Origin of the sequence: Pseudarthrobacter sp. Y6 (genome assembly GCF_050156205.1) — a bacterium.
Taxonomy (GTDB): Bacteria; Actinomycetota; Actinomycetes; order Actinomycetales; family Micrococcaceae; genus Arthrobacter.
Genome location: NZ_CP189574.1, coordinates 3,912,293 through 4,023,379, shown reverse-complemented (window position 1 = coordinate 4,023,379; position 111,087 = coordinate 3,912,293). Strand labels below are relative to the sequence as shown.

At 64.9% G+C, this 111,087-nt stretch carries 108 protein-coding genes, 10 pseudogenes, 1 riboswitch and 1 other annotated feature (2 of these 120 only partly in view); of the genes and pseudogenes, 61 read left to right on the top strand and 57 right to left on the bottom strand.

The genetic code is table 11. The annotated features are described in order from the left end of the window. Both ACQCSW_RS19420 and ACQCSW_RS19415 read right to left on the bottom strand, forming a co-directional pair. Positions 1-875, bottom strand: the 5' portion of a protein-coding gene (locus ACQCSW_RS19420; protein ID WP_426988521.1) for an MFS transporter. Its footprint begins 415 nt before the window's first position; 875 of the gene's 1,290 nt are visible here — the first part of the coding sequence; its start codon is at positions 873-875; its stop codon lies off the left edge, out of view. A gap of 23 nt (positions 876-898) precedes the next feature. Next, positions 899-1,126: pseudogene (locus ACQCSW_RS19415) on the bottom strand (amidohydrolase); the annotation flags it as partial. Between ACQCSW_RS19415 and ACQCSW_RS19410 the strand changes: the two are divergent. The 3 genes and pseudogenes from ACQCSW_RS19410 to ACQCSW_RS19400 form a co-directional block, all read left to right on the top strand. After that, positions 1,116-1,397, top strand: a pseudogene (locus ACQCSW_RS19410) (Lrp/AsnC family transcriptional regulator); the annotation flags it as partial. The pseudogenes ACQCSW_RS19415 and ACQCSW_RS19410 sit on opposite strands and share 11 nt — an antisense overlap. A gap of 50 nt (positions 1,398-1,447) precedes the next feature. Further along, on the top strand, positions 1,448-1,768 hold the full coding sequence (locus tag ACQCSW_RS19405) for a transposase (protein WP_426988519.1): 321 nt from the start codon (positions 1,448-1,450) through the stop codon (positions 1,766-1,768). After that, positions 1,726-1,839 (top strand) — a sequence feature (AL1L pseudoknot). Its footprint overlaps the gene before it by 43 nt. Next, complete coding sequence (locus ACQCSW_RS19400) at positions 1,765-2,355, top strand: IS3 family transposase (RefSeq protein ID WP_426988517.1); 591 nt, start codon at positions 1,765-1,767, stop codon at positions 2,353-2,355. Its footprint overlaps the feature before it by 75 nt. The genes ACQCSW_RS19405 and ACQCSW_RS19400 overlap by 4 nt, the downstream gene beginning before the upstream one ends. A 499-nt stretch (positions 2,356-2,854) precedes the next feature. Here the strand turns inward: ACQCSW_RS19400 and ACQCSW_RS19395 are convergent. The 3 genes and pseudogenes from ACQCSW_RS19395 to ACQCSW_RS19385 all read right to left on the bottom strand — a co-directional run. Further along, positions 2,855-3,208 (bottom strand): annotated as a pseudogene (locus ACQCSW_RS19395) (transposase); the annotation flags it as partial. A gap of 388 nt (positions 3,209-3,596) precedes the next feature. Next, positions 3,597-4,058, bottom strand: a complete 462-nt coding sequence (locus ACQCSW_RS19390) for a DDE-type integrase/transposase/recombinase (protein ID WP_426988515.1) — start codon at positions 4,056-4,058, stop codon at positions 3,597-3,599. Between the two features lie 172 nt (positions 4,059-4,230). Next, positions 4,231-4,542, bottom strand: coding sequence for a transposase (locus tag ACQCSW_RS19385; protein ID WP_426988513.1), 312 nt, complete (start codon positions 4,540-4,542; stop codon positions 4,231-4,233). Between ACQCSW_RS19385 and ACQCSW_RS19380 the strand changes: the two genes are divergently transcribed. After that, positions 4,535-4,924, top strand: a complete 390-nt coding sequence (locus ACQCSW_RS19380; RefSeq protein ID WP_426988511.1) for a hypothetical protein — start codon at positions 4,535-4,537, stop codon at positions 4,922-4,924. The genes ACQCSW_RS19385 and ACQCSW_RS19380 overlap by 8 nt on opposite strands. Before the next feature lie 156 nt (positions 4,925-5,080). Beyond that, positions 5,081-5,500 (top strand): hypothetical protein, encoded by a 420-nt coding sequence (locus tag ACQCSW_RS19375; protein WP_426988509.1) that lies wholly within the window; start codon positions 5,081-5,083, stop codon positions 5,498-5,500. A gap of 141 nt (positions 5,501-5,641) precedes the next feature. Here ACQCSW_RS19375 and ACQCSW_RS19370 read toward each other — a convergent pair. Both ACQCSW_RS19370 and ACQCSW_RS19365 read right to left on the bottom strand, forming a co-directional pair. Further along, positions 5,642-5,803, bottom strand: a pseudogene (locus ACQCSW_RS19370) (MFS transporter); the annotation flags it as partial. Between the two features lie 23 nt (positions 5,804-5,826). Then, positions 5,827-6,054 (bottom strand): annotated as a pseudogene (locus ACQCSW_RS19365) (amidohydrolase); the annotation flags it as partial. On the opposite strand from ACQCSW_RS19365, the pseudogene ACQCSW_RS19360 reads away from it, so the two are divergent. Further along, positions 6,044-6,325, top strand: a pseudogene (locus ACQCSW_RS19360) (Lrp/AsnC family transcriptional regulator); the annotation flags it as partial. The pseudogenes ACQCSW_RS19365 and ACQCSW_RS19360 sit on opposite strands and share 11 nt — an antisense overlap. Positions 6,326-6,350: 25 nt before the next feature. Here ACQCSW_RS19360 and soxR read toward each other — a convergent pair. Beyond that, positions 6,351-6,806 carry a redox-sensitive transcriptional activator SoxR gene (gene soxR, locus ACQCSW_RS19355; RefSeq protein WP_426988507.1) on the bottom strand — a complete coding sequence of 152 codons (456 nt, stop codon included), beginning with the start codon at positions 6,804-6,806 and terminating at the stop codon, positions 6,351-6,353. A 101-nt stretch (positions 6,807-6,907) separates the two neighbouring features. On the opposite strand from soxR, the gene ACQCSW_RS19350 reads away from it, so the two are divergent. Continuing rightward, the gene (locus ACQCSW_RS19350; protein WP_426988505.1) at positions 6,908-8,362 is read left to right on the top strand and encodes an MFS transporter; all 1,455 of its coding nucleotides are present in this window, start codon (positions 6,908-6,910) and stop codon (positions 8,360-8,362) included. Between the two features lie 91 nt (positions 8,363-8,453). Here ACQCSW_RS19350 and ACQCSW_RS19345 read toward each other — a convergent pair whose 3' ends face one another. The 3 genes from ACQCSW_RS19345 to ACQCSW_RS19335 form a co-directional block, all read right to left on the bottom strand. Next, a complete protein-coding gene (locus tag ACQCSW_RS19345) occupies positions 8,454-9,938 on the bottom strand; it encodes an amino acid permease (RefSeq protein ID WP_426988503.1) in 1,485 nt (494 codons plus the stop codon). A gap of 436 nt (positions 9,939-10,374) precedes the next feature. After that, positions 10,375-10,770, bottom strand: a complete 396-nt coding sequence (locus ACQCSW_RS19340; RefSeq protein WP_426988501.1) for a DUF1801 domain-containing protein — start codon at positions 10,768-10,770, stop codon at positions 10,375-10,377. A gap of 359 nt (positions 10,771-11,129) precedes the next feature. Next, a complete protein-coding gene (locus ACQCSW_RS19335; protein WP_426988499.1) occupies positions 11,130-12,026 on the bottom strand; it encodes a LysR family transcriptional regulator in 897 nt (298 codons plus the stop codon). A 110-nt stretch (positions 12,027-12,136) separates the two neighbouring features. Between ACQCSW_RS19335 and ACQCSW_RS19330 the strand changes: the two genes are divergently transcribed. Then, on the top strand, positions 12,137-13,183 hold the full coding sequence (locus tag ACQCSW_RS19330; RefSeq protein WP_426988497.1) for a nitrilase-related carbon-nitrogen hydrolase: 1,047 nt from the start codon (positions 12,137-12,139) through the stop codon (positions 13,181-13,183). Between the two features lie 36 nt (positions 13,184-13,219). Here the strand turns inward: ACQCSW_RS19330 and ACQCSW_RS19325 are convergent, their stop codons facing one another. Beyond that, on the bottom strand, positions 13,220-13,954 hold the full coding sequence (locus tag ACQCSW_RS19325; RefSeq protein ID WP_426988495.1) for an SAM-dependent methyltransferase: 735 nt from the start codon (positions 13,952-13,954) through the stop codon (positions 13,220-13,222). Positions 13,955-14,291: 337 nt separating this feature from the next. Between ACQCSW_RS19325 and ACQCSW_RS19320 the strand changes: the two genes are divergently transcribed. Further along, the gene (locus tag ACQCSW_RS19320) at positions 14,292-16,232 is read left to right on the top strand and encodes a DEAD/DEAH box helicase (protein WP_426988493.1); all 1,941 of its coding nucleotides are present in this window, start codon (positions 14,292-14,294) and stop codon (positions 16,230-16,232) included. Between the two features lie 106 nt (positions 16,233-16,338). Here the strand turns inward: ACQCSW_RS19320 and ACQCSW_RS19315 are convergent, their stop codons facing one another. From ACQCSW_RS19315 to ACQCSW_RS19285, 7 genes are all read right to left on the bottom strand, one after another. Next, complete coding sequence (locus tag ACQCSW_RS19315) at positions 16,339-16,989, bottom strand: MBL fold metallo-hydrolase (protein WP_426988491.1); 651 nt, start codon at positions 16,987-16,989, stop codon at positions 16,339-16,341. A 10-nt stretch (positions 16,990-16,999) separates the two neighbouring features. After that, complete coding sequence (locus tag ACQCSW_RS19310) at positions 17,000-17,995, bottom strand: aldo/keto reductase (protein ID WP_426988489.1); 996 nt, start codon at positions 17,993-17,995, stop codon at positions 17,000-17,002. Positions 17,996-18,060: 65 nt separating this feature from the next. Beyond that, on the bottom strand, positions 18,061-18,687 hold the full coding sequence (locus ACQCSW_RS19305; RefSeq protein WP_426988487.1) for a nucleoside/nucleotide kinase family protein: 627 nt from the start codon (positions 18,685-18,687) through the stop codon (positions 18,061-18,063). A 96-nt stretch (positions 18,688-18,783) separates the two neighbouring features. Continuing rightward, a complete protein-coding gene (locus ACQCSW_RS19300) occupies positions 18,784-19,173 on the bottom strand; it encodes a DMT family transporter (RefSeq protein ID WP_426988485.1) in 390 nt (129 codons plus the stop codon). Next, complete coding sequence (locus ACQCSW_RS19295; protein ID WP_426988483.1) at positions 19,173-19,496, bottom strand: DMT family transporter; 324 nt, start codon at positions 19,494-19,496, stop codon at positions 19,173-19,175. The genes ACQCSW_RS19300 and ACQCSW_RS19295 overlap by 1 nt, the downstream gene beginning before the upstream one ends. A 9-nt stretch (positions 19,497-19,505) precedes the next feature. After that, a riboswitch (guanidine-III (ykkC-III) riboswitch) is annotated at positions 19,506-19,570 on the bottom strand. Positions 19,571-19,717: 147 nt separating this feature from the next. Then, a complete protein-coding gene (locus tag ACQCSW_RS19290; RefSeq protein WP_426988481.1) occupies positions 19,718-20,248 on the bottom strand; it encodes a ferritin in 531 nt (176 codons plus the stop codon). A gap of 84 nt (positions 20,249-20,332) precedes the next feature. Beyond that, entirely contained in the window at positions 20,333-20,983 is a 651-nt protein-coding gene (locus tag ACQCSW_RS19285; RefSeq protein ID WP_426988479.1) for a HutD/Ves family protein, read from the bottom strand. A gap of 53 nt (positions 20,984-21,036) precedes the next feature. Here ACQCSW_RS19285 and ACQCSW_RS19280 point away from each other — a divergent pair, with 53 nt between their 5' ends. From ACQCSW_RS19280 to ACQCSW_RS19270, 3 genes are all read left to right on the top strand, one after another. After that, positions 21,037-21,876 (top strand): aminoglycoside phosphotransferase family protein, encoded by an 840-nt coding sequence (locus tag ACQCSW_RS19280; protein WP_426988477.1) that lies wholly within the window; start codon positions 21,037-21,039, stop codon positions 21,874-21,876. A gap of 89 nt (positions 21,877-21,965) precedes the next feature. After that, positions 21,966-22,565 (top strand): phosphoribosylanthranilate isomerase, encoded by a 600-nt coding sequence (locus ACQCSW_RS19275; RefSeq protein ID WP_426988475.1) that lies wholly within the window; start codon positions 21,966-21,968, stop codon positions 22,563-22,565. Positions 22,566-22,655: 90 nt separating this feature from the next. Then, positions 22,656-23,057 carry a YccF domain-containing protein gene (locus ACQCSW_RS19270; protein ID WP_426988473.1) on the top strand — a complete coding sequence of 134 codons (402 nt, stop codon included), beginning with the start codon at positions 22,656-22,658 and terminating at the stop codon, positions 23,055-23,057. On the opposite strand, the gene ACQCSW_RS19265 is transcribed toward ACQCSW_RS19270, so the two are convergent. The 3 genes from ACQCSW_RS19265 to ACQCSW_RS19255 all read right to left on the bottom strand — a co-directional run bounded on the left by ACQCSW_RS19265 (position 23,054) and on the right by ACQCSW_RS19255 (position 25,937). Beyond that, positions 23,054-23,488 (bottom strand): VOC family protein, encoded by a 435-nt coding sequence (locus tag ACQCSW_RS19265; RefSeq protein WP_426988471.1) that lies wholly within the window; start codon positions 23,486-23,488, stop codon positions 23,054-23,056. The genes ACQCSW_RS19270 and ACQCSW_RS19265 overlap by 4 nt on opposite strands. Before the next feature lie 61 nt (positions 23,489-23,549). Then, positions 23,550-24,419 carry a DUF4031 domain-containing protein gene (locus tag ACQCSW_RS19260; protein WP_426988469.1) on the bottom strand — a complete coding sequence of 290 codons (870 nt, stop codon included), beginning with the start codon at positions 24,417-24,419 and terminating at the stop codon, positions 23,550-23,552. 183 nt (positions 24,420-24,602) lie between these two features. After that, a complete protein-coding gene (locus ACQCSW_RS19255; RefSeq protein ID WP_426988467.1) occupies positions 24,603-25,937 on the bottom strand; it encodes an FAD-binding oxidoreductase in 1,335 nt (444 codons plus the stop codon). Between the two features lie 181 nt (positions 25,938-26,118). Between ACQCSW_RS19255 and ACQCSW_RS19250 the strand changes: the two genes are divergently transcribed. The 11 genes and pseudogenes from ACQCSW_RS19250 to ACQCSW_RS19200 all read left to right on the top strand — a co-directional run bounded on the left by ACQCSW_RS19250 (position 26,119) and on the right by ACQCSW_RS19200 (position 36,259). Then, entirely contained in the window at positions 26,119-26,529 is a 411-nt protein-coding gene (locus ACQCSW_RS19250) for a TOBE domain-containing protein (protein WP_111908238.1), read from the top strand. 41 nt (positions 26,530-26,570) lie between these two features. Next, a complete protein-coding gene (modA, locus tag ACQCSW_RS19245; RefSeq protein WP_426990739.1) occupies positions 26,571-27,353 on the top strand; it encodes a molybdate ABC transporter substrate-binding protein in 783 nt (260 codons plus the stop codon). A gap of 39 nt (positions 27,354-27,392) precedes the next feature. Continuing rightward, positions 27,393-28,256: an ABC transporter permease gene (locus tag ACQCSW_RS19240; RefSeq protein ID WP_181577363.1), complete on the top strand. Its 864-nt coding sequence runs from the start codon at positions 27,393-27,395 to the stop codon at positions 28,254-28,256. Then, the gene (locus ACQCSW_RS19235) at positions 28,253-29,317 is read left to right on the top strand and encodes a sulfate/molybdate ABC transporter ATP-binding protein (RefSeq protein WP_426988464.1); all 1,065 of its coding nucleotides are present in this window, start codon (positions 28,253-28,255) and stop codon (positions 29,315-29,317) included. The genes ACQCSW_RS19240 and ACQCSW_RS19235 overlap by 4 nt, the downstream gene beginning before the upstream one ends. Before the next feature lie 69 nt (positions 29,318-29,386). After that, positions 29,387-30,058, top strand: coding sequence for a hypothetical protein (locus tag ACQCSW_RS19230; protein ID WP_426988462.1), 672 nt, complete (start codon positions 29,387-29,389; stop codon positions 30,056-30,058). Between the two features lie 186 nt (positions 30,059-30,244). Then, positions 30,245-30,997, top strand: a complete 753-nt coding sequence (locus ACQCSW_RS19225; RefSeq protein WP_426988460.1) for a S1 family peptidase — start codon at positions 30,245-30,247, stop codon at positions 30,995-30,997. A 249-nt stretch (positions 30,998-31,246) separates the two neighbouring features. Further along, complete coding sequence (gene clpB, locus ACQCSW_RS19220; protein ID WP_426988458.1) at positions 31,247-33,901, top strand: ATP-dependent chaperone ClpB; 2,655 nt, start codon at positions 31,247-31,249, stop codon at positions 33,899-33,901. Positions 33,902-34,110: 209 nt separating this feature from the next. Next, on the top strand, positions 34,111-34,662 hold the full coding sequence (locus tag ACQCSW_RS19215) for a GNAT family N-acetyltransferase (RefSeq protein WP_426988456.1): 552 nt from the start codon (positions 34,111-34,113) through the stop codon (positions 34,660-34,662). A gap of 82 nt (positions 34,663-34,744) precedes the next feature. Continuing rightward, positions 34,745-35,248, top strand: a pseudogene (locus ACQCSW_RS19210) (GNAT family N-acetyltransferase). 70 nt (positions 35,249-35,318) lie between these two features. Next, positions 35,319-35,723, top strand: a complete 405-nt coding sequence (locus tag ACQCSW_RS19205; protein WP_426988454.1) for a VOC family protein — start codon at positions 35,319-35,321, stop codon at positions 35,721-35,723. Between the two features lie 98 nt (positions 35,724-35,821). Next, entirely contained in the window at positions 35,822-36,259 is a 438-nt protein-coding gene (locus ACQCSW_RS19200; RefSeq protein ID WP_426988452.1) for a VOC family protein, read from the top strand. Positions 36,260-36,745: 486 nt separating this feature from the next. Here ACQCSW_RS19200 and ACQCSW_RS19195 read toward each other — a convergent pair whose 3' ends face one another. The 4 genes from ACQCSW_RS19195 to ACQCSW_RS19180 all read right to left on the bottom strand — a co-directional run bounded on the left by ACQCSW_RS19195 (position 36,746) and on the right by ACQCSW_RS19180 (position 39,638). Beyond that, positions 36,746-37,156, bottom strand: coding sequence for a hypothetical protein (locus ACQCSW_RS19195; protein WP_426988450.1), 411 nt, complete (start codon positions 37,154-37,156; stop codon positions 36,746-36,748). A gap of 620 nt (positions 37,157-37,776) precedes the next feature. After that, positions 37,777-38,298 (bottom strand): MepB family protein, encoded by a 522-nt coding sequence (locus ACQCSW_RS19190; RefSeq protein ID WP_426988448.1) that lies wholly within the window; start codon positions 38,296-38,298, stop codon positions 37,777-37,779. 181 nt (positions 38,299-38,479) lie between these two features. Continuing rightward, positions 38,480-38,656 (bottom strand): hypothetical protein, encoded by a 177-nt coding sequence (locus ACQCSW_RS19185; protein ID WP_426988446.1) that lies wholly within the window; start codon positions 38,654-38,656, stop codon positions 38,480-38,482. Positions 38,657-39,080: 424 nt separating this feature from the next. Next, the gene (locus ACQCSW_RS19180; protein WP_426988444.1) at positions 39,081-39,638 is read right to left on the bottom strand and encodes a MarR family winged helix-turn-helix transcriptional regulator; all 558 of its coding nucleotides are present in this window, start codon (positions 39,636-39,638) and stop codon (positions 39,081-39,083) included. 333 nt (positions 39,639-39,971) lie between these two features. On the opposite strand from ACQCSW_RS19180, the gene ACQCSW_RS19175 reads away from it, so the two are divergent. The 3 genes from ACQCSW_RS19175 to ACQCSW_RS19165 all read left to right on the top strand — a co-directional run bounded on the left by ACQCSW_RS19175 (position 39,972) and on the right by ACQCSW_RS19165 (position 42,464). Next, positions 39,972-40,625 carry a hypothetical protein gene (locus ACQCSW_RS19175; RefSeq protein WP_354252659.1) on the top strand — a complete coding sequence of 218 codons (654 nt, stop codon included), beginning with the start codon at positions 39,972-39,974 and terminating at the stop codon, positions 40,623-40,625. 67 nt (positions 40,626-40,692) lie between these two features. Next, the gene (locus ACQCSW_RS19170) at positions 40,693-41,592 is read left to right on the top strand and encodes a S26 family signal peptidase (protein WP_426988442.1); all 900 of its coding nucleotides are present in this window, start codon (positions 40,693-40,695) and stop codon (positions 41,590-41,592) included. An 89-nt stretch (positions 41,593-41,681) separates the two neighbouring features. After that, positions 41,682-42,464, top strand: a complete 783-nt coding sequence (locus ACQCSW_RS19165; protein WP_426988440.1) for a LamG domain-containing protein — start codon at positions 41,682-41,684, stop codon at positions 42,462-42,464. A 383-nt stretch (positions 42,465-42,847) separates the two neighbouring features. On the opposite strand, the pseudogene ACQCSW_RS19160 reads toward ACQCSW_RS19165, so the two are convergent. Both ACQCSW_RS19160 and ACQCSW_RS19155 read right to left on the bottom strand, forming a co-directional pair. Next, a pseudogene (locus ACQCSW_RS19160) lies at positions 42,848-43,078 on the bottom strand (SDR family NAD(P)-dependent oxidoreductase); the annotation flags it as partial. 17 nt (positions 43,079-43,095) lie between these two features. Further along, positions 43,096-43,737 carry a septum formation family protein gene (locus ACQCSW_RS19155; RefSeq protein ID WP_426988438.1) on the bottom strand — a complete coding sequence of 214 codons (642 nt, stop codon included), beginning with the start codon at positions 43,735-43,737 and terminating at the stop codon, positions 43,096-43,098. Positions 43,738-44,010: 273 nt separating this feature from the next. Between ACQCSW_RS19155 and ACQCSW_RS19150 the strand changes: the two genes are divergently transcribed. Then, complete coding sequence (locus tag ACQCSW_RS19150; RefSeq protein WP_056341155.1) at positions 44,011-44,244, top strand: DUF3073 domain-containing protein; 234 nt, start codon at positions 44,011-44,013, stop codon at positions 44,242-44,244. Between the two features lie 233 nt (positions 44,245-44,477). Beyond that, complete coding sequence (locus tag ACQCSW_RS19145) at positions 44,478-45,257, top strand: VOC family protein (RefSeq protein ID WP_426988436.1); 780 nt, start codon at positions 44,478-44,480, stop codon at positions 45,255-45,257. Positions 45,258-45,394: 137 nt separating this feature from the next. Here the strand turns inward: ACQCSW_RS19145 and purM are convergent, their stop codons facing one another. From purM to ACQCSW_RS19110, 7 genes are all read right to left on the bottom strand, one after another. Continuing rightward, positions 45,395-46,555, bottom strand: coding sequence for a phosphoribosylformylglycinamidine cyclo-ligase (purM, locus tag ACQCSW_RS19140; RefSeq protein WP_426988434.1), 1,161 nt, complete (start codon positions 46,553-46,555; stop codon positions 45,395-45,397). Then, positions 46,552-48,240 carry an amidophosphoribosyltransferase gene (purF, locus tag ACQCSW_RS19135; protein ID WP_426988432.1) on the bottom strand — a complete coding sequence of 563 codons (1,689 nt, stop codon included), beginning with the start codon at positions 48,238-48,240 and terminating at the stop codon, positions 46,552-46,554. Before purF ends, purM begins: the two co-directional genes overlap by 4 nt. Positions 48,241-48,325: 85 nt before the next feature. Continuing rightward, complete coding sequence (locus ACQCSW_RS19130) at positions 48,326-48,640, bottom strand: hypothetical protein (protein WP_426988430.1); 315 nt, start codon at positions 48,638-48,640, stop codon at positions 48,326-48,328. Positions 48,641-48,737: 97 nt separating this feature from the next. After that, the gene (locus ACQCSW_RS19125) at positions 48,738-49,163 is read right to left on the bottom strand and encodes an ATP-binding protein (RefSeq protein ID WP_354252670.1); all 426 of its coding nucleotides are present in this window, start codon (positions 49,161-49,163) and stop codon (positions 48,738-48,740) included. Then, positions 49,156-49,488 carry an STAS domain-containing protein gene (locus ACQCSW_RS19120; protein WP_354252671.1) on the bottom strand — a complete coding sequence of 111 codons (333 nt, stop codon included), beginning with the start codon at positions 49,486-49,488 and terminating at the stop codon, positions 49,156-49,158. Before ACQCSW_RS19120 ends, ACQCSW_RS19125 begins: the two co-directional genes overlap by 8 nt. Next, on the bottom strand, positions 49,478-51,448 hold the full coding sequence (locus ACQCSW_RS19115; protein WP_426988427.1) for a glycosyltransferase family 2 protein: 1,971 nt from the start codon (positions 51,446-51,448) through the stop codon (positions 49,478-49,480). The genes ACQCSW_RS19120 and ACQCSW_RS19115 overlap by 11 nt, the downstream gene beginning before the upstream one ends. Continuing rightward, positions 51,445-52,557 (bottom strand): PP2C family protein-serine/threonine phosphatase, encoded by a 1,113-nt coding sequence (locus ACQCSW_RS19110; protein WP_426988425.1) that lies wholly within the window; start codon positions 52,555-52,557, stop codon positions 51,445-51,447. The genes ACQCSW_RS19115 and ACQCSW_RS19110 overlap by 4 nt, the downstream gene beginning before the upstream one ends. Positions 52,558-52,780: 223 nt before the next feature. Here ACQCSW_RS19110 and ACQCSW_RS19105 point away from each other — a divergent pair, with 223 nt between their 5' ends. Continuing rightward, on the top strand, positions 52,781-53,071 hold the full coding sequence (locus ACQCSW_RS19105; RefSeq protein WP_426988423.1) for a hypothetical protein: 291 nt from the start codon (positions 52,781-52,783) through the stop codon (positions 53,069-53,071). Between the two features lie 228 nt (positions 53,072-53,299). On the opposite strand, the gene ACQCSW_RS19100 is transcribed toward ACQCSW_RS19105, so the two are convergent. Beyond that, positions 53,300-53,872, bottom strand: coding sequence for a GNAT family N-acetyltransferase (locus ACQCSW_RS19100; protein WP_426988421.1), 573 nt, complete (start codon positions 53,870-53,872; stop codon positions 53,300-53,302). A 40-nt stretch (positions 53,873-53,912) separates the two neighbouring features. Beyond that, the gene (gene bcp / locus ACQCSW_RS19095) at positions 53,913-54,392 is read right to left on the bottom strand and encodes a thioredoxin-dependent thiol peroxidase (RefSeq protein ID WP_426988419.1); all 480 of its coding nucleotides are present in this window, start codon (positions 54,390-54,392) and stop codon (positions 53,913-53,915) included. Between the two features lie 317 nt (positions 54,393-54,709). Here bcp and ACQCSW_RS19090 point away from each other — a divergent pair, with 317 nt between their 5' ends. Beyond that, positions 54,710-55,108: a cupin domain-containing protein gene (locus ACQCSW_RS19090; protein ID WP_111909223.1), complete on the top strand. Its 399-nt coding sequence runs from the start codon at positions 54,710-54,712 to the stop codon at positions 55,106-55,108. Positions 55,109-55,129: 21 nt separating this feature from the next. Here the strand turns inward: ACQCSW_RS19090 and ACQCSW_RS19085 are convergent, their stop codons facing one another. From ACQCSW_RS19085 to ACQCSW_RS19055, 7 genes and pseudogenes are all read right to left on the bottom strand, one after another. Next, entirely contained in the window at positions 55,130-55,711 is a 582-nt protein-coding gene (locus ACQCSW_RS19085) for a dTMP kinase (RefSeq protein WP_426988417.1), read from the bottom strand. A gap of 235 nt (positions 55,712-55,946) precedes the next feature. Beyond that, positions 55,947-56,790: pseudogene (locus ACQCSW_RS19080) on the bottom strand (IS5 family transposase). 103 nt (positions 56,791-56,893) lie between these two features. Further along, the gene (locus ACQCSW_RS19075) at positions 56,894-58,129 is read right to left on the bottom strand and encodes an acetyl-CoA C-acyltransferase (RefSeq protein ID WP_426988415.1); all 1,236 of its coding nucleotides are present in this window, start codon (positions 58,127-58,129) and stop codon (positions 56,894-56,896) included. Beyond that, positions 58,126-59,316 carry an acyl-CoA dehydrogenase family protein gene (locus tag ACQCSW_RS19070; protein WP_160679699.1) on the bottom strand — a complete coding sequence of 397 codons (1,191 nt, stop codon included), beginning with the start codon at positions 59,314-59,316 and terminating at the stop codon, positions 58,126-58,128. The genes ACQCSW_RS19075 and ACQCSW_RS19070 overlap by 4 nt, the downstream gene beginning before the upstream one ends. 59 nt (positions 59,317-59,375) lie before the next feature. Next, positions 59,376-60,188: a crotonase/enoyl-CoA hydratase family protein gene (locus ACQCSW_RS19065; protein WP_160679701.1), complete on the bottom strand. Its 813-nt coding sequence runs from the start codon at positions 60,186-60,188 to the stop codon at positions 59,376-59,378. 37 nt (positions 60,189-60,225) lie between these two features. Next, positions 60,226-61,035, bottom strand: a complete 810-nt coding sequence (locus tag ACQCSW_RS19060) for an enoyl-CoA hydratase (protein WP_160679703.1) — start codon at positions 61,033-61,035, stop codon at positions 60,226-60,228. Positions 61,036-61,118: 83 nt separating this feature from the next. Further along, positions 61,119-61,796 carry a TetR/AcrR family transcriptional regulator gene (locus tag ACQCSW_RS19055; protein ID WP_160679705.1) on the bottom strand — a complete coding sequence of 226 codons (678 nt, stop codon included), beginning with the start codon at positions 61,794-61,796 and terminating at the stop codon, positions 61,119-61,121. A gap of 180 nt (positions 61,797-61,976) precedes the next feature. Between ACQCSW_RS19055 and ACQCSW_RS19050 the strand changes: the two genes are divergently transcribed. The 10 genes from ACQCSW_RS19050 to ACQCSW_RS19005 all read left to right on the top strand — a co-directional run bounded on the left by ACQCSW_RS19050 (position 61,977) and on the right by ACQCSW_RS19005 (position 75,438). After that, positions 61,977-63,347, top strand: coding sequence for an MFS transporter (locus ACQCSW_RS19050; protein ID WP_160679707.1), 1,371 nt, complete (start codon positions 61,977-61,979; stop codon positions 63,345-63,347). 41 nt (positions 63,348-63,388) lie between these two features. Next, entirely contained in the window at positions 63,389-65,023 is a 1,635-nt protein-coding gene (locus ACQCSW_RS19045) for a long-chain-fatty-acid--CoA ligase (protein ID WP_160679709.1), read from the top strand. Between the two features lie 6 nt (positions 65,024-65,029). After that, a complete protein-coding gene (locus tag ACQCSW_RS19040) occupies positions 65,030-66,016 on the top strand; it encodes an NAD(P)H-quinone oxidoreductase (protein WP_426988410.1) in 987 nt (328 codons plus the stop codon). A 146-nt stretch (positions 66,017-66,162) separates the two neighbouring features. Beyond that, positions 66,163-68,136, top strand: a complete 1,974-nt coding sequence (locus ACQCSW_RS19035) for a 3-hydroxyacyl-CoA dehydrogenase NAD-binding domain-containing protein (protein WP_426988408.1) — start codon at positions 66,163-66,165, stop codon at positions 68,134-68,136. A gap of 113 nt (positions 68,137-68,249) precedes the next feature. Then, a complete protein-coding gene (locus ACQCSW_RS19030; protein ID WP_426988406.1) occupies positions 68,250-69,995 on the top strand; it encodes an amidohydrolase in 1,746 nt (581 codons plus the stop codon). Beyond that, positions 69,992-71,023: an ABC transporter permease gene (locus ACQCSW_RS19025; protein WP_160679715.1), complete on the top strand. Its 1,032-nt coding sequence runs from the start codon at positions 69,992-69,994 to the stop codon at positions 71,021-71,023. The genes ACQCSW_RS19030 and ACQCSW_RS19025 overlap by 4 nt, the downstream gene beginning before the upstream one ends. Further along, complete coding sequence (locus tag ACQCSW_RS19020) at positions 71,020-71,889, top strand: ABC transporter permease (RefSeq protein ID WP_246224137.1); 870 nt, start codon at positions 71,020-71,022, stop codon at positions 71,887-71,889. Before ACQCSW_RS19025 ends, ACQCSW_RS19020 begins: the two co-directional genes overlap by 4 nt. Continuing rightward, entirely contained in the window at positions 71,886-72,929 is a 1,044-nt protein-coding gene (locus tag ACQCSW_RS19015; protein ID WP_160679718.1) for an ABC transporter ATP-binding protein, read from the top strand. Before ACQCSW_RS19020 ends, ACQCSW_RS19015 begins: the two co-directional genes overlap by 4 nt. Then, positions 72,926-73,792 (top strand): ABC transporter ATP-binding protein, encoded by an 867-nt coding sequence (locus ACQCSW_RS19010; RefSeq protein WP_160679720.1) that lies wholly within the window; start codon positions 72,926-72,928, stop codon positions 73,790-73,792. The genes ACQCSW_RS19015 and ACQCSW_RS19010 overlap by 4 nt, the downstream gene beginning before the upstream one ends. Further along, the gene (locus ACQCSW_RS19005) at positions 73,789-75,438 is read left to right on the top strand and encodes an ABC transporter substrate-binding protein (protein ID WP_160679722.1); all 1,650 of its coding nucleotides are present in this window, start codon (positions 73,789-73,791) and stop codon (positions 75,436-75,438) included. Before ACQCSW_RS19010 ends, ACQCSW_RS19005 begins: the two co-directional genes overlap by 4 nt. Positions 75,439-75,818: 380 nt before the next feature. Here ACQCSW_RS19005 and ACQCSW_RS19000 read toward each other — a convergent pair whose 3' ends face one another. Continuing rightward, positions 75,819-76,253, bottom strand: coding sequence for a helix-turn-helix domain-containing protein (locus ACQCSW_RS19000; protein ID WP_160679724.1), 435 nt, complete (start codon positions 76,251-76,253; stop codon positions 75,819-75,821). A gap of 142 nt (positions 76,254-76,395) precedes the next feature. Between ACQCSW_RS19000 and ACQCSW_RS18995 the strand changes: the two are divergent. Both ACQCSW_RS18995 and ACQCSW_RS18990 read left to right on the top strand, forming a co-directional pair. Beyond that, positions 76,396-76,879 (top strand): annotated as a pseudogene (locus tag ACQCSW_RS18995) (AAA family ATPase); the annotation flags it as partial. A gap of 108 nt (positions 76,880-76,987) precedes the next feature. Further along, positions 76,988-77,374, top strand: coding sequence for a hypothetical protein (locus ACQCSW_RS18990; RefSeq protein WP_426988402.1), 387 nt, complete (start codon positions 76,988-76,990; stop codon positions 77,372-77,374). Positions 77,375-77,460: 86 nt separating this feature from the next. Here the strand turns inward: ACQCSW_RS18990 and ACQCSW_RS18985 are convergent, their stop codons facing one another. Further along, on the bottom strand, positions 77,461-78,114 hold the full coding sequence (locus ACQCSW_RS18985) for a LysE family translocator (RefSeq protein WP_426988400.1): 654 nt from the start codon (positions 78,112-78,114) through the stop codon (positions 77,461-77,463). 65 nt (positions 78,115-78,179) lie between these two features. Continuing rightward, positions 78,180-78,518, bottom strand: coding sequence for a hypothetical protein (locus ACQCSW_RS18980; RefSeq protein ID WP_426988398.1), 339 nt, complete (start codon positions 78,516-78,518; stop codon positions 78,180-78,182). Between the two features lie 210 nt (positions 78,519-78,728). On the opposite strand from ACQCSW_RS18980, the gene ACQCSW_RS18975 reads away from it, so the two are divergent. Continuing rightward, positions 78,729-79,673 (top strand): SMP-30/gluconolactonase/LRE family protein, encoded by a 945-nt coding sequence (locus ACQCSW_RS18975; RefSeq protein WP_426988396.1) that lies wholly within the window; start codon positions 78,729-78,731, stop codon positions 79,671-79,673. 242 nt (positions 79,674-79,915) lie between these two features. Here the strand turns inward: ACQCSW_RS18975 and ACQCSW_RS18970 are convergent, their stop codons facing one another. Continuing rightward, a complete protein-coding gene (locus ACQCSW_RS18970) occupies positions 79,916-80,050 on the bottom strand; it encodes a hypothetical protein (protein ID WP_258524227.1) in 135 nt (44 codons plus the stop codon). Between the two features lie 193 nt (positions 80,051-80,243). On the opposite strand from ACQCSW_RS18970, the gene ACQCSW_RS18965 reads away from it, so the two are divergent. Continuing rightward, on the top strand, positions 80,244-80,855 hold the full coding sequence (locus ACQCSW_RS18965; RefSeq protein WP_426988394.1) for an NADPH-dependent FMN reductase: 612 nt from the start codon (positions 80,244-80,246) through the stop codon (positions 80,853-80,855). Positions 80,856-80,914: 59 nt separating this feature from the next. On the opposite strand, the gene ACQCSW_RS18960 is transcribed toward ACQCSW_RS18965, so the two are convergent. Continuing rightward, a complete protein-coding gene (locus ACQCSW_RS18960; RefSeq protein WP_426988392.1) occupies positions 80,915-81,388 on the bottom strand; it encodes a sensor histidine kinase in 474 nt (157 codons plus the stop codon). On the opposite strand from ACQCSW_RS18960, the gene ACQCSW_RS18955 reads away from it, so the two are divergent. The 3 genes from ACQCSW_RS18955 to ACQCSW_RS18945 all read left to right on the top strand — a co-directional run bounded on the left by ACQCSW_RS18955 (position 81,387) and on the right by ACQCSW_RS18945 (position 82,998). Continuing rightward, complete coding sequence (locus tag ACQCSW_RS18955; RefSeq protein WP_426988390.1) at positions 81,387-81,620, top strand: hypothetical protein; 234 nt, start codon at positions 81,387-81,389, stop codon at positions 81,618-81,620. The two genes, ACQCSW_RS18960 and ACQCSW_RS18955, sit on opposite strands and share 2 nt — an antisense overlap. A 158-nt stretch (positions 81,621-81,778) precedes the next feature. Continuing rightward, positions 81,779-82,828 (top strand): glycosyltransferase family 2 protein, encoded by a 1,050-nt coding sequence (locus tag ACQCSW_RS18950; protein ID WP_426988388.1) that lies wholly within the window; start codon positions 81,779-81,781, stop codon positions 82,826-82,828. 5 nt (positions 82,829-82,833) lie between these two features. Further along, positions 82,834-82,998 (top strand): hypothetical protein, encoded by a 165-nt coding sequence (locus tag ACQCSW_RS18945; protein WP_426988386.1) that lies wholly within the window; start codon positions 82,834-82,836, stop codon positions 82,996-82,998. Positions 82,999-83,089: 91 nt separating this feature from the next. On the opposite strand, the gene ACQCSW_RS18940 is transcribed toward ACQCSW_RS18945, so the two are convergent. Continuing rightward, the gene (locus ACQCSW_RS18940; protein WP_426988384.1) at positions 83,090-84,133 is read right to left on the bottom strand and encodes a glycoside hydrolase family 16 protein; all 1,044 of its coding nucleotides are present in this window, start codon (positions 84,131-84,133) and stop codon (positions 83,090-83,092) included. A gap of 390 nt (positions 84,134-84,523) precedes the next feature. On the opposite strand from ACQCSW_RS18940, the gene ACQCSW_RS18935 reads away from it, so the two are divergent. Beyond that, entirely contained in the window at positions 84,524-85,342 is an 819-nt protein-coding gene (locus ACQCSW_RS18935; protein WP_426990738.1) for a response regulator transcription factor, read from the top strand. 62 nt (positions 85,343-85,404) lie between these two features. Then, entirely contained in the window at positions 85,405-85,602 is a 198-nt protein-coding gene (locus ACQCSW_RS18930; protein ID WP_426988382.1) for a hypothetical protein, read from the top strand. Positions 85,603-85,640: 38 nt separating this feature from the next. Here the strand turns inward: ACQCSW_RS18930 and ACQCSW_RS18925 are convergent, their stop codons facing one another. The 7 genes from ACQCSW_RS18925 to ACQCSW_RS18895 form a co-directional block, all read right to left on the bottom strand. After that, entirely contained in the window at positions 85,641-87,110 is a 1,470-nt protein-coding gene (locus tag ACQCSW_RS18925; protein ID WP_426988380.1) for an aromatic amino acid lyase, read from the bottom strand. An 81-nt stretch (positions 87,111-87,191) separates the two neighbouring features. Then, the gene (gene hutU, locus ACQCSW_RS18920; RefSeq protein WP_426988378.1) at positions 87,192-88,973 is read right to left on the bottom strand and encodes a urocanate hydratase; all 1,782 of its coding nucleotides are present in this window, start codon (positions 88,971-88,973) and stop codon (positions 87,192-87,194) included. A 30-nt stretch (positions 88,974-89,003) separates the two neighbouring features. Then, a complete protein-coding gene (locus ACQCSW_RS18915) occupies positions 89,004-89,915 on the bottom strand; it encodes an ABC transporter substrate-binding protein (RefSeq protein WP_426988376.1) in 912 nt (303 codons plus the stop codon). 105 nt (positions 89,916-90,020) lie between these two features. Further along, positions 90,021-90,737 (bottom strand): ABC transporter permease, encoded by a 717-nt coding sequence (locus tag ACQCSW_RS18910; protein WP_426988374.1) that lies wholly within the window; start codon positions 90,735-90,737, stop codon positions 90,021-90,023. Continuing rightward, positions 90,734-91,384 (bottom strand): ABC transporter permease, encoded by a 651-nt coding sequence (locus tag ACQCSW_RS18905; protein WP_426988372.1) that lies wholly within the window; start codon positions 91,382-91,384, stop codon positions 90,734-90,736. The genes ACQCSW_RS18910 and ACQCSW_RS18905 overlap by 4 nt, the downstream gene beginning before the upstream one ends. Further along, the gene (locus ACQCSW_RS18900) at positions 91,381-92,487 is read right to left on the bottom strand and encodes an ATP-binding cassette domain-containing protein (protein WP_354251936.1); all 1,107 of its coding nucleotides are present in this window, start codon (positions 92,485-92,487) and stop codon (positions 91,381-91,383) included. Before ACQCSW_RS18900 ends, ACQCSW_RS18905 begins: the two co-directional genes overlap by 4 nt. After that, positions 92,484-93,170, bottom strand: a complete 687-nt coding sequence (locus ACQCSW_RS18895) for an IclR family transcriptional regulator (protein WP_426988370.1) — start codon at positions 93,168-93,170, stop codon at positions 92,484-92,486. Before ACQCSW_RS18895 ends, ACQCSW_RS18900 begins: the two co-directional genes overlap by 4 nt. 257 nt (positions 93,171-93,427) lie before the next feature. Here ACQCSW_RS18895 and ACQCSW_RS18890 point away from each other — a divergent pair, with 257 nt between their 5' ends. The 12 genes from ACQCSW_RS18890 to ACQCSW_RS18835 all read left to right on the top strand — a co-directional run. Continuing rightward, positions 93,428-94,627 (top strand): allantoate amidohydrolase, encoded by a 1,200-nt coding sequence (locus ACQCSW_RS18890; protein ID WP_426988368.1) that lies wholly within the window; start codon positions 93,428-93,430, stop codon positions 94,625-94,627. Beyond that, entirely contained in the window at positions 94,624-95,970 is a 1,347-nt protein-coding gene (locus ACQCSW_RS18885; protein ID WP_426988366.1) for a formimidoylglutamate deiminase, read from the top strand. The genes ACQCSW_RS18890 and ACQCSW_RS18885 overlap by 4 nt, the downstream gene beginning before the upstream one ends. A 364-nt stretch (positions 95,971-96,334) precedes the next feature. Continuing rightward, a complete protein-coding gene (locus ACQCSW_RS18880; RefSeq protein WP_426988364.1) occupies positions 96,335-97,933 on the top strand; it encodes a PucR family transcriptional regulator in 1,599 nt (532 codons plus the stop codon). Next, entirely contained in the window at positions 97,930-98,862 is a 933-nt protein-coding gene (locus tag ACQCSW_RS18875) for a glutaminase (RefSeq protein WP_426988362.1), read from the top strand. The genes ACQCSW_RS18880 and ACQCSW_RS18875 overlap by 4 nt, the downstream gene beginning before the upstream one ends. Before the next feature lie 73 nt (positions 98,863-98,935). Further along, positions 98,936-100,456, top strand: coding sequence for an amino acid permease (locus ACQCSW_RS18870; RefSeq protein WP_426988360.1), 1,521 nt, complete (start codon positions 98,936-98,938; stop codon positions 100,454-100,456). Positions 100,457-100,510: 54 nt separating this feature from the next. Next, the gene (locus ACQCSW_RS18865) at positions 100,511-102,265 is read left to right on the top strand and encodes a thiamine pyrophosphate-dependent enzyme (protein ID WP_426988358.1); all 1,755 of its coding nucleotides are present in this window, start codon (positions 100,511-100,513) and stop codon (positions 102,263-102,265) included. Positions 102,266-102,627: 362 nt separating this feature from the next. Then, complete coding sequence (gene exaC, locus ACQCSW_RS18860; RefSeq protein ID WP_426988356.1) at positions 102,628-104,151, top strand: acetaldehyde dehydrogenase ExaC; 1,524 nt, start codon at positions 102,628-102,630, stop codon at positions 104,149-104,151. Between the two features lie 65 nt (positions 104,152-104,216). Continuing rightward, positions 104,217-104,804 carry an adenylate kinase gene (locus tag ACQCSW_RS18855; RefSeq protein WP_426990737.1) on the top strand — a complete coding sequence of 196 codons (588 nt, stop codon included), beginning with the start codon at positions 104,217-104,219 and terminating at the stop codon, positions 104,802-104,804. A gap of 187 nt (positions 104,805-104,991) precedes the next feature. Then, positions 104,992-105,327 (top strand): hypothetical protein, encoded by a 336-nt coding sequence (locus ACQCSW_RS18850; RefSeq protein ID WP_426988354.1) that lies wholly within the window; start codon positions 104,992-104,994, stop codon positions 105,325-105,327. Between the two features lie 137 nt (positions 105,328-105,464). Then, positions 105,465-107,198, top strand: a complete 1,734-nt coding sequence (locus tag ACQCSW_RS18845; protein WP_426988352.1) for an ABC transporter ATP-binding protein — start codon at positions 105,465-105,467, stop codon at positions 107,196-107,198. Next, positions 107,195-109,234: an ABC transporter ATP-binding protein gene (locus tag ACQCSW_RS18840; RefSeq protein WP_426988350.1), complete on the top strand. Its 2,040-nt coding sequence runs from the start codon at positions 107,195-107,197 to the stop codon at positions 109,232-109,234. Before ACQCSW_RS18845 ends, ACQCSW_RS18840 begins: the two co-directional genes overlap by 4 nt. 668 nt (positions 109,235-109,902) lie before the next feature. Continuing rightward, positions 109,903-111,087, top strand: the 5' portion of a protein-coding gene (locus ACQCSW_RS18835) for an amino acid permease (protein WP_426988348.1). It continues 237 nt past the right edge of the window; only the first 1,185 of its 1,422 coding nucleotides appear in the window; its start codon is at positions 109,903-109,905; its stop codon lies off the right edge, out of view.

The following is a 111,087-nucleotide window of genomic DNA, read 5'->3' as shown; positions in this document are numbered from 1 at the left end:
GCGGCGATGAATACAAGGTTGCCGATGACGCCCGCCCACAGGGCTTCGCCGCGGTCGATCTTCAGCGCGGTGGTGGCGTAGCTCGGAGCCACAACGCCCCAGACGTAGTAGATGACGGTGAGCCCAACCGTCAGGCCGATCACCTGCATAGCCTGCTTGCGGTGACGGACAATCTGCGGCCAGATCGGCGCGCGTTTCTCGGTGGGTGACTCACCCTCGAAGACGTCGCTTTCGTGCAGACGCGACCGCATGATCAGCGCGTAGAGGCCCAGGGCGGCGCCGATCAGGAACGGGATGCGCCAGCCCCACGCATTCATGACTTCCGTGCTGAGCGCCATGTTCAGGACCGCGCCCAGCAGCGTACCGAACAGGATGCCAACGGTGCCGGACGTGTAGATCAGGGTTGCCCAGAAACCGCGCTTTTCCTTAGGTGCCACCTCGGACAGGTAGGTCTGCGACGACGGCAGCTCGCCGCCGTGCGCCAGGCCCTGAACCAGCCGGGCCACCAGCAGCATCAGCGATGCCCAGGCCCCCACACTCGCAAACGAGGGTGCGACGCCGATCATCAGGCTGCCCACGGACGCCAGGCCAACCGCAAGGGTCATGGAGGTCTTGCGGCCGATGCGGTCACCGATCCAGCCGAACAGGAATCCGCCGAAGGGACGGGCAACGAAGCCGACGGCGAAAATCGCCAAGGTGGACAACACGGCCGACGCGGGGTCCGCCTTGCTGAACAGCTGGCTCGCGATGAACGGGGTGAACGTCGCGTAGATGGCCCAGTCGTACCATTCGACGGCGTTGCCGATGCCGGTGCCGATGATGGTCTTCCGGGTGGCCGCCCGGTCGGTGAGCTGAGGGTTGACGGTGCTGGTCACGGTTTTCTCTCTGATGGGTGGGTTTAGGAGGCGTTATCGGCCGACGCCGGTGCAGATGCTTGCGCGGCGTCCGCCGCTGATGCTGGTGCGGCCGCCAGTGTGGCGAGCCGCGAAATGGCGAGTTCCGCATAGAGGGCGGCCCCGTCAGCCAGAACGCCGTCGTCGAACGTAGCGTAGGGCGAATGGTTGAACGCCGCGATGATGTGATCGGTGCCGTGGGGCACGGCGCTCAGTCCGATGAACGTGCCGGGCGGGCACGAGGCTGCCGCGACCGAACTCCGGGCCGTCCGGAACGTCAGGTTCACGGCATCCACCACCGGCCGGACCAACTTTGTGATCATCATGTGGCTGGGCTCGCTGGCCGACGTCCTGGAGATGGAACTCGCCATCCAGGAGCGCATTCCGGGCATCGAACTTGTTGAGAGCGTCGTCATGCTGAATACGGCGAAGCGCGTGGGCTGGATGCTGACCCCGGACTCGACGGCGAGTGGCGCCGTCGTCGTCGTCCCGGTCCCGAAGTGAATCGCCCCGGGTTTAATGGAGGGTGTTGAGTCCTTGAAAGGATGAGCACCATGCCAGCACCGAAAAAGTATCCTGACGAGCTTCGCCAGAGGGCGGTCCGGCTTGTGATGGACGCGCAGAAGGACCCGAGTGGCCGGCGGGGTGCCTGCACCCGGATTGGTGCGCAGCTGGGCATCCCGGCAGATACCATCCGTGGCTGGGTGCGTAGCGTGGAGATCGATCAGGGCGTGCGCCCTGGCACTACCACCGATGATTCGACCCGTCTGGCCGAGCTTGAACGCGAGGTTGTTGAGTTGCGCCGGGCCAATGCGATTTTGAAATCAGCATCAGCTTTCTTCGCGGCGGAGCTCGACCGCCCCTCACGACGATGATCTCTTACATCGATAATCACAAGGACGAATACGGGGTCGAGCCGATCTGCAGAGAGCTGCCGATTGCCCCGTCGACCTACTACGCTGCCAAGGCACGACCGGAGTCCAAACGGTCAATAACCGACGCCGTGACGGCGGAGAAAATCACCCGGGTGCACCGGGAGAACTACAGTGTTTATGGGGCCAGGAAAGTTTATGCGGCGCTGAACCGAGAGGGCTACAAAGTGGCCCGGTGCACCGTGGAGCGGCTGATGCGCCGTACCGGGTTGCACGGTGTTCGCCGTGCCAAGGGGCCCCGCACAACGGTGCCAGGACCCTTGTCGGAGCGGCCGGCGGACCTGGTTCGGCGACAATTCAGCGCACCTGCTCCGAACTGCCTCTGGGTCGCAGACATTACCTACATTCGAACGTTCTCCGGCTGGGTTTACGCGGCCTTTGTTTTGGATGTTTTCTCCCGCCGGGTGGTCGGCTGGCAGCTCTCCAGGACCATGCACACAGCCCTGGCACTGGACGCCCTGGAGATGGGGTTATGGACCCGCCGGCGCGAGGGGAAGGACGTCTCCCAGCTCGTACACCATTCCGATTAAGCCGAGGAAATCGTTAAGCCGAATGTCGGGCTTGTTGCTACGTCGTTTCGGGACTCCGGGGTAGTTTTCTCGGCTTAACGATTAGGCGCTCTTTGGCCCCTCAGGCCACAGCTCCATCGCGAAGGTATGCCCACCGTTTACGCCTTCATACATTCGTCACGCTGGGCATGGCGAAATATGGCTGGATACCGCCGCTTCCTCCATCAGCCAGTCTCACTGACGAGGATTGGTCTGGCGACAACAACCTACAAAAGTTCGACACTCCAGATGACCCACGCAACATTAAGCCGAGGAACAAGGCACAAACCCGTGGAAGTACGGGCCCACAGGGCCAGTCCCCGGCTTAACGATTTCCTCGGCTTAATCGGAGTTAAGCCGAATTCGGCTTAATTCCGACAGAGGGGTGCAGTATCGTGCCATCCGATATACCGAACGCCTTGCTGACGCCGAAGCAGTCGCCTCCGTGGGAGCCAAGGGTGATAGTGAACCGTCCCGGGAATCATGCCGCCTGTTTGTTGGCGGCGTCGTCGGGTAACGGGCCGGTTTGTAGATCATAATATGTTTGCTCATATTCCTCTGGCGTCTGGTGATCCAGGGCGGAATGCAGGCGTTCGTTGTTGTACCAGTGGACCCACTCGAAGACGATCTCCATCACGTCGGTTTCGGTCTTCAAGGACCCGCTGCGGAAGGGTGAATCCTTCGCGACGGCCTCGTTCTTGAAGAGCCCCATCACGGTCTCGGCGGCAGCATTGTCATAGGCGTCGCCCACGCTGCCGATGGAGGGCTGGAGTCCTTCCAGGGCCAGTGTGTCGGTGTAGCGGATGGAGGTGTACTGAGAGCCGGCATCGCTGTTAAGCCGAATTCGGCTTAATTCCGATTAAGCCGAGGAAATCGTTAAGCCGAATGTCGGGCTTGTTGCTACGTCGTTTCGGGACTCCGGGGTAGTTTTCTCGGCTTAACGATTAGGCGCTCTTTGGCCCCTCAGGCCACAGCTCCATCGCGAAGGTATGCCCACCGTTTACGCCTTCATACATTCGTCACGCTGGGCATGGCGAAATATGGCTGGATACCGCCGCTTCCTCCATCAGCCAGTCTCACTGACGAGGATTGGTCTGGCGACAACAACCTACAAAAGTTCGACACTCCAGATGACCCACGCAACATTAAGCCGAGGAACAAGGCACAAACCCGTGGAAGTACGGGCCCACAGGGCCAGTCTCCGGCTTAACGATTTCCTCGGCTTAATCGGAGTGGTGGATCAGTCCCGCTGGCACGGGCCGGCCGGTGTGTTGGCGCCGCCACAGGGCCATTCTCAGGCAGTGTTCGACGAATGCGGTGTCCTTGACGGTCGAGGTTTCCCAGCCGACGATCGCCCGGGAGTACAGGTCGATGACCAGGGCGACATAGACGAATCCGGAGTAGACCGGGACGTAGGTGAAGTCGGTCACCCAGATCTGGTTCGGGGCCGGGGAGGTGAAGTCCCGGTTCAGCAGGTCGCCGGCGCGGCGGCCGTCCTTGCCCGGGATGGTGGTGCGGGTCTTGCGGCCTCGGACGAGGCCGTTCATCCCTTCTTCGCGCATGAGCCGGTCCACGGTGTGTTTGGAAGCTTCGGGGAAGCCGTTGCGGCGCAGCCACTGCGTCATTTTCCGTCGCCCGTAGATGATCTCGGGCCGGGGTCGTCCCTTCGCGTCGGGGACTTTCAAGCTGCGCAGCGCATCGGTGATGCGGGCGTCTTCGATGGTGCGCAGGGCTGGCAGGCGTTTCTTCCACGCCGATAGGTTCGTGCGGCGACCTGCACGCCCTGCTCCCGCAGGACGGCACAGATCGACTCGACCGCATGACCTTCAGCCCGCATTTCGTCGATGAATCGACAGATCAGCGGCGGCGAGGGTCGAGCTCCCTCGCGAAGAAAATCGAGGCCTGTTTGAGGATCTCGTTGGACTCTTTCAAGTCCCGCACTTCAGCCCGGAGCCGCTTGATTTCCTCCAGCTCCTCACTGCTTGGTCCGGCCTTCTCTCCGGCATCGACTTGGGCTTGGACAACCCAGCGGCGCAGCGATTCAGGGCCGACCCCGAGCTTTGGCGCCAGCGCCTTGCAGGCAGCATAGACAGACGGGTATTCGGGCAATCGATCCAAGGTCATGCGCACTGCACGATCACGGACTTCGGGCGGGAACTGCTTGGGCATAGTCACTATCTTTCTCAAAGAAGATAGCGGCATCAAACCCGGGACGGTTCACGCCGAGACTTGGGGTAACTGCGGCGTATCGTGGGTCAATTACCGCGCCACCGGATTCCGAAACGCCGCGCTTTCCACAGGCTTCAACCTATTTGCCCCAGCCATCGCCTATGGCTGGTACGTCGGGGTCTATGACAACGCTGGATATCACGAAGAACCCTGGTACAACGGGAACTACACGGGAGGGAGCAGCTGGTCTGGTTATCGTACACTCGTCAACATGGCACTGGGATACTCTTGGGCGACGGTAAATAGTGGCAGTTGGGCTATGTTGAATAATGGAGAAATTTGTGTCGCCGGCTCGCCAACTGCCAATACGACCATCTACTGATGCGCGTACGCTGATCGTATGGATTTCACAAGTGCTGGGGATCCGCGATTACGGCGGATTCCCAGCCCTGCCGAGATGATAGCCCAGTTCAGGCAAGGTATTGCTGCGCTTATGACACCACCGCCCGGCGCTCGTGTGGATATAGGCGGCGGAGGTATGGATGATCAAACGTGGTACATCGATGTCGATTATCGGATTAAAAACCAATTCGTAGCCCGCGTTCGAACCATCCGCGAGTTGACTCCTCTTCCAAAGCACGGGGCTCCTGTAGACGTTTTGCGGTCCGCTTTGATTGAGTTCAGCACGAATGCCGTGATGGCTGTCATGCCTTCCGCTGCTGATCCTAAGCAGTCACGGGGATGGCAAGTCACCGCACAGCAGGAGCAGTTGGCCGCCCGCGGAGTAGCAGGCGACTCCGAAATTACCATAGATGGCACGAGTCAGCCCGTTGTCACGCTTCAGATCCCAGGTTATCGGGCTCATTTAGCCAGACGCGGACAAGGTGCCGTGATCTACATCGGCGGCGACAGTGTGCCCATCCCTGACCTGAAGATGACCACCACACCTGACTCCTGAGTTCTTGCCCGGTCACGACTGGTTCAGTTGCGCACGGACCGCGTCCGCAAGGGAGGAGGTGCCCTCCTGGCCGGGATCAGCGGTACAGGAGGTGCGATCCACAACAAACCACGCTGCCGCGTTTTCACGCACAGCCTCGAACGCGGGGTCCGCCTTGCTGAACAGCTGGCTCGCGATGAACGGGGTGAACGTCGCGTAGATGGCCCAGTCGTACCATTCGACGGCGTTGCCGATGCCGGTGCCGATGATGGTCTTCCGGGTGGCCGCCCGGTCGGTGAGCTGAGGGTTGACGGTGCTGGTCACGGTTTTCTCTCTGATGGGTGGGTTTAGGAGGCGTTATCGGCCGACGCCGGTGCAGATGCTTGCGCGGCGTCCGCCGCTGATGCTGGTGCGGCCGCCAGTGTGGCGAGCCGCGAAATGGCGAGTTCCGCATAGAGGGCGGCCCCGTCAGCCAGAACGCCGTCGTCGAACGTAGCGTAGGGCGAATGGTTGAACGCCGCGATGATGTGATCGGTGCCGTGGGGCACGGCGCTCAGTCCGATGAACGTGCCGGGCGGGCACGAGGCTGCCGCGACCGAACTCCGGGCCGTCCGGAACGTCAGGTTCACGGCATCCACCACCGGCCGGACCAACTTTGTGATCATCATGTGGCTGGGCTCGCTGGCCGACGTCCTGGAGATGGAACTCGCCATCCAAGAGCGCATTCCGGGCATCGAACTTGTTGAGAGCGTCGTCATGCTGAATACGGCGAAGCGCGTGGGCTGGATGCTGACCCCGGACTCGACGGCGAGTGGCGCCGTCGTCGTCGTCCCGGTCCCGAAGTGAAGGGGGAGCTTGGGGAAGGCGCGTATTAGGGTTCCCAGCGGCGGGGGCCGGTGCCAGCGCCGCCCAGTTCATCGCCGGGGTTCTGCAGCCGGCATGCCTTCAGGCTGAGGCAGCCGCAGCCGATGCAGCCGTCCAGATCGCTGCGGAGGTGTTCCAGGGCTTCGATGCGTGCATCAAGTTCGGAGCGCCAAAGACGGGAGAGCCTGGACCAGTCGCGTTTGGTGGGTGTCCGCCCCTCCGGCAGGGATTCCAGCGCCGAGCCGATGTCCTTCAACGGAATGCCAACACGCTGCGATACTCGGATGAATGCCACGCGCCGCAGCATGTCGCGGCGGTAGCGCCGCTGGTTGCCGGAGGTCCGTTCCGAGTCGATCAGCCCGTTGCGTTCGTAGAAATGAAGGGCCGACGGCGCCACTCCGCTCCGTTCCGACAGCTCGCCGATGCTGAGGACATGGTGTGCTCCGCCTGCAAGCTGTGGCATGCTTCCCCTTATATGTCATTCCGCCCGCCGGACGGATCCTTGACCTCAACCATAGTTGAGGTTCTAGGGTTGCGTCCATGACAACTGATCAGGCTCTAACCGTGCGCGATTCCACAGTTTCCGTCTCCGCCCCACCTGCGGGCATCCTTCAGCACCCCTATTTGTGGGCGACGACCGGCGCCTGCGCCCTGGTCTTTCTCAGCGCGTTCGAGTCCCTCGCGGTCACCACCATCATGCCGCTGGTCAGCCGCGAACTGAGTGGCGCGAGCCTGTACGCCCTGGCCTTTGCCGGACCGCTGGCTACGGGAGTGATCGGCATGGTTGCGGCAGGGAACTGGTCTGACCGGCGTGGCCCGTCCGCCCCGCTGTATGCGTCCGTGGCCATGTTCGTGCTGGGACTGCTGATCGCGGGAACCGCAGGATCCATGCCGGCACTCCTGGCCGGAAGGCTGGTCCAGGGCCTGGGCGGCGGTGCCATGACCGTAGCCCTCTATGTGGTGGTGGCCCGCGTCTACCCGGGCGCCCTTCATCCCAAAATCTTCGCGGCATTTGCTGCCGCCTGGGTCATCCCGTCGCTGGTGGGTCCCTTCGCGGCAGGCGTTGTGGCGCAGGTCCTGAGCTGGCACTGGGTGTTCCTTGGCGTGGTGGGCTTGGTGGTCCCGGCGCTCGCCATGGTTGTGCCTGTGCTCCGGGGCTTGGGCCGCTCAGCCGAAACGGCGCCCGGCATGACCCCGGAAGCCACTGATCCCACGCCGGTGCGGAAACCCACCCCCTGGGCCTTCGGCCGGATGGCCTGGGCCGGGCTCGCAGCGTTGGCCGTCCTTGGCCTGAACCTCTCAGTCGAGGTCCGGATTGCGAACATCCCCCTGGCCGGAGTGGTTCTGGCCGTGGCCGCCGTCGTCATAGCACTGGTGGCTGTACGGCCGCTGGTTCCGCGCGGCACCCTGACGGCCCGGCGTGGGCTGCCGAGCGTCATCCTGACCCGCGGGCTCGCCTCTGCCGCGTTCTTCGGCGCCGAGGTCTACCTGCCCTACCTGCTGATTGAGCGCTATGCCTTCCTGCCCACCTTCGCGGGCCTCACGCTCACCGGCGGCGCGTTGGCATGGGCCGGGGCATCTGCAATCCAGGGCAGGCTCGGAGCCCGGCTGCTCCACAGCGTCGCGGTGAGGATCGGCTCAGTAATGGTGCTTGCAGCTGTCGTGCTGGCACTGGTCACCACGGCGTTCGGCTGGCCGGCCGCGGTCGCAATCATCGGGTGGATCTTCGCCGGCGGCGGAATGGGCCTGATGTACCCACGCCTGAGCGTGATGACCCTGGCCCTCTCCTCGAAAGACACGGAGGGCTTCAACAGCTCGGCCATGTCGATTTCCGATTCGCTCGGCGGCGCCTTGGCGCTCGCCACCACGGGCATTGTGTTCTCGGCATTTACGACGTCGGCGGGCTCGTTTTCGGGGGTCTTCGCACTGGCGGCTGTCATCGCCGGAGCCGCGGTGGCCATTGCGCCGCGGGTTGCCACGCGACCGAAGAAGCTGCAGAAGGATCACGCTTCGGCCTAGATATTGTCCTGACCCGGCTGAGACGCGCCAAGGATCAAGGGCAGCCGCGCTGCGGTGCAGGCAAAGGGGACTGCCTGCACCGCAGCCGAGGTCAGCGGACGACGTCGACTTTTTCGGCTGTGGACATGGCCTTCCATTCTTCGATCCGGGCCTGCTGCAGGGGTGTCTGGCGGTTGAAGTACCACGCCACGCCCAGCAAGATGAACCAGACCGGCGCCACCACCAGCGCGAGACGCGTGTCAGCGGCCTGAGCCAGGGCCACCAGCATGAACAGGAAGAACGCCAGCACCACGTAGGGCATGAAGCGGGAGCCGGGCATCTTGAACGCCGAGGCTGCGTGCAGCTCAGGCCTGCGCCGGCGGAACACGATGTAGCTGATCAGGATCATGGACCAGACAAACATCGTCAGCACCGACGCCACTGAGGTGACGATGGTGAAGGCGCCGATGACGGAGTCGCCGGAGTAGAGCAGGACCAGTCCGGCCAAGAGGAAGATGCAGGAGAACAGCAGGGCGTTCTGCGGAACCTTGCGGATGCTCAGTTTCCCGAAGGCCTTCGGTGCGTTGCCGTCCTGGGCCAGGCCATACACCATGCGGGAGGTGGAGTAGATTCCGGAGTTGGCACTGGAGGCGGCCGAGGTCAGAACCACCAGATTGATGACGACGGCGGCGATGCCCAGCCCGGCCAGGGTAAACATGCCGATGAAGGGGCTGCTGGCCGGGTCAATGCTGCGCCACGGGTTGACGGCCATGATGACCACCAGTGCGCCCACGTAGAAGAGCAGGACGCGGACCGGAATCGAATTGATGGCCCGTGGGAGGTTCTTCTCCGGGTCTTTGGTTTCCGCGGCGGCGGTTCCCACCAGCTCGATGCCGGCGAAGGCGAAGATGGCGATCTGGAAGCCGAGGACGAAGCCGAACATCCCGTGCGGGAACATGCCGCCGTCGTTCCACATGTTGGCCAGGTTGGCCACAGCACCGCTGGGTGACGTGAAGTGGGTGGCGATCATGACCACGCCGGTGACGATCAGGGCCACGATGGCCACAACCTTGATGATGGCGAACCAGAACTCTGCCTCACCAAAGGCCTTGACGCTGGGAAGGTTCAGCAGGATCAGTACAAGCGGGGTCAGGAGGGCCGGAATCCACAGCGGTGTGCCCGGGGCGAGCTTGTCGACGTAGCCGGATATGGCGACAATATCGGCGACGCCGGTGACCACCCAGAAGAACCAGTAGGACCAGCCAGTGAAGAAGCTGGCCCAAGGGCCCAGGAGATCCCCGGCAAAGTCGCTGAAGGACTTGTACTTCAGGTTGGAGAGCAGGATCTCACCCATGGCCCGCATGACGAAGAACAGCATGAAACCGATGATCATGTAGACGAAGATCACGGACGGGCCGGCCAGTGAGATGGTTTTGCCCGAGCCCATGAACAGGCCGGTGCCGATGGCGCCGCCGATGGCGAGCAGCTGGATATGGCGGTTGCCCAGCGCGCGGGCCAGATGCGGATCCTGGCTGTGGCCCCCGGTGGCGGATTCGGTTGCGGTGTTCGCGGCAACCGTGGTGGTGCGTTCAGACATAAGGCTTCTTTCCTTGTCACGGGCAGGGCGAGGCGGGAACCGGAGGGCCGCAACGCAGACCGCGCGGATCCGTCACAGATGTGACGGGGGTAACAGTTTGGCGGGTGGATTAAGACTAGATCCACGTTTCCGGCCGTTCCGAAGCCTCTGGCGGGCTGCCGGTCCGCGCCGATGGGCGGTCCGGCCAGTCACGGCGACTGCCCCGCGCGTCTCCGCCGGGTATCGGGAAAGGGCATTCTCCGGTGTGATGCCGCGTTTAGCGGAGAGGGCGCGCGCTGCCCGTCCGGGGCCGCAGGCCGGATGCCCGGACAGGCAGCCGGCGGGAAAGTTACTCGACAAATGTCGAGCTTCGTGGAACCAAGTGTCGATCCTTGTCCGCAGCGTTTTCGACGTGACTGAAGTTCCAGCCTTTCGCCCCGCAGCTGCACCGGCCGAGCTAACGCCCGCTTTTCATCTTGCGCCAGCCGCCGGCGCGGTTGTTGGCGATGATGCACTTGAGCATGTCGGTGAGTGCGGCGGCGTTGACCGTCTCGCCCTGGCGGAAGGCAACGGTGCGGGCGGTCACGTTGTCATGTCCTGCCGTGATGATGTGTTCGGGATCGGGGACCATGGCGCCGTCGTAGAGGAACAGGTTGACGTGGTCCTTGGCTGCCAGCAGTGCGCAGATATTGCCCAGGAGTACGAAGTACGGACGATCCGTGCGCTTGATGGTCTCGACGACCTCGGCATCGGCGGCGTGGACGAGGTCCCGGAGCTCATGGCAGATGGCTTGCTGCCAGTCCGGCAATGCGTTGATGTAGTCGTCTACGCGCGGATCGACGATGTATTCCATGGTGAACCACCCTCCCATAAAAGCCGTCCAAAAGCTCCGGTAGGGGACCTTGCGTACACGGTGGGCTACGAACGCGCCGAGTTGTCGGTGGACGGCATCCCTTTGCAGTCCACTATGCTTCGCGTCACACACGTATAGCGCCGCTAGGAGGGCGAGTGGAAAATCGTGCACCGGCATGGACTATATGCCCACTGACCAGAGTCCTGCCGCTGCAGACTGACGTTCTCGCCCAAACGTCTGAACAGCCAGGGCCGCTCCCGCAGGACTTTGAAGTAGAGGTGCGTGACGCCGTGGTCCGCTCAGCCGGGCTGAACCAGTCCGCAGTGGTAATCGTGCCCGGGTTGCCCGGTCCGGTTCTTCTACCCAATCGGGCTGATGGGCAACCGCATTTTGTGGACGATTTCCAGAAAGGCCTCAAACCGGGGTCCGGTTTGGCCGCGAAGCCACACCAGCCCGACCTCCCAGGCTGCGCCGGGCCTGTCGATCGGTATCATCGCTACGGTCTTGGGTGCGATGCTGGCCGCGCTTGCGGGGACAACAGCGCCACCGACCCCCGCCGCCACGAGCGCCAGAACCGTCTGGAGGTCTGCTGCCTCTTGAATAATTGCCGGTTCGCACCCGATCTCCTCATAGAACTGACGTATTTGCGCCCGGAGGCCGGGGCCACGCGCGGCAGAGAGTTGGACGAGTTCGTGTTCCGCGAGCCATGTCCGCAAGTCCTCGTCCTGAACCTGAGAGTTCGGCCATTGAGTGGTAGCGGCCAGAGCGAGCCTGTCTGAAAGGACCTGCAGACACGCGAATTCGGCAGGGGCCGGTAGCCTGGCGAACGCGAAGTCCAGGCTGCCGGCAAGAATCCTCTCGAACTGTTCGGCAGAGGACAAGTCCTCAAGGCTGACCGCGACTCCGGGGAACTTGTGCCGGAAGGTGGCCACAGCCTCCGGCGCAACGGAAATACTGGACAAGCCGAAGCCGACGGCGAGATGCCCTTCGTCCCCTGCCGCGACCCGTTTGATCCTGGCGGCCAGCCGATCAGCGCGATCCACCACATCGCGGGCGTCCGCCAACAGTTGCAGTCCGGCTTGTGTCAACGCCGAACCTTGCCGTCCCCGGAGGAACAGCGCTGTCCCGGTCCAGCGTTCCAACTGTTGAATCTGCTTGGTGAGGGCGGGCTGACTCATTGAGAGCGCAGTGGCAGCGGCGCTGAAGGTGGAGTGAGATGCCGCGACAACGAATGATCGATACAGGCGAAGTTCCATTCCTAAATCATAACTAAAACGCATTATCTTTCATTAGACGTGATAGTTCTTTTCGCGGTTGAATGACGGGGCCGGCCATAAGGCGGTACCACCAGAGAAAGGCGTCCCCAATGAGCGCACCGAACACCGTCAACAATTTTCGAGCGGCTGTGGTCCAGTTCGAAGCCGTGCCCAACAACATTGATGCCAATCTGGATACTGTGCGCAGGCTGGCCACGGAGGCCGCAGCGGACGGGGCCCAGCTGGTGGTCTTCCCGGAAATGTGTCTGCTCGGCTATTGGCACCTCACTCGTCAATCGCCACGTCGGTTGCACGAGCTGGCTCAGCCGCGGGACGGAAAGCTGATCAGGGCTGTCAGCTGGATCGCGGCTGAGCTGGAAGTGGGAATCGGCGTTGGCTTCCTCGAATCGGACAGAGAGGACCTCTTCAATGCGTACGCCGTGTGCCTCCCCAACGGAGTGGTCCACGTGCACCGGAAGCTGCACGCCTTCGAACATGACGCGATCTCCAGCGGCAACACCTTCACCGTGTTCGACACTCCATGGGGCGTGCGGATGGGGATCCTGATCTGCTGGGATAACAATCTCGTCGAAAACGTGCGAGCCGTGGCCCTGCTGGGTGCCACTCTGCTGATCGCGCCTCATCAAACCGGGGGGACGGATTCAAGAAGCCCGCATGGAATGCGGACTCTTCCAACCGCCCTGTGGTACAACCGAAAGGAGGATCCGGCCGCCCTTGAAGCTGCAACCAGCGGGGAGAGCGGGCGGGGCTGGCTGATGCGTTGGCTTCCATCGCGAGCTCACGACAACGGACTGTTCGTTCTGTTCAGCAACGGCATCGGCCGTGACGACAATGAGATACGCACGGGAAACTCCATGATCATCGACCCCTATGGGCGCATCGTCGCGGAGACGCCCGTGCCGGACGTGGCGGTGGTGGTTGCCGACCTCGACCTGGATCTGCTGCCGCTCGCGACGGGGCGCCGATGGCTCCTGGGGCGCCGGCCGGAACTGTACGCCCTCCTCACACAACCATCAGGGTTGGAACGAAACGCCCGTATGGCGCGGCATAGCGAAACGCCTGTGCCAATGTCATTCAGAGTGACCGATCCCAATGCCGCAAGGCAGCTGACCCGCGCTTCGGCGGACGAGCGCTGAGGCGGATCAGTCAAAGGCGTTCAGCTTTCCTGGGGATCAGGCAGGCCGAACCAGGCGGGTGGCGCGAAGCACCGTGTCGGCAAGTGTTGCCTGCTGGCCGTCCGGGCCCGTGGCCGGCCGATCCCGCGTGGTGAGCACCTCGATCTGCCATTCAGGCGGCGCCAGGCGGAGCTCGGCCCTGAGCTGTTCCGGCGTGAAGAACATGTCGGCCGAGGTGTGCGTGCCCCACGGCGGCAGGCGGTCCGGATGATGGCCTACGATCAGCAGAGTGCCACCCGGATTGACCGCCGCAGCCGCCGTCCGCAGCGGGCCCTCCCACGCCAGATGTGGGGAATGCAGGAACTGGGAGGACACCAGATCGAAGGTTGCCGTGGGCCGCCACTCCTCCAGGTCACACTGTTCCCAGTGGATGCGGCTGGGAATTTCACCGGCTCCCTCGGTGTGCACACCCTCGCGGTCCAGGGCCGACCTTTCGTGGGTAGCGGCCCGTTCCAGCGCGACGGCGGAAACGTCGACGGCGGTGACGGTCCAGCCCTGCTGGGCAAGCCAGATGGCGTCGGCCCCTTCGCCGCAGCCCAGGTCCAATGCCTTGCCCGGCCTCAGTCCCGCGCCTTCGCGGACCAGTTGCGGGTTGGGTTTCCCGCTCCAGAATTTTGGCTTGCTCCGGTACCTTTCATCCCACGCCTCGGCGGCACTGCGCTGCGGTGCATCCCCAAACCGGGTGTCGCCGTCGTCCGTTGTGTGGTGGTGGTCCGCACCCTGTTCAGTCATGCCTCAAGCCTGCGCCGGCCGGGCACACAAAGGCAACGCCCGCACCGTCCGCCCCACCGTCAACGGGGCCCACGAACGAGGCCCGGGCGCAGGGATGGTACGCTTAGGGGACTTGATGTGCAGTGATGCCCGCTGGTCCCAACTTTTTGGGAAGCGGGTTTTTTCATGTGAGAGGCACATCCTGCGTCGATGAACGCGTTCCATTTGGTCCCAGCCGCCGCCCTGATTTGGGCAGCAGCACGGTTGATCACCTGAATTTTCTTCGGCGAAACCCTTGAGCCAACCGGCATCGGGGGCCGATATCCGCACGGATACCGCCTGAAAGACCTTGAAATATATGACTACTTTTGCTGCCCTCGGCACGCCCAAAGAACTTGCCGACACCCTCACCGCCCAGGGAATTGTTGAGCCGTTCCCCATCCAGGTCAAGACCCTCCCGGACACCCTGGCCGGACGCGACGTCCTGGGCCGCGGCCGCACCGGCTCCGGCAAGACCATCGCTTTCGCCATCCCGCTTGTAGCACGACTCGCTGAGCGGGAAGCCAAGCACTTCCGCAAGCCCGGCCGCCCCATGGGCCTGGTCCTCGCACCGACCCGCGAGCTGGCCACCCAGATCAACGCCACCATCGAGCCGATGGCCAAGGCCATGGGCCTGACCACCACCGTGATCTACGGCGGCATCTCCCAGGCCCGCCAGGAAAAGGCACTGCGCGCCGGCGTCGACATCGTCATCGCCTGCCCGGGCCGCCTGGAGGACCTGATCCGCCAGCGCATCCTGACCCTCGAAGGCGTCGAGATCACCGTCCTGGACGAGGCCGACCACATGGCCGACCTCGGCTTCCTCCCGGTCGTCAAGAAGCTCATGGACATGACCCCCAGCCAGGGCCAGCGCCTGCTGTTCTCCGCAACCCTGGACAATGGGGTGGACAAGATTGTCCAGCGTTACCTGTCCAACCCGCTGACCCACGCCGTGGATGAATCACAGGCCGCCGTGACCACCATGGAGCACCACGTCCTGGTGGTCAACGACCAGACCGTCAAGAAGCAGCTGATCGTTGAGCTGGCCTCGGGTGCCGGCCGCCGCGTGCTCTTCATGCGGACCAAGCACCACGCCCGCAAGCTGGCCAAGACCCTGACCGACGCCGGGATCCCCGCCGTCGATCTGCACGGCAACCTCTCGCAGAACGCCCGTGACCGCAACCTGGCCGAGTTTTCCTCCGGTGACGTCCGCGTACTGGTGGCCACCGACGTCGCAGCCCGCGGCGTCCACGTGGACGACGTCGAACTGGTAATCCACGTGGATCCGCCCACAGAGCACAAGGCATACCTCCACCGCTCAGGCCGTACGGCCCGCGCCGGTTCGGATGGCACTGTTGTCACACTGACCCTCCCGGAGCAGCAGTCCGACGTCAAGAAGCTGATGAAGGCTGCCGGCGTCGAGGTTAACTTCGAGCGCGTTACCGCCAACTCTCCGCTGGTTGCTGAGCTCGTGGGCGAAATGGCTGACAAGATCGATCCGCGCACCCGCGCCGCTCTGTTGGCCAAGAAGTCCGCGCAGGGTGGCGGCACCTCTACGGGTGCCAACGCCGAGCGCAAGCGCGCCCGTCGCAGCCAGGAAGGCCCCACAGCCGGTGGCCGTGGCGGCCGTGGTGGACGTGGACGCGTCTCCGCTGAGCCGACCCGCACCGATCTTCCCCGCGCCGAGCGCCGCGCTGTTGCCTACGAAGGCCGCACCGAGGCACGGGCAGCATTTGACCGTGTAGCCGAGCAGAACGAGGACCGCGCCATTGCAGCAGCTGCTGCTCGCCGCAATTCCCGCGGCCACGGCGCCACAGGCTCCACACACCGCAACGACGTCCCCGCAGCAGGTGGCCGTGCAGCGGCTGGCCGCGGTTCAGACGGCCGTTCTGATTCACGCGTTACCCGCAGCGATGCTCCCCGTGGCGGCACGGGCCGCCCGGCTACCACCGGCGGACAGCGCGGCGGACGTCCGGCAACGGGCCAGCGCGCAGCCGGAGCCCGCACCGCGGGCGCCGGTGCAGGTGCACGTACGGGTGGATCCGGCCAGCGTGCCGGTGCCTCCACGGGTAACTCGGGTAGCTCGGGCAACGGCGGCAACGCCGGCAACAAGGCTGTCTGGTCCTCCAACACCGGCGGCACGTCCGGTGGCTCGTACACCGGCAACGGTGGCGGCAACGTTGGCGGCAGTGGCCGACCGGCACGCAGCGGTCCCCGCCGCGCGTCGGCTCCGGCCTCGAACGAACGCCGCAGCCGCTAAGGTTTCGGATATCCGCTGCTGAAACGGACAGCCGCTGCCGGGATCCCGGCAGCGGCTGTCCGAATCTGTAGCGTTGTGGTTGAGCTTGTCCGAACCGGGGGTTGAGCTACCAGCCGCGGGCGCGCCACTCCTCCAGGTGCGGGCGTTCCGCGCCCAGGGTGGTGGGGCTGCCGTGGCCCGGGTGCACCACGGTGTCATCCGGGTAGGCCTCGAACAATCGCGCGGCGACGTCGTTGATCAGCGACGTGAACCGCGCCGGATCCTTCTGGGTGTTGCCCACGCCGCCGGGGAACAATGAGTCCCCGCTGAAGATGTGGGCAGGCCCTTCCGGGTTCTCGTACACAAACGCGATGGAACCCGGGGTGTGCCCGCGCAGGTGCACGGCGGTGACCTCGAAGCCGTCCACGGCGCACGTGTCCCCGTGCTCGAGTGAGCGGCCGACGGTTAACGGCAGCGCCTCGGCGTCGTCCGCTCCCGCGGCGGTGGGCGCTCCGGTCGCTTCCACCAACGCCGGCAGCGCGCGGACATGGTCCCAATGCTGGTGCGTGGTGGCAATGAGTGCCAGGTTGGGCGTGGCCGCAGTATCCGCAGCGGCGTCCTGCAGCATCCCCTGGATGGCCGGAAGGTCATCCGCGGCATCAATCAGCAGCTGTGCACCGGTGGCCTTCGCGGTCAGCAGATACACGTTGTTGTCCATCTCGCTGACGGAGATGCTCCGGATGGTGATGTCGCGTAGGTCGTGAATGAGCGTGTCCACGGGCTTCAGTCTATTCACGGCCCTGGGACACCCAGTTGGGGTCCGCCGAGCGGGAGCCGACGACGGCGTCCGCGGCCTGGTCCAGCGCCTCCAGTTGCGCCGGGGTCAGGTCCAGGGACAGGGCGCCCAGGTTTTCGTCGATCCGGTGCGTTTTGCGTGTGCCGGGGATGGGGACCACGGCCAGTCCCAGCCGTTTGCCCTGCTCCAGCAGCCATGCGAGTGCAACCTGGGCGGGCGTTGCGGACAGCTCGGCGGCTACCGTCCGCACGGCCGCCACGACTTCCTGGTTCGCGTCAAAGGCGCCCGCGGCGAACCGCGGGATCCGGCGTCGGAAGTCGTTTGCTCCCAGGCTGGAAGCGTCCACGGTGCCGGTGAGGAATCCCCGGCCCAGTGGCGAATACGGCACAAAGCCCACGCCCAGGCTGGCCGCGGCCGGAACTACGTTGCGTTCCACGTCGCGGCTCCAGATGGACCATTCGCTTTGGACCGCGGCGATGGGGTGCACGGAGTGGGCTTCGGCCAGCTCCTGCGCGGTCACCTCTGACAGGCCAAGGTGTTTGACCTTGCCCTGCTGCACCAGCCCCGCCATGGCCTCCACGGTTTCCACAATCGGAACGCGGAGGTCACGGCGGTGCATGTAGTAGAGGTCGATCACGTCCGTGCCAAGCCGCTTCAGGCTGGCGTCGGCGGCCTGCCGGACGTAGGCGGCATCTCCCCGGATATCCGTATATCCATCAGCCGGCGAGCCCACCAGGGAAAACTTGGTGGCGAGCTGCACTTCGCCCCGCCGGTCCTTGAGCAGCTGGGCGATGAGTTGCTCGTTGCTGCCTCCGCCGTAGATGTCCGCGGTGTCAATGAAGCTGACGCCGGCATCCACTGCATGATGCAGGGTTTTGAGGGCATCGTGCGGGTCAACTTCGCCGTAGACCGGAGTGAGGGCCATCCCGCCGAAGCCCAGCGTGCTGACGTTGAGGCCGTCGCCGAGGTGTACCGATGGTGCAGTCATGAGCGCTCTCCATTCGTTGTGGACTCTCGTCCCAGCCAAGAACCCTGACCCTTGCCTCAGTATTCCTAGCTCCACGGGATGATTCGGTCGGCACCCTGGCGCGTGGCCGCGATCATCACCGCGTTGGCCTCATCCGGGCCCGTCGCCCAGGCTTCCGCCGCGGCCTGCTCCATGCCGAATTCCACGTGCCGGTCCACCAGCCGGGCCAGCCGCAGCGCGGGAGGGGTGTCCATGAACCAGACCTCATCCAACTGGGCCCGGACACCCTTCCACGCGGGCGTCTCCGCCAGCAGGTAGTTTCCTTCGGTGATCACCAGCGGCACGGACGCCGGGACGGCGATGGAGGCCGCCACCGGCTCGTCCAAAGTCCGCCGGAACTCCGGTGCGTACACTACTGCCTCATCCCGGCGCACGAGCCGCTGCAACAGCGAGAGGTAGCCGCCGACGTCGAACGTGTCCATTGCGCCCTTGCGCTGCCGCAGCGGTGTGCCGTCGATGATCGCGGTGCCCAGGTGGAAGCCGTCCATCGGCACCACGACGGCAAGGTCAGCGCCGAACTCCCGCTGCAGCCGGGCCGCGAACGTGGACTTGCCGGAGCCGGGCGCGCCCGTGATGCCTAGGATGGTCCGCCTCCCGGGAGCCAGCCGTCGCCGGAGCGCGTCCATGGCATGGGTGATCTCGGGGGAGTCCATGGCAAAAGCCTAAACCGGCAGCTGATCCTCCCCGGTTTCCGTTGCACAAGGGGCGGGGCCTGACGGCGTTTCGCGGGAACACGCCGTCGGGCCGCCTCAAAGGTGGGGAGGCTCAGCGGGGGCGGCAGCGGCGTCGGAGGATGCCGCGGCAGGTGTAGCCGGCAGGGCCTTCAGCCCGGCCGCGCAGCCCACAATGCCGGCGATAAACAGCACTTTCAGGACACTGAAGGGTTCGACGCCGGTGGCCATCGCCCAGCCGACTGTCAGGGCAGCCCCGACCCCCACCCAGACGGCGTAAGCGGTGCCGAGGGGGATGCTGCGGATGGCTAGGCCGAGGCCGATCATGCTCAGCGTGGCGGTTACGGCGAAAACAAAAGTGGGCATGGGCCGGGTAAAGCCGTCGGACAGGCCCAGCGCGGTGGCCCACACGGCTTCCAGCACGGCGGAGGCCAGCAGCATCAGCCAGGCAGCAGAACGCTTGTTCATTACGCCACCACCTTCAGGCCAACCACGCACGCGGCGATGCCCGTCAGCAGAAGCAGGCGCGCCGTCGTCGGACGTTCAGCCTTGGTGATGATCGCGTAGGCAGACGTCAGCACCACGCCCACGCCCACCCATACGGCGTACGCGGTGCCGGTGGGGATGGACTGCATGGCGATCGCGAGGCCGGCCATGCTGGCGAGGACGGAGACCAGGAAGAGGAGGGCGGGCGCGAGCCGGCGCCGGCCGGAGGCCTGGAAGGTCCGGTGCAGGGCTGCGGCCCAGACGGCTTCCAGCGCTCCGGAAAGAATGAGAACTAACCACGACATGACAGATCCTTTGGCCAGTCTTGTCGCGTGCCGGGTACTGAACCGTCGTCCGGAGGTCCTGTGCGGAGCCTTGATTCCAGCTTAGCAACGCCCGACGGCGGGTGGCCGGGTTGGTGGCCAACCTCACCGCCGGGGCCCTCGCCCATCTAGGTAGCGCTATCTGTCGTTTTGAGGGCCCATAACGACAGATAGCGCTACTTAGTTGGGGGGAGCGCAGAACCTTAGAGAGCGCCGCCGGCGGTTTCCGGAGCGGAGGAGTCGCGGCCGCCGTTGCCCACGGTTTCGCGGGCGATGAAGTTCTCGATGTCGAACAGGTTGTCGGCGCGCTCGGCGATGTTCAGGAGGGTGGTCATGGCGGCGACCTCTTCCACCTGCTCCTTGAGGAACCAGAGCATAAACTGCTCGCCCAGGGCGTCGTCCTCGGTACGGGCCGCACGGAACAGCGCCTCGATCGCGGCCGTCACTTCCTTCTCCTGCTCCAGCGCCAGGGCCAGCGGCTCGGTCACGGAGGAGAAGTCGTTGCGCACGTCGGGGACGCCCGGGATGGTGAACTCGATGTCGCGGTCCAGCATGTACTGCACCATCATCATGGCGTGGTTCCGTTCCTCCACCGACTGCCGGTAGAAGTAGCGGGCCAGCTGCGGGAGGTCCTGGTTGGCGAACCAGGTGGCCACAGCAATGTACTGCTGCGAGGCCGCGAATTCGTTGCCGATCTGGGTGGACAGGAGCGCATTAAAGGGTGTGGAAGTCATTGCCAGAGTCTAGGAGCGCCGCGTGCCGCTGACCAGTGTGGAAAGGCTCAGATAACGAAGGCGAGGCTAGCCTGCAGCGCTGGATCAGGCAGTCACGCGGTCGATTGACACCACGGCGAGGAAGCCGCGGCCCAGGATTTCGGGGGTCCGGTTATCGGAACCGACGACGGCGTCATAGCGGTTCAGTGCCTCGGGCTCCGTGGGGGCGGCGGCAGGTTCGTCGCCGTCGGTTTCCGCGGTAGTTGCAGATTCCGCGGCTTCCGCGCTGACGCTGAGGTTTCCCGCGCTGACGGCGGCCTGTCCCTGCAGAAGCACAGCGAGCTGGCCCTCAAAAACCGGGTGCGCGCGTTTCTTGGAGAGCTCGATGATGGACGTGAAGCCCTTGAACGAACCCGTCCGCGTGATGACATTCAGATCGCGGATGTCCCCGGTGGGCAGGGCTCCGTGCGCGGCAGCTTCGCCGGAGAACCTGAAGGGCCGGTACTTTTCCAGCGGATGCTCGGCGCCGTCCACGGTGAGAAGGAGCAGCTCGCCGTCGATCACGGTCAGCACACGTTCCATGCCCGGGAAGGCCGAGAAGTCCCCGGCCTTGCTGATATCGGCGATGCTGACGCGCCAGTCCCAGGCGCCGTCCTGCGCCGAGGCGGCCTTCGGGTGGCTGGCAAGCTCCCGGGTCACCCCGCCGCCGTTGCGCCACGGTTCGGACCTGAGTTCTGCGAAGCGGATGATCTCCATCGGACCAGCCTAGTTTGTTTGGGCGTCCCCGCCACGCGTGGCATGCTGGGCGAATGCGCCAGGGGATCACCGACGAACAGAGCCGCCTGCTGACATCCTGGCTTGGCGAATTCAGTGTGGTGCAGGATTACTCCTGGCCCCTGCAGGACACCAACGTCCTCCACGTTGCCACACGGGCGGGCGAGGGATTCATCGTCAAGGCGAGCGCCACAAGCCACCATATCCACCGCGAGATCGCCGCCCATGCCGGCGGTTTCGAAGGGCTCCACGGCCGGGTCCCGGCGTTACGGCATGCCTCGGCGAAGGCCGGGATCCTGGTGACGGAGTTCCTGCCAGGAACCCTGGTGGAGGGGACACCGGCCGAGGATGATCCGGAAACTTACCGCCAGGCGGGGCAGCTGCTGGCGAGGATTCACCGGACGGCCGGGGACTCGTCCACGTACGCAAAAACCCTCACTATAAAGACTCGGGCATGGATGGACCGCGCCCACGGGCTGCTGCCGGAATCGCAACTGGAAAGCTTCGAACAGGAGCTCGATGCCCTTCGGCCGGGCGTGGTGCAGCTCGTGGCAACGCACGGCGATTACCAGCCAAGGAATTGGCTGCAGGACAACGGGCAGATCAAGGTCATCGACTTTGGCCGGGCGGATCGGCGTCCGTGGGTGCACGACCTCGTGCGGCTCAGCCACCAGCAGTTCGTTCACAGGCCCGAGCTTGCGGACGCTTTCTACGCTGGGCTGGGCAGAACTGTCGGGCCGGCGGACGCAGACGTGTGGCGGCTGGAGAACCTGAACCAGGCCATCGGCACGGTGGTGTGGGCCAACCAGATGGGGGACACCGACTTCGAAGAGGCCGGGCGGAACATGGTGGAGCGGGTGCTGTCCTGCGCCTGAAATGGAACCGGTCCACATCGGCGCAGGGGGTACTTGCCTGTTAGTCTCCTCCGGGGGGACTATGCGAAGACAGCCAGAAGGAGCCGGAAATGTTCGTCAAAGTCTGTGGTCTCAGTACGCCCGAATCAATCCGTGCAGCCGTGGAGGCTGGGGCGGACGCCGTCGGCTTTGTCCTCACCGCGAGCCCGCGCGTGGTCTCGCCGTCGCAGGTTTCCACTCTTCTGGCCGATGTGCCGGAAGGGGTAGTTGCCGTCGGCGTTTTCCGGCATGAACCTGTCGCCGATGCCATTGCCATCGCCCGGTCCGCCGGACTTGAGTGGGTCCAACTCCACGGGGACCTCACCCCGGAGGACGTCACAAGGGTGCACGACGCCGGCATGAAGCTGATCAGGGCCGTCACCATGGCAGCCACTGCCGACGCGTTCGCCAACTGGGGTGAGGAAATCCTGTTGATTGATGCCGCCGTGCCCGGGTCCGGAGAGGCCTGGGACTACGCCTCCATGGTGGACGTGACGGCGCTCCAGGACCGCAAGTGGCTGCTGGCCGGCGGGCTGGATCCGGACACCGTGGCGCACGCCACTGCAGCCTCAGGCGCGTGGGGCGTGGACGTCTCCTCCGGCGTCGAGGTTTCTCGTGGTGTGAAGGACCTGGCTAAGATCCGGGCCTTTGTGAAGGCCGCCAAGGGCTGAGGCCTGGTCCAGGTTTCAGGTCCCAAGTTCAGGGGCCAATCAGGGCAGACCCCTACGTTTTTGTCAGACCCCGCGGGGCACAATGGACAGATGAAGACACTACTCAACATCATCTGGCTGGTATTCGGCGGACTCTGGCTTGCCCTGGGCTACTTTCTGGCGGGCATCATCTGCTGCCTGCTGATCGTCACCATTCCGTGGGGCATCGCCTCGTTCCGCATTGCGGCGTACACGCTCTGGCCCTTCGGACGCATGGTGGTGGACAAGCCGGGCGGAACGGGCGTTTTCTCACTCCTGGGGAATGTCATCTGGCTGGTGGTGGCGGGCATCTGGATCGCGATCGGCCACGTACTCACGGCCATTGCCATGGCGGTCACCATCATCGGCATCCCGCTGGCCATCGCCAACCTCAAGCTCATCCCGGTCAGCCTGATGCCGCTGGGCAAGCAGATCGTTCCCACCAATAGCCCGTTCATTACCGCATACCGTTAGCCAGCGGCGTTCCCAAGGGTTTCGCTGAATCCGGGGACCAGACCCTGGGCTTCGAGTTCTTCTGACCGCAAGGCGCGCAGCACACAGAACTCGTTGCCGTCCGGGTCAGCCATGACCACCCAGGTCACCTCGGGCCCCTGCCCGACGGAAATGCGCGACGCGCCGAGGGCTTCCAGCCGCTGCACCTCCTCAGCCTGGTCATCCGGACGCAGGTCCAGGTGCAGCCTGTTCTTGAGCTCCTTCCGCTCGGGCACCTTCAGGAACAGCAGGTCCGGGCTGACGCCGTCGGCCGGGCTGCCTGCGGGCGGCTCCAGCACAATTTCGTCTTCCACCTCGTAGGTGCGGCGCCAGCCCAGGGCCCTCTCCCAGAAATCGGCTGGCACTTTGGGGTCGGTTGAATCGATGCTGACGGCTTGGATGCGCAGGTTCATCCGAGCAGTCTTGCACCGGCCGGGTCGCCCGTAAAGGCTTCTTGGCGGTTGCGCGAAAGAGTCAGGCCAGCTCGCCCTTCAGGTTCCGGCGGGCGGCATCGAGCCACAGTTCCCGTGCGCGGGTGCTGTGGAAGAGGGGGTCCAGTTCCAGCAGGTGACGGACGACGGCGGCGCGCCCGGCCGCGAAGTCGGCGTCGCCGATGTGCGCGTAGTCTTCCCGGACGGCGGCCACATACCGGGCGTAGGGCTCCGGTTCGCCGCCGAGAACTGACAGGTCCGCGTCGCAGAGGAGGGCGCCGTCGTCGTCCCCTGGCTCCGGGCGGTGGTCCGAGGTCAGCCGCACCAGCCGCGCCACTTCCTCGACGTCGGCCGCCGGAAGCCCCGCGTCCGCGAGGCGCTCCTCGGCGAGACGGGCGGATTCCTCCTCGTCCTGGCCGGCGATCCCGCGGTATACGGCATCGTGGAACCAGGCTGCGAGCAGCACTGTCCGCGGCGGGTCGGCGGGGTCGGCGAGCAAGTCCAAAGCCTCCAAAACTGCCAGTAGGTGCGTGCAGCCGTGATACCGGCGGTGGTCCTCGCTCCAGCGGTCCAGCAGGTCCAGGAAGAGGGCGTCGTGGCCGGGCATGATGGCTTCCCAGCGGTTCAGCAGCGGGACCTTGAGGGACTTGTTGCGCTGCCGGGCCGGGATGCGCATCCCGCTGGCGATCAGTTTGCGGACCAGGATCCGGGCTTCCACCGGAATGGCGCCGACGGCCACCAGGTCGTCGAACCGGCGCTCGGCGACGTCGTAATGGTCGCCGTCGAACGCACGGTCCGGGATGCCGGCCGCGGCGGCGAAGGCGTGCAGCTCAGCCAGCGACGTGTCCGAGATGAGGTGGGAAAAATGCGTGCCGTGGGCTGGCCACACGGGCGGATCCAGGTAAATCGCCATGGGGGAAGTCTAGTGCGGCCGTGGTCTGCGCCGGGGCCGTACGCTCTTGCCCGGTTACCGGCGGGCCCGGCGGCTAATCCGGGCCGACACGCCGTATCCCGCGGTGTGTCGCGGCAGGCAACTGGGCGGGAACGCGCGGGCCGGTCGGGTCACCAACAGGTCACCGGCCACATCAGGAACCGGTCAGGAGCCGGCCGGCAGGATGTTCTGGTTGCCCTGGAAGACGTTCCGCGGATCGAAGTCCCGCTTAACCCTGGCCAGCCGGGCGTAGTTCCCGTTTCCGAACGCGGCACGGATGCGCTCCTGGCCTTCGTTACCGATGAAATTGAGCCACACCCCGCCTGTGGCATACGGCGCAATCTTGCCGCGGAAGTCCTTCACCCAGGCCTTGGCCAGTTGGCCTTCCTCGGGTGTTGGCGAGATGCCGTACGGGTGGCTCACCCAGGCCGCGTTCCGGTTGATCAAGGGCGTGGCCGCCCCCGCGTTTCCGCCGACGGCGCCTCCCCACCGGGCGATGAGCTGCTGGGATGTGGCATCGGGGAGGTTCCGGGCCGATTCCACGAACAAGTCCAGGGCCGCGTCGGGGAGTTCGTTGTGATAGTCCGCGCTCCAGTAGTTGTAGTGGTCCGGCGGATCGTCCAGGGAGGACTGGAAATCGGCGTACGGGGTGTCGGCCACGAGGTCCACTGCAGGCCCGAGTTCGCGGAACGGCCGCGCGTGCTCGAAGCCTTCCTCGGGCTCACCCGCGTAGAGGTAGGCGATGAGAGCGGCCATCTTTCCCACCAGGTGCTCCGGCACAAACGGCTCCGGCGGCGCCGTCAGGTACAGCAGTGCCAGGCCAACCCCGTCGGGGGCTGCCAGGGCCAGGTCCCGGAACGCCCGGGAAACGTCCGAGGCTGCCTCCCCGGGCCAGAGCCACATCCCGGCGTGGACCACCGGGCCGAGCCTGTGCGCCTGGAATGTGAAGGACGTGGCCACGCCGAAATTGCCGCCGCCGCCATGGAGGGCCCAGAAGAGTTCGGGGTTTTCCCGGGCGCTCGCGGTGACGCGTTCGCCGTCGGCCGTGACCAGGTCCACCGAGACGAGACTGTCGCATGCGAACCCGAAGGACCGCTCCAGCCACCCGGATCCGCCGCCCAGGGTGAAGCCGGCGACGCCGGTGGTGGAGGCCCGCCCGCCGGTGACGGCCAGGGCATGTTCCTGGGTGGCGCGGTCGAACTCGCCCCAGGTGACGCCTGCCCCGGCGGTGACGATGCCGGATTCGGGGTCCACATCGATGGACTTCATGGGCCGGACATCGATCACCAGGCCGTCGTTGTTCATGGACATTCCGGCCACTGAATGTCCGCCGGCGCGGACGGCAATGGCGAGGGAATGTTCCCGTCCGTAGCGGAGCGCTTCGGCCACGTCCGCATCATTTGAACACTGGGCAATCACCGCCGGACGCCGGTCAATCATGGCGTTGAAGACCTTCCGGGCCGGGTCATAGTCGGGGCTGTCAGGCTCGATCCACTTCATCACAAACGCTCCTCAGCGACTGCGGCCCCTCCCCTCCACATAGCGTAGGACTTCGCTCCACGACGTTCCACAGGCAGCCCACCTCAAGCCTCAAGGGGGAGCGAAACCAGCGCTGACGTCATCTTCGGATACGCGGAGAAAACTAATAAGAGAACCCGCAAATGAGGACTAGAATCATGAAATGCCCACTATTCGCGTATCCGAAGCCGCCCGGTTCCTCGGCGTCAGTGACGACACCGTCCGGCGCTGGACAGAGAACGGCAGCCTCACCCCGGTAAAGGACGACGCCGGCCGGCTGGCGGTGGACGGGCTCGAGCTTGCCCGGCACGCCCAGAAGCTCGCACAGCTTCCCGAGGACCCGCACCGTGCCGGTAGTTCGGCGCGCAACCGGTTCGTCGGCCTGGTCACGGGGATCACTGCGGACAAAGTCATGGCCCAGGTGGAACTCCAATGCGGGCCGTTCCGGGTGGTGTCGCTGATGAGCAGCGAAGCCGTCCGCGACCTTGGCCTGGAACTCGGCTCCGTGGCCACCGCGGTGGTCAAAGCAACCACAGTCATCATCGAAACCCCGCACGGAAAGAGCATCATTTGAGCACCCGCAAACATGCCAGAGCCGCCCTCATCGCCGCCCTTATGCTGGGCCTCGCCGCGTGCGCGCCGGCTTCCACGACGCCCACGGCCCCGCAGCCCGCCACGTCGCAGTCCCCCACCTCGCAGTCCCCGGACGCCACCGGGCAGGTTTCCGGGACGATCACGGTCTTCGCAGCCGCGTCGCTCAAGGCCACGTTCACCCAGCTGGCCAGTGACTTCGAGGCGAAGAATCCGGGCGCCAAGATCTTACTGAGCTTCGCCGGTTCCTCGGACCTGGCCACCCAGATCACCCAGGGCGCACCGGCCGATGTCTTTGCCTCCGCCGACACAAAAAACATGACCAAGCTGGCCGACGCCAAACTCCTGGACGGAACCGCGAAGAACTTCGCCACCAACGTCCTGGAGATCGCCGTCCCGCCGTCCAATCCGGCGTCGATCGCGTCCTTCGCCGACCTGGCCAGGCCAGGCGTCAAGGTGGTTGTCTGTGCCAGCCAGGTTCCGTGCGGGGCCGCCGCGGACACGGTGGAAAAGGCCGCGGGCGTGACCCTCTCGCCGGTCAGCGAGGAATCATCCGTGACGGACGTCCTGGGCAAGGTCACCTCGGGCGAGGCCGACGCCGGCCTGGTCTACGTCACCGACGTCAAGGGCGCCGGAGACAAGGTCAAGGGAATCCCGTTCGACGGATCCGGCAAGGCGGTCAATACCTATCCCATCGCCACAGTAGGCTCGAGCCGGAACAAGGAACTGGCGGCAGCCTTCATCGCCATGGTGACCGGCGCCGACGGGCAGATAACCCTCATCGACGCCGGCTTCGGCGCCCCGTAGGCAACCCCGCACCGTAAGTACGCCGCCCGCAAGGAGACCATGAAACAGGCCATGAACGGCGGGTACGGCGGCGTCCCGCGCTGGATTTACGTCCTTGCGGCTGCCGGTGGCCTGTTCGTTGTGTTGCCGCTTGCGGCCATGGTGGCCAAGGTCAATTGGTCCCAGTTCATCCCGCTGATCACGTCGGAAGCGTCGCTGCAGGCCCTTGGGCTGAGCCTGCGCACGTCCGCAGCCAGTACCGTCCTGTGCATCGTCCTGGGTGTGCCGCTCGCCCTGGTCCTGGCCCGCGGCAGCTTCCCCGGCCAGCGCGTCCTCCGCTCACTGGTCCTGCTCCCGCTGGTCCTTCCGCCGGTGGTGGGCGGCATCGCACTCCTGTACACGTTCGGGCGGCAGGGGCTCCTGGGCCGGACGCTGGAAGTGGCAGGCCTGCAGATCGCATTTTCGACGACGGCGGTCATCCTGGCCCAGACGTTCGTTGCCCTTCCCTTCCTGGTGGTCAGCCTCGAAGGCGCCTTGCGCACCGCCGGGAACCGCTACGAAGCGGTGGCCGCGACGCTCGGCGCCGGGCCCACCACCGTGCTCCGCAGGGTCACTCTTCCGCTCGTCCTGCCTGGACTGGCCTCCGGCGCGGTGCTGTCCTTCGCCCGCAGCCTGGGCGAATTCGGCGCCACCCTCACCTTCGCCGGCAGCCTGCAGGGCGTGACCCGGACCCTGCCGCTGGAAATCTACCTGCAGCGCGAAACGGACGCCGATGCCGCCGTCGCGCTTTCCCTGGTCCTCGTGGCGGTGGCGGTCGCCGTGGTGGCACTCGCGTACCGCAGTCCCCGCGCCGCCGAACGGGCCCCTGCACATAGCGGCGAACGTACGACGACGGCGCGCGCCGCGGGCGGTGCAGTCCGGTGACGTTCTCGGTTCAGGCCGCCGTGGCTGGCCGCGGGTTCGACGTCTCCCTCGCGGTGGGTCCGGGCGAAACGGTGGCCGTTATGGGAGCCAACGGCGCGGGCAAATCGACCCTGCTGAACGTCATCGCGGGCCTGCTGCACCCGGACTCGGGCACGGCCGAACTGGACGGCAGGACCCTGTTTGACCTCACCGCAGGGCGCGGCCAATGGACGGCTCCGCACCGGCGCGGCACGGCGCTCCTGGCCCAGGAACCGCTGCTGTTCCCGCACCTGAGCGTGCTGGAGAATGTGGCGTTTGGGCCCCGGAGTGCCGGCGCTTCAAAGGCGGCCGCCCGGGAGACTTCCCTGCGGTGGCTCGCGGAAGTCGAGGCAACCGAGCTGCGGTCCCGCCGCCCGGCCGAGCTCTCCGGCGGCCAGGCGCAGCGCGTTGCCGTGGCGCGGGCGCTCGCCGCCGAGCCCGGACTACTGCTCCTGGATGAACCGATGGCCGCGCTGGATATCCATGCCGCCCCGCTGCTCCGGCGCCTGCTCAAGCGGGTGCTGGCCGGCCGCCGCGCCATTATCATCACCCACGACGTCCTTGATGCCCTGATGCTGGCCGACCGTGTGGTGATTCTGGAAAACGGGCGGATCAGCGAGGAAGGCCCCACCCGCGAGGTCCTTCGGCGTCCGCGCAGCCGGTTCGCGGCCGGGCTCGCCGGGCTCAATTTTGTGGCCGGCGACATCACCGAACACGGCCTGCGGGCAGGCGCCCTGAACCTCTACGGGCAGCACCACGACGTTCCCGGCCCGCTCCCGGCCGGACAGCCGGGCGTGGCTGTCTTCCCGCCGTCGGCCGTTTCCGTTTTCCCCAGCGAGGCGCACGGCAGCCCGCGGAACTCCTTCGCTGTGACCATCACAGACCTGGAGCCGCACGGGGACGGGATCCGGGTCCGCGCCGGGGCCGGCGGGCAGTTGAGCGCGGACATCACCCCGGCGGCTTCTGCTGATCTTGGGTTGACGCCGGGCATGGAGGTGTACTTCGTGATCAAGGCCGGCGCCGTGGCCATCTACCCCAGCTGAATCTCCGCTGAATCTCCGGGTAGGCTGTTCAGCGTCGTCCGGGCTCGGCGGCGTTATTGGGGGAGAAGCATGAAGAAAATTACGACGGCGGCTGCCGTACTTGCGCTGCTGGCGGGCCTGGCCGGGTGCGGCCTGTTTCCGTCCCCTCCGCCGCCGCCTGACATCGCACCGGCCACGCCCGTGTCCGTGCTGCCGTTGGAGTGCCCTTTTGTGGGCCGGGATGACGTGTCGCCGGTCAGGATCCCCAAGGGAACGCCGCGTGAAACCATCGGAAGCGTCCTGAACGCGTACAGCGGCTGGCTCAACGCCGGCTCCGAGTTGGTCACGGCCTGGAGCCCGGGCAAGGCCGTCCCTGAAAACTGCGTCGCCGACCTCGCGGCAAAAAACGCCGGGGCCTACTCGAGCACTCTGTTCACCACCCACAGTGACGTCGCCTGGCAGGGATACTTTGCGGCGGTGAAGCTGATGAACCAGCAGAACCTGGCGGCGGTCCGCGTTGCCGAGCCGGGTACGGGCGGGCGCGGCACGTTCGAACTGCTGCAGGAGATCGATTCGACCGCCACGGACAACGGAACGTTCCTGAAGTTTGACGCCGTGTACAAGCCCGCCGCCGGAGTGCCGGCGGGATACACCTGGGAGGACTGGGACAAACCGACACGCTGGTACGTGGAGCTCGTCCCGGCGGGGGAGTTCCTGGTCATCAACTACACCGAAACCAAGCCGGCTGCCGGCTATCCGTGAGTTCGTTGGGCCTGCCCCGGAAAATGTAGTTGACTGATTCTGTCATTTAACGTGACATGCTTCACATCTGGCAGTAATGTCGCCTGTGGATCGCCCGCACCGATGGCCGGTCCATCCACTGGAACTGACCCGGCTGACGGCGGACCGCTGATGGCCGCGGGTCCACTTGCGAAGGAGCTACCCGCTTTGAAGTTCGCCCGAATGCTGGCCACGGCCGCAGCCACCGCTGCGCTGCTAACCCCCTTGACTGCCCATGCCGCACTCGCGAGCGGGGGTGATTCGGCCAGCCCGGACATCGCCGGCGGCACCACCATCACGATTTCCACGGCCCCGTACGCCGCCCAGATTTCCTTCGATTCCACCGGGACCAACGTGGGCTGCACCGGCAGCCAGATCTCCGCGAACTGGGTCATCACGGCCAAGCACTGCAACTCAACATCGCTGAAGTCCGTCCGACTGGGCACCACGTACCTGGAAACCGGCGGAACGGTGAAAACGGTGGCCGCACGCTATGCCTCCAGCGCCGGCGATGTCCTGCTCCTGAAGCTTTCAACCCCGCACTACGGCTCGTATGTGGGGCTCTCCAGTTCCTTCCCCGCCACGGGCGCCTCGGCCAGGGTCTACGGCTGGGGTGACCAGACTGAAGGTGCGGGCACCATGTCCTACTACCTCAAAACGGCCAATGTCACCGTTGCCGGACAGGGTGTGGACACCTACGGAGGGCCTTCCGTTCGAACGCAGTCCCAGACCGGCCACACGCTGGGCGGCGACTCCGGCGGGCCGCTGATCGTGAACGGCAAGCTGGTGGGAGTGCTCTCCACCTCCAGCATCCTGCCGCCGCAGAACCCGTCCGACTACACGCGTTACTACAACGACCATGCCTCGATCCCCAGCAATCTGTCCTGGATCACCAGCGTCTCAGGGGTTGCCGGCTCCTGATCTGATCGACATAAACAGACCACCGGGCGGGTGGCTCCTTGGGGGAGCCGCCCGCCCGGGATGCTTAAGCCCGGCGGGCTACATCCCCGGGATGCGGCAGGGGTGCCGGGAACGGATTTCCTGTCGGTAGCGGGCAACTCTGGACAGGCAGTTCGCCGTCGGCAAACATGGCCATGGAGGGAGTATCCTCAAAGTTGAGCGTTATAGACTCAACTTAGCGAAAAATGCACATTCCGGAAGGAGCTCTCTTTGGACGTCAAATTCACCACCAAGAGCCAGGAGGCTCTTTCGGCAGCAGCCATGAACGCCTCCACGGCAGGAAATCCCCAGGTGGAACCTGCCCATCTGCTTAAGGCGATGATGGATCAGCGGGAGGGCGTCGCCGTCGCGCTTCTCCGCGCCACGGGCGCAGACCCGGATACAGTCAGCGTGCAGGCGAGCGGCGCCATCAAAGCGCTGCCGGCAACGTCGGGCGGCTCCACGCAACAGGCGCAGTTGTCCCGGCCCGCGCTGCAGGCCATCCAGAACGCCAAGAACGAGGCCGACAGGCTGGGCGATACCTATGTCTCCACCGAAGTGCTGCTGCTGGGGCTCTCTGCCGGGAGTGACGCCGTCGGGCGGTTAATGCGCGACGCCGGCGCCTCCCATGAAGCGTTGCTCGCCGCCCTGCCGGGTGTCCGCGGCGACCGGAAGGTCACCACGCCGGACCCGGAAAACACGTTCCAGTCGCTGGAGAGGTTCGGCACGGACCTCACCGCGATGGCGCGTGCGGGCAAGCTGGACCCGGTGATCGGGCGCGACACCGAGATCCGGCGCATCATCCAGGTGCTGAGCCGCCGCACCAAAAACAACCCCGTCATCATCGGCGAACCGGGGGTGGGCAAGACCGCCGTCGTGGAAGGGCTCGCCCAACGGATCGTGGCGGGCGATGTCCCGGAAAGCCTGCGGGGCAAGACGCTGATCGCCCTGGACCTCGCCTCCATGGTGGCCGGCGCGAAGTACCGTGGCGAGTTCGAGGAGCGCCTTAAGGCGGTCCTGGAGGAGATCAGGAATTCGGACGGCCAGATCGTCACGTTTATCGACGAGATCCACACGGTGGTTGGGGCGGGTGCCACGGGGGAGTCCTCGATGGATGCCGGCAACATGCTTAAGCCCATGCTGGCCCGCGGGGAGCTGCGGCTGATTGGTGCCACCACGCTGGATGAGTACCGCGAGAACATCGAGAAGGACCCGGCCCTGGAGCGCCGGTTCCAGCAGGTGTACGTGGGTGAGCCCAGCGTGGAGGACACCATCGGGATCCTCCGCGGCCTCAAGGAACGCTACGAGGCGCACCACAAAGTCACCATCGCCGACTCCGCGCTGGTGGCCGCCGCAACCCTGTCCAACCGCTACATTTCCGGCCGCCAGCTGCCGGACAAGGCCATCGACCTGGTGGACGAGGCCGCCTCGCGGCTCCGGATGGAGATCGACTCCGCGCCGGAGGAGATCGACCAGCTGCGCCGTGCCGTGGACCGGCTCACCATGGAGGAGTTGGCCCTCGCGAACGAGAAGGACGCCGCCTCGGTGGAGCGTCTGGCCGCCCTCCGCGCCTACAAGGCGGACAAGAGTGAAGAGCTGGATGCGCTGAATGCCCGGTGGGCAGCCGAGAGGGCCGGGCTCAACCGGGTGGGCGACCTGAAAGCGAAGCTGGATGAGCTGCGCTCGACGGCGGATAAAGCGCAGCGCGAAGGCGACCTGGAGACTGCGTCGCGGATCCTTTACGGCGAGATTCCGGCAGTGGAACGTGAACTGAACGCCGCCGCCGCCGAAGAGGCGGTGACTGACAAGCCTGCCCAGATGGTGGCTGACGAGGTCACGGCGGACGACATTGCCGAGGTCATTTCTGCGTGGACCGGCATTCCTGCCGGGCGCATGCTGCAGGGTGAAAGCCAGAAGCTGCTCCATATGGAGGAGGAGCTTGGCAAGCGCCTGATCGGCCAGTCCAAAGCGGTGGCCGCGGTGTCCGACGCCGTCCGCCGTGCGCGGGCGGGCATCAGCGACCCCAACCGGCCCACGGGTTCGTTCCTGTTCCTCGGGCCCACGGGCGTGGGCAAGACTGAGCTGGCCAAGGCGCTCGCGGATTTCCTGTTTGACGACGAACGCGCCATGGTGCGCCTGGACATGTCCGAGTACGGCGAGAAGCACTCGGTGGCTCGGCTGGTGGGTGCCCCTCCGGGATACGTCGGCTACGAGGAGGGCGGCCAGCTGACTGAAGCCGTCCGCCGTCGGCCGTACTCGGTCATACTGCTGGACGAGGTGGAAAAGGCCCATCCGGAGGTCTTCGACATCCTCCTGCAGGTACTCGACGACGGCCGCCTCACCGATGGGCAGGGCCGCACCGTGGACTTCCGCAACGCCATCCTGGTCCTCACGTCCAACCTGGGCAGCCAGTTCCTGGTGGACCAGTCGCTGGACGCGCAGGCCAAGCGCACCGCGGTCATGACCACCGTCAACGCCTCCTTCAAGCCCGAGTTCCTGAACCGGCTGGACGAGATTGTGCTGTTCGAAGCCCTGACCGTTGACGAGCTGGCGCGGATTGTGGAACTCCAGGTGGCCGAGCTCGGCAGGAGGCTGCACGAGCGCCGGCTCAGCCTGGACGTGTCCGACGGCGCCCGCGCCTGGCTGGCCATGTCCGGCTTCGATTCCGCGTACGGTGCCCGGCCGCTTCGCCGGCTGGTGCAGCGCGAGATCGGTGACCGCCTGGCCAAGGCCATCCTGTCCGGCGACATCGCGGACGGCGACACCGTGCTCGTGGACACCGCGGCCGACGTGGACGAACTCACCATCGAGGGGCTGGAGGCTCTGGCAGGGCCCGACGGCGGTGCTCCCGCCGGCACGGGCCTGGTGGTGCGGCGGAAGGAGTAGCGGCGGGTCCAAATGCGGCACTTAGGGGTGTGGCGTATAGGCCCGCGCACCGGGCATTTTTGCGGGCGGGTCAAACGGGAATCGAAGAGCTGCGGAAACACGCCGATTCTTAGTCCGGAGAATTTCGGTCGCGCCTGCACCGGCGGGCGACCGGCTTACGGACGACTACCCAAGTCCAGGTCTTTGATGTGGAGGCATAGGCTCAAACAATGAATGAAACCCTGAGGCTGCGGCATGAAGACCTCAGCATGATGGAATTAGATGCACTGGAAAAGTTTTTTGACGGTGAGTACCTAAGCGATTACGGCCGGTGGAACCCCGACGCGCCGTACGGCTACTCACCAGCCGACTTCCATGTCCTGGCGTTCCAGGGGCCCGCTCTGGCGGCGCATGTGGGCTTTCAGCGTCGCGTGATCTCAGTAGGAACCGACGACGTCGTTGTGGCTGGCACGGGAGGCGTGCTGGTTGATCACCGCTTTCGCGGTACTGGTCTCGGCGGCCGAGCGATGCGACACGCTCAAAAGGCGATGCGCGATGAAGCCGGAGTCGACTTCGGTTTCCTCGGATGCCGGAAAGATGTGGTCCCCTTCTACGAGTCAGCAGGATGGCTTGAGGTGCATGCCACGGAACGGTGCTTGTCCCGCTTGGACCGGACATCGGTCATCGTGTCCCATGGAGGGCCAACGCTCATCTGCTCCGCGACGCGCGATGCGAGCGAGTGGCCGCACGGCGACATCGATCTTCGAGGCACGCCTTGGTGACACCGCGCCTCAAGGCGGCAAAGCGTCCCAATAGACAATCGGCTTACGGGCCTTAGCCACGCACTGGAAATAGAGTCATTGGATGCTAACGCCACAACCGACTGATCGATTGCAGTTCCGTGAGATGACTGATGCGGACCTCGACAACATGACCGCGTTGCTCGGAGACCCCGAGGTGATGCGCTTCTACCCTGTATCCAAGTCTCAGGAGGAAGCAGCAAGCTGGATTCATTGGAACCAGGAGAACTACGCGGAGCACGGGTACGGCCTGTGGATTGTCGAGACGCATGACGGAGAGTTCATAGGCGACTGCGGGCTGACCTGGCAGCAAGTGAACGCCGCGCAGAAGCTTTAGGTCGGGTACCACGTGCGCTCCGACCTACACGGCCAGGGGTACGCGACAGAAGCAGCCACTGCTTGTCGCGACTACGCCCGAGAACATACTGAAGCCACCGAACTGATAGCTATCATCCATCCGGATAACCGAGCTTCTGAGCGGGTAGCTGAGAAAATCGGAATGCATCGCGTCGCTGATGATCGAAGCGGGAACATCCCCGTCCGAACAGTCCTCAGCATGCAGCTGTAGACACGTCCAAGTCTGTCCGCTGGAGGATCGTGCAGCGGGTGACGACTGCGCGCATGAAAGACTCACATCCGTGAACAACGATTCCAAGGGAACCCTGCACCATATCGAGCTGTGGGTCCCTGACATCGATCGCGCCAAGCAAGAATGGGGCTGGGTTTTGGCTCGATTGGGATACTCGATCTACCAGAGCTGGGCCTCAGGAATCAGCTGGCGGCTTGGACTAACCTACATAGTTGCTGAACAATCACCGGCCATGAGTAGCCGAGAACATGAGCGCACACTGCCAGGTCTTAATCACCTGGCGTTCCACGCCGGGAGCCAAGAAGACCTAGATGTCTTTGTCGAAGAGAGCCGCCGGCACGGATGGGTGCAGTTGTTCGAGGACAAGTACCCGCACGCTGGCGGGCCCGATCACTACGCTGCGTACCTCGTAAACTCTCATGGATTCGAACTAGAGCTTGTAGCAACCGCCTAAGCGAACGTGGCAGGGTGCCGGGTAGGGGATCGGCCAACGAACAGACAGTGGCGCCTCGCCACTGGAGCTAATCGCTCCGCCTTGGTAGCTCGCAACGCATGGCCATCAAATTTGAGAATGTGGGTATCGCTCTTCGCGACATCGAAGCAGCAATCGCCTTTTTCGCCGATCTCGGTCTTACGGTCATCGGTCGTGAGACGGTCAGCGGCGAGTGGACCGATACTGCCGTTGGACTTGATGGAAACCACGCCAACATCGCGATGCTTCAGACCCCATTCGGTCATGGTCGACTTGAGCTCTTCGAATACATCCATCCCGAGGCGATCGAGTCGAACCCGACGCGTCCCAACGACGTTGGCATGCACCGCGTGGCCTTCTCGGTAGACGACATCGATAAGGCCCTTGAGGTAGCTGCAAAGCACGGATGCTATCCGCTACGCGGCGTGGCGACCTACGCCGACGTCTACAAACTCACGTACGTCCGCGGTCCCAGCGGGATCCTCGTGATGCTCGCCGAGGAACTGAAGAAAGACTGACGCCCGAATCGGCCCTCTCGGCCCGTATTGTCAGGCAACAAGGGTCGAGGGACCATCCGGTAGAGGATCCTTCACCGGACACCTTGGTCAACCTCCATTCGAGTTTCGCGGCTGCAACCCGCTCCACGCGGGCTCGATTCAGGGCTGCGGTATCAGAAAGTGCGCGACGACTGTCAGGACCAGGACTACTGGCACAACGAAGACGACGCTTCGGGCCAAACCGACTGTCCAGCCCTTTGCTCTGGGCAGAAGAACGGTGCCGACAATGAGAGCCGCGAGTAGTGCGAAGAGGATGCCGGCGCTAATCAGTGAAACTCGAACCGGCAACCAATGAGGAGGACACATCGCGGGAAAGCTGACCGCACATCCCCAGCCAGACAGGATCGGCTGCGCCATCCAAAGGACCAACAAACCGAAAAGGACCAAGCAAACCGCGGCGAGAGGTGAGCGCGGGGTGAAGCGTGTCTGGATGGCCATGAAGCAAGATTATCGATCCGACAATCCTGGAGCGGGATCGACTTCGACGCCGGTCAGGCATTCGATAATGACCACTTCAGGCTGCCTCGGGTCATCTCCCCAAACCCGCAAGTCCAAGTGCTCGCCGGAGGTTCTGATGTTCGCGAGGGTATCCAGGTAAACAGTTATGAGCTGCACCTGCTTCCGGGTAGACCGCAGCCTTCCCTCGAACAATAGGAAAAGCTTCGGAGACGGAGTGTCTGTGCGAATCTGAAGGTCTACTTCCCCTTCGGCGTCATGCAGAACAGCCAACGCCAACATGCTTGAGGTTTGCCACTTGTTTGCGACTCCATCGATGTCAGGAACTTCCGGGGCATCTTCGGTCTGAAACAAAAGCAACGCGTTTGGGAACGCGACGCGTTGGCTGAATAGCTCAATCATCTGTTCGTTCCCGGCAGCGACACATGGGGAGCCGAGTCGGTTGGAGGATTCATGGAAACAGCTTTCCACAAATTCAACAGATCGGTACCGGAAGCTTCATCCTGGTGCCCGTAAGGTCGCCAGGCAAGGTCAGGCGTCTTCTATGAGTTGGATGCTCTTAGCCAAAGGCCACGTGCACGGGCTTGAACCTGAAAGGTCCGCCGCACTCGGGTCCGAAGGGGTGCTCGCCGGTTGATTCCGTTTCTATTGGCAAATCACGGGCTATGCGGCCGCCTGAAGTGGCCACGGCCTCCACATAAATAGAGGTGACACTGACGGGTGGGTTCAGGTATGGCGGGGACTGCGGTACCAGCCATTTTCCCTCAGGGTGGATGGCCACCTGCACAGGAGTGCATCCATGCCCAAAACAAGCCGCTACTGACTTCGGCGGCGTCGAGAAGGCCAGCTCCATATCACCCACGTACGCCCAACCCATTGCTGGACATATCTGGCTTACCCCGGGCATGCGGCCGAGTAGGGCGCCAACTGCCAGCACTGCGGTAGCTACGCCTATTGCAAGCAGGAGTACGCCCCGAAGCTTCATACTGTGAGACTAACCCGGATTTTACATGGTAGTCGGGTTAGGTCGCATCAAAGAGGCGGCGCGCCCGTTGCAGGTCGACATCCCCACCGCGCAGGTCGAGGAAGAATCTGCATTGCCACTTCTGAGACCGCTTCGCCTGAGGGTTTTCCGTCGCTGACCACGGCGGATACACCCGAAACCCGCGCTTCCCGCCAACGCCACCAATAGCAACGATCCCGCGCTCAATGAGCGCGCTCTTCGGGAAAACAAAGAGCCCCAAGTTGTCGCCCTCTCGAACGGCGATCACCAGCGACTGCGAACCGTCTTCGGCCGACAATGGTTCGGTTGACCCGTCACTGGCGCGCCGCCACACCGTGACGAACAATCCCACTTTCGTCGGTGTCAGCTTGCCCGCCCGAAACCGCGTCTCGCCGGCGACTGAGACCAGAGCGCCGTACTCGGCGTTGTCAGGCTCCGGCACCACCGCCAGACGCCCCGCACCGAGTCGATCAAACACCTCAATCGCAACAGCCACATCCGGATGAAGAACAACAGATACCACAACAGCTCCGATCAGCACGACCTTGAGGGAAAGTCACCTCCCCACAGTGGTCTCAGCCTAGTTTGCGATCACGCAACACCCCACTCAGATGGTCTCGCCTTAGATTGCCATCCTGGGTCCGGGTTCAGGTGACATTGTCACCCAACTTACTGACGTACGATGCGATCCGTTTTCCGCAGCGGCCCTCTCCGGCTCTTTCTTACTCCTCGTTGCTGTCGCGGTGGTCGGGATCGCGCAGAGTGCGCCGGCCGCCGGCGAGGTCCGGAAGTTGGAAGGAGTAGTGACTGTGGACGTTGATGTGCCGACGCACGTACGCCGACAGGCGGACGACATTGGCGTCGAGTACCGGGTAGCCCTCTTCCCGCAGCCACCTCATCCTGCCCCCGGCGTTCCCGGCGTTCCCGGCGTTCCCGGCGTTCCCTCCGCCGCAGGCGCATCCGGCCCCCGTCGTGACGGGCGGACCAGCTGACGGTGTGTGAACATGCCTGCCCCTCGCCCAGGGGTCCTTTCACATCAGGCAAAGCCGGGCGGATGAACCGCACCAGTCGCCCAAAGGCTTCCGACGAAAGCCGGCACGCCCCGGGTACCCCGAAGTCCCGGGACCTTCACCGCGGAGAAGGAGGGCACCGGCGCAGCGCCGAGAAAAAGCAGTCCGTGACCGTTCCGCCTTTGACGCCTCTGCGCCGGAAGTGATCAACATCCCCGGCCGGTTGCCTCTGACCAGGCCACATCGCCCTGGCGCCGCGCCACCGAATAATCCATCATCCGGCGCGGTAGCAAGCGCTCCGGGATGAGATGCCTCAGCCGGATATCGGTCCGTCCTGCTCCTGGCCGGCTCCGGGCGCTGAGAGGTCCTCCAGTGCCGCGGCGGTGCATTCGAGGAATTTAGCCACTCCCGGCACAGACGGTGCGGCCTCACCCAGGATGGTGGCAGACACCGCGCGGTGGAAGTGATCGTAGACCCAGTCCATGGCCTGCGTGCCTGCCGGTGTTAGCTGCAGCAGCAGGCTTCGGCGGTCTGCCGGGTTGGGTCCTCGACGCAGGAAGCCTGCCCGTTCGAGCCGGTCAATCATCGAGGTGACGGATCCGGTGGTGATGTTCAGATCCAGGGAAAGATGTTTGGGCGTAAGGTCACCGCTGTCGCGGACAAACGCCAACGCGTTGAGCTCTGCCACGCTCAGCCCCAACTCCCTGGCCAGGCGGGCGCGCAGCCGCCCGTTGCCGATGTCCAGGTGCCGCATCGCGTTGACGATCGCCCGCGCATCCGCAGCCGCCGCATCGTCCGCCCCACCCAGGGCGGGGCGGACTGCTGGTCGGGCCACCTGGTGCAGGGGGCGGCGGGCGGCGGGATCGATCATGATGTGGTGCTCCTGCAAAGGTGAGCCGAGTAGCAAGTCATCATTCTACTTTGGCGGAACGGCCACTGGCCGGGCGGTCCCTAGCCAGAGGGCTGGCGAGCGAAGACACGGCTTGTTAAAAATGTATCTCGGTAATCAAGCAATCCCTGCTAGTGTTCATTCCGGGCAGCATGAAGCAGCTGCGACCTCCCCGAGAACCGGCCGTGTACCTGCCGCCGGTCGTGTCCGGGTGACAGTCCGCTGTGGCTTCTGCCCGCTACTCTCCCGTGTGCTGCCCCGGCCGGAAGCCGGCCCGCAGCCGCGGCCTGTCCGTTGTCGTGAAAGGTCTCCACCATGTCCGATTCTGCCGCCGCGCCCAAGCGCCGCCATTTCGCCCCGATCGTCCTGTTGGCCGGGCTGGTGGGTACGGTGCTGCTGTCCCTGTCCCTGACCGGAACCCTGTCGGGTTTTGTTGCCAGCATCACCAACAGTTCGAACACTGCCGCGTCCGGCTCGCTGGTCATGCAGGAACAGAGCACGGGCGGGGTGCCGGCCACCTGCCTGAGCACCGACGGCGGCAGCGTTTCGACAAACTCTGCGACGTGCTCGACGATCAATAAATTCGGCGGCAGCACCGTCATGGTCCCGGGCGGGCCTGCGGTGACAACCGCCATCACGATCAAGAACGCCGGTTCCGTCGCGGCACGCACGTTCACGCTGACCCCGGGAACAAGCTGCACCCAGTCCCTGAACGGCGCCCAGAACGGCACCGCGACGGACCTGTGCGCGAAACTGAACGTCGTCATCACCTCCGGTGCCACCACCGTCTTCACCGGCACCGCGGCCAGCCTGGCCGGGGCGCCGGCCGCCGCGATCACCATGCCCGCGGCCCCCGCGGCGGGTGCCAGCGTCCCCTTCACCATTGCCGTGACCCTGGACACGTCCGCAGGCAACACCTACCAGGGCCTGGCCGCGTCACTGCCCCTGACCTGGACCTTCGCCAGCTAGACACCTGCCCGGGCTGCCCTGTGCGGCACGCCGCCGCCCGGGCAGCCCTCTTTAGCGAAGGTGACACATGACAATCCTGGACACCCGGCCCGGGCCGGCTGCGGACACCACCCGGACGCCCCCGCGCCGGCGCCGTGGGGGCGCCTGGCTCCGGGGTGCCGTCGTTGTGCTGGCCACGCTCCTGGGCGTCCTGCTGACCGGGGCGCTCCTGTTCTCACTGGCCGGCGGACGCTGGTTCGTGATCAGCACCCCGTCCATGGCAGAAGCCGCCCCGGTGGGCACGCTCGTCCTCACCGTCCCGGTGCCCGCAGAGGACATCCGCGCCGGGGACATCATCACCTTCCATCCCCCGACAGCGCCGGATCAGACCTACACCCACCGCGTGCGGGCCCTCACCGCGGCGGGAGGAATCCTCAGCCGGGGGGACCTCAACGGCGCGGATGACCCCTGGACCCTGACCGGCGGCGATTTGGTGGGAAAATCCATCGCCGCCGTACCCGGCCTCGGGTGGCTCGTCCGGGCACTGCCCATTCTCGTCCCCGGCATTGCCGGGCTATGGATCCTGACCGGCCGGTTTGTTCCCCTCAGCCGGCGGATTCCACTGCGGATTGTCGGGGTGCCGCTCGTCATTTCCGTGGCCACCGTCATTCTGCGCCCCTTTATCGGGATCAGCGTCCTTGCCGCAGGGATGACGGAGGGAACGCCCCAGGCGACTGTGGTCTCAACCGGTATGCTCCCCATCAGTGTCCATGCCGGCGGCGGAGAACCGGCACATCTGACAGCCGGCAGCGTCGGCCAGGTCCCGCTTCCCTCTCTGGACGGGTCGGACCACTACCAGATGGCCTCGGCCCTGGACCTGCCGCCCTCGGGGTGGGTCCTGCTGATGCTGATCTGCGCGCTCCCGCTCCTGTGGTCCCTGGCCGTCAGCCTCCCCGGGCCCGTCAAAAACCGGAGCACCGGCATATGATGTTCCGCCCGCCAGCCGGTGCGCGCCGGGGTCAAGGGACCCGGACCGGCAGCGCCGTCACCGCAACCGTACTTGCAGCACTGTGTCTGTTGGCTCTGTTCACGCCCTCCACCACCTCGGGATACTCGGCACGGATCACCAACCCGACGAACAAGGCCGGAACGGCAGCCTACTTTCTGTGCACCGAGGCGGTGCGGGCAGACATCGCCGGCGCCCTGTTCGCCTACCGCCTCAACGAAGCGACAGGCTCCGCCTTCGCCGGCGACTTCTCGAACAACAACACCCGGGGCACCTACCGGGGCCAGATGACCGGCGACACCGCCGCGAAACCTGCCTGCCCCCGGGACGCGGGTGGCGCCTACACACTCAACGGCTCCACCAGCTACGTCTCCACCCCCACCTACCGGGCCTCCGGAAATACCTTCAGCATCGAGGTGTGGTTCAAAACCTCCACCGGCGGCGGGAAACTGATCGGGTTCGGAAACGCCTCAACCGGCACATCCACGATCTACGACCGCCACCTTTACCTCACCGATACCGGCCAAGTCGTTTTCGGCGTCTACCCCAACCAGGTCAAAACGGTGGTCAGCCCCCTCAGCTACACCGATGGAACATGGCACCACGCCGTCGCCACCCTCTCCGGCACCGGCATGAACCTGTACATCGACGCACAGAAAGTCGCCACCGACCCGGCCACCACGACCGGCCAAAGCTACGCCGGGTACTGGCGCATCGGCTATGACAACCTGGCGGGCTGGGGGGCCACCCAGCCCGCCAACTTCTACTACAGGGGCTCCCTGCGCTTCGCCGCCGCCTACACCACCGCCCTGACACCCGGCCAAGTCACCACCCACTACAACGCCGGCCGCTGACCTGCCCTTCGAATGCGAAGGTACCCAAGTAAGTCAGCCTTTTGATCCATATCCCTCACTCTGCCTTAGCCTTGATCCACCGACTGGCTGATTGAGCGGCCCTTGGTTCTGTTTGGGCGCGGGGATAGGGTGCGGGGCGTGCAGCAGTGCCCGGCCTCGCTGCCGGCGGTGTTCCACGGTGGATCCTCGGTCGTCCCGGTACGGGGTGGTTGGTCAGGTCTTCGCCGGTCGCGGGAGGTTGTGGTTTAAGAGGTCCGTCCAGGCTGTTTCCCATGGCCAGTTCGCAGGCAGGTGAAGTCGGAGCTTCCGGGCAGAGGAAGCGATTCTCGCCGGGATGCTGGAATGGATCCCAGCTCACCGTGGGGCGCTCCTTGTGCCGCGTTATTGATCAGCAAATCGACAGGGCGGCCGTTCAGGACTTCCAGAAGCTCTGAGGCATGGTCGGATCGAACATCGTGCAGCACGGTTACGACGTCGGGTGGGGCGGCCCCGGCGTCCGGCGTTCGCGGTGAACGGGTGAGGGCCATGACGCTCCAGCCGCCCTCCGAGAACGCATTCATGAGAGACAGGCCCAGTCCTCGGTTAGCGCCAGTGACGACAGCCAGCTTCTTCATCTGATCAGGCCAGGTCTTTAGGCCAGCACGCTGGCGTTGATGACGTTTCCGCCGTCGGCCGTGACGTAGCAGTCCACGCGCCGGTCGCCCGATTCCCAACTGGTACTGCTGGGGTAGGCCCGCTGGAAGTTCAGCGTGTACTCGTTGGCCGCCGGCGCCAGCCTCGCCGCCTGGCAGGCCTCCAGCGCCTTGGCTGCGAGGGCCTCCCGGCCCGGATAGGAGCCGACGGCGGGGTAGCGGAAGACGGCCACGAGCTGGGCCGAGTGGCCGGCATCGCAGGCCACCACCGTTGACCGCAAAGCCTCGGCGTCAAAATCCTTGAAGCAGTCGCCCAGCCGGTAGGCCGGCGGCTCCACACCCTCACGGGGGAGGGGGAGCGGGGTGGCCAGGGGAGTGGGCGAGGTTTCCACGATCCCCGAGCCGCCGTCGTCGGACGTCTCCGGTGCCCCGGAACCCAGCCACGCGGCGAGCCACACCAGGCCTCCCACCACGCCGAGCAGAACCACCACGAAGGCTGCCCTCAGGAGCGTTGATGCGACCCGCCGGGGCTTCCGGGCCGGGCGCTCCTTGGCAGGTGCCGGGACAGCCACCTGCGGGAACCCCGCGGTGGGCGGAGAAGCGGGTTTGGGCGGGATGGGGCGCAATTCCTGGTTGTCCATCCGGATACCCTCCTGGGTTCGCCTCGCGATGCTGCACGCTCCGTGCACCCGGATCGGCAGCTGATGAAGAGACTCTATCCAACAAAAAAGCCGGGAACCCTGCGCGTCGCGGCGGAAAGGGTACCCGACATGGCGTCTGCACGCACGGGCCGGGGCGCACCGGGCGCGGAAAGCATGTAATCTAGGTGTTACGACAAATTGACCAAACATTCCGGGGCCTCACCGATAGCCAAGGTGACCACCTCCGGTCCGAGTACAAAAGGGGGTCACGCCATGGGGCGCGGCCGTCAAAAGGCAAAAGCTACCAAGCAGGCTCGGGATATTAAGTACTATTCCCCGAACACTGACTATTCGGCCCTTCAGCGAGAGCTCAAAGGTCCTGAAGGTCGTGCCACGAGCCATTTCGCGAATGACCCGGTTGAACCGGACTATTCGGCTTATGTGGATAAGTACGCGGACGATTTGGAAGAAGACGACGACGAGGTACACACCCGTCGGATCGGCTAGTTGTTGCACGCCGGTCCCGCCGCAAGGCGCCCGGCCCCGCGACGCTGCAGTACGTTCGGACGCCGTTCGTTAGTACAGCGCTTCTTTTCAGCACCCCGGATCCCAGCGGACCCGCGGTGCTGGCCTCAGTTATCAGGCCCGTTGCCTGCCCCGGAACCCGGTGCCGGCGGCGGGCTTTTTGGTGTTGACTGGAGGCGTTGATGCGCTGTGCCGCCCCCGCGAAAGGACCTCCCATGCCAGGAAACTCCTCATTCCCCAGCTACCGCCACGGTGAACCGTGCTGGGCTGACGTGCAGACCCGGGACGTGGAAGCAGCCAAGGCCTTCTACGCAGCGGTGTTCGGGTGGACCTTCAAGGACCTGCCCACGCCCGATGGCCGCAGCTATGCCCAGGCGTTCGTGGGGGAGGACCTGGTTGCCGTGGTGGCGCCGCAGAACCCGCACCAGGAGTCACTCGGCACGCAAGCCCAATGGAACATCTACTTCGCCGCGGAGGACGCCGGTGCGCTGGCCGGGGAAGTTCCCCACGCCGGCGGCGCGGTGCAGTTCGGCCCTGAGGAACTGGCGGACACCGGCGTGATGGTGTTTGTGGATCCACCCGGCGGCGGGACCACCGGCGTGTGGCAGCCCGGGACGCACGCCGGCTCCGGCCGGTACAACGAGGCCGGCGCGCTTTCCTGGACGGAGCTGCTGACGCCTGAGCCGCGGGCCGCCGTCGGGTTTTTCCAGCAGCTGTTCGGCCACGAGGTGACCGAGTATCCCCAGGACGACGGCGGGACGTACAGCACGCTGATGGTGAACGGTGCGGAGGTGGCCGGGATAGTCGCCGCCGAGGCGCCTGCCAGGTGGCAGATCTATTTCGGCGTCATCGACGTGGCCGACGCTGTGCGGAAGGCCGTGGCGGCGGGGGCGGAGGTGCTGATCGGGCCGGAGTCGGATGACGACGATACGCCCGGCGCAACGGCGACGCTTAAGGACCCGCAGGGCGGTGTGTTCAGCCTGCTGGAGGTCTAGCGCCCGAGGCTTAACGCATCGAGTGCTCCCCACCGGCACCCTCGCCTCGCAAGCTCGGCCAGGGAACTTGCCGGCGTGGGCCCAAACCGCCGTTTTCAAGGTTCAAAAGGGCGGTTACGGAGCACTCGAGGAGGGTTTCAAGCGTAGGCGTTGACCAACCGGACGGCGCCGCCGTCCACACCCTTGGCGCCCTGGACGTAGTCCGGGCCGGTCTTGAGGATGGAATCCGAGTCCGCGGTGACGGTGCCCATGATCCAGGACGGCACGCCGCGGTCGTTGAGGCGGGCCACGGCGGCGTCGGCAGCGTCGGCGGACACGATTGCCACCATGCCCACGCCGAGGTTCAGGGTGCGCTCCAGGTCGGCCAGCGGCACGTTGCCCAGCTCGGAGACCAGCTTGAAGATGGCCGGCAGTTCCCAGGTGGCGCGGTCCACGGTGGCCACGAGGCCCTGCGGAAGCACGCGGGCCAGGTTGGCGGCCAGGCCGCCTCCGGTGACGTGGCTGAAGCCGTGCACGGCGTTGGCGCTGTTCACCGGGAAGGCGCGGGCCAGGTCCAGGCAGTCCGCAGCGTAGACGCGGGTGGGTTCCAGCAGTTCCTCGCCCAGCGTGCGGCCGAGTTCGGAGACCTGGCGGTCCAGTGCCCAGCCGGCGTGGTTGATGACGCGGCGGACCAGGGAGTAGCCGTTGGAGTGCAGCCCGGAGGAGGCCATGCCGATCACAACGTCGCCGGCGCGGACGCGGTCCGGGCCCAGCAGGTCGGAAGCCTCGACAACTCCGGTGGCGGCACCGGCGACGTCGTATTCGTGCTCGCCGAGCAGGCCGGGGTGCTCGGCTGTTTCGCCGCCCACCAGGGCTGTACCGGCGACGGAGCAGGCCGCGGCGATGCCACGGACGATGTCCGCGATGCGCTCCGGGACAACTTTGCCGCAGGCGATGTAGTCGGTCATAAAGAGCGGCTCGGCGCCCACCACTACGATGTCGTCCACCACCATGCCCACCAGGTCAAAGCCGATGGTGTCGTGTATGTCCATGGCCTGGGCGATGGCAACCTTGGTGCCCACACCGTCGGTGGACGTGGCCAGCAGCGGGCGCTTGAAGGTCAGCAGACGCGAGACATCGTACAGGCCGGCGAAGCCGCCCACGCCGCCGATGACGGAGGAATTGTGGGTGGCCTTGACGGCACCCTTCATCAGTTCCACGGCGCGGTCGCCGGCTTCAACGTCAACGCCGGCGGAGGCGTACGTGATGCCTGCGGGGCCCTGTGGGCTGTTGCCGGCGGCGGGGGTTGCGGAAGTCATACGGACTCTTTCTTTTCAGCGCCGGGGGTGGTGGCTTCGGGGTGGATCGCGGGCACGTGGTCTTCTTCGGTGAGCAGGTTCTCGAACTCGGCGTCCGGTCCGGGATCGCAGCCGGTGGCGCCGGCCTTCTCCGCCGGATCCTCCTCGTCATCGAGGGAGGACACAGCCAGCGCGGCCGTTGCGCCGGGGAGGGCAGAGGGCGACGGCGTGAGGCCGCCGAGGTCGGTGCGCTCCAGCAGGTTCTTGCCCAGTTTGTCCGCGCCGGGGAGCTCGATGGGGTACGTGCCGGTGAAGCAGGCGGTGCAGAGGCGCTCGCGCGGCTGCATGGTGGCGTTGATCATGCCGTCTTCGGAGATGTACGCGAGGGAATCGGCGCCGATGGCCTGGGAGATTTCCTCGATGGTGGCGCCGTTGGCGATGAGCTCCGCCCGTGAGGCGAAGTCGATGCCGTAGAAGCATGGCCATTTGACCGGCGGGGAGGAAATCTTGATGTGGACGGACGCGGCGCCGGCCTCGCGCAGCATCCGGACGATGGCGCGCTGGGTGTTGCCGCGGACGATCGAGTCATCCACCACCACAACGCGCTTGCCGCGGATCACGGACTCGAGGGCGTTCAGCTTGAGCCGGATGCCCAACTGGCGCAGGGTCTGCGAGGGCTGGATGAACGTGCGGCCAACGTAGGAGTTCTTGACGAAGCCGTGCGCGAAGGGGATACCGGATTCCTCGGCATAGCCCACGGCCGCCGGGGTGCCGGACTCGGGAACCGGGATGACAATGTCCGCGTCCTGCGTGTTTTCGCGGGCCAGCTGGCGGCCCATCTCAACACGGGACTCGTACACGGAGCGACCCGCGATGGCGGCGTCCGGACGGGCGAGGTAGACGTATTCGAAGACGCAACCAGCCGGCGTCGCCTCCGCGAAGCGCTTGGAACGCACGCCGTCCTCATCGATGGCGATGAATTCGCCCGGCTCGATTTCACGGATGAAGCTGGCGCCCACGGTGGCCAGGGCGGACTGCTCGGAGGCAACTACCCAGCCGCGCTCCAGCCGGCCCAGGACCAGCGGACGGATGCCGTAGGTATCGCGTGCGGCGTAGAGGGTGCCTTCGTCCATAAACACGAAGCAGAAGCCGCCCTTGATCTTCGGCAGCAGCTCCATGGCGGTCTGTTCGAGGGTCTTGCCCTCCTCGCCTTCGAGCAGTGCCGTGACCAGGGCGGTGTCCGAGGTGTTGCCCTGCTTCATTTCGCCGCTGAGCTGGCCGCCGTTGCGTTCCATGATCATGGCGTTGAGCTCGGCCGTGTTGGTCAGGTTGCCGTTGTGCGCGAGGGCAACCGTGCCGGTGCTGGTGGCGCCGAGGGTGGGCTGGGCGTTGGCCCAGTGGCTGGCTCCGGTGGTGGAGTAGCGGCAGTGTCCCACCGCCAGGTGCCCGGTCAGGGTGTTCAGCGTGGTCTCGTCGAAGACCTGGGAAACGAGGCCCATGTCCTTGTAGACGTTGATCCGCTTGCCGTCACTGGTAGCTATACCAGCCGACTCCTGACCGCGGTGCTGCAATGCATACAGCCCGTAATAGGTAAGTTTTGCTACTTCTTCACCTGGTGCCCAGACCCCGAAAACGCCACAAGCGTCCTGAGGTCCCTTTTCGTCAGGGAGAAGATCATGAGAAAGTTTTCCATCGCCGCGTGCCACTGGTCGATTATCTCACGAGATGCGGTAAGACTTTTCCGCCGCGGCCATTGTGACCGGACCGCAGGCCGGGCGCCTGTGTTGGTGCCTACGGCTGGGCGCCGTCGTCGGGCTCTGAATCCGGGACGGCTTCCACGATGGCGCGTTTCTGGCGCTTGAGGCTCCGCCGGTCCAGCAGCAGGGCCACCACGGCGCCCAATACCGCACCGCCGGCGCCGAACATGACCAGGAAGAAGCCGAACACCGAGCCGCGGTCGAAGGATTCGTCACCGGGGAGGCCGTACGCGACGGCGGCAGCCACCGCTACGCCCACCAGGGCGCCGAGGATGAGGAACGGTACATATTTCGGTGCCCGGCGGACGGTGACCTCGCGGCGCTCAGCGGGGGTTTCTTCAAAAGCCATGCCCTCTAGCCTACTCATTCTTACCGTTGCTCTATCACGTATAGCTGCCAAAACGGCCAAATGGGAGCTAAGAGTGATAGAGCATCCGGGGGAGGGGTCAGGGCTGTGACGTCCGGGAGAGGATCCAGGTGTTGGTGCCGTCCTGCCGTTCGAAGGTCACCGTGGTGACCAGCGCCTCGATGAGTGCCAGGCCGCGGCCGGACTCGGAATCGTCGTCCGGGGTTCCCGGTTCCAGGGGGCCGAACGGGGGCTTGGCGAAGAACGCGCTGACCCGGGCCTGCAGGAGCGTGGGCTGGACGCTGATGTCCACTCCCAGCTCCACCGGTTTCTGCGCCTTGGCCGGCTGCGCGTGCTGGACGATGTTGGACGCGGACTCGATCACCGCCGTCGTGAAGGTCATCTGGTCCATGGCCTGGACGAACGGCGCGTCCTCCCAGAGCTTGTCCAGTTCGTTGTGGACGGAGTCGATGGCCTCGGCCGTGGACAGTCCCCGGAAGCTCCGCCGGGCCAGGACCTCAGTCATTGCGGAACGCCTCGTCGGCGGAGGCGTAGGCAGTCAACACCCGGTCCATGCTGGTCAGCTCAAGAACCATTTTCACCTGCGGCTGGACCGCTGCGATGCGAAGGTCCCCGCCGGCCTGACGGGCGGCCTTGAGGCAGCCGATCAGCGCGCCAAGTCCGGAGGAATCCATAAACGCCGTGTCCTCCAGGTTCACCACGATCCGCGAGGAACCGCCGGCGATCACATCGGTGACGAATTCGCGCAGCTTGGGCGCGGACACCATGTTCAGCCGTCCGTCCGCCTTGACCTCCGCGTACGAATCCTTGACCTCGTAACTAAACTCCATCGGCTTTCCTCTCTCCAGAAGCAACGTCCACAGCGGGTTCGTAGCCCTTGTACAAAACAGCCCGGACCAGGATGCTCATGACCACCAGGTCAAAAGTAACCCAGGCCACGTTCACCAGGGTGCCAAGCGGCTCGGCCAGTCCCGTGGCCAGGCGGATAATCCCGACGACGGCGGCCACCGCCAGCAGCACACTCACCACGATCTGGGGCCGGATGAGGCTCCAGCTGGGGCCGCCGGTCTGGCGGGCCTTCGGGGTGACGGCGAACCCAAGTGGACGGCCGAACCAGACGTTCCGGGCCGCCGTCGAACACGCTTTGATCCACGTGGGGAACAGCGCCAGGCTGTACTGCTGCCCGCGCCAGGTGGGGATCCCGCGGCCGGCCACGGCGAACAGCAGCTGGTTGGCGACCATGAACGGGATAAACCGCAGGAAGAAATCCCAGCTGAGGCTGCTCACAGGCAGGACGCCCAGCAGCAGGTAGATGATGGGGGCGGCGAAATAGATGACCGCCGCATAACCGCTCAGGTAGGTCCACATGGTGGCGAAGTACATCAGCCGCTGGCCGAACTTCAGGCCCTTCTGCAGCAGCGGGTTCTCGCGGAGCAGCACCTGCATGGTCCCTTGCGCCCAGCGGAGGCGCTGGGTGAGCATGGTCTGCAGGTCCTCGGGCGCCAGGCCATAGGCCAGGACCTCGTGGTGGTAGACACTTTCCCAACCCATGGCGTGCAGGCGCATGGCCGTGGCCATGTCCTCCGTGACGGAGATGGTGGCCAGCGGCATGACCGGCTGGGCTTCATCGTTCCGCTCCACGTTCAGGGCATCCAGGACGGCCTGCACGGATTCCAGCGCGCCCAGCGGCGACCAGTCACGGGCTGACATACGCTGGACGGCGTCGTCGGCCACCACCGGCACGCCGGCATCACCCACGTGCGCCAGTTCCATGGCGGCGATCTCTTCGAGGTCGGCCTGCAGGGCGGACATGTCGGCCTGGACCAGCGTCTGCACGGCCGCGTCCACGCGGCGGCGGACCCGGTACGTGATCTCGCTCAGGGGCTGGCCGTCCGCCAGCTGTTCCTGGGCTTCCAGCGTGGCGGCCTCCACCGCGTCCAGTACTTCGGCCACGAGAGGGGTGGTCATGTCCGCGGATTTGCGTGCTTGGCGGATGGCGGAGCGGGAGGCGGTGAGGGCGCGGCGGATGCTCTTTTCGGTCTCCTTGACGTAGCCCACCAGGCCCAGCTGCATCAGGGCTTCGCGCCGCAGGATGGCGTTGGAGCCGCAGAAGAACGCCGCGTTCCAGCCGTCCTTGCCCTGCTGGATGGGCCCGTAGAACAGGGGTGCCTGGCTGCCGAGTGGATCGTGGGCGGGCACGTTGCTGAAGTACTGCGGCGTCTGGACCAGGGCCACCCGGCGGTTGTTGAAATAGCCCAGGGTTTTTTCCAGGATGTCCGGTTCGGGGATCTGGTCCGCGTCCAGGATCAGCAGGAATTCGCCGTGCGTCACCATCAGGGCGTTGTTCAGGTTGCCGGCTTTGGCGTGGCGCGGCACCTTGACGGTCCAGTCCTCGCTCCGCGTCACATAACCCAGCCCGTGCTCTTCGGCGAGGGCCTTCAGCTCCGGGCGCGCGCCGTCGTCGAGAATCCAGGTGCTGTGCGGGTGCCGGATTTTCTGGGCGGCCAGGGCGGTGGTCATGACCATGTCCAGGTCTTCGTTGTACGTGGTGATGAAGACGTCCACGGTGGCATCGTGGGGCGGCGCGGGTGCTCCCTTACGGATCTTGAGCTGCCACACGGTCATCCCGAAGAGCATCACGTCGATCAGGCTGTAGGTCTCAGCCACCACCAGGGGCACGGCGATCCACCAGGCATCCCAGTTGAGCGACGACGCCCAGCGCCAGGCCACGTAGTTCACGCCCAGGATGACGGTCAGGACCACCACCAGGCGGGTCCAGAAGCGCGTCATGCCGCGGCTGGCTCAGGCAGGCGGCGGACCACCACGACGGTGACGTCATCCTCAGCGGTTTCGGCCGGCGCCAGGGCCATGATGGCGGCGCTGGCGGACTGCGCGGAAACCTGGCCGTGGGCGGCGGCGAGCACAGCCTCGGTGAACTGCTCCACCGAGTCGAAGACGTCCAGCACGCCGTCGCTGACCACCACCAGGGAATCGCCCGGGGCCAGGCCGACGGCGGACTGCGGCCAGGTGGACCCGGCCCAGGCGCCCACGGGCGGGCCGCCGCTCGGAAGGCGGTGCGCCGACCCTTCGGCAGTGACGTGCAGCGCCAGTCCGTGGCCGGCGTCGACATAGCTGACGACGCCGGATGCAGCGTCCAGCCGGGCGTGAAAGAGGGTGACAAACGAGTTGGAGGAATCCAGGTCCGCCGCGATGGTTTTGCTGGCGGATGCGAAGGCCGCGTCCAGGTCCTGGCGCTGTCCGGTGGACCGCATGACTGCCCGGACGGTGGCCGCAATGAGGGCCGCGCCCATGCCCTTGCCCATGGCATCGGCGAACGTCAAGTGCAGGCCCTCGGGCGTGCGGTACCAGTCGTAGAAGTCCCCGCCCACGCTGCGGGAGGGGCGGAAGTCGCCGGCGACGTCGTACCCGTCCACCCGGAGGTCCTCCTGGGGCAGCAGGCTTTGCTGGACCTCGGTGGCGCGTTCCAGCTCGCTCGCCACGGCCGTGTCCGCCGCGGACGGTTGCCGGCGGCGGAACAGGGCATTGATCCTGGATTGGAGTTCGCGCGGGCTGAACGGCTTGCTGATGTAGTCATCCGCACCGTTGTCCAGGCCAGTGAGCTTGTCCAGTTCGTCGGCGCGGGCAGTGAGCATCACGATAAAGGCGTCGGAGAATTCACGCAGGAGTTTGCAGACTTCCAGCCCGTCCACGTCCGGGAGGTTCAGGTCCAGTGTGATCAGATCCGGCTTGGCGCGGCGGACCTCCTCCACGCCGGGCAGGCCGGCCTCGGCCTGCGTCACCTCGAAACCCTGCTTGACCAGGATCCGGACAAGGAGGCCACGGATGTCCGGATCGTCCTCAATCACAACGGCACGGCGCGGTTCGGGCATGGAAGGCATGACTCTACTTCTACCGTATTAAGGCCGGTGAAGCATGTCATTGACCTGACAACGAAGGTTGAAGTCGGTGCAGCACCGGGCATTCCAGGGCGGGCCGCCATGGTGTGGCCCGGTCTTGCCGGAATACTTGACTGCCCTTGATGGGCCCTTGAGGCTCCTTGGCCACACTCGAAGGACCAGCTTTGAAGGAATGTGCGGATTGCCGGAGGACGGTGCAGGAGTCATGGAACCAACGGAATCCGTCAGACTGCCGGGCAGGCTGGCACGCTCGTGGCAGCTCTTGAAGCAGGGCCGCCGCCCGCGCAGCACCGTTCACTACCTGAGCCATTCCTGGAAGCTCCGCTCCCTGTCCCGCTCGCTGGCCCAGGCCCTGGGTGAGTCCTGGGAGGCCTCGAGCTGGCCGGGGGACCGGCTGGCCGTCGGCATTGAGCTCTCGGAAAAAGTCGAACAGCTAACCCGCCTCCTCAACCGCGAAACCGAACTTCACGGCCGCCTGGCGGCGCTCGCAAAGTAGCCGTTCCCTGCTGACCTGTTCCGTGCCACACTGGAGGACAATCAAGTGGCTGGGGGATACCAGGTCAGGAGATTGCCGTGCATTGGTACACCGGGTGGGCTTACCTCCTAGCGGGACTCATGACCATGGACGCGCTGCTGCTGGCCTTGTGGGTAATAGACAACGACTGGCCGAATAACTGGCGGAAGAAGCCCTGATTCAGCGCACGTTGCGTCAGCTGGTCCCGCGTTAGCCCAGGTCCAGGCGCATCAGGACGCGCGGGAACCCGTTAAGCACCGACTCCGTATCAGCGGCCTTGACGAACCCGGCCTTCTCGAAGAGCTTGCGAGTGCCCACGTAGGCCATGGTGAGGTCCACTTTGCTGCCGCCGTTATCCACCGGGTAGCCCTCGATGGCGGGCGCGCCGTAGCTGCGGGCCAGCTCCACGGCACCTTTGAGCAGGTGATGGGAGATCCCTTTGCCGCGGTACCCGGGCCGGACCCGGATACACCACACAGACCAAACGTCCAGGTCATCCACATGGGGGATCCTGCGGTTGCGGGCAAAGCTCGTATCGGCGCGCGGATGGACAGCTGCCCACCCAACTACTTCGTCGCCGTCGTACGCCAGAACCCCAGGCGGCGGATCCTGCGCCACGAGCTCCTTCATCAGGTCGCCACGGGCCGTCCCGCGCAACTCAACGTTCTGTTTGGACGGAATGCGGTAGCTCAGGCACCAGCAGACGTTGGCATCGGGCCGCTTAGGACCAACCAGCGTTTTGACGTCCTCGAACAGCGTTCCCGGACGGACTTCGATCGCCATGCCTGAATCCCGACTGGTGGGCTACGTGTGCCCAGCCAGACTAGACCCCCAAGGACTCCCGAAGGGCTGCGACGTGGCCCTGCGCCTTGACCTGGTACTGCGCCAGCGCCACGTTGCCGTCGGGGTCCACCACCACGGTGGAGCGGACGAGGCCTTCGACGATCTCGCCGTTGACCAGCTTTTCGCCCCACGCGCCGTAGGCGAGGGCCACTGCGTGGTCCTCGTCGGAGAGCAGCGGGAAAGTCAGGTTAAAGTCGCCGGTGAAATCGGCCAGCTTCTCCGGGGCATCGGGGGAGATGCCCAGGACTTCATAGCCGGAGCCTTGCAGGGATGAGAGGCTGTCACGGAAATCGCAGGCCTCGGTGGTGCACCCGGGGGTTGCAGCCGCCGGGTAGAAGTACACGATGACGTTCTTGCCGCGGTAGTTGACCAAGGAGGTTTCCTTGCCCTCGGCGTCCTGCAGCGTGAAATCGGGGGCCTGGGTACCTGGCTGAAGTTTGGTGATCAGTTGGGGGCTCATAGCGTTCCTTTGGGAGACTCTGATGGCAAAAGACAGGAAACCAGTGAATCGGCTTTCCACTTTAAACAACAACTCCGGCGTCATTTGAAGTATTCCGGCTGGTCCAGGGCCGGGACCCATGCAGGGGACATTGTCCGGTTCCGCGAAGGTCCGGGCGGTCCATTGACTTGAGGCGCCGTATGGATACGGTTAGAGATACACCTTGTTGGTCTCCGCACTTCGTCGCCGCACTCCGTAGCCGCCTGCCGGCATCCACTCACCACCGCTTGGTCCCAGCCCTAAGCGCCCGCCGAAAATGATCCCTAGGCTGTGTCCCCATGACCGCAAATTTCATCAGAGCTCTGGCCGTAAAATCCTTTGATATTCCGGACAAGAAGCGGTGTCCGGATAAGGCCGAGTTCGATCTCGTCACCGTGGATGACTACTCCGTGGCCCGCCTTATCCTCGCTCCCGGCTGGCGATGGTCCGAGTCCGCCAAGCCCATGGAACTGACGGACTTCTGCGAACACAATCACCTCGGCTACTGTGTCTCCGGCAGTCTGGAGATTCAAACGTCCGACGGCGTGAGGTCCACCATCCATGCCCATGACACCTATGCGCTGCCTCCCGGGCACGATGAGTGGGTGGTTGGGTCCGAGCCGTTCGTCGCCATTGAATTCCTGGGTGCGGCGTCCTTCGGCCGGCCGCGGAGCCGGGGACTGCACGCGCTGATTTGAGCCGGAGCTGGTCTGCGGGGGCTAAACAGCCGCGGGATTTTCCGCGCGCACGATCCGCTTGAGCCCGGCCACAACCGCGGCCGGCCGGCAGTCCGCGTCGAGCTGGACGAAGCCCGCGTATTCGGGCATGGAACGGTAGGCGTCGCGCAGGGCCACCAGGTCAGCCAGCGTCTCCGAATCGGTGCCGCGGGCCACGATGCGCTCGTGTGCCAACGCAGGTTCAACATCCAGGTGCACCAGTGCGTCAGGCTCCGGCAGAGACGAAATCAGGCAGGGGAGCACACGGCCACGCGGCAGACCTTTGGCAGTGCGCAGGGCCAGCTGGCAATGGAGGTGCCGGTCCATCACCACCAGGCCGTCGAAGCGGCCGGCCCGGGCATGGGATACAAGCACGTTGGCCACGCGGAGGGTGGTCTCCGCGGCGTCGGCCATGCGGCGCGGCCAGCGGATACCCAGCCGTTCAGCCAGCACGGACATGCTCCGCCTGCCGGCGTGGTTGCTGAGCAGCAGGGCGTTTTCACCGTCAGCCTGGGCCGCATCTACCAAGGCGCGGGCGGCCGTGGATTTTCCTGAGCCGTCTATTCCGGTTAAGACAATGAGCACATGGCCTCCTTTCGCCACTGGTTTAACGCAAGGGACAGCGTGATCGTCCCGTCATGAGTCGGAGGTCACATTAAACTGACATCCGGACGGTGCCTGCAAGGGGCCGGCAGTGTGACTGTTAACTTCGTTTGGCGGTTTTTTCACGGTTGCCTTTGGCGGTTTTCAGTCGCAAAGCCGCGACTTACTCAGCGTCGTGATGGACACCGGCGAGCGGGCATCTTCCTGCAGCCCGGTGCTAGGGCGTGTCTCCTAATAGTGCGCTCCAGATGATGACGGTGTGCAGAACGGCCGCTGAGCGGTAGGTGAGGGCCAGTTTGTCGTAGCGGGTGGCCAGGGAGCGCCATTGCTTGAGGGTGTTGAAACTGCGTTCGACGACATTGCGGCGCTTGTAAGCGTCCTTGTCGTAGGTGACGGGCCGGCCGCCGGAGGAGCCCTTGCGTTTCCGGTTGGCTTTCTGGTCTTCCTTTTCTGGGATGACGCATTCAATGCCCCGCCCGCGCAGGTAGCTCCGGATCGCTTTGGATGAGTAGGCTTTGTCAGCCATGGCCCGGTCCGGGCGGCCGCGGGGCCGTCCGGGACCTTCCCGTTCGACTTTCAGGGCATCCATGAGGTTTTCAAACATGGGCGAGTCCCCGCCCTGACCGGGCCCCAGGAGCAGGACCAAGGGGCGCATGTTGCCGTCAACCAGGGCATGGATCTTGGTTGTCAGGCCGCCGCGGGAGCGTCCGATGGCATGATCATCCGGCTCATCAAGCAGATTCCTGTAATTCGAGAGGTCCCCCTGTGTGGCGGGGAAGGTTCGTGCCGTGCTGGTGGGCACGGTTCACCGTGGAGTCCACTGACACCTCCCAGTTGATCAGCCCTTGCGCGTCGGCACGGGTCAACAACGCAGCCAGTACCCTGTCCCAGATCCCGCTGGCGCTGTTGCGGCGGTGGTGCTTCCATACGGTCTTCCACGACCCGAAATGGGAAGGGAGATCCCGCCATGGAATACCTGCCCGGTAGCGGTAAATGATGCCCTCTGTCATCAACCGGTGGTCATTGAACGGCCGCCCCGGTTTCCCCGAGGAATCAGGCATCAACGGGGCAATGAACTCCCACTGGGCATCGGACAACAAGGCATAACGCGAACTCACCACTCAATTTTGCCAACAAGCCACCCCCAGCATTAGGAGACACGCCCTAGTTCGCCTTCAAGATAACAGCGCTGCCTTGTCCTCCACCGCCGCAGATTCCAGCGGCTCCCAGGTTGCCGGTGCCGGCAAGTGACAGTTGCCGGGCGAGGGTGCCAATGAGTCGGACTCCGGACGCGCCTATCGGGTGACCGAGCGCGATGGCCCCGCCGTGTTGGTTGACGATTTCCGGGTCCACGCCGAGCTCCCGCAGGGACTGGACGGCGACGGCTGCGAAGGCTTCGTTGATCTCGATGGCCGACAGTTCTGCGGCGTCGGTCCCGATTTTTTTCAGGGCTGCGGAGATGGCGTTGGCGGGTTGCTTGTGGAGCAGCACGTCTGGTCCTGCCACGAAGGCGTGGGCTTCGACGCTGGCCAGCGGGGACAAACCTAGCCGTTCCGCTGCTTCCCGGCTGGCCAGGACGATGGCTGCGGCGCCGTCGGTAATCTGGGAAGAGTTGCCGGCGGTTATGGTTCCGTCGGCCCGGAAAGCCGGGCGCAGTCTGGCCAACGACTGGGTAGTTGTACCGGCCCTGATTCCGTCATCGTCCGTTACGAGGAGTTGGCCGCTGCGCGAGGCAAGCGGATAGGGTTCGATCTCGCCGGCGTGAAATGTCTTATGTCCCTCTGCTCGTTGGTGCGAAAGGGCTGCCCAGTCGTCTTGGGAACGTCTGTCTAGCCCGAATGCTGTGTTGCCGTCTTCGGTGGAGCTGCCCATGGAGCGGTGTTCGAAGGCGTCGGTCAGGCCGTCATTTTCGAGGGTGTCCAGGACTTCCATAGCCCCGTACTTCTGTCCGGACCTGACATGGAGGGCGTGCGGGGCACGGGACATTGATTCCTGTCCGACTGCCACGACGATGTCAGCTTCCCCGGAGGTTATGAGACGTACCGCTGCCGCCACGGCTTCCATGCCTGAGAGGCAGACGGCATTGAGGGTGATGGCAGGGACTGACAGGGGGATCCCTGCATTCACGGCGGTTTGGCGGGCTGGGTTCTGGCCGAGGCCTGCCTGGAGGACATGACCGGCAACGACGTAGTTAACGTCCGCGGGGGCAACGCGAGCACGGTCCAGGGCTGCGGTGACCGCATGCCCGCCAAGTTCGGTGGCCGCTACGTCGGAGAATTGTCCGTTGAACCTGCAGAAGGGCGTGCGGGCGTATCCGACAATCAAGGGGGTGTTCTCTGCGCTGTTGGAACGCTCCGGCAGCGACGGTTCCTGAGCCTGGAGGTTGGATTGTTCGGTCATACGAAGGCCGCGATTCCGGTGATATCGCGCCCGATGAGGAGTGACTGGATGGAGTCAGTTCCTTCGTAGGTGGAAACGACTTCCATGTCCGTCAGGTGGCGGGCCACGTGGTTTTCAAGCAGCAGGCCGTTGCCTCCGAGCATGTCCCGGGCTTCGGCGCAGATCCATCGGGCTTTTTGAGCCGTATGCATCTTGGCCACGGATGCCATGGTGGATGTTTGCTGGCCGGATTCTGCGAGTTCGGCCAGACGGAAGCACATCAGCTGCATGGCGGTCAGTTCCGCGAGCATGTTAGCCAGCTTGTTCTGGATGAGCTGGAAGCTGCCCAGCGGTTTACCGAACTGGATCCTGGTCCGGGCATGGGCGACGGCAGCTTCGTAGGAGGCGGCCGCGTGGCCGACGGATTCCCAGGCGGCGCTGTTCCGCGTTGCGGCGAGAACACGGCTGGCATCCCGGAAGGATTCTGCGTGGGCTAGCAAGTTCTCCTTCGGGATCCGGAGGTCCCGAATGGTGATGTCCGGTTGCAGGATGGCGCGTTTGCCGATCTTTCCCGTGATGACTTCGGCGCTGTAGCCGTCCGGATAAGTGCCATCGTCGTTTTTTTCCAGGATGAAGGCTTTGACCTTGCCGTCGGTTTCGTCGCGGGCCCAGATAATGATGATGTCTGCGAAGCTGGCGTTGCCGATCCACCTCTTTGCCCCGTTGAGGACGTAGTGGTCACCGTCCAGGCGCGCAGACGTTTCCAGTCCCACTGAATCCGAGCCGTGGTCGGGTTCAGTTAGCGCGAAGGCGCCGATGCGCTCCATGCGGGCCATCTGTGGCAGCCACCGGTCTTTTTGTTCCTCGTTGCCCAGAAGGTGCACGCTTCCCATGGCCAGGCCTGAGTGGACTCCGAAGAACGTGTTCATTGATCCGTCGCCTCGGCCAAGTTCCATGGCGATCAGGCCGGCGGCGGTGGGTGAGAGGCCGGGGCATCCGTATCCTTCAATCGTGGTTCCGACGATGCCCAGGTCGGCGAACTTGGGGATGAGTTCGAACGGGAAGGCGGCGCGTTCCCAGTAGTCGTTGATGATCGGGAGGACTTCGTTGTCCACGAAGGCACGGACTTGCTTCTGGATGGCGCGGTCACTGTCGGTGAGCCGGTCCTCGAGCCGGTAGTAGTCGGTGTCGATCGAGTCGTAGGCCATGTTTTTCCTTGGATGGAGGTCGCAGCTGGGTGCGGGAACGGGGTGGTCAGGGGCCGGGGTCAGCGGCCGGTGAATTGTGCCGGGCGACGTTCCAGGAACGAGGCAACGCCTTCGGAGCCGTCCTGGCTGTCGAGCAGTTGGAGCATTTCCGGAACCAGCTGCCTTGCGGCGGCTTCTTCCCCTTCGCGCTGGGCCCGCCGAGCTGACTGCAGCGTCATCGAGACGCCCAGGGGAGCCTGCCGGGCAATAACTTCGGAAATCTCGAAGGCGCGGGAGAGTTGGAGGCCTGTCGGGACGATTTCCTGCACGAGGCCCATCCTGAGGGCTTCAGCGGCGTCGAAGGTATCACCTGTAAGCATGTAGCGCATGGCGTTGCCCCAGCCGGCTTCCCGGGGGAAGCGGATAGTCGCGCCGCCGAAGGGAAAGATCCCGCGGCTGACCTCCATCTGGGAGAACTTCGCGTCCTCTGCCGCTATGCGGATATCGGTGGCTAGGAGCAGCTCAATGCCCAATGTCAGGCACCAGCCCTGGACGGCGCTGACCACGGGTTTTCGCCGCTGGGCACCGCTGAGCTGCCGGGGATCAATGCCTCCCTCCGGGATTCCGCCCTTTCCCTCACGCAGAGCGTTACCGACCTTCGCCATGTCGAGGCCGCCGGTGAAGTGGTCCCCGTGCGCGTAAAACAGGCCGACGCGCACTTGGTCGTCCTGTTCCATCTCGGCGTAGGCCATTGCCAGCTCGGAGCGCATCTCCAGATCGAAGGCGTTTCGTTTGGGCACCCGGTTCAGTCCGATCAGGTAAACGTGCCCGACCCGGTGACGGGTGACTACACGACTGTCCGCCGGTAGTTCATGGATGTTGAAGGTTGTCATTTCGCAATCGTCCTTTCCTGTACTGTGCGACCGCGGATTATTTGACTGATGCGCCGGTCTTGTGGCGGGTGATGGAGTTGGAGAACCCGCCGTCGGCCTTGCCTCGGGCTGCTTCCTCGCTGAAATGGGTCAGCTGATGTGCGTCGAAGTGGGCGCTGAGGGCGACGTGGAAGCCCTGCGCCTCAAGGGTTCTGTTCAGTGACTTCTTCAGGACGCGGGTGGCGAACGGCGGAGCCTGGGCCACCCGTTGCGCCAGAGTGTCCACGGCAAGGTCAAGTTCGGCGGCAGGAACGACGCGGTTGACCATGCCGCATTCGTACGCCTCCTGCGCGGACATGCGTTCGCCCGTGAACAGGAACTCCCGGGCTTTGCGGCTCCCCATCACCCAGGGATGGACGAGCACCTCAACCGCGGCCACAGCCATGGTGTGCAGGACGGGGTCGGCGAAGAAAGCATCCTCGGAGGCCACGATCATGTCGCACATGTTTGCCACCATGAACGCTCCGGCGATGCACGCCCCGTCAACGCGGGCGATTGTGGGTTTAGGGAGATTGAAAATGTTCAGGCAGTACTGCATGTAGGAGGTGGATTCGAAGTCCCACCGCTCCTCGGGAGTGAAGTCCTGACGCCTGGCCTGGCCCTCTTTGAGGTCGTGGCCGGCGGAGAAGTGGCCCCCCGCTCCGGTGAGGACAACGGCACGGACTTCCGTGTCCTGGCCAGCGCGAAGTATGGCGTCGTTCAGCTCATCGAGCATTTGCTCGTTCTGAGCATTCCGTTGCCGGGGACGGTTCTGCCAAATCGTGGCGACCGGGCCGTCCACTTCGTAGCGGATGTATTCGTAGTTCATGAGGGGCTCCATCAAATGCGTCCGGCCAGGCCGGAACCGATTAGTGTCGTCCCCAAAACTCTAAACTAACGACGTAAGTTTTGCTAGACCCTTTTGGCGGTAGCGGTCTTTTCACCGCCTTGGCCTCCCAGTCCGAGTACGCCGGTCGCATAGTGCAACAGCAGCCCGTCCATCAGGCAGGACAGGCCCCGCTCGAAAGCCGCGATGTCCAACTCGGTTTTGTACTCGGGGAGCCGATAGGCGTCCGCCAGATGCGGAAACTCCCTTGAGTAGAACTCGGCCGGCTCGGAGAACCCTCCCGAGTACGAGCCCAGGGCGGAGCCTGCGATGAAATTGCGCACGGCGATGGCCACTTCTGTCGCTTGCCGCGGCGGCCATCCCCCGTCGACGAGAGATCCATAAAATGCGTCGGCCAGCCGCAGCTGGGCCGTTCGTGTCGCGGGCCCCCGGGCCATCAGCGGCACAATCTCAGGGTGCTCATGGAGCACCCTCCAGTAGTTCCTTGCCCAGACAGGGAGTGCTTCCCGCCAGCCGGTCGAACTAAATATGGAAATATCGATCGTGCCCAGCAGCGAATCGACAACGGCGTCGGCAATGGCGTCCATGGTCGGAAAGTGGTTGTAGATCGAAGGCCCTTTGACCCCGAGACGCTCAGCAAGGCGCCGAATCGTTAGTTGGGAGAGGCCAGCCTCGTCGATAAGCGCAGCCGCTGCTTGGACAATGCGCTCGGAGGAAAGTATCGGGATTCGTGGACGTGCCATGCCGTCTACCTTGCCATAGTCACTGCCGCGATCACGTGGATTGCACCAGCAGACTTAACGTGAGCGTCTTCACAAAACAAAACAGTTGGGTCTATAGTTCAACTAACAGCGCTAGTTTTCTTGGGACTTTTCCCGCCCTTCTTCCGTGAATCTCTTCTTCCGTGAATCTAAGGACAGCTCATGTCAGCCCACATCACTCCGACGAAGTCACCCGCCGCCGGAAAAACTCAGCCCCCGGGGATTCGGGCCTGGACAGTGACGTCCATGGTCGTCCTCTTTGCCACGATCAATTGGTCGGACAAGGCACTGCTGGGCATCGTGGCCCAGCCCCTCGCCCGCGAATTCGGCCTTACCGCCACACAGATCGGCTTTGCCGGCAGTGCCTTCTTCTTCCTCTTCAGCGTCAGCGGCGCCATGGTCGGCCTGCTCGGTGACCGCTTCCAGGTCCGCTGGATTCTCCTCATCCTTTCCGCCCTGTGGGGATTGGTGCAGTTCCCAATCCTGATCAGCGGCACGTTCACGGTCCTGCTCCTGTGCCGCATAGCCCTAGGCGCCTTCGAAGGGCCTGCAACAGCGATGGCGACCACCGCCGTATTTCAGTGGTTTACGCCCGAAAAGCGCGGCTTCCCATCAGCCCTGGTGACCTCGGGATCCTCCTTCGCCAAGATCTTTGCCGCCCCGGCCCTCGCAGTGGTCGTCGTTGCCGCGGGATGGCGGGCCGGTTTTGTAGTCATGGCAGTGGTCAGTTTCATCTGGTGCGCTGCCTGGCTCCTGGTCGGCAAGGAAGGACCGTTCGCCAAGACCCGCTCTTTGCCCGGTCCTTCGACCGTATCCAGCGCAGAGCAGGAGCAGCCTCCGGTCATCAAGCTGAACCGCTGGCACATCCTCACGTCCAAGTCCTTCATCGGTGCCCTGCTGGCAACGTTTGCAGTGTACGGAGTGGTCTCGGCCTCGATCACCTGGATTCCCTCCTACTTCGAGAAGGGGCTCGGGTACTCCCAACTCGAATCCGGCATCATGTTCGGGCTGCCCAGCGTCGCCTCATTGATTTTCATGTACGGGTCTACCTTCCTCACTGACCGGCTCGGTAACCGGCACGGCTCTTCCGGCAGGATCCGGGTTATCACCACGACAGCATTCCTGGTCATTGGCGGCGCTGTCCTGGCCTGCCTCCCGCTCTTCAAGGAGCCCGTCATCGTTGTTGCCGTACTGATTCTCGGGTATGGCTGCATGAGTGTTGCACTGCCCATGATGAATGCGGTGATCTCCCAGATCGTCCCGGCGTCCCAGCTGTCCAGCTCGATGGGTATCTTCCTCGCCCTTCAAAACGTCTCGGGTCTCATTGCTCCGGGGCTGGTAGGCGTCCTGGTCGAGAACGCGGTGACACCCCTGGCAGGCTTCTCCCTCTCCTACCAGATCTTCGGGGCGGCGATCCTGCTCGGCGGCATCCTGACCTTTGTCCTGGTAAACCCCGAACGTGACGCAGCCATTCTTAAAGAGAAACTGGCCGCGGCCCAGCGGCTGCAGCAGGACGCCGGCGGCGCCTCCTGATGCCGTCCATATTTATGCCCCACCTCGAAAAGGAACCATCAATGCCCAGGCCCCAGGAACGTCCGTGGATGGCGCTTTATCCGGAATCCGTCCGTGCCCTGCAATCGGTGCCGGACATGACACTGGGCGACATGCTCACCGAGTCCCGCCGCCGCTTCGGGAGCAGGACTGCGCTCACCTTCGAAGACCAAACCTGGAGCTACGACGACGTTTACGCGCAGTCACACGCATTCGCCCGTTTGCTGCGCAAGGAAGGTTTGGCCTCCGGGGACCGGCTGGCAGTCATACTCCCGAACCGTCCGGAATACATCTTCGCCATCTTCGGAACCGTCCTCGCCGGGGGCATCGTTGTCCAGGTGAACGTCCGGTACCCGGCCGAGGAGATGCGCAGAATCCTGGACGACGCCGGAGCGGAGTTTGTGGTCACTACCGATGAAGCCGTCATGCGCTGTTCACCGGGGGAAACGTCTTTCCTGGGCCGGAAACTGTTCCGTGTCGACCTCACAGAAGTCCCCGGCACACAAGCCGGAACGCCCCTAAGCATACTGAGCGAGCACCTGGACGGCGCACCGGTCATGTGCGACAGGAAAGCCACCGATGTTGCCGTGCTGCAGTACACCGGAGGCACCACCGGGGCAGCCAAAGGCGTCATGCTCACCCACCGCAACCTCATCGCCAACATTGAGCAGCGCTATGCCATGACCTATGGGCTGCTGGAAACCCCTCCCGGCGCCAAGACCATCAACGTTCTGCCAACTTGCCACGTCTACGGGCTGACCGCGGTGACGCTGCTGGCAGTCCGCTCGGGCATGAACCAGATCCTCGTCTCCGATTTCAAGGCAGCAGAGATGCTCAGGATCATCAAAAGAGAACAGCCGTACGTCTTCAGCGGCGTACCGACGATGTACGCGGCGTTGAACCGGGAACCGGCGGTCGCGGAGAGCGGCCTTGGCAAGGTCACCATCTACAACAGCGCCGGGGCCGGATTTCCCCAGGAACACCTGGAGCTGTTCGAGCGCAAGAGCGGCGGAAAGATCATTGAAGGCTTTGGAATCAGCGAAGCTTCCCCGTCCACCCATCTGAACCCCGTGCTGTTCGCCGACCGCAGGGTCGGCAGCATCGGAATCCCGGTCCCCCTGACGGATGTCCGCATCGTAGACAAAGACGGTGCCGGAATCCAGGAACTCCCGGTGGGAGAAGTGGGCGAGATGATCGTCAAAGGACCGCAGATCATGAAGGGTTACTGGAACCGCCCGGACCTGACGAAGGAAACCCTCCGGGACGGCTGGCTCCTCACCGGCGACCTCGCCACCATGGACGAACAAGGGTACTTCTACATCGTCGGCCGGAAAAAGGAAATGATCGTCACCAGCGGCTTCAACGTCTATCCCGCCGAGGTCGAACAAGTCCTCACCCGTTTCCCGGGGATCCTGGAAGCCGCCGTCGTCGGAACCCCTGACGAGTACCGCGGCGAGTCCGTTGAAGCGTTCATCACGCTGGAACCCGGCGCGGTCATTTCCGACGAAGAACTCGACGCGCACTGCCGCAAGCACCTCGCCGCCTACAAAGTACCCCGCAAATACTCACGGCTGGACTCCTTGCCGAAGACCCCAGTGGGCAAGATCGCAAAGAAGCAGCTCCCCACAGGTGTCGGCACCACAGCCGACAGGAAGTAGCCCGGCATGTACGCGATTACCGTTCCACGCCCCGGCGGCCCTGATGCCATGGTCTGGGCCCCGGTTCCGGACCCGGTCGCCGGTCCAGGCGAAGTCATCGTCCAGGTCGCCGCAGCGGGAGTGAACCGCGCCGACCTCCTGCAGCGGCAGGGCCACTATCCGCCCCCGCCGGGTGCCAGCGAAATTCTGGGCCTGGAATGCGCCGGCATCATCTGCGACCTAGGAGACGGAGTTCAAGAATGGAGCGTCGGGGACCGCGTCTGCGCGCTCCTCTCGGGCGGGGCCTACGCCGAGCGGGTTGCCGTGCCCGCGGGCCAGCTCATGCCTGTTCCCGAAGGAATCGAGCTGCCGGACGCAGCAAGCCTGCCCGAAGCCGCCTGCACCGTATGGTCCAACCTGTTCATGAACGCCCGCCTCTCCCCGGGCGACGTCCTGCTCGTCCACGGTGGCGGCAGCGGCATCGGAACACACGCCATCCAGATGGGCACGGCGGCTGGAGCCACCGTGGCCGCGACCGCCGGCAGCCAACTCAAGCTTGAAGCCTGCCGGGACCTGGGAGCAAAGATTACGATCAACTACCAGGATTCGGACTTCGTCGCCGAACTCATGACAGCGACGAACGACAAGGGCGCGGACGTCATCCTGGACAACATGGGATCAAGCTACCTGAAACGCAACGTCTCCGCCCTGGCCCCGGACGGCCGCCTGATTATCCTCGGCATGCAGGGCGGCGCCAAGGCGGAACTGAACATCCCTCACCTCATGGCCAAACGCGGCAGCATCCACTCCACAAGCCTCCGGACACGCCCCGCCACAGGCGCCGGGAGCAAGGCCGAACTTGTCCGGGAAGTCGTAAAAAACGTCTGGCCAATGCTCCAGTCAGGCCACGTTCGCCCCGTCATCCACAAACGCCTGCCCGTTACCGAAGCCGGAACGGCCCACGAACTGCTGGACGGACCCGAAACCGTCGGCAAAATCGTGCTGACATTCTGATCTCCGCCCTCCTCTCCGACGGGGCCAGCCCCCAACCGCTTGCAGCAACTTGTGGACATGTCCGCCCGAGGCCCCACTGAGCGCAGAACCGACTGCCCATCACCTGCACCGCCGCCCCGGCCCACCAGTTACGAACAGGAACCTTCATGTACAAGGAGACCATCACCCATGTCACCACGAACGTCGTCGTTCGCGACGGCTTCCGACTGGCACTACTAACCCTGGACAACAACGATCCACGACGGCCCGTAACCCTCGGACCAGAGTCCCTCGAGAACCTGGCCGAAGCCCTCAAAGCAGTCAACCCGAAGGACTTTGAGGCCCTCGCAGTGACCGGTTCCGGACCGGTTTTCTGCGCAGGAGCAGACCTGAAATACATGGACCATCTCACCACCGCCGAAGCAGCCACCAACTTCGCCTCCGCAGGTCAAGAAACATTCGGACTGCTGGCAGACCTTCCCATTCCCACCTTTGCCTTCATCAACGGCTCAGCGCTCGGCGGAGGCCTTGAACTGGCACTTCACGCCACCTATCGAACCGTGGCTTCTTCGGTCGCCGCACTCGGCTTGCCCGAAGTCCGGCTGGGACTGATCCCCGCATGGAACGGCATCCCCCTCGCGACGGCACTGATCGGACCAACGGCTGCTACTCAGCTCATAGTCACGGATCCACTGGCAGACCATACTCTCGACCCCGAAAAAGCCGAACAACTCGGCATCGTCGACGCTGTTCTGCCCGCGGATGAATTCCTCGAAAAATCACTGGCGTTTGCCACCGGCATTCTCAAGCAACAAAGCCAGCGCCCTGAACCCGCAGACCACCTCAGCCCGGCAGCATCACCTGACGCCATCCGCCAGCAGCTGGACAACAGGTTCCGCGGCGCCGCGCCGGCCCCCTACAAAGCCCTTGACCTTATTGCGTCCGCCGCAGGCTCGCCGCCGGCCCAATTCGACAACGACGCCGTCGCCCGCATTTTCGGCGAATTGCTCGTCGGAACAGAATCCCGCGCAAGCAGATACGCATTCCGCCTCTGCCAGGTGGAGGTCAAACGCCGCCACACCCCCGCAGCAGCCACAGAGCCAAAATCGTTCCAGTCCGTCGGAGTCCTCGGCGCCGGGCTCATGGCCAGTCAGCTGGCCCTCACCTTCGCCCGACAACTCCGCGTCCCGGTCCTCATGACCGATCTGTCCGCCGACCGGATCAGCTCCGCTTTGCACTGGATCGACGAACAGCTAAAGAAACAGGTCAAACGACGACAGGTCACTTCCGCCGACGCCGACGAAATCCGCTCCCTCGTCACCGGGACCACGGACAAAGCAGACTTCAGCGGATGCGACGTCGTGATTGAAGCGGTCTACGAAGAGCTCACAGTCAAACGAACCGTCTTCGCAGAAGTAGAACCCCACCTGAGCGAAGATGCCATACTCCTGACCAACACGTCATCGCTGTCCGTCCAAGACATCAGCGCCGCCTTACTGAACCCCGGGCAGCTGATTGGCTTCCACTTCTTCAATCCCGTCGACGTCCTCCAGCTCATAGAACTTGTCCCCAGCCAGGAAACAAGTGACAGCACTCTTGCCAAAGCTCAAACGCTGGCGTCATTGCTGGGAAAACTACCAGTGGTAGTCAAAGACGCCCCCGGTTTCGTCGTCAACCGCATTCTGACCAGACTGTTCTCTGAGGTGTTGATGCACATCGACCGTGGCGCCAATCCAACGACGGTGGACCACGCCCTGGACCCGCTCGGGCTCCCCATGACACCGCTCAGTCTCCTGCAGTTCATAGGCCCCCGCGTGCAGTATCACATCTGCCAAACGCTCCATGTCGCCTACCCATCCCGGTACCACTCAAGCTCCAGCCTGAACGCGATAGTGACACTGAACCTGCCCGGCTACCTGACAGACCAGGGAACCATTTCCCCTGAAGTGGCCGCCTTGCTTCCAAGCCCTTCACCCGTTGAACCTGAAGAAATCCGAGCAAAACTGCTCTCGGCTCTGGAAGAGGAGATCCGAATCATGCTCTCCGAACAGGTGACTGAATCTCGGGAAGACATCGACCTGTGCATGATCCTGGGGGCGAATTTCCCATACCACACAGGAGGGCTTACATGGGCCAGATAATTAACGTGAGCGACTTCACAAAAGAAGGCGGTTGGGTCTATAGTTTAACTAACAGCGATAGTTTTCTCCGGGAGTTCTTCCCGACATTCCTTCCATGAATCCAAGGACAGCTCATGTCAGCTCAAATTCCTCCGACGAGGTTATCCATCGTCAGCGGTGACGCCAACTCTCCAGTCTCGTCGTCCGAATCACAGAACCTGAGCACTAAAGAAGATAAGGCCGGACCCACAGTGGCCCCAACGTTGTATATGAATGCGCGGGTCTTCACCGCAGACCAGCCTGCATGGGCAGAAGCCCTCATCGTCGAGGGCGACAAGATCGCCTACGTCGGTGACGGAGCGACGGCTCGGCGCCTCGCCGGGGACGACTGCGTCGAGGAAGACCTCGACGGAGCCCTGGTCCTGCCGGGCTTCGTCGACGGTCACGCCCACATCGTGGCCACGGGGGAGGCCGCAGGGCAGGCGGACCTCTGGGGCGCCCAGGACCTGGCGGAAATCCAGCGCCGTCTTTCGCGGTGGGCGTCCGCGCACCCGGAAGCCCCGCGCGTGCGGGCCCAGGGGTGGCTCCACGGCACGGTGCCAGGCGACGGACCGACGCGGCACATGCTCGACGAGGTCATTGCCGACCGCCCCGTTTACGTCCAGGCGTACGACTACCACTCGATCTGGCTCAACACCGCGGCTCTGGCCGAGATCGGTATCAACAGTCATACGGTGGCTCCCCGGGGAGGTTCGATCGCCCGGGGCGAATCCGGCGAACCGACCGGCTACATCGACGAGACGGCCATGCAGCAGCTCGTCTGGCCGGCGCTTGACGGCGCGGCAAGTGATGCCGAGCGCGACCGGCACCTTGAGGCAGCCTTGGCGGGATACCGTGCGGTGGGCGTGACGGCCGCGATCGACATGGGCCTGGACGAGGGCGACCTCGCCGCCATGGTTAGGGCCGAGGAGGCCGGCACGCTCACCGCCCGCATCGCCGCCCACTGGCGGATCCACTGCTCGGAGGACCCGGCGGAGAACCTCGCCCAGGTCGCGCGGGCAGCCGAGCTCGCCGCGCGTCACGATTCGCCGTGGCTGCGCGTTGTCGGCATCAAGGTGTTGGTCGACGGCACGGTGGATGGGTGCACCGCAACCCTCGGCCGCGCATATGCGGACGGCTCGCTCCCCGGGCCGATTTGGGACCTGCCTGCCCTTGCCCCCGTCGTCGCGGCGGCCGACGCCGCCGGCCTCCAGGTCGCGATGCACGCCATCGGCGACGAGGCAGTCCGGATCGCGATCGCCGCCGTCGAACATGCCGTGCGGACCAACGGTCCTGCGCAGCGCCGGCACCGGATCGAGCATCTTGAGGTCGTTGAACAGGCCGACATCGTGCGGCTCGCTGCGCTTGGCATCGTAGCGAGCATGCAGCCGGTTCACGCCGACCCGGCCATCCAAGGCAACTGGCGGGCCATGCTCGGCGACGAGCGCATCGATCGCGGTTTTCCGTGGCCGGAGATAACGGATGCAGGCGCGGCTCTGGCCTTCGGGACGGATTCACCGACCTCGCCCTTCGCGCCCCTGCCCAACATGTTCGTCGCCGCGACGAGGCGATCCGCCTTCGACCCTTCTTTGCCGCCCAACATCGCCCGCTACGCCTTGCCCCTCGAAGAAGCCGTCGTTCACGCGACGCGGGACGCCGCATGGTCCTGCCGCGCCGAAGACCGTTTCGGGCGCCTCTCCGCCGGACTGTTCGCGGACTTCATCGTCCTCGACCGGGACGTCTTCCGGACCCAGGCTGAGGAGCTGCTTGAGGCCAAGGTCGTCCGGACCGTCGTCGCAGGGCGAGATGTCCTCGCCATGGAAGGGGCGGTGCACCGATGAGCGCCCAGACAGCCAGCACCGCACGCCCCCCTGCGCCGGCCTCAGCCCGGGGCACCGCGAACCGCAGCTCCATCTGGCACACCGTCCGCTTCATCGCGGCGCGGCTCGGCGGACTCGCCGCTACGCTCCTTGCTGCGAGCTTCGTCGTCTTTGGTGCGCTTTATCTGGCGCCGGGTTCACCGCTCACATTCCTCACGCAGGGTCGCTCGATGACTCCGGACGCCATCTCGCAGATCAACGAGCGATATCACTTCGATGAACCCTTCGCGTTGCAGTACATCCGGTGGCTCGGCGGCGTGGTCCAGGGCGACTTCGGCGAGTCGATCCTTTACAGGGAGCCTGTCGGGCCCCTGCTGGCCCAGCGGATCGGGACGACCGTGGCCCTCGTTGCCCTGAGCGCGATCTTTGTCGCTCTCATCGGGCTCGCCATCGGCATCTTCGCGGGTCTCCGCCCCGGACTCCTTGCGAGCACGCTCATTGGGCTCTCGACCGCGGCGATGGCCGTCCCCACGTTCGTTGCCGCCGTCGTCCTCACCCTCGTGTTCGCCGTCAACCTGGGATGGTTCCCCGTCTTCGGTGTCGGCGTCGATCCCGCGGACGCGCTTTACCACCTCGTGCTGCCGTCCTTCGCACTCGCTCTGGCATCGATCGCCTTCGTCGCCAGGCTCAGCCAGGCGGCCATCCGGCAGGAGCTCTCCGCCGACCACGTTCAAACGGCGATCAGCCGCGGGTTCCCCTACCGTGTCGTAGTCCGCCGCCACGTGCTGCGCAACGCAGCGCTGCCCGTGCTTACCGTCCTCGGCCTGACCCTAGCGGGCATGATTTCCGGCACGGTCGTCGTCGAGCAGGTCTTTCAGCTCAACGGGCTCGGGAGCCTTCTTGTGAGCTCCGTGCAGCAAAAGGACTTCCCCGTTGTGCAGGCCATCTGCCTTACCTACGTTGCATCCTTCATCGTCCTGAACACTGTCATCGACCTCGCGTACTCGGTCCTGGACCCCCGCGTCTCGGTCGGGAAAGGAAAATCATGACCGTCCTCGCCGCCGTCATGGACGCCCGCCGCCGCGCCTGGAAGGGCCGCGTGCGAGGCCGCGGCCTGGGCACCATCGGCTGGTGCTCCGCAGCCGCGCTCACCGCGGTCGCCCTTCTGGCCGCACTCGGCCCAGTCCTCGTCGTGACGGACCCCAACGCCGTCGACCTCTCGGGCGCGTTCGCCGATCCCAGCTCCGGGCACCTGCTCGGCCAGGACGCCAGCGGCCGGGATCTCTTCTCAAGACTCATGACGGGCGCCCGGACATCGGTTGTCGGTTCCCTCCTGGTCGTGGCGATCTCCACCACCGCCGGAACTGCGCTGGCCCTCGCCGCGGTCTGGATCGGAGGGTGGTTCGACACCGTCGTCGCCCGCACGATCGACGCGGTGTTCGCCTTCCCCGGTCTCCTCCTCGCCATCCTGGCCACGGCGATCTTCGGCGCAGGACTTCAGGGCGCCATCGTGGCGCTCTCCATCTCCTACACGCCATACATCGCCCGCATCGCCCGCAGCGCGGCCCTTCGCGAGCGTTCGCTTCCGTACGTCGAGGCACTGCGCGTTCAAGGCCTGCGGGGTACCGCCATCAGCCTGCGGCACATCCTCCCCAATATCGCCGGCCTCATCTGGGCGAATGCGACACTCGCGTTCGGATTCGCGCTTATCGACATCGCGTCCCTGTCATTCATCGGCCTCGGCGTGCAGGCGCCGACAGCCGACTGGGGGGCGATGGTCGGAAGCGGTATGGCCGGCATTATGCAGCAGCAACCGCAAGAAGCCCTCTGGGCCAGTCTGCTCATCGTCATTACCGTAGCCGCCGCAAACAGCCTCGGCGACGAGCTCATCAAACGATCGGAGGCACGCGCATGAACCCGCTGCTCGAGGTAGATGGCCTCAACGTCCAGCTCCCCGTCAACGGTGCACTGCGGACCGTCCTCAAAGACGTTTCCTTCAGCCTCGAAGCCGGCCAAACCCTCGGACTTGTCGGCGAGTCGGGCTCCGGAAAGTCGATGACGGTGCGCAGCATCGCCCGCCTCCTCCCTCCAGGCGCACAGACCACGGGGATGATCAGGTTCGACGGCGAGTCCGTCCTGGACCTCCGCGGCGCGGCCCTGCGCCGGTTCCGTTCGCGCGACGTCTCGATGATCTTCCAGGATCCCCGCGCCCACACAAACCCTGTCCGGCGCATCGGGGACTTCCTCACCGAAGGGTTGCGCGTCAACGGCCGGGTCTCCGCATCGGAGGCGAACCATCGCGCCGTAGAGCTCCTCGGCGAAGTCGGGATCCCTGACGGAGAACGGCGCCTGCGCCAGTACCCGCACGAACTTTCGGGCGGCCTGCTCCAACGCGTCATGATCGCCGCGAGCCTCGCCATGAAACCCCGGCTTATTCTCGCCGACGAGCCCACTACGGCGCTCGACGTCACCACCCAGAGCGAAGTAATGTCGATCCTCGGGCGCCTCCAGCACGAGTACGGCATGGCCATGCTTTTCATCACGCACGACCTCGAACTCGCGGCCGCCGTGTGCGACCAGACCATCGTCATGTACGCCGGTGCGATGGTCGAGCAACAGACTTCCTCCAAGTTGCAAACGGATCCACTCCACCCATACAGCGCCGCACTCATGCAGGCCCGCCCGGACATCAACCGCGTGGTCCCGCGCCTGCCGGCCATACCCGGCCACCCGACATCGGCCTACGAGGCACCCGAGGGGTGCCCCTTCGCCCCACGCTGCCCCTACGCAGAGAAAGCATGCCGGGAGTCATTCCCGGTCCTCGAACACTTCGCCCAAGACGAGTACAGCCGCTGCCGCCGGACGTCCGAGCTTCGCGGTCGACTCCTCCTCGGCGCTGGCCCTGACGGAAGCACCGTCAACGGGACGGCCCTCGGGAAGGAGCTGCAGCGATGAGCGCGACACCAGACACGGCGCGCACGACGACGGCGCCCGTCGTCTCCGTCGAAGGGTTGCGGAAGACCTTCGGCCGCGGGCGCAAGGAATCCGTTGCCGTTGACGGTATCGGATTCGAGCTCCGCACGGGCGGCTCGCTCGGGATCGTCGGCGAGTCGGGATCGGGCAAGACCACAACCGCAAGGATGCTGATCGGTCTCGAACAGCCCACCGCCGGCCGGATCCTGATTGGCGGGGCAGACCACACGCGGCCCGCCCGACGGATCAAAGACCTGCGTGCGCGCGGCAGGCTCATCCAGATCGTCTTCCAGGACCCCTACACATCCCTGGATCGCCGCCAGAAGATCGGGGACTGCCTGGGTGAAGTGGTGCACCTGCACTTCGGGCTCACCGGCGCGGCGCTCAAGACGCGAGTCCGGGACCTCGGCGAACTTGTAGGTCTCCACGAGCGCCAGCTGGAATCGCTCCCACGAGAGCTCTCCGGAGGCCAACGCCAGCGCGTGGCGATTGCACGGGCGCTGGCCGCCGAACCCGAAATCCTCATCCTCGACGAGGCCGTCTCGGCTCTCGACGTGTCGATCCAGGCACAAATCCTCAACCTCCTCGCCGACATCCGCGAACAACGCGGCATCAGCTACGTGTTCATCAGCCACGATCTCGCCGTCATCCGGCAAATCACGGACACAGTCATCGTCATGCGGCATGGACAGGTCATCGAGCAGGGACAGACCGCCGACGTGCTCGATAACCCCCACGACCCCTACACCCGGCTACTGCGCGACAGCGTCCCCCACCCAGGATGGCAGCCCGGAATCACCACTCCCCAAAACCCACACACCCCCATCACGGAGAACATGCCATGAACCAGAATCGCGCGATTTCCCGCGCAGCCGTTACCGCTGCGGGCCTCCTCATCGCCGCCCTCCTCGGAGGATGCACCGCAGGAGGTCAGACGAAAGCGAAAGACACTTCCGCCTCCAGCGACCCGACCATCATGACGCCCGCGGCCGTGTCCGAGGTCGACAAGATCACATGGAACGTCTTCGAGGGCGAGCCGAAGACCGTCGACCCGTTCAAGTCGGCCGACTACACCCCAAACATGATCAACTCGAACCTCTGCGAGAACCTCCTCACCCAGACCCCGGACTTCCAGATCAAGCCCAATCTGGCCGCGAAAGCATCCAACCCGGATCCGCTGCACTGGGTCTACGACCTGCGCACCGACGTCAAATTCTGGGACGGGTCTCCCATGACAGCCGAGGACGTCGCGTTCAGTCTGCAACACAACCTCAGCGACAAGACGACCTTCTACAACTACCTGTACGGAAACGTCGCGAACATAGCCGTCACGGGCACGAACCAGGTCACTGTCACGCTCAGCAGCCCCGACTACCTGTTCAACGACGAACTCGCAAGCTACGCCGGAGTCGTCGTCCAGAAGAAGTTCTTCGAAACCCACCAAGCCGACTTCGGCTCACCCTCGACCGGCGTCATGTGCACGGGCCCGTTCAAGTTCGACAAGTGGACCCAAGGCCAGTCGATCTCCATAGTCCGGAACGACTCCTACTGGAATACCAGCCTCAAACCGAAGGCCAAAAGGATCGACTTCACGTTCCTGACCGACAGCGCGGCCATCACCTCCGGGCTCCTCGCAGGCCAGATCGACGGCACGTTCAACGTTCCGCCAGCGAGCATCACGCAACTGAAGAACACGCCCGCCGGGACGCTGAGCCAGGGACCGGCGCCGCTCATGGAGACCATCGTCTGGGCCAACCCGGACGGGGCCGGCAGCAACCCCCAGGTCCGCAAAGCGCTCCAGATGGCCATCGACTGGAATGGCATAGCCAAGCAGGTCCTGGGCGGCGTTGGCCAACCAAGCCGGCTCCAGACGCCGTCCGCAGCCTTCGGCTTCGCCAGCACGCAGCTCGACGCACTCGAAAAGTCCCTCCCGGAGCCGGTGTCGGCCGGGTATGACGACGCGAAGAAGATCGTCGACGGCCTCCCCGCGGACGTCAAAGCAAAGAAGATTCAAATGGTGGTCCCCGGCACGGCCAAGGTTCAGCAATTCGGCGTCGCCGTCAAGGACGCGGCCAACCGGATCGGCCTCAACTTCGAACTCACGGTGGTCCCGACCACGGGCTACTCGAGCTACCTTTACGACCCGGCGACCCGCGCCGGCGTTGACATCCTCTACACGGCGTTCTGGCCCAACATTCCCAACCCCCTCGACTGGCTCGCGGCGACCGCCGTCTCCGGCGGCCTGTTCAATCAGTACAACTACAACGGAGTCGACGCGAAGTTCGCAGAGGCCCGCGGCACGGCCGATCCTGAAAAGCGGGCCCAGCTTGTCGCCGACATCGAGACGACGCTGCACGACCAGCTTCTCCCGATGACCCCCGGAGTCAAAGTGGACAACACCGTCTGGATGAACAAACGGATCACCGGAGCGCCGGCCGCATTCGCGTACGTCTACTACCCGTGGGCAGCGCACCTGGGCGGTACGAAGTAACGCCACCCCGAACGCGAAAACAACCTACCGTCCGACCGCACCGCCATCAGGCGCGGGCGGCCGGCGGCAGGGCCCGAAGGCGAAGACGAGAAGGCCATGCTCCGCCCCTCCCTCGGCGCTGACGGGAGCCGGAAACCGGCCACCGTCCCTACCGGCCCAAACCAGCCCGGTCGGGAGAAGCTCGTTGAAGGTGACGTCTGCTTGTGCCGCCCTAGGGCACGGGACATTCTTGCGTTGCAAGTCAGCAGTTCAAATACGACCGATTTCGCTACAGACCGGCAGCTTTTTCCAACAGGACAAGCTCCGGACCGCGCGCCGGATGTATGAGCAGAAGGACATGACGGTCGAGAAGATCGGTGAGGTCCTCGGCGTCAGCCGCGCTACCGGCCTGCCAGATCATGTTTGGGTCGCTCGGCCCGGTGCCGCCAGGCCAGTTCATAGTCCCGGTAGGCGGCCGTTCCCTGTTGGGCGAGCGTTCCCATACCGGGGTCAAGGCCCTTGGTGATGGCGCGGACCTTGCAGTGGGAGTGCGGCGGCCAGCAATGGTCGGCGGCGATGCGGTTGGCTTTGCGGGCGATGGCGGTGATGGGCAGGGGCGGTTTCACCAACGCCAGGCCTTCGACGAGCGCGACCAGTTCGGGGGTGCTCCTGCGCCCGATGGTCCCGCGGTTGCCTGTGGCCAGCCCGGCCATGCCGTCGCGTTTGTGGGCCGCGTGCCAGCGCCGCAGTGTCCGCAGCCCGATGCCTTCATGTGCGGCGAGGGTCGTCAGCGGCACGCCGTCTTCGATATGCCGGCGCAGGATCTGCCAGCGCACCAACGCTGTCTTGTCAGGCGTGGAGGCAGCATCTCCAGTCAGAGTACTGCTGCCTCCGGCCGTCACCGGACTGTTTTCTGTATTGCCGTAGACCGCCGCCGCGGCGCAGCAGGTACCGGTCCGCGCCGAAGTGCCCGATACACGCACAGATAAGCATGTTGAGCTGCTCATCATCGACGAATCCGAACGCCTCAACGCCGCTGCCCTGGAACGCCTGCGCGACCGCTACGACCGGGACAATATCGCCCTGATCCTCATCGGCATGCCCGGGATCGAAAAATGGTTCAGCCGCTACGCACAGCTCTACAGCAGGGTCGGCTTCGCCCACGAATACCGGCCCCTCGCCCAGGAATAACTGAATTTCGTCCTCGAGCGCCGATGGCACGAACTCGGCCAAACCCTGGACCGGGACGACTTCACCGACGCCCAGACCATCGCCGCCGTCGCGCGGATCACCCGAGGCAACTTCCGCCTCATCGACCGGCTCTTCACGCAAGTGGAACGGGTCATGAAAATCAATGAACTCAGCACCATCGCCGACGACGTCATTCGCACGCTCAACGCTCGTCATCGGGATCAGCCAAACCGCCAAACTGAGCTGTGAAAGAACCGCCATTCCGAATTAACAGTCACAGCCGGCAGCCACACCAAGAGTTTTTGTCCAGATAACGTGCCCAAACCGGCGTTTTTGGCACGTTATCTGGACAAAAACTCCCGGAGAACGGGGATCTTCGATGCCGTTAGACCAGCTTGCCGCGATTTCCGCGTGTGTACTTCTGGCCGCGCTCGCGGTATTTCAGGCCGCACTGATCGCGGGAGCACCGCTGGGACGGTTCGCGTGGGGCGGCCAGCACACCGTCCTCCCGGCCAAGCTGCGGAGCGGCAGCGCCACCTCGATCATCCTTTATGTCCTCTTCGCCTATGTTGCCCTGGCCAAGGCCGGCATGGCGGCTCCGCTGGTGAACGCAGGCTTTACGAACGTCTTCTGTTGGGTGCTGACGGCCTATTTCGCGGTGGGAATCGTGCTGAATGGAATCTCCCGCAGTAAGCCGGAACGCCTGGTCATGACACCCACGGTGGTTATCCTGACGGCCCTCTACCTGGCCCTGTCCCTGAACTAAGGCCGGCACGACGGCCGGCACGACGGCCGGCACGAAGGCCGGGCACGACGGCCGGCGCCAGGGGAGCCGGTATCAGGTGACCGGTATCAGTGCTGTGGTTCGAGGGCGAGCCGCAGCCCGAAGCCGATCAGGACGGTGCCGGTGATGCGGTCGATGATCCGGAGGCTGCGGGCGCTTTTCAGCCATGTGGAGGCGAAACCTGCTCCGAAAATCAGGAAGGTCAGCCATGCAAGGCCCATGACGCAGTGGACTCCGGCCAGCAAGATTCCCATCAGCAACGGAGGCGTCCCCGGCGGGATGAACTGGGGAATCGTGGCGATATAGAAGACCCCGACCTTCGGATTGAGCAGGTTGGTGCCCGTCCCGGTCAGCCAGCCCTGGACCAGTTGATGGCGGGAGGCGGCGGGCACCTCAACCTCGGCTGCAGGCGCAGCGGACGACGGGCTGTTGGCCCGGCTCTTCCACAGCAGGGAAGCGCCAAGCCAGACCATGTAGGCGGCACCGGCGATGGTGAGAGCCCGGTACGCCAGTTCCGATGCTGCCAGCAGCGCTGAGACGCCCACAGCTGCCGCGATTCCCCACACCATCAGTCCGGTGGAGATGCCCAAGGCCGTGGCGAAGGCGAAACCGCGGGTCCTGGCGAGGGACGAACGGAGCACCAGTGCCGTATCGATGCCCGGAACCAGCGTCAGGAGTCCGGCCACAAGGCCGAACGAGAGCAGCGACTGATAGAGATCCACGAGCCAAGGATAAGCCGACGACGGCGGCCAACCGGCCGCCGTCGAACGCTAACGCAGCAGGCGTCTTAGCTGCAGTGCTTCGTGAAGGCGGCGCCCGCTTCCTGGTACCCGGCCTCCAGCTCGGCGAGCTTGGCCTCGTCCGGGGCTTCCTTGGCGGACTCGTCCGTGAACTCGATGATGGATCCGAGCGCAGGCTTGAGGTCATCCGATGCCACAACTTCGATGGGCCGGATCTGGTTGGCGAGACGCACCAGGCCGGTCTTGCCCACGTTGTTAGCGGGGTTTGCCAGGACAGCCTTGACGCGGTCGCAGGTTTCGGGGGTGGAAAGTTTGGTGGGCGTTGTGCACGCAGAAGCGGAAAGCACGAGGCCGGCAGCGATCAGGGCGGTGGCGAGTTTCTTCATGGGTCCCTCAGTAGTTGATTGAGGTTTCGATTGTAAGCAGAGACCGCTGCAGCTTGCCGATCCGTGGGCTCCGGCGGGCGGAGTGTGACCGCGCAGGGAGGGGGGTCCAGACTCTGGCGGACCGGTTCGCAGGGTGCCTAGACTGGCAGGATAACCGTGCGGGCCTGCCGCATGTTGGCCTGTGCGGATCGCCCAATTCAAGGAAGAATCATGGCCCGCACAACCCAGAATTCAGGAAAAGTACAACGCCGTACCGCCATTGGGTTCATCGCGCTGATGGGGCTGTTGGCGCCTGTCCTCCCGGCGTCAGCTTCGCCGCCAGCAGACTCAGTCATTGTGCTCAAGGGCGCCACGTCCGCCGAGGGGATCGCCGCCGGCAAGGGAACCACCTTCTACGCCGGAGACTTGGCTCTCGGAGACATTTACCGCGGCGACATCCGCGAGGGTACCTCGGAACTGTTCATCGACGTATCGGACTTTGACTCCCAGTCCCGGGCCGCCGTCGGTATGAAGGCCGATACCCGCAACAACCTGCTGTTTGTAGCGGGCGGCGGCACCGGCAAGGCCTTCGTCTACGACACTGAATCGGGCGAACCGGTGGATGACTTCACGCTAGCTCCGGGGTTCATCAACGACGTCGCCCTGACGCGGGATGGCGCCTGGTTCACCAACTCGGCCGCTGGCGAGCTCTACTTCCTCCCGGTGGGCAGGCACGGCGAGCTGGGGACGGTTGAGACTCTTCCGCTGAACGGGCCGGCTGCCGAGCTGACCGGTCCCTTCAACCTCAACGGCATTGCCGCTGCCAAGGGCGACCGCGTCCTCATCGTTGCGCATTCGACGAACAGGGCCCTCTATACCGTGGATCCGGAGACCGGCGACAGCGCCTTGATTGAAGGTGTGGATGTACCGAATGTTGACGGCATCCTCGTCCGTGGCCACACAGTCTGGGCGGTGCAGAACTTCCTGAACCAGATCGTCCGGATCGACCTCTCCAACGATCTGTCGTCCGGCGAGATCGAAGACACCATCACCAGCCCCGCTTTCGATGTCCCCACCACGGTGGCGCGGTTCGGGAACACCCTGGCGGCCGTGAATGCGCAGTTCAACCGGCCGGCCAGCCCCTATGAAGTGGTGCTGGTGCCGGCCAGGGACTAGGCCGCTTCGGTAAGGACGATCCTGCCCCGCACGAACGGTGCTGGGCAGGACCGCTCGTGCGGGGCAGGGCAGCTGATGCCACGTACCCTGTGCCGCGCACCCTGATGCCACGTACGACGGCGGGGTGGCGCCTTAGGTGCGACTCCGCCCTTTAGCGGTCGCCCAGGTTGCCGCCGAGGGGTGGAATGGTGCCGTCGGGCCCGCTTGTCGTCCCGTCGCTCGGCCCTCTGATGACAAACTGGCTAGTCTTCGTCTGTGTCGGCGCCTTCGGCGGGCTCCTGCGAGTGCATGCGGATGTCGGTGGGATCCGCGGTCTCATCCCCTTCGGCCGGGGCCTCGCTGTGGATGCGCTGTGCCACTACTGGCTTTTCCTTCATGTCAACCGCTCCCGTGGTGTGTGTGGATGTGCCTCAATCATCATTCAGCGCCTCCCGAAGCAGGGTGTCAATAACCCCGTGGACCTATGGCTGTGGCGGGGTTTGTGCTGGACTGGGGACGCACTGTGCCCGCTTCATCCTGCAAAGCCCTACGGCCAGCCGGTTCAGCCGGCTGTTGGGAAGGAACAATCTCATGGCAACGCAGAAAATCGGATACTTCGTGGGGAGCCTGGCCACCGGCTCCATCAACCGCACACTCGCCCAGGCCCTCATCAAGCTGGCCCCGGCGGACCTTGAATTCACCGAGATCCCTATTAAGGACCTGCCCCTCTACAGCTACGACTACGACGCCGATTTTCCACCGGCAGGCCGCGCCCTCAAGGAAGCGATCGAAGCCTCGGACGGCATCTTGTTTGTGTCCCCCGAATACAATCGCTCCATTCCGGGAGCCCTCAAGAATGCCATCGACTGGGCGTCGCGGCCCTGGGGCACCAACTCCTTCGCGCGCAAGCCGACCGGCATCATCGGCGCCTCGCCGGGCAGCATCGGGACGGCCGTGATGCAGTCCTCCATGCGCAGTGTGCTGAGCTTCCTGGACGCCCCCCAATTGAACGCCCCGGAAGCCTACGTCTCGTTCAAGCCGGGCGTCTTTGGCGACGACGGCGAGGTCCGGGATGAGGGCACCGCCAAGTTCCTGCGGCACTATATGGAGGAGTATGCCGCGTTTGTGGAGCGGGTCCTGGCAGCGAACGCCCCGGGCCACATCGGCGACCTCGAGCCGGACCCGGAGAAGCTGTCCCGGTAAGCCTGTTGCGCCAAACCCACCGCGGTAGCTCTGCCGTGGCAGATGTGCCGCGGAGGGCGTCAGTCCAGGGGAAGGGTTACCGTCACGGTGGTGCCCTGCCCTGGCTTCGAACAGACGCTGACGGTGCCGCCGGCCTCATGTACTGCCACGGACATCAGCCGCAGCCCGTAGCCGTGGTTCTTGCCGCTGAACGCGAGGTCGCAGTCAAAGCCCGTGCCGTCGTCGGACACTACAAGACGGATGCCGTGGCCCACCGCCGCCAACTGGACGGTGAGCTCGGCGGCGTCCGAGTACTTTAAGGCGTTGCTCAGCGCCTCTCGCGCCGATTGGTAGAGGAGGAGCGCGCAGTCCGCCGGGATCTCGATGCCCCAGTGCGGAGTATCCCAGCGGACTGCCGTTCCTTGCTGGCGGAGGGGGCCGGTCAGCCGGTCAATGCAACCGGCCAGCCCCAAGGTGTGGAAGTCGAGTGGGTGGTGATCCGTGATCACTCCTCCCACTGCGTCGACCTCGCCCAGAGCTGATTCGTTCCCCATGAATCTTCCTGCTTCCCCGCCGTTTTCTTGTGGTGATAAATCCAGCGTGGACCGCCAACTGCATGACTTGCGAAGGGTTGGCTCAAGTTTGGATCAATTTCTTGGGGAGCCTGCCGGGGATCGTAATTGCGACGCCCGCCTTCTCAGCATCACCCGCGCCAAGCCCGGCGGCGTTGAGTTCTTCTTTACCAAAGCTTGCGCCTTCGTTGTTGGTTTTCTGCTGATGGATTGAGCTGGCACTGGAAAAGTCATAGGAGATACGAAATTCGAGAGTTTTCCTGTGGGGACAATTTACTTAATGCGCGTTGCGTCAGAACTTTATATATCTGTCCGTGCTTTCGATCGGAATTTTCCGGCTTCCATTGGTGCCCTTTCCGGGCCCGGATCCCTGTGATCACGGTACTTATTCCGGCGCACAATGAGGCTGTGGGCATCCGCGAAACCCTGACATCGCTGAAATTTCAGAGCCGCCTTCCGGACAGGGTGATTGTTGTGGCGGACAATTGCACGGATGCCACCGAGGAAATTGCCCTCGCGGAGGGCGCAGAGGTCCTCCGCACCGAGGGTAATTCCGATAAGAAGGCTGGCGCCCTGAACTTCGTGCTTGGCCGTCTCCTGCCGGGTGCCGAACCCGAGGACATGATCCTCATCCAAGATGCGGATTCTCAGCTGTCCCGTGACTTTATCGAGCGGGCCGTAGCCCATCTGCAGCGCGATTCCCGGCTCGGCGCCGTCGGTGGTGTTTTCCGCGGCGGTCACGGTGGCGGCTTCGTGGGGCACCTGCAGCGGAATGAATACGCGCGGTATGCCCGCGACGTAAAACGGCTCAAGGGTAAATGCCTGGTGGTTACCGGTACCGCCGCCCTGTTCCGCGCCCGGACACTGCGCGATGTGATCGCGGCCCGGCTGGACGGGTCACTGCCGCCGGGAAATGGCCGCGGCGGGGTCTATGACACCTCCGTCCTGACCGAGGACAACGAACTGTCGTTTGCCCTGCTCACGCTGTGTTACCGCATCAAATCGCCTGCGGACTGCACCTTGGTGACCGAGGTGATGCCGTCCTGGCGCGATCTGGGGGCTCAGCGGCTCCGGTGGAAGCGCGGAGCGGTGGAGAACTGCGTGCAGTACGGCTGGACCCGGGTCACGCGGCCCTACTGGGGACGTCAGATCCTGGCCATGCTTGGCGTCCTGGTGACGCTGGGCTACTTCAGCACGGTGGCGATTGCACTGGGCACGGGGGCCGGGCTGAACATTCAGCCGTTCTGGCTGGCCGTGACCGGTGTCTTCGTGATCGAACGTGTGGTCACGGTGCGGCTGCGGGGATGGAAATACATGCTCGCCGCCGCCACCATGTACGAGCTGGTGATCGACCTGTTCCTGCAGGTGGTCCATGCCAAGGCGTACCTGGATGCAGCCCTCAACAAGAAGAAAGCCTGGTAACAACCATGTATAACAACCCAGCAGCTCCCGCCGCGGCAGGAATTGGCTCCGGAACCCTCGCTATGACCGGTGCCGGCGACCTATTCTGGTTGGCGCTTGCGGCCTTCGCGCTCCTCGCGCTAGGCATGGCCATCAAGCGGATCGTCCCCGTCCGCGGCGACAAATCCTAGGCTGTTCCGCCGCAAGAGCTGAACAGAGCACAAGAACGCAGGGCGCCCGGTGATCCGGACGCACTGCCCTTATGTCTGGGCCGAGCAGGCGTCAGGTGACCACGCGGAGGACGCTGGAGCAGCCGCCGGTGTCGCACACCTTGTAAGTAGTGGTGTTACTGCCCTTAAACTGGTTGACGTAGCTCCCGTTGTTGGGGACGGCCTTCTGGACCCCGTTGATCCACAGCGTCACGTTGGAGCCGGTGGCGTCGGTCCATTTCAGCGTGGTGGTGTTCACGCCCTTGGCCTTGGTGGTGGCGGCGGATAATTTGATGGCCGAAGCCGGTGGGGGCAATGGTGCAGTGGCGGTGGGGACGAAGGAGAAGTCCCGGACCACTACCGATTCCGGCTTCACGTGGGAGGGATCCCCGCCTCCGCCGCCGGTGACCCACAGGTTGAAGTGGACCTGCTCCTTCGCCGGCACCGGAACTGTGCTTCCCTGCAGGACCGTGCGCTTCAGGAGGGTGCCGGTGAAGCCCTGGCCGGCGAATGTTTCGAATGTCAGCTTGCCCGGTTCCCACACCATCCGGTGCGTGATGATGGGGCTGGCGGTCACATCGAAAACTACGGTGTTGTTGCCTTGGCCGGGAGGCTTGGTGGCGTCGAACCAGTACCCGTGACCTTGGCTGACCGGCCACGATTCGCCGTAGGCTGCTCCGCCGCCCCAGGCTGATGCCTCGCAAAGGTCGATTTCGTTGTAGCCGGGCTCGGCCAGGGGGTCGTAGGTGAACAGGCATCCCCAGACCACTTCTTTCTGCAGCACGCTGAGGTTCTTCTCCACGGTGGTGCTGTAGGTTCCGTAGCCGAACCCCTGTCGGGTGGACTGGAATTCCGCGCCCACCGGTGCCCCGCCCGTGGGGTTGGTGAGCTTCAGCGTGACGTATCCGTTGGCGTCGGGGTTGCTGACGTTGGCGGCGTCGAACAGCCGGTTGTACTGCGGCGACCCGCCCCAGAAACGCTTTTCCCAGTTGAAGCCCTTCCACGCGAAGCTCCCGGCCGGGCCGGGGTCCGGCGGCGTGGTTTCGGCGGCCTGGGCGGACGGGATGCAACCAAGCATTGCCAGGCCCGCGGCCGCCACCATGGCCAGGGCTCTCATCGGACGGATGGAATGTGAGACAGGTAACCGAAAAGAAGCCATGCAACGCCCCTAACTAACATCTTGCTCCCCAGCGAGCAGCTTGCGCCCCCATTGAGCACACGTTGATCATCAGTCACAGCTGTCACGAAACGCAATAGCCGAAATGTAACTAATTTGAGCCAACCAACTCCTCAAGAAATACGCAATTTATTTCCGAACCTCAAGAATTCTGCAAATTCTTGCGAAGTGGAATTTTGCTCCCAGAACGGTGTGTAGGCTCACTAATTAGGCCGACCCCTCCGTATCGCTGAAATACCCATCCTCTTGGTGCTCACCGACGAATAGACTACGAAATATCTGGGATGGTGCGTTGCGTCGGCAGGAAATTATCAAACTTTGGGGGCAAAGATGGTGGAGCGGGGCGTTGCTGTTGTTGTTGAAGACGACGACGACATTAGGACATCGCTGAAGGAGGTGCTCCTGCAGTCCGGGTTTGCCGTGTTTGAAACGTCCTCCGGTTCGGAAGGGGTCAAGGCGGTGCGGGAACACAACCCCGTCATTGTCACCATGGACGTTGGCCTACCGGACTTCGACGGCATTGAGGCCTCGCGCCGGATCCGGACATTCAGCGACGCCTACCTCATCATCGTCACGGGCCGGGTGGAAGAAGCCGATGCGCTGATGGGGTTCGAGGCTGGCGCGGACGACTACCTCACCAAGCCTTTCCGTCCGCGGGAACTGCGTGCCAGGATCGCCGCGATGCTCAGGCGTCCGCGGTCGATTAGTTCCGTACCCGGGGACGGGAACGCGGCGCCCCGTGCGCTGGCCGAACCGCAACCGGCGGCTCCCGCCGAGCCCGCCGCCGTCGCCGACGCTCCACGCCCCCACGCCGGCCCCGTCGTCCTGTGCGACTTCGAGCACAGGGGCCTGACGCTGCACGAAGGATCCCGTTCCGCAGCCATCCACGGGGTATCGCTGGACCTGACCCGCACGCAGTTTGACCTGCTCCTGGTCCTGATGGAGAACGGCCGGGTGGTGCAGACCAAGGCCGACCTGGTCCGCCGCCTCCGGAACGACCCGTACAACACCGGTTCGTTCGTCACCGCCGGCGAGGAGCGCGCCGTCGAGGTCCACTTGGGAAACCTGCGCAAGCGCCTGGGCGACAGTTCCCGGTCACCGCGCTGGGTTGAAACCGTGCGTGGCGTGGGGTACCGCCTGGCGCCGTAGCCGCACCTGAACCTCAGCCCAGCTCGCCGGTCCCGGCTGCCGGGAGCGGAAGGATCCGGCAATTGGGGTCCACCTTGGTGGCCACCACGACGCCCTCCGGGGCCGCCCGCCTCCGCCAGGGCCTGCCCGATCCGGCGTTCGCTGTTGCCTCCGCCGCCGTATTCGTTGGAGGTGTCGATGAAGTTGAAGGGGCCTTCCAAGACCCGGCGGATGGCGGACCCAACACCTTCGAACCCGAGGAAGCCCCCGAAGCCGACTAACTTGTATCAGCGGCTGCGGCGCAGGGGCTGGCGGCCGCTTACGTGGTGCTTGCCAAGGCCGGCAGCCGGACGAGCTTCAACGCCCGCTCGACGTCGGGGCGAAGGTCGCGGTCCTGGCTGGCGGCCGGCAGGGTGAATCCGGCTTCGAGGGTTCTCCTAAGCAGTGGATTGCTGAACTCGGACGCGCTCCGTCCCTGCATGCGCAGTGCCCGCGCTGAACATACCAGTTCCACGGCCGTCAGGGTGGCCACCGCCTGGACGGTTGACTCCAATCGGTGGGTGGCCAGGCTGGCGAAACTGGCGTCTTCCTCGGCACCGAGGGACAGAACGACTGTCTGCAGGCTCACGGGCTGGGCATTGGCACGCACATGGCCCGCGGCGGCAGCCGCCACGTATTCAAGCATCATGACGCCGGATTGGCCGGAATCGTCGGCTGCGAGGAACCGGTTGAGACCAGTGAACGCGGGGTCGCAGAGCAGGTCTATCCGGCGGAGGTTGGTGGCGCAGGCCGTACCCAGGGCCAAGTGCAGTGCGTCTACCCGACGGGCAAGAGTTGTCATCTGGAAGAGGCCGTGATGGGCGACCCCGTTGGTCCCGTCGGCCTCAAAACCGAAGACCAGCGGGTTCTCGTGGCGGGCAACCACCAGCCGGTTCAGGAGCAATTCCAGCGAGGCAAGCTCCTCCGAGACCGCCCCGAGAACCTGCGGCAGCGTGCGCAGACAGTACGGATCCTGGATCCTGGCGACCTCGCCGGTGCCAGCCACCAGCCCGTGAAGTGTCGTTGCCATTTCACCCACGGCAGACGAATCGGACGCCCGAGCAACCTCAGGACTGAACGCCTCCGGATTACCTGACATCGCTGTGAAGGACAGGGCGCTCACCAGCGTGAGGTTCTCCAGCAGGACGGCAAGTTTCTGATGGCCAAGAACAGCCTGGGCGATGGTGAGCGCGCTGGAACTGATGAAAGGCAGGGCATCCTCGGTGGCCCAGCCTTCGAGCGCTTTGGGGATGGGGCTGCCGCTCATGGTTGGCCGTTCGCCCAGAAGCGTCAGGGCGGTCCCGGCCAAGGAAGAAAGATCGGCCGTTCCGATCCCTCCGAATTCCCGCACCTCCGGCAAAGCATCAAGGTTCAGCATTTCGGCGAGCGCTTCGGCTATGGCCGGACTAATTCCGGAAGCACCTGCCGCCAGTTGGGAGAGCCTGATCACCAGCATCGCCCGCACGGTTTCCCGCTCAAGGGGGCGTCCGGCATCCACGGCATGACTTCGCAGGAGATTCAGTCCATGCGTGTCCATCGCGTTGCCCGTCGGAGTCAGCGTCACGGAGCGGTTGGCGCCGACCCCGGTGGAACGCCCGTAAACGGGCCGGGCGCGGGCGGTTGCCCGCGCGGACCGCTGGGATGCAGCCATTGTTGCGACCGCGGACGCCGCCAGGGAGACCCTGGCGCCGCCCGTGGCCACGGCGACGATGTCCTTCAGAGCCAGATGGCGGCCGTCAATTTCGATCACCGGATGATCCTTCCATAAGCCGCCCGCCGCCAGGCCAGTTGGGGAGCGCGTTCAACAGGCCTGCCAGCGGCGGCAGTTTCGTCAGTCGGTCTCGGGGGCGGCAGCGTCCAGAGTTCGTTGCCGGGCAGCCGAGGCTGCAGAGCTACTTGCTTCTTCGGCCTCGGCGGTGTCTGCGGACTCCTGCATCGGGATGCGGACGCCGCGTTCTTTGGCGACGTCGAGGGCGCGGTCGTAGCCGGCGTCGGCGTGGCGGATGACGCCCATGCCGGGGTCGTTTGTGAGGAGGCGTTCGAGCTTCTGTGCGGCGAGGTCGGTGCCGTCGGCGACGGAGACCTGGCCGGCGTGGATGGAGCGGCCGATGCCGACGCCGCCGCCGTGGTGGATGGAGACCCAGGTGGCGCCGGAGGCGGTGTTGAGCAGGGCGTTGAGCAGCGGCCAGTCGGCGATCGCGTCCGAGCCGTCCGCCATGGCCTCGGTTTCGCGGTACGGGGAGGCGACGGAGCCGGAGTCCAGGTGATCGCGGCCGATCACGATGGGCGCCTTGACCTTGCCTTCCTTGACGAGCTGGTTGAACAGCAGGCCGGCCTTGGCGCGGTCGCCGTAGCCGAGCCAGCAGATCCGGGCCGGCAGGCCTTCGAACTCCACGCGTTCCTGGGCCGCGTCGATCCAGCGGTGCAGGTGCTTGTTCTCGGGGAAGAGTTCCTTGATGGCCTTGTCGGTGACGGCGATGTCCTCCGGGTCACCGGAGAGCGCCACCCACCGGAACGGGCCGAGGCCCTCGCAGAACAGCGGCCGGATGTAGGCCGGGACGAAGCCGGGGAATTCGAAGGCTCGGTTGTAGCCGCCCGTGCGGGCTTCGTCGCGGATGGAGTTGCCGTAATCGAAGACCTCGGCGCCGGCGTCCTGGAATTCGACCATGGCCTGTACGTGCTTGGCCATGGAGGCCTGGGCCTTCTTGGTGAAGCCCTCGGGGTCGGCGGCGGCCTCGCTGTGCCATTCCTCGACCGTGATTCCCTCGGGGAGGTAGGACAGCGGATCGTGGGCGGAGGTCTGGTCCGTGACGATGTCGACGGTGAGCTCGCCGGCGTTGTGGCGGCGCAGGATCTCGGGGAAGACCTCGGCGGCGTTGCCGACGTAGCCCACGGACCAGCCGCGGCGCTCTTCCTTGGCCGCCAGGACCTTGGCGATCGCGGTGTCGAGGTCCGTTTCGACCTCGTCCAGGTAGCGCTTGCCGGCGCGGCGGCGCAGGCGGGTCTCGTCGACGTCGACAATCAGGCACGCGCCCTCGTTCAGGGTGACGGCGAGCGGCTGGGCACCGCCCATGCCGCCGCAGCCGCCGGTCAGGGTCAGCGTCCCGGCGAGGGTACCGTCCTCGTCGCCGGTGAGTTTCCGGGCGATCGCGGCGAACGTCTCGAAGGTGCCCTGCAGGATGCCCTGGGTGCCGATGTAGATCCAGGACCCGGCGGTCATCTGCCCGTACATCATTAGGCCCTCGGCCTCCAGCCGGCGGAATTCGGGCCAGTTGGCCCAGTCGCCGACAAGGTTGGAGTTCGCCAGCAGCACCCGCGGCGCCCACACGTTGGTCCGGAACACACCGACCGGTTTGCCGGACTGGACCAGGAGCGTCTCGTCCTCTTCCAAGGTTTCCAAGGTGCGGGTGATGGCGTCGAACGCAGCCCAAGACCGGACGGCACGGCCGGTGCCGCCGTAGACCACCAGATCATCGGGGCGTTCGGCCACCTCGGGGTCCAGGTTGTTCATCAGCATGCGCAACGGGGCTTCCGTCTGCCAGGACTTGGCGGTGAGCTCAGTGCCGCGGGCTGCTTTGACCGGGCGGGCACCGGTGGTGAAATCGGCTGTCATTCTGTGTTCTCCTAAAACTGGAAGACGGGGTCAGACCAGGTTCTTGGACTTGAGCCAGTCCTTGGCGATCTCGCCGATGTCCTCGAACTTCGCCACCCGGCCATTCATCTCGATGAGGTCTTCCGTGGTGAGCGCGGCCGAGACTTTGTTCAGGACCTCCTTGACGGTGGCCGTGGACTTCTTTTCGTTGATGACCGGGACGATGTTCTCGGAGAGGAACAGGTTCTTGCTGTCCTCAAGGGCCACCAGGTTGTTGGCGGACAGTGCCGGATCGGTGCTGAAGAGGTCGGCAACCTGTACCTGGCCGGAAAGCAGGGCGTTCAGCGTCAGGGGACCGCCGGCGTCGAGCGCTGAGAATTCCTTGAATTCCAGGCTGTAGACGGACTTGAGGCCGGCCACACCGTTCAGGCGGGTCTTCCACTCCGGCGGGCCGCCCAGAACCAGGTCCTTGGCCACCGGCTGGAGATCGCTGATGGATTTGAGGTTGTACTTCTCGGCGGTTTCCTTCTTGACCGCCAGGACATCCTTGTCTTCGGCTTCGGACGCCGTCAGCATTGTCAGGCCGGAGGGGACTTTGGTGCCCAGCTCCGTCGCCACCTCTTCAGAGGAAACGGCCGTGGTGGCTGGATCGAGGTACTGCAGGAGGGCCCCGCCGTATTCGGGCATAAGGTCGATGGAACCGTCCTTGAGGGCCGGGATGGTGACTTCGCGGCTGCCGATGCTGGGCTTTTCGGTGACCTGAACGCCCTTGCTCTTGAGTGCCTCGGCGTAGATCTTGGCGATGAGCTGGCTTTCCGGGAAATCGGCGGAGCCCACAATGATGCTGTCGCTTGAGGCTGCCTGGGTGTTGCCGGAGCTGCTCATCGGGTCACCGCCGCCGCAGGCGCTCAGGGTGATGGCGGCCACTGCGGCCAGTGTGAATCCGGTCAGGTACTTTTTCATGAGTTTTCTCCTGTGAAGGGGGCGCCGGGCATGCGGCGGCCAGATGAGGGTGGTTCGCGGTGGGATGGGCCGCCGGGCGGCCGCCTGGTTTGGCTGGGGGAGGGATCAGACCGTGGCGGGGGTGTTCACGGTACCGGCCGGGAGGGCGGCCTTGACGGTGCGCCGGGTCAGTCCTGGTGAGACAACCCTGCGCGTGATGAAGGCGAGCAGCTGGTCGAAGAAAAGTGCCAGCAGCGCCACGAGCACGGCGCCGGCAACCATCTGGCTGTAGTCGTTCTGGGCCTTGCCGTCGATCAGCAGGCGGCCGAGTCCACCGAGCGAAATGTAGGCCGCGATGGTCGCCGTCGAGATGATCTGCAGCAAAGCACTTCGGACGCCGGACAGTACCAGCGGGAGCGAGCAGGGGAGCTGAACATCCGTGAGGATCTTCATGGTGCGGAAGCCCATGCCCTTGGCAGCGTCGACGGCGGCCGCATCCACTGCGCGGATGCCGGCATAGGTGTTGGTCAGGATGGGCGGCACCGCGAGCAGCACCAGGACGATGAGGCTCGGCAGGATGTAGCCCATCTTGGATGGGAAGGCCGGCGAGATCAGCAGCACGAGGAGGATCAGGAGTCCCACGCTGGGTAGTGCGCGGAGGGCATTGGCCAGGCCTGCGATCATGAAGACGCCCTTGCCGGTGACACCGATGTAGACGCCGAGCGGAACTGCGATGACGGCCGCGATGGCGAGGGCGATGAGCGAGTAAACGAGGTGCTCGCCGATCAGGTTCGGGATGCCGTCGGCGCCGGTCCAGTGCGCGGGGTCGAACAAGTAGTTCATGATGCCACCACCTTGGGGGTCCACGGTGTCAGCCACCGGTTGAGGAGGATGATCAGTCCGTCCAGGATCATCGCCAGGACTACACAGAGCACGATGCCGGCGATGATTGGCGTGTAGAAACGGAGCTGGAAACCTTGCGTAAAGAGCGAGCCAAGCTGCGGGATACCCAGCAGCGCGGCTACGGAGACAAGGCTGACGTTGGATACGGCGGCGACGCGCAGGCCTGCGCAAATGACGGGGACGCCCACCGGCAGTTCGACCTTCAGGAGGCTCTGATAGCCGCGGTAACCCATTGCTTTGGCAGCCTGGGCAGTGTCCGCAGGAACAGAGTCGAGGGCATCCGCCACCACCCGCACCAACAGTGCCACAGTGTAGATGGTTAGCGCGGCCACGATGTTGAGGGGGTCCAGGATCTTGGTGCCCAGCACCAGTGGCAGCAGCACGAACAATGCCAGCGAGGGCACGGTGTACAGCAGGCCCGCGATGCCCACCAAGAGGGGGTAGATCCGGCGGCTGCGGTGTGCCCACCAGCCCAAGGGCAGGGCAATCAGCAGGCCGAGGATCAGTGGGGTGACGGCTAGCAGGACATGCCAGCCGAGCAGGAACACAATATTGTCGAACTGGCGGCCCAGCCATTCAACGTTCATCGGGCCGTCTCCAGGTGCGGTTCGGCTTCGATGGCCTTGACGATGTCGGACGCAGTGACCGTGCCGATGAGCTCACCGGTGTCATTGACGACGACGCCGCGCCGGCTGGGGGAGGACAGGGCTGCGTCAAGCAGTTGGCGCATGGTGCCGGCCGATGTCGCGGACGTGCCGCTGAGGTTCAGATGCTCCCGCTTGAGCTCGCCGACGATCAGCTCGGGCTGTGCCCAGCCAAGCGGCTTCCGTCCGCCGTCGACCACCAGGACCCAGGCCCCGGTTGCCCGGCCCTGCGCTTCAGCGGCGGAGGCCCCGAGCTGAACCACGGCTTCTTCGTTGACCGTCACGGTTCCGGCCACATTGGTGAAGCCGAGGGAACGGTAGCCCCGGTCGCGTCCCACGAAGTCGGCTACAAACTCGTCGGCCGGCGAGGTGAGCAGCTCTGACGGCGTGGCCATCTGCGCGAGCTTCCCGCCGACGCGCATCACGGCCACCTGGTCTCCCAGCTTGAGGGCTTCGTCGATGTCGTGGGTAACCATGATGATGGTCTTGCCGATTTCACGCTGCAGGCGGAGGAATTCGTCCTGGAGCTGCGCACGGACCACGGGGTCCACGGCGCTGAAGGGTTCGTCCATAAGCATGAACGCAGGGTCCGATGCCAAGGCGCGAGCCACGCCAACACGCTGCTGCTGGCCGCCCGAGAGTTGCCAGGGGTAGCGCTTGGCGAAGTTCGCCGGAAGGCCAACGCGCTCCATGAGCTCGAGGGCCTTCATACGGGCTTTCTGCCGGCTCTCGCCCAGGAGCAGCGGCATGGTGGCCACGTTGTCCACGATGGTGCGGTGCGGGAAGAGCCCGGCGTGCTGGATCACGTAGCCGATCCTGCGGCGGAGCAATGCTGCGTCCATCCCGGAGGTGGGCTGGTCATCAAGGTAAATGGTTCCGGCGGTGGGCTCGATGAGGCGGTTGATCATCCGGAGCGAGGTGGTCTTCCCGCAGCCTGACGGGCCCACAAGGATGGTCAGCTTGCCGGTGGGGGCTTCGAGGTCCAGCCCATCCACGGCCACTGTCCCGTCCGGGTAGGTCTTGGTAACACTTTCAAACCTGATCATTTTGTATCCATGCTTTCCAGGGGCTTTTCATGGTTTTCGGAGGGCGTGGTGAGAATGGTTTTGGCCACCTTCGCCAGGTCCTCGCCGATCTTCCTTGCCTTCAGCTCGTTCAGCCTGTAACTGGGCGCCACGATGCTCAGGGCGGCCACGGTCCGGCCGCCCATGATGACGGGGGCGGCAATAGCCGTCACGTCATCTTCAACGCCGCTGCGCATGACGGCGAAGCCGCGTTCGGACTCGCCGCCGGTGAGGACTTTGCCTGCGGCCGATCCCTCCAGTGGGATACTTCTGCCGACCCAGCTGGCATGCCGGATCGAGTGGGTTCCTTCAACGATTGCTATGTAGATTCCGGTGTCGCCGGTGCCGGGAATGCTGAGGTAGCAGGACTCACCGGTTTTTGCGACGAGTCCCTTCATGGCCGGGGTGCAGAGGGAGACCAGGGATTCGTGGCCCAGGGCCAGTGCCCCCAGCTGGATGACGCTGGCCCCGGGCCTGAAGTTCCCGCCCGGATCCCGTGAGACGAACCCGCTGGCCTCGAGCGTCCGGAGCAGACGCAGGGCCGTGCTGGCGGACAGATCAACCAGCCGGGCCGCGTCGCTGAGGCTGATGGCACCGTCTGTGCAGACGGCACTCAGCAGCGCCAGGGCCCGTTCCACCGTCCGGGTTGAAGAATCTGCAGCCACTGGTTGACCCGCTTTCGAGTGGTGTGAATCACTATGTCTTGCCACTAAGTAAAAACCAACTTTCACTCGATGGCAATAGGTGGCGTCTACATTTCACTCGTTCTTCACAAAATCCGGGTTGATCGCCGCCAGTGCGACAGCCCCGTTTCCGGCGTGTTGCAGTCTCGTTATCTGTCACGGGCACTTGTCCCCAAGCCTTGCCATGGAGTGGAAAGTGGCTTTTACTTGGTGGCAGTTCATACCAATCGGAGGTTCATGTGGAAACCGTCAACCAGCTCCTCGATTCCATCAAGGACGTGGGCCGCGATGCGGTCCGCGGAGGCTATTCCCGGGCCGTCTACTCGACGGCGGAACTCGACCTGAGGTCCTGGTTCATCGAGCAGGCAACGCAGCGTGGCCTGGACGTCGAGACCGACCGCAACGGCATCATCTGGGCGTGGTGGGGCAAGCCCCAGGACGGTGCCCTGGTGACCGGCAGCCACCTTGACTCCGTCCCCGGCGGCGGCGCCTTCGATGGTCCCCTGGGGGTCGCGTCCGCGCTGGCCGCCGTCGATCTCCTCAAGGCCCGGGGCGTCCAGCCGCGCCGCTCCCTGGCCATTACCGCCTTCCCGGAAGAGGAGGGTTCCCGCTTTGGAGTTGCCTGCCTCGGATCCCGCCTCCTGACCGGAGCCATTGACGTCGACAAAGCGCGGAACCTGCGCGACGGCGACGGCAACACGTTCGCCGACGTCGCCCGCGCCAATGGCCTGGACCCGCGCCACATCGGGCCGGATCCGCAGGCGCTGGCACGGATCGGTGACTTCGTTGAACTGCATGTGGAGCAGGGCAAGGGCCTCGGCGCGGGCGGCCCGGCCATCGCCGTCGGCAGTTCCATCCTGGGCCACGGGCGCTGGAAGCTGAGCATCAGCGGCCAGGGCAACCACGCCGGGACCACCTTGATGGCGGACCGTGCGGATCCGATGGTGGCGGCCGCCCAGATCATCGTGGCCATCCGGCAGGCCGCCGCCCGCCAACCCGATGCGCGCGCCACGGTGGGGCGCCTTATCCCGGTGCCGGGCGGCACCAACGTCATCGCGTCCCGCGTGGACATGTGGCTGGACGCCCGCCACCCGGACGACGCCGTCACGGCCAGGCTCATCGAAGCAATTCATGGCAGGGCCCAGAGGCTGGCGGCCGAAGAAGGGTGCACGGTGGCACTGACCGAGGAGTCCTACAGCGGCACCGTGCACTTTGATCCAGGCCTGACCCGAAGCATCAGCGGGATGCTGCCGGACGCGCCCTTGCTGGCCACCGGGGCAGGTCATGACGCCGGTGTGCTGGCCGGGTTTGTGCCCTCCGCCATGCTGTTCGTCCGGAACCCCAGCGGAATTTCGCACTCCCCGGAGGAGCACGTCACGGACGAGGACGCTGGCGCGGGGGCTGCCGCCCTCGCGGACGTCCTGGCAGGCCTGCTGTGATGCGGTACTGGTGCGAGCAGGCAATGGTCGACGTCGGTGCTGGTCCCTCAGTTGCCGAACGGGTGGAGATCGAGGCCGAGGACGGCCGGATCACCCGTATCTCCCCGTCCGTTGACGCTTCGCCCGGCGCGCATCTCATGCCCGGCGTTGTTTTCCCCGCCGCGGCCAACGCCCATTCGCACGCGTTCCACCGGATCCTGCGCGGCCGCACGCACCACAACCGCGGCGACTTCTGGGTCTGGCGGGAGCACATGTACCGCAGCGCAGCCGAGCTGACGCCCGAAGCCTACGAGCAGCTCGCGACGGCGGTCTTCACGGAGATGGTAGTGGCCGGCTTCAGCAGCGTGGCCGAGTTCCACTACGTGCACCACCAGCCCGGCGGGCAACCGTACCCTGAGCCGCATGCCATGGAGCTTGCCCTGGCCAGGGCAGCTGCCGCCGCCGGGATCCGGCTGACGCTCCTGGACACCCTGTACCTGGCCGGCGGCATTGGCATGCCGCTGAGCCAGGAGCAGGCCAGGTTCGGTGACGCTGACGTGCACGCATGGCTTGACCGGCTGGCTTCCCTTCGGACCCACATCGCAGGGACCTTCCCGCCGGGCATGGTCAGCGTGGGGGCCGCTCTGCACTCCGTCCGCGGGGTACCGGAGGCGGACCTGGCCGTGGTGGCCGAACACCTGCCGCACGACCTGCCGCTTCACATCCACCTGAGCGAGCAGCCCGCCGAGAACGCGGCGTGCCTGGCAGCGCACGGGCTGACGCCCACAGGACTCCTGGCCCGGCACGGCCTGCTCAGCCGGCGCCTGTCTGCAGTCCACTGCACGCACCTGACGGCTGAAGACATCGACTTGCTCGGAAACGCCGGGGCAACAGTGGTCATCTGTCCCACCACCGAGGCGGACCTGGCCGACGGCATCGGGCCCGCCCGGGCGCTGGCCGACGCCGGGGCCTCCATCGCGCTGGGGACTGACCAGCATGCCGTGATCGACCCCTGGATCGAGATGCGGGCGCTGGAGCACGGGGAACGCCTGGGCTCCGGGGAACGCGGCCGGTTCTCTCCGGAGGAGCTGCTCCACGCCGCCACGGAGGGGGCAGCCCGCTCCATGGCCACGCCGGTGGCACCGGAGGCCTTGCGGGTTGGTGCTGTCTGCGATCTGGTGGCTGTGGCCGCCGGCTCGGCACGGACCGCGGGATCGAAACCACAGCAGCTCCCGTTGAGCGCCACCGCCTCCGACGTCACGTCGGTGGTCATCAAGGGGGAGTTGGTGGCGTCCGACGGCGTGCATCACCGCCTGGGAGCGGCGGGGAACCTGCTGACGGAGGCCCTCAAAAACTTTTCCTGACCGGGAGGCGATCACTGAGTAGACCTGGTCCGCGAACGCCTCGAGGCCCGAGGCCCGAGGGCAGCACCGGCGGCATGATGTTGAAGCACGGGCCGGTGCCTCGCCGCTCGTCCAGCCGGTGCAGCTTGCGGGTGCCGGGGCTCGGGACGATCCGGGTCCGAATGGCCGGCGCCGGGGAAAGCTGCGCTGGCAGCCGCTTCGGGCCTTGGGGGCCATACCGGGCCATAAATCTTCCGGACTTGGTCAGCCAACCGAAAAGCTGCCACTGCATTTGGGCTCCTTTACATATTTTGGGGGATCCTGCCTGGATAGCATGAGGTGACCGGACAGAGCCGTCCGGCCAGATCGACGCAGAAGGAAGCCCATGGCAGCGGTTACGGTGGACGATATCCTCTCGGATCTCCCTGTGGGTTTCGCCAGCCTCATCCTCCGGCCTGCCCCGGCCGGCTCTGCGATCGAACGGTTCCTGATACTGGATGCGGATGATGAAACGTCCGACGGCGGCGAAGCCTTTGTCCTGCTGATCGGCGTCCGCGGCCGCTCGGCTTTGCCCGCGCTGCGGCGGCTCCTGAAGAACCCTCCGCCGGTGGTGGCCGTCAAGGGAAGGCGTGAAGAGCTCACCGAAGCTGAAGAGCTGCTCCGCGATGCCGGCACGGGCCTGCTCCTCGTGGATCCGGGGGCTGACTGGGACCGGCTGCTGTCCATCGCCAAGGACCGCATCCAGCCGCGCAGCTACCAGAACGAAGTGCTGACGCTGCTGGAAGAGGACCTGTTTGCCATCGCCCAGACCACCGCCAGGCTCACATCCAGCCACGTGGTCATCGAAGACGCCGCCAACAAGGTGCTGGCATACTCCACTGTTTCGAACGACATCGACGAGCTGCGCAAGGCCTCCATCCTCGCCCGGCGCGGTCCGCGTAAATACGAGCTGCTGCTGAAGGACCTGGGCGCCTACCGTGAACTGCACAGGACCCGGCTGCCGGTGCGGGTACCGGCCCGGCCCCAGGACGGGCTGCGGGAGCGCGTGGCCGTCACACTGTTCGCCGGGGACCGGATCATGGGCTACATCTGGCTGCAGGAAACCGGGGCGGGCTTCGGCACGGACGTTGATCACGTGCTCACCGGATCTGCTGCACGGGCCTCCGCCGAGCTGATCCGTTTCCGCAACCAGCAGTCCGTACACATGCGCGAAGACCGCATTGCGCGGATTTTGTCAGGTCCGGCGGAAGCCGCGGCCAGTGCACACAGCGAGAAAATCTCCGCTGAGCGCCCGGCCGCATTGATCCTGATAGGAATGTCCGATGCCGATGCTCAGGCCGACGACGCAGCACTGAAGCACGGCGAACTCGCCAATCTGGCGTCCATCCACGCGGCCGCCTATAAGGCGTCCGCAGTCGTCGGCCAGTTCAAGGGCGACACTGCCGTGATTATCCCTGGCCTGCAGTCAACCTCCGCGGAGCCCGGACTGCGGAGCCTGGCCGAGTCCATCGTCCGGGATGCCGGCAAGCACCTCGGCATCAGCCCGTTCGCAGCCGTCGGTCCGGTAGTCCCGGACCTGCTGTCCCTGCACTCAACCACCCGGATCACCGAGGCCCTGTTGCGTTGTGTGGGCACGTCTCCGGACAGGGCCGTTGCCACGGTGGACGACTTCGAGGGAGAGGTCCTCTTCCGCGAGGCGGTTCAGAATTTCACGTCCTCCACATTCCGCCACCGCAGCCTTTCCGCCCTACTGCGGCAGGACGCCGAACTCGCGGAAACCCTGCACGCGTACTTCGAAGCGTCGCTCGATGTCGCGGAGTGCGCCAGCAGGATGGGGCTGCACAAGAACACCGTCTATTACCGGATCAGCAAGGCCTCCCGGGCGACTGGCCTGAACTTCGGTGATCCCCGGGACTCGCTGGTGGCCCTCCTCCATATCCAGGAATGGGCCGGCACACCTAAAGAACAATTGGGCAGGAAATGACTACAGCACTTATAGCACCGCCGTTGGACCCAATACTGGACGACATCGTCCGCAGCCACAGGCCACAGCGCGAAACCGGTTCTGTCCCGGCCAACATCCCCCTGCTGGCAGCGGTACCTTTCGACAGGTTCGGGATCGCCGTCGTCACCACTTCCGGTGAGGTGTTCCGTTCCGGCGACGCCGACGTCCCTTTTTCCATCCAGAGCATCTCCAAGGTGTTCACGCTGGCAATGGCGCTTCGAGGCGACAGCTCAGGAACACTGTGGTCCCGCGTGCTGCGCGAACCATCCGGCACCTCGTTTAACTCCCTGGTCCAGCTGGAACTGGAGCACGGCATCCCGCGGAACCCCTTCATCAACGCCGGCGCCCTGGTGGTCACAGACCACCTGATGGAAGAAACGTCCGACGCCGCCACCCAGGTGCTGCGGTTCCTCACCGCCCAGGCAGCAAGCACTGGGCCCTTCATCGATGAGGCCGCCGCAGCCAGCGAGCTCGCCAGGAGCAGCCGCAACCTGGCCCTGGCGCACTTCCTGAAGGACTTCGGCAACCTGAAGCAGACCGCGGAATCCGTGGTGGAAAACTACGTCCGCCAATGCTCAATCATGATGACCTGCGTGGAACTCGCCAAAGCCGGACTCTTCCTCGCCCGCAACGGCCAGGGGGCGCTCGGACCAGTGGTGTCCCCCAGCGACGCGAAACGCATCGGCTCCATCATGCTGACGTGCGGGATGTACGACGCCGCAGGCGAATTCGCGTACCGCGTTGGCCTTCCCGGAAAAAGCGGTGTGGGCGGCGGGATCCTGGTCATCGTTCCGGGTGAATGTGCCATTTGCGTTTGGAGTCCGCGGCTGGACGCCAAAGGAAACTCGCTGGCCGGCACTGCCGCTCTCGCCGACCTTTCCGACCGCACCGGCTGGTCCGTCTTCTAAACCCCCAGGTTGCACACCCCCACAACTTCTTTCCCAACCCAGCAGGATCTTCTCCGTATCGAAAGGATCAACCATGCCCATCAACCCCAATGACGAGGTTGTACTGAAACAGGCCGACGGTGGCCACGCGCACGCCTCCGAAAGTGCCCTGCACGCGGAGGACAAGGGTTACCACAAGAACCTCAAGCCGCGGCAGATCCAGATGATCGCCATCGGCGGCGCGATCGGTACCGGCCTGTTCCTCGGCGCCGGCGGCCGGCTCAACGCCGCCGGCCCGTCGCTGGTCATCGCGTACGCCGTCTGCGGTTTCTTCGCGTTCCTGATCCTGCGGGCGCTGGGCGAACTGGTCCTGCACCGGCCGTCGTCGGGCTCGTTTGTTTCCTACGCCCGTGAATTCTTCGGCGAGAAGGCCGCGTTCGTCTCCGGCTGGTTCTACTGGCTCAACTGGGCCACCACCACCATCGTGGACATCACCGCCGCCGCCCTCTACATGAACTTCTTCGGCCACTACATCCCCTGGATGGCGGCCGTCCCGCAATGGGCCTGGGCCCTGATCGCCCTCGTGGTGGTCCTCGCCCTGAACCTCGTCTCCGTCAAGGTCTTCGGTGAACTCGAGTTCTGGTTCGCCATCATCAAGGTCGCGGCCCTGGTCATCTTCCTCGTGGTGGGCACCTACTTCGTCATCTTCGGCACCCCCGTGGACGGCCAGCCAGTGGGCCTCAGCCTCCTCTCCGACAACGGCGGCGTCTTCCCCAACGGCCTGCTCCCCATGATCATCCTCATGCAGGGTGTCCTGTTCGCCTACGCCTCCATCGAACTCGTCGGCACCGCCGCCGGCGAGACCCAGAACCCGGAAAAGATCATGCCCAAGGCCATCAACTCCGTGGTCTTCCGCATCGCCGTCTTCTACGTCGGCTCCGTCATCCTGCTCGCCCTCCTGCTGCCCTACACCTCCTACGAAAAGGGCGTCAGCCCGTTCGTGACATTCTTCGGATCCATCGGCATCCAGGGCGTGGACGTCATCATGAACCTCGTGGTCCTCACCGCCGCACTCTCCTCCCTCAACGCCGGCCTGTACTCCACCGGCCGCATCCTCCGCTCCATGTCCGTGAACGGCTCCGCCCCGAAATTCGCGGGCCGCATGAACAAAGCCGGCGTCCCCTACGGCGGCATCGCCATCACCGCCGGAGTCTCCCTCCTCGGCGTCCCCCTGAACTACCTCGTACCCGCACAGGCCTTCGAAATCGTCCTGAACGTCGCCTCCGTGGGCATCATCATGACCTGGGCAACCATCGTCCTCTGCCAGATCCAGCTCCAACGCTGGGCAAACAAAGGCTGGCTCAAACGCCCCTCCTTCCGGATGTTCGGCGCCCCCTACACCGGCTACCTTTCACTGCTCTTCCTCGTCAGCGTGCTGATCATGGTCTTCATCGACTCACCCCTCACCATGCTCGTCACCGGCATCGCCTCCGCCCTGATGGTCGTCGGCTGGTACGCCTGCCGCACCCGCATCCGTGAAATCGCCGAAACCCGCGAAGGCTTCACCGGCACCGCCCCCGTCGTCGCCAACCCGCCCGCCGAAACCTTCAGGTAAACCCGCACCATCCCCTACGAACGCCAAACCAGTCCAAACAGCCAAAGAAAGCCCATGACAACGGAAACCGAAGCAACCCTGACCGCATCCCACACCCTGCCCGCCGCCGTCGGGAATTCCGAGCAAGACCCCCGGCAGGCAAGCCGTTCGGAGGTGCCCCACGCCGGCGCTGGCCAGGCACTGAAATCAGCCGGGCACGTGATTGTTGATTCGCTGGTGGCCCATGGTGTGGAGCGCACCTATGTGGTTCCCGGCGAGAGCTTCCTGGACGTCCTGGACGGCCTGCACCAGTCGGATATTGAAACAATCGTCTGCCGGCACGAAGGCGGCGCCGCCTACATGGCCGAGGCCGACGGCAAGATGCACCAGCGCCCGGGCATAGCGATGGTGACCCGCGGGCCCGGCGCAGCCAACGCGCATGTGGGGCTGCACACCGCGTGGCAGGACTCCACCCCCATGCTGCTGTTCGTGGGCCTGATCCCGTTCGCGCACCGGGACCGGGAGGCGTTCCAGGAGTTCGACATCAAAGCCTGGTTCGGTACGGGGGCCAAGCGCGTCATGGTCCTGGACCATGCGGAGCGGGCATCCGAAATCGTGGCCGAGGCGATGTTTGCGGCCATGAGCGGGCGGCCGGGTCCGGTGGTGGTGGGCCTGCCGGAGGACATCATCAGGCAGAAGATCGATCTGGGGCTGCACCCCGCCATTCCGGTGGCGGCCGGCGGCATGAGCAGCACAGACACCGACGCCCTGGAGGCTGCGCTGGCAGCGTCGAGCAAGCCGCTCTTTGTCACCGGCGGCAATGACTGGACGCAGGAAGCAGCGGACCAGCTGACGGAATGGCTGGAACGGCACCACATCCCGGCGGCAGCTGAATGGCGGACGCAGGGAACGGTCTCCTTCGATTCCCCGTCCTATGTGGGACCCATTGGCTACGGCCGCCCCCGCCCCACCTACGACCTGCTGGAGGAAACCGACCTGCTGGTGTTTGTGGGGACGGTGCCGGGCGATGTGATTACGGACGGATTCGTCTGCCGGCAGGACTGGAACAAAAAGAACTTCCTGGTCACAGCCGACCCCTCACTCCGTGGCCGGTCAGGGCCCGTTTCACGGCAGATCCTGGCCAAGCCCGAGGCCTTTGTCCGCGACCTGGTGGGTATCGACCTGCCGGTAAAGGAAGAGTGGAAAGCATGGACGGACCGGATGCGGGGCGAGCAGGAGCGGTTCGCCGCACTACCCCCGGCTGCGCCGGCAGAGGGGCAGGCACGGATGGACACTTTGATGGCCAACCTGGTGCCCAAGCTGCCGGAGGACTCCCTGGTGACCTTCGGCGCGGGCGAGCACACCAACTGGGCCCACCGCTACTTCCCCACCCGCCGCTACGCCTCCATGATCAGTGCCCGTAACGGCTCCATGGGCTACTCGGTCCCCTCGGCCATCGCGGCATCGCTGGCCGAACCCCGGCGCCGCGTGGTGACCATCGCCGGGGACGGGGAGTTCCTCATGAACGGCCAGGAACTGGCCACCGCGGCCCAGTACGGGGCCACGCCGCTGGTGATCGTTATGGACAACCAGGAATACGGCACCATCCGCACCCACCAGGAGCGGCACTATCCCTCACGCGTGTCCGGGACCCAGCTGAAGAATCCGGACTTCGGCCTGATGGCCCGGGCCTTCGGCGGTTTCGGGATCACTGTCACCGAGGACAACGACGTTCCCGCCGCACTGGACGCCGCCCTCGCGGCCATCGACGAGGACGGCGTCTTCGCCCTCATCCATCTCATCGTGGAACAGCGCGTTAAAGCCTACTGACCCACGTGCTGACGGGACGCGGACGACGGCGGGACATTCCGCCGTCGTTCGCTGCTCGTTGGCCCGGGTCCCGTCCGCCGAATTCCGCCCTCCCACTCCCCACCGACGGACGTAAGCCAACCTTCGCACTACTTCTCGACCGCGCTTCCAGCGGGCAGAACCTTAGAGCCGCCATGCTCTCTGGTCCCGTCGTGCGCGGCCGGCTACCGGGCGTGCCTGATACGAGCTCTGGTGGTTGTACCGACGGGCCCTCCGCCGGTCAGAGGTCAGCAGCTGGCGGTTCCCTTTGCAGCCTGGGCGCAACCTTTGAAGTTCTAGCATGGGGGCCAGGACGAAGACGTCTGTTTTCCAGAGGAGTGACCATGACTGTTTATGTACAGCCCGGCCAAGAAGGATCCAAGGTCCAGTTCAAGGACCGCTATGAGAACTGGATCGGCGGCCAATGGGTGGCTCCAACTACCGGCCAATACATCGAGAACGTTTCCCCGGTGAACGGAAAGCAATTCACCGAGGTGGCCCGCGGCGCCGCCGCGGACGTAGAGCTCGCACTCGATGCCGCGCACAAGGCCGCACCGGCGTGGGGCAAGACTTCGGCCACGGAGCGCGCCGCCGTGCTGAACAGGATCGCCGACCGCATCGACGCGAACCTCGAGATGCTGGCTGTCGCCGAATCGTGGGACAACGGCAAGCCCATCCGCGAAACCTTGAATGCGGACATCCCGCTCGCGGCGGACCACTTCCGGTACTTTGCCTCCGCCATCCGCGCCCAGGAAGGCCGGCTCTCCCAGCTCGACGACGACACCACGGCCTACCACTTCCACGAACCCCTTGGCGTGGTGGGCCAGATCATCCCGTGGAACTTCCCCATCCTGATGGCTGTGTGGAAGCTCGCTCCTGCCCTGGCGGCCGGCAACGCGGTGGTCCTCAAGCCCGCTTCCAACACCCCGGCCTCCATCCTGGTCCTGGCGGAACTCATCGCGGACCTGCTGCCGGCGGGCCTGCTGAATATCGTCAACGGCTTCGGGGCGGAAGTGGGAAAGCCGCTGGCCTCCAGCCCGCGGATCCGCAAGATCGCGTTCACCGGCGAGACCTCCACCGGACGCCTGATCAGCCAGTACGCCAGCCAGAACCTGATCCCGGTCACCCTGGAACTGGGCGGCAAGAGCCCGAACATCTTCTTCAACGATGTTGCCGAGTCCAATGACGCGTTCTACGACAAGGCGCTGGAGGGCTTCACCCTTTACGCCTTCAACCAGGGCGAAGTCTGCAGCAGCCCGTCCCGTGCCCTTGTCCAGAACGGTATCTACGATTCCTTCATGGCTGATGCCGTGGCCAGGACGCAACAGATCATCCAAGGCAACCCGCTGGACACCAACACCCAGATCGGCGCCCAGGCATCCGTGGGCCAGATGGAGAAGATCCTTTCCTACATCGACATCGGACTCGAAGAGGGCGCAAAAATCCTGGCCGGCGGTGCACGGACGGAGCTTGACGGGGACCTGGCCGGCGGTTTCTACGTCCAGCCGACCATTTTTGAGGGCCAGAACTGGATGCGGATCTTCCAGGAGGAGATCTTCGGCCCGGTGGTCTCCGTTGCACGCTTCGGCGATTACAACGACGCCGTCAGCATCGCCAACGACACCCTGTACGGCCTTGGCGCCGGCGTCTGGTCGCGGAACGGCAACGTGGCCTACCGTGCTGGGCGCGAGATCCAGGCCGGCCGGGTGTGGGTGAACAACTACCATGCCTACCCTGCCGGGGCCGCGTTCGGCGGCTATAAGTCATCCGGTATCGGCCGTGAGAACCACTCCATGATGCTGGACCACTACCAGCAGACGAAGAATCTCCTGGTCAGCCACTCAGAGAACAAGCTCGGCTTCTTCTAGTCCGGTCAGGGACCACAGCAAGCGTTCAACAAACAGGTACCACGAAGGGGCTTTACATGACGAGAATGCTGATTATCGGACCTCCCGGTTCGGGCAAGGGAACGCAGGCCGAACGGATCTCGGAGCGCCTCGGTGTGGCCGCGATCTCCACCGGAGACATCTTCCGTGCCAACGTCAAGGGCGAGACTCCGCTGGGAATCGAAGCGAGGGAGTATATGGACGCCGGGGACTTCGTTCCGGACAGCGTGACCAACAAGATGGTCCGGGACCGCCTCAACGAAGCCGACGTCCAAGACGGATTCCTCCTTGACGGATACCCACGCACCACGGCGCAGGTCGATTACTTGGATGGCATCCTCGTTGGCAGGGGTGACAAGCTCGATCTTGTCCTGCAGCTCACGGCCGACGATGAGGAACTCGTGGCCCGCCTGCTGGGACGTGCCAGGGAGACCGGACGCAGCGATGACAACGAAGCCGTCATCCGCCACCGCCTGGACCTCTATCACGGGCAGACCGAAGCCGTGGTGGCCAAGTACGCGGGACGCGGAATCCTGGCCAGGGTTGATGGGATGGGCGGGGTCGGCGAGGTTACGGACAGAGTGATGGGCATGCTCGGAGATCTCCTTAAGGTTCCCGCCGTATTCGGACGGTAGTACTCAACCGCCTGCATCGCTGATCGGTAGCGGTGATCGAGCCTGTCGGAAGCCACCACCGGAATCCGACAGGCTCGACTGCGTGGCACATAGTTCCGTCGTCCGAGCAGCCAGCGGCTGCAGACTGGATATCGGGATTAGGATGCAACGCTAAACCCCGAGAGTCAACGAAATCCGGGGCAGTCCCGTGCTTGTCCTGGTCGCGGCGGTGCTGATGTCCTGCGGGCTGGCCGACGCGTTCACCTTCCTCGTTGAGCCGCCCACGTATCCGGTGGGGCACCGGCTGGTGCTGCTCGGAGCCCTCGGGTTTGCGGCGGCCGCCATGTGGGCATGGCTGAGGCCAGCTCCCCAATGGGTAACGGTCCTCACGGCCCTGCCCGCCTTGGTGATCGGCGGGCTCGCCCTGCAGTTTGAGGATGGCAGCTGGGGCGTCCTAGCCGGGCTGGTCCTCATCCCGGCCGCACTCATAGGGATGCTGGTGGACCTGCACTACTCGTCCGATGTCGTGCGGCCAGCCAAGTAGGCGCCCCCGCAGGCAAGGCAAAATACGCTGTCGGAGAACCGGCCGAATTTCTCCCGAAGCTGCACGGCTTATCCCAGCCTCCGGACGTAAACTGACCTCCGCACCACTTTGCGCGGAACAGAACGCTTGGAGTCCGGATGCTCTGGAAACTGCTTGTTGAATACCTGCGGCCGCACCGGCCGCTGCTGATCGCCGTCGTGATTTTCCAGCTGGCGCAGTCCATCGCGTCCCTGTACCTGCCCACCCTGAACGCCGACATCATCGATGAGGGCGTGGCCAAGGGGGACACTGGCGTCATCCTCAACCTTGGCGGCCTCATGCTGGGCATCACGCTGCTCCAGATCGTGTGCTCAGTGATCGCCGTGTACTTCGGGGCGAAGGCGGCCATGGGCGCGGGCCGGGACCTGCGCGGCGCCATCTTCTCCCGGGTGGGGGAGTTCTCCGAGCAGGAAGTCACGAAGTTCGGTGCGCCCAGCCTGATCACCCGGTCCACTAACGACGTCCAGCAGGTGCAGCAGCTGGTGCTGATGTCCGCCACCATGCTGGTCACCGCGCCCATGCTGAGCATCGGCGGCGTGATCATGGCCGTCCGGCAGGACGTGCAGCTCTCGTGGCTGATCGCCGTCGCCGTGCCCGTCCTGCTGATCGGGGTGGGGCTGATTATTATCCGGATGGTGCCGCTGTTCCGGAAGATGCAGAAACGGATCGATACCGTGAACCGGGTGCTCCGCGAGCAGCTCACCGGCATCCGCGTGGTGCGCGCGTTCGTCCGCGAGGACATCGAGAGCGCCCGATTCGCCCAGGCCAATGAGGACGTCACGGACACCGCGCTGCGCGCCGGCCGGCTGATGGCGCTTGCCTTCCCCGTGGTGATGCTGGTGCTGAACGTCTCCAGCGTGGCGGTAATCTGGTTCGGCTCATTCCGGATCGAGGACGGCTCCATGCAGGTGGGCACGCTCATCGCGTTCCTGAGCTACCTCATGCAGATCCTGATGTCCGTCATGATGGCCACCTTCATGGCGGTGATGATCCCGCGCGCGGCAGTCTCCGCGGACCGGATCGGCGAGGTGCTGGGCACCGAGTCGAGCGTGCGGCCGCCGAAGGATCCCGTCAGCAGCGCGGTGCGCCGCGGCGAGCTGGAAATGGTCGACGCCGGATTCGCCTACCCGGGTGCCGACCAGCCCGTCCTCTCCGGGATCAGCTTCACGGCCAGGGCTGGGCAGACCACGGCGATCATCGGCAGCACCGGCTCCGGCAAGACCACGCTGGTGAACCTCATGCCGCGGCTGTTCGATGCCACCACCGGCTCGGTGCGGATCGACGGCGTGGACGTGCGCGAACTGCACCCGGACCTGCTCTGGGGGCACATCGGCCTGGTCCCGCAGCGGCCCTACCTGTTCACCGGCACCGTCCGCAGCAACCTGCAGTACGGCAAACCGGACGCCACCGAGGAGGAACTCTGGTCCGCCCTGGAGATTGCGCAGGCGCGCGACTTCGTGGAGGAGATGGAAGGCGGGCTGGATGCGCCCATCTCCCAGGGCGGCACCAACGTCTCGGGCGGGCAGCGGCAGCGGCTGGCCATCGCCCGGGCACTGGTGAAACGGCCCGAGCTGTACATCTTTGACGACTCGTTCTCCTCACTGGACACAGGCACCGACGCCCGGCTGCGCCAGGCCCTCAAACACAACACCGCCGGCGCCACGCTGGTGATCATCGCCCAGCGCGTGTCCAGCATCGTGGACGCGGACCAGATCCTGGTGCTCGACGACGGCAGGATAGTCGCGCGCGGAACGCACGGCGGGCTGCTGGAGACGTCGGAGACGTACCGGGAGATTGTGTCTTCCCAGCTGGCAGCGGAGGAGACGGTATGAGCGCGCAGAACCGGCCGCCGTCGGGCGCTGCTGCTAACCACGCTGCTGCCCCGGTCGGAACCGCACCCGCCTCCAAAACAGGGACTGCCGACGTCGTACGCATTCCCCGTCCGGCGGGCGGCCCGGGACGCGGCGGACCGTTCGCGGGGATGAACGTCCCGGCGGAGAAGGCGATGAACTTCGGGCCGTCGGCCAAACGGCTGGTGGGCACGCTGCGGCCGGAACGGGCGTGGCTGCTGCTGGTGCTGGTCATGGGGGTGGCCAGCGTGACGCTCTCCGTGATCGGGCCGCGGCTGCTGGGGGAGGGCACCAACCTGATCTTCGCCGGCGTGGTGTCCCGGGAGCTGCCCGCCGGGGTGAGCAAGGCTGAGCTGATCGCGCAGCTGCGGGCCGCGGGGGAGAACCAGAAGGCGGACATGCTGACGCCCATGGCGCTGACCCCGGGCGAGGGGATCGACTTCGCGGCGCTGTCCGGCGTGCTGCTGTGGGCGCTGGTGCTGTACGTGCTGGCGTCGGCGTTTATGTGGGTGCAGGCGTATGTGCTGAACGGGGTGGTGCAGCGGACGGTGTTCGGGCTGCGCGAGGAGATCGAGGCGAAGATCCACCGGCTGCCGCTGCGGTATTTCGATTCGATCCAGCGCGGTGAGCTGCTGAGCCGGGTGACCAACGACGTCGATAACGTCTCGCAGAGCCTGCAGCAGTCCATCAGCCAGGCGGTCACGTCGGTCCTGACCGTAGTGGGGGTGCTGGTGATGATGGTCATCCTCTCGCCCACGCTGGCGCTGATCGCGCTGGTGACCGTGCCGCTGACGCTGGGGATCACGGCGCTGATCGCCAAGCGCTCGCAGAAGCTGTTTGTGGCGCAGTGGAAACACACGGGCGAGCTGAACGGGCAGATCGAGGAGACCTACACCGGGCATGCGCTGGTGAAGGTGTTCGGCCGGCAGCGCGAGGTGGAGGAACGGTTCCGGCAGAAGAACGTGGAACTGTACGACGCAAGCTTCGGGGCGCAGTTCATTTCCGGCCTGATCATGCCGGCCATGACGTTCATCGGGAACCTGGTGTACGTGGGGATTGCGGTGGTGGGCGGGCTGCAGGTGGCGTCCGGGGCCATGCAGCTGGGCGATGTGCAGGCGTTCATCCAGTATTCGCGGCAGTTCACCATGCCGCTGGCGCAGCTGGGGTCCATGGCCAACCTGCTGCAGTCCGGGGTGGCGTCCGCGGAGCGGGTGTTCTCGTTGCTGGACGAGGACGAGGAGTCCGCTGACGCTTCAGGTGCTCCTACGTTTGGGCGGGGGCGGCTGGTATTTGAGGACGTGTCCTTCTCGTATTCGCCGGACAAGCCGCTGATCTCTTCCCTTTCGTTGGTGGCGGAGCCGGGACAGACGGTGGCAATTGTTGGCCCCACCGGCGCCGGGAAGACCACGCTGGTGAACCTGATGATGCGGTTCTACGAGATTGATGCCGGGCGGATAACGCTCGACGGCGTGGACATCACCTCGGTGCCACGGCGGGAGCTGCGCTCGCGGCTGGGCATGGTGCTGCAGGATACGTGGCTGTTCGGCGGGACAATCCGGGACAACATCGCCTACGGCCGACCCACTGCTACCGAGGACGAGATCCTGGAGGCCGCGCGGGCGACGTACGTGGACCGGTTCGTGCATTCGCTGCCGGAGGGCTACGACACTGTGCTGACCGATGAGGGCGCCAATGTCTCGGCGGGCGAGAAGCAGCTGCTGACGATTGCGCGGGCGTTCCTGGCCCGGCCCTCCGTGCTGATCCTGGACGAGGCGACGAGCTCGGTGGACACCCGGACCGAGGTGCTGGTGCAGAAGGCGATGCGGGCACTGCGGTCCGACCGGACTTCTTTTGTGATCGCGCACCGCCTGTCCACGATCCGCGACGCCGACCTCATCCTGGTGATGGAGGCCGGGCAGATCGTGGAACAGGGCACGCACGCTTCACTGCTGGCCGCCGGCGGAGCGTACGCCCGGCTGTACGAGGCGCAGTTCGCGGCTCCTGCGGCGGAGGTTTAAGAGGCGGCAGCTCCGACGGCGGGCTCCCTCGAGTCGCGTAGCCCGCCGCTTCCGCCCCCCCGCAGACAGGGGCAAATTTTAGCCCAGAGTTCCAAGGGAATGCGCACTCCATTGGCTGTAACGTATCGTCGATTCGGCCGGGATCGAACATACCGCGGTAGCGGTCCACTTCCGAATCCCTGGTCGAAAGCCGCGGGCCGGGTTGCGGAGTGCTGCCTAAGAGTGCCTCTATCCGCCGCATGCCTCCTTCGACTGGTTAGCGGGGCTTGAGGACCAATGCTCGGGAAAGTCATGCCAAGCCGATCTACAGTGGTAACGATGCTTGCTTCGGTTCGTTGAGCCTGTATGGCTAAACATAAAATTAACTGCGGCCGAGGACGCCTCGTGGGGGGTGGAACAGGATACGCCCCAACCACGCCGACTAACGACGGGTAGACCGGACTGTGGGCGGCCATGTGTTTCCGGCGCATGTCGGAAGTGCTGGTTATGCAACTTTCCTTGCCACAGGGTGCTACCGATTGTATGGATGTCCAATTTCGCCGACATCATTTATGTGACTGCACAGGAGTGCGGCGCAACTTTCCGCCCTAGCATTCAAGGTGTGAACCAGGACACGGCCCTGCTGGACGGATCCGGTCCCGGAAACAACGACAAAGGACGGCGCATCAATGCACGCTGATCAGCAGCTCTCAAAATCCCTGAAACCCAGGCATCTGTCCATGATCGCCATCGCCGGAGTGATCGGTGCCGGGCTCTTTGTGGGTTCCGGTGCTGCCATCCAGCAGGCCGGCCCCGGCATTTTGATCGCTTACGCCGCGGCGGGGCTCGTGGTTATCCTAGTCATGCGGATGCTTGGTGAGATGGCGGCAGCCAACCCGGAAACCGGGTCGTTCTCCACATACGCGGACAAGGCGCTGGGCCGCTGGGCCGGTTTCAGCATCGGCTGGCTCTACGCCTGGTTCTGGATCATCGTCCTGGGCATCGAGGCAACGGCAGGAGCCGCGATCATGCATCGCTGGGTGCCGGGCATCGATCAGTGGGTCTGGGCGTTGCTCCTGATGGTGCTGCTGACCCTCACCAACCTCGGCTCCGTGAAGTCCTTTGGCGAGTTTGAATTCTGGTTCGCTTCCATCAAGGTGGCCGCCATCTCGCTGTTCCTGATCTTCGGCGTGGCGGCCATCCTCGGACTCATTCCCGGCGTACCGGCCCCGGGGCTGAGCAACCTGACCGAAAACGGTGGCTTCCTGCCCAACGGCCCCGGCGCGGTCCTGGCCGGCATCCTCGTGGTTGTCTTTTCATTCTTCGGCGCCGAGATCGCCACCATCGCTGCCGGTGAATCCGAGAACCCCGTCGATGCCGTCAAGAAGGCCGTGAAGTCCACCGTCTGGCGCATCCTCGTCTTCTATATCGGCTCCATCGCCGTTGTAGTCACCCTGCTGCCCTGGAACTCCGCCACCGTGGCCAAGAGCCCCTACGTCGCCGTCATTGAGCTGTTCGGCATTCCCGGTGCCGGCACCATCATGGACATCGTCGTGCTGACCTCCGTGCTGTCTTGCCTGAACTCCGGCCTCTACACCGCCAGCCGCATGCTGTTCTCACTGTCCCGGCGCGGAGACGCCCCCCGGGCGTGGATGCGGATCTCCAATCGCGGAGTCCCCGCCGCTGCGGTGCTGGCCTCCACCGTCGTCGGCTTCATCACCGTCGGCCTGAACTACATTGCCCCGGACACTGTGTTCCTGTTCCTGGTCAACACCTCCGGTGCCATCGCCTTGTTCGTGTGGCTCGTGATTGCGAGCTCCCAACTGATCCTGCGGCGCCGGATGGGTGCCGCAGCCAAGGGCCTTGAGCTGAAA

Excerpts from the sequence above, each read along its gene's own strand:
- ACQCSW_RS19405 (WP_426988519.1), top strand. The coding sequence starts at position 1,448 with ATGCCAGCACCGAAAAAGTATCCTGACGAGCTTCGCCAGAGGGCGGTC.
- ACQCSW_RS19400 (WP_426988517.1), top strand. The coding sequence starts at position 1,765 with ATGATCTCTTACATCGATAATCACAAGGACGAATACGGGGTCGAGCCG.
- ACQCSW_RS19385 (WP_426988513.1), bottom strand. The coding sequence starts at position 4,542 with ATGCCCAAGCAGTTCCCGCCCGAAGTCCGTGATCGTGCAGTGCGCATG.
- ACQCSW_RS19375 (WP_426988509.1), top strand. The coding sequence starts at position 5,081 with ATGGATGATCAAACGTGGTACATCGATGTCGATTATCGGATTAAAAAC.
- soxR (WP_426988507.1), bottom strand. The coding sequence starts at position 6,806 with ATGCCACAGCTTGCAGGCGGAGCACACCATGTCCTCAGCATCGGCGAG.
- ACQCSW_RS19345 (WP_426988503.1), bottom strand. The coding sequence starts at position 9,938 with ATGTCTGAACGCACCACCACGGTTGCCGCGAACACCGCAACCGAATCC.
- ACQCSW_RS19340 (WP_426988501.1), bottom strand. The coding sequence starts at position 10,770 with ATGGAATACATCGTCGATCCGCGCGTAGACGACTACATCAACGCATTG.
- ACQCSW_RS19335 (WP_426988499.1), bottom strand. The coding sequence starts at position 12,026 with ATGGAACTTCGCCTGTATCGATCATTCGTTGTCGCGGCATCTCACTCC.
- ACQCSW_RS19330 (WP_426988497.1), top strand. The coding sequence starts at position 12,137 with ATGAGCGCACCGAACACCGTCAACAATTTTCGAGCGGCTGTGGTCCAG.
- ACQCSW_RS19325 (WP_426988495.1), bottom strand. The coding sequence starts at position 13,954 with ATGACTGAACAGGGTGCGGACCACCACCACACAACGGACGACGGCGAC.
- ACQCSW_RS19320 (WP_426988493.1), top strand. The coding sequence starts at position 14,292 with ATGACTACTTTTGCTGCCCTCGGCACGCCCAAAGAACTTGCCGACACC.
- ACQCSW_RS19310 (WP_426988489.1), bottom strand. The coding sequence starts at position 17,995 with ATGACTGCACCATCGGTACACCTCGGCGACGGCCTCAACGTCAGCACG.
- ACQCSW_RS19305 (WP_426988487.1), bottom strand. The coding sequence starts at position 18,687 with ATGGACTCCCCCGAGATCACCCATGCCATGGACGCGCTCCGGCGACGG.
- ACQCSW_RS19300 (WP_426988485.1), bottom strand. The coding sequence starts at position 19,173 with ATGAACAAGCGTTCTGCTGCCTGGCTGATGCTGCTGGCCTCCGCCGTG.
- ACQCSW_RS19295 (WP_426988483.1), bottom strand. The coding sequence starts at position 19,496 with ATGTCGTGGTTAGTTCTCATTCTTTCCGGAGCGCTGGAAGCCGTCTGG.
- ACQCSW_RS19290 (WP_426988481.1), bottom strand. The coding sequence starts at position 20,248 with ATGACTTCCACACCCTTTAATGCGCTCCTGTCCACCCAGATCGGCAAC.
- ACQCSW_RS19285 (WP_426988479.1), bottom strand. The coding sequence starts at position 20,983 with ATGGAGATCATCCGCTTCGCAGAACTCAGGTCCGAACCGTGGCGCAAC.
- ACQCSW_RS19280 (WP_426988477.1), top strand. The coding sequence starts at position 21,037 with ATGCGCCAGGGGATCACCGACGAACAGAGCCGCCTGCTGACATCCTGG.
- ACQCSW_RS19275 (WP_426988475.1), top strand. The coding sequence starts at position 21,966 with ATGTTCGTCAAAGTCTGTGGTCTCAGTACGCCCGAATCAATCCGTGCA.
- ACQCSW_RS19270 (WP_426988473.1), top strand. The coding sequence starts at position 22,656 with ATGAAGACACTACTCAACATCATCTGGCTGGTATTCGGCGGACTCTGG.
- ACQCSW_RS19265 (WP_426988471.1), bottom strand. The coding sequence starts at position 23,488 with ATGAACCTGCGCATCCAAGCCGTCAGCATCGATTCAACCGACCCCAAA.
- ACQCSW_RS19260 (WP_426988469.1), bottom strand. The coding sequence starts at position 24,419 with ATGGCGATTTACCTGGATCCGCCCGTGTGGCCAGCCCACGGCACGCAT.
- ACQCSW_RS19255 (WP_426988467.1), bottom strand. The coding sequence starts at position 25,937 with ATGAAGTGGATCGAGCCTGACAGCCCCGACTATGACCCGGCCCGGAAG.
- ACQCSW_RS19250 (WP_111908238.1), top strand. The coding sequence starts at position 26,119 with ATGCCCACTATTCGCGTATCCGAAGCCGCCCGGTTCCTCGGCGTCAGT.
- modA (WP_426990739.1), top strand. The coding sequence starts at position 26,571 with ATGCTGGGCCTCGCCGCGTGCGCGCCGGCTTCCACGACGCCCACGGCC.
- ACQCSW_RS19240 (WP_181577363.1), top strand. The coding sequence starts at position 27,393 with ATGAAACAGGCCATGAACGGCGGGTACGGCGGCGTCCCGCGCTGGATT.
- ACQCSW_RS19230 (WP_426988462.1), top strand. The coding sequence starts at position 29,387 with ATGAAGAAAATTACGACGGCGGCTGCCGTACTTGCGCTGCTGGCGGGC.
- ACQCSW_RS19215 (WP_426988456.1), top strand. The coding sequence starts at position 34,111 with ATGAATGAAACCCTGAGGCTGCGGCATGAAGACCTCAGCATGATGGAA.
- ACQCSW_RS19200 (WP_426988452.1), top strand. The coding sequence starts at position 35,822 with ATGGCCATCAAATTTGAGAATGTGGGTATCGCTCTTCGCGACATCGAA.
- ACQCSW_RS19195 (WP_426988450.1), bottom strand. The coding sequence starts at position 37,156 with ATGATTGAGCTATTCAGCCAACGCGTCGCGTTCCCAAACGCGTTGCTT.
- ACQCSW_RS19185 (WP_426988446.1), bottom strand. The coding sequence starts at position 38,656 with ATGAGGTGGCTGCGGGAAGAGGGCTACCCGGTACTCGACGCCAATGTC.
- ACQCSW_RS19180 (WP_426988444.1), bottom strand. The coding sequence starts at position 39,638 with ATGATCGATCCCGCCGCCCGCCGCCCCCTGCACCAGGTGGCCCGACCA.
- ACQCSW_RS19175 (WP_354252659.1), top strand. The coding sequence starts at position 39,972 with ATGTCCGATTCTGCCGCCGCGCCCAAGCGCCGCCATTTCGCCCCGATC.
- ACQCSW_RS19170 (WP_426988442.1), top strand. The coding sequence starts at position 40,693 with ATGACAATCCTGGACACCCGGCCCGGGCCGGCTGCGGACACCACCCGG.
- ACQCSW_RS19155 (WP_426988438.1), bottom strand. The coding sequence starts at position 43,737 with ATGGACAACCAGGAATTGCGCCCCATCCCGCCCAAACCCGCTTCTCCG.
- ACQCSW_RS19150 (WP_056341155.1), top strand. The coding sequence starts at position 44,011 with ATGGGGCGCGGCCGTCAAAAGGCAAAAGCTACCAAGCAGGCTCGGGAT.
- ACQCSW_RS19145 (WP_426988436.1), top strand. The coding sequence starts at position 44,478 with ATGCCAGGAAACTCCTCATTCCCCAGCTACCGCCACGGTGAACCGTGC.
- purM (WP_426988434.1), bottom strand. The coding sequence starts at position 46,555 with ATGACTTCCGCAACCCCCGCCGCCGGCAACAGCCCACAGGGCCCCGCA.
- ACQCSW_RS19130 (WP_426988430.1), bottom strand. The coding sequence starts at position 48,640 with ATGGCTTTTGAAGAAACCCCCGCTGAGCGCCGCGAGGTCACCGTCCGC.
- ACQCSW_RS19125 (WP_354252670.1), bottom strand. The coding sequence starts at position 49,163 with ATGACTGAGGTCCTGGCCCGGCGGAGCTTCCGGGGACTGTCCACGGCC.
- ACQCSW_RS19120 (WP_354252671.1), bottom strand. The coding sequence starts at position 49,488 with ATGGAGTTTAGTTACGAGGTCAAGGATTCGTACGCGGAGGTCAAGGCG.
- ACQCSW_RS19115 (WP_426988427.1), bottom strand. The coding sequence starts at position 51,448 with ATGACGCGCTTCTGGACCCGCCTGGTGGTGGTCCTGACCGTCATCCTG.
- ACQCSW_RS19110 (WP_426988425.1), bottom strand. The coding sequence starts at position 52,557 with ATGCCTTCCATGCCCGAACCGCGCCGTGCCGTTGTGATTGAGGACGAT.
- ACQCSW_RS19105 (WP_426988423.1), top strand. The coding sequence starts at position 52,781 with ATGGAACCAACGGAATCCGTCAGACTGCCGGGCAGGCTGGCACGCTCG.
- ACQCSW_RS19100 (WP_426988421.1), bottom strand. The coding sequence starts at position 53,872 with ATGGCGATCGAAGTCCGTCCGGGAACGCTGTTCGAGGACGTCAAAACG.
- bcp (WP_426988419.1), bottom strand. The coding sequence starts at position 54,392 with ATGAGCCCCCAACTGATCACCAAACTTCAGCCAGGTACCCAGGCCCCC.
- ACQCSW_RS19090 (WP_111909223.1), top strand. The coding sequence starts at position 54,710 with ATGACCGCAAATTTCATCAGAGCTCTGGCCGTAAAATCCTTTGATATT.
- ACQCSW_RS19075 (WP_426988415.1), bottom strand. The coding sequence starts at position 58,129 with ATGACCGAACAATCCAACCTCCAGGCTCAGGAACCGTCGCTGCCGGAG.
- ACQCSW_RS19070 (WP_160679699.1), bottom strand. The coding sequence starts at position 59,316 with ATGGCCTACGACTCGATCGACACCGACTACTACCGGCTCGAGGACCGG.
- ACQCSW_RS19065 (WP_160679701.1), bottom strand. The coding sequence starts at position 60,188 with ATGACAACCTTCAACATCCATGAACTACCGGCGGACAGTCGTGTAGTC.
- ACQCSW_RS19060 (WP_160679703.1), bottom strand. The coding sequence starts at position 61,035 with ATGAACTACGAATACATCCGCTACGAAGTGGACGGCCCGGTCGCCACG.
- ACQCSW_RS19055 (WP_160679705.1), bottom strand. The coding sequence starts at position 61,796 with ATGGCACGTCCACGAATCCCGATACTTTCCTCCGAGCGCATTGTCCAA.
- ACQCSW_RS19050 (WP_160679707.1), top strand. The coding sequence starts at position 61,977 with ATGTCAGCCCACATCACTCCGACGAAGTCACCCGCCGCCGGAAAAACT.
- ACQCSW_RS19045 (WP_160679709.1), top strand. The coding sequence starts at position 63,389 with ATGCCCAGGCCCCAGGAACGTCCGTGGATGGCGCTTTATCCGGAATCC.
- ACQCSW_RS19040 (WP_426988410.1), top strand. The coding sequence starts at position 65,030 with ATGTACGCGATTACCGTTCCACGCCCCGGCGGCCCTGATGCCATGGTC.
- ACQCSW_RS19035 (WP_426988408.1), top strand. The coding sequence starts at position 66,163 with ATGTACAAGGAGACCATCACCCATGTCACCACGAACGTCGTCGTTCGC.
- ACQCSW_RS19030 (WP_426988406.1), top strand. The coding sequence starts at position 68,250 with ATGTCAGCTCAAATTCCTCCGACGAGGTTATCCATCGTCAGCGGTGAC.
- ACQCSW_RS19025 (WP_160679715.1), top strand. The coding sequence starts at position 69,992 with ATGAGCGCCCAGACAGCCAGCACCGCACGCCCCCCTGCGCCGGCCTCA.
- ACQCSW_RS19020 (WP_246224137.1), top strand. The coding sequence starts at position 71,020 with ATGACCGTCCTCGCCGCCGTCATGGACGCCCGCCGCCGCGCCTGGAAG.
- ACQCSW_RS19015 (WP_160679718.1), top strand. The coding sequence starts at position 71,886 with ATGAACCCGCTGCTCGAGGTAGATGGCCTCAACGTCCAGCTCCCCGTC.
- ACQCSW_RS19010 (WP_160679720.1), top strand. The coding sequence starts at position 72,926 with ATGAGCGCGACACCAGACACGGCGCGCACGACGACGGCGCCCGTCGTC.
- ACQCSW_RS19005 (WP_160679722.1), top strand. The coding sequence starts at position 73,789 with ATGAACCAGAATCGCGCGATTTCCCGCGCAGCCGTTACCGCTGCGGGC.
- ACQCSW_RS18990 (WP_426988402.1), top strand. The coding sequence starts at position 76,988 with ATGCCGTTAGACCAGCTTGCCGCGATTTCCGCGTGTGTACTTCTGGCC.
- ACQCSW_RS18980 (WP_426988398.1), bottom strand. The coding sequence starts at position 78,518 with ATGAAGAAACTCGCCACCGCCCTGATCGCTGCCGGCCTCGTGCTTTCC.
- ACQCSW_RS18975 (WP_426988396.1), top strand. The coding sequence starts at position 78,729 with ATGGCCCGCACAACCCAGAATTCAGGAAAAGTACAACGCCGTACCGCC.
- ACQCSW_RS18970 (WP_258524227.1), bottom strand. The coding sequence starts at position 80,050 with ATGAAGGAAAAGCCAGTAGTGGCACAGCGCATCCACAGCGAGGCCCCG.
- ACQCSW_RS18965 (WP_426988394.1), top strand. The coding sequence starts at position 80,244 with ATGGCAACGCAGAAAATCGGATACTTCGTGGGGAGCCTGGCCACCGGC.
- ACQCSW_RS18955 (WP_426988390.1), top strand. The coding sequence starts at position 81,387 with ATGAATCTTCCTGCTTCCCCGCCGTTTTCTTGTGGTGATAAATCCAGC.
- ACQCSW_RS18960 (WP_426988392.1), bottom strand. The coding sequence starts at position 81,388 with ATGGGGAACGAATCAGCTCTGGGCGAGGTCGACGCAGTGGGAGGAGTG.
- ACQCSW_RS18945 (WP_426988386.1), top strand. The coding sequence starts at position 82,834 with ATGTATAACAACCCAGCAGCTCCCGCCGCGGCAGGAATTGGCTCCGGA.
- ACQCSW_RS18940 (WP_426988384.1), bottom strand. The coding sequence starts at position 84,133 with ATGAGAGCCCTGGCCATGGTGGCGGCCGCGGGCCTGGCAATGCTTGGT.
- ACQCSW_RS18935 (WP_426990738.1), top strand. The coding sequence starts at position 84,524 with ATGGTGGAGCGGGGCGTTGCTGTTGTTGTTGAAGACGACGACGACATT.
- hutU (WP_426988378.1), bottom strand. The coding sequence starts at position 88,973 with ATGACAGCCGATTTCACCACCGGTGCCCGCCCGGTCAAAGCAGCCCGC.
- ACQCSW_RS18915 (WP_426988376.1), bottom strand. The coding sequence starts at position 89,915 with ATGAAAAAGTACCTGACCGGATTCACACTGGCCGCAGTGGCCGCCATC.
- ACQCSW_RS18910 (WP_426988374.1), bottom strand. The coding sequence starts at position 90,737 with ATGAACTACTTGTTCGACCCCGCGCACTGGACCGGCGCCGACGGCATC.
- ACQCSW_RS18905 (WP_426988372.1), bottom strand. The coding sequence starts at position 91,384 with ATGAACGTTGAATGGCTGGGCCGCCAGTTCGACAATATTGTGTTCCTG.
- ACQCSW_RS18900 (WP_354251936.1), bottom strand. The coding sequence starts at position 92,487 with ATGATCAGGTTTGAAAGTGTTACCAAGACCTACCCGGACGGGACAGTG.
- ACQCSW_RS18880 (WP_426988364.1), top strand. The coding sequence starts at position 96,335 with ATGGCAGCGGTTACGGTGGACGATATCCTCTCGGATCTCCCTGTGGGT.
- ACQCSW_RS18875 (WP_426988362.1), top strand. The coding sequence starts at position 97,930 with ATGACTACAGCACTTATAGCACCGCCGTTGGACCCAATACTGGACGAC.
- ACQCSW_RS18870 (WP_426988360.1), top strand. The coding sequence starts at position 98,936 with ATGCCCATCAACCCCAATGACGAGGTTGTACTGAAACAGGCCGACGGT.
- ACQCSW_RS18865 (WP_426988358.1), top strand. The coding sequence starts at position 100,511 with ATGACAACGGAAACCGAAGCAACCCTGACCGCATCCCACACCCTGCCC.
- exaC (WP_426988356.1), top strand. The coding sequence starts at position 102,628 with ATGACTGTTTATGTACAGCCCGGCCAAGAAGGATCCAAGGTCCAGTTC.
- ACQCSW_RS18855 (WP_426990737.1), top strand. The coding sequence starts at position 104,217 with ATGCTGATTATCGGACCTCCCGGTTCGGGCAAGGGAACGCAGGCCGAA.
- ACQCSW_RS18845 (WP_426988352.1), top strand. The coding sequence starts at position 105,465 with ATGCTCTGGAAACTGCTTGTTGAATACCTGCGGCCGCACCGGCCGCTG.
- ACQCSW_RS18840 (WP_426988350.1), top strand. The coding sequence starts at position 107,195 with ATGAGCGCGCAGAACCGGCCGCCGTCGGGCGCTGCTGCTAACCACGCT.